The sequence below is a fragment of the Streptomyces sp. JLBT605 genome, from assembly GCF_058215555.1.
The window spans coordinates 5,347,717-5,461,363 of the sequence record NZ_CM177087.1; the positions used below are offsets into that span (position 1 = coordinate 5,347,717).

Annotated in this window: 105 protein-coding genes, 1 rRNA gene and 1 riboswitch (2 of these 107 running past the window's edge); of the genes, 59 read left to right on the forward strand and 47 right to left on the reverse strand. The window is 71.8% G+C overall.

Translation table 11 applies throughout. The features are described from left to right. The 8 genes from AC4BDD_RS23310 to pgi form a co-directional block, all read left to right on the forward strand. Positions 1-906, forward strand: the 3' portion of a protein-coding gene (locus AC4BDD_RS23310; protein ID WP_490687409.1) for a gluconeogenesis factor YvcK family protein. The gene continues 123 nt to the left of window position 1, outside the view; the window shows 906 of its 1,029 coding nt (coding positions 124-1,029); the start codon falls outside the window, past its left edge; its stop codon occupies positions 904-906. After that, positions 897-1,886 (forward strand): DNA-binding protein WhiA, encoded by a 990-nt coding sequence (whiA, locus tag AC4BDD_RS23315; protein WP_490687410.1) that lies wholly within the window; start codon positions 897-899, stop codon positions 1,884-1,886. Before AC4BDD_RS23310 ends, whiA begins: the two co-directional genes overlap by 10 nt. Positions 1,887-2,084: 198 nt before the next feature. Continuing rightward, the gene (gene gap, locus AC4BDD_RS23320; protein ID WP_490687411.1) at positions 2,085-3,089 is read left to right on the forward strand and encodes a type I glyceraldehyde-3-phosphate dehydrogenase; all 1,005 of its coding nucleotides are present in this window, start codon (positions 2,085-2,087) and stop codon (positions 3,087-3,089) included. Between the two features lie 153 nt (positions 3,090-3,242). Beyond that, positions 3,243-4,445 carry a phosphoglycerate kinase gene (locus tag AC4BDD_RS23325; protein WP_490687412.1) on the forward strand — a complete coding sequence of 401 codons (1,203 nt, stop codon included), beginning with the start codon at positions 3,243-3,245 and terminating at the stop codon, positions 4,443-4,445. Between the two features lie 5 nt (positions 4,446-4,450). Beyond that, entirely contained in the window at positions 4,451-5,227 is a 777-nt protein-coding gene (gene tpiA, locus AC4BDD_RS23330; protein WP_490687413.1) for a triose-phosphate isomerase, read from the forward strand. 168 nt (positions 5,228-5,395) lie between these two features. Beyond that, entirely contained in the window at positions 5,396-5,623 is a 228-nt protein-coding gene (gene secG, locus AC4BDD_RS23335; protein ID WP_490687414.1) for a preprotein translocase subunit SecG, read from the forward strand. Positions 5,624-5,834: 211 nt separating this feature from the next. Beyond that, on the forward strand, positions 5,835-6,122 hold the full coding sequence (locus tag AC4BDD_RS23340) for an RNA polymerase-binding protein RbpA (RefSeq protein ID WP_490687415.1): 288 nt from the start codon (positions 5,835-5,837) through the stop codon (positions 6,120-6,122). A gap of 171 nt (positions 6,123-6,293) precedes the next feature. Further along, positions 6,294-7,943: a glucose-6-phosphate isomerase gene (pgi, locus tag AC4BDD_RS23345; protein ID WP_490691909.1), complete on the forward strand. Its 1,650-nt coding sequence runs from the start codon at positions 6,294-6,296 to the stop codon at positions 7,941-7,943. 130 nt (positions 7,944-8,073) lie between these two features. Here pgi and pgl read toward each other — a convergent pair whose 3' ends face one another. From pgl to tkt, 5 genes are all read right to left on the reverse strand, one after another. Further along, positions 8,074-8,856 carry a 6-phosphogluconolactonase gene (gene pgl / locus AC4BDD_RS23350; RefSeq protein ID WP_490687416.1) on the reverse strand — a complete coding sequence of 261 codons (783 nt, stop codon included), beginning with the start codon at positions 8,854-8,856 and terminating at the stop codon, positions 8,074-8,076. Beyond that, entirely contained in the window at positions 8,857-9,966 is a 1,110-nt protein-coding gene (gene opcA, locus AC4BDD_RS23355) for a glucose-6-phosphate dehydrogenase assembly protein OpcA (RefSeq protein WP_490687417.1), read from the reverse strand. After that, positions 9,963-11,372: a glucose-6-phosphate dehydrogenase gene (gene zwf, locus AC4BDD_RS23360; protein ID WP_490687418.1), complete on the reverse strand. Its 1,410-nt coding sequence runs from the start codon at positions 11,370-11,372 to the stop codon at positions 9,963-9,965. The genes opcA and zwf overlap by 4 nt, the downstream gene beginning before the upstream one ends. 130 nt (positions 11,373-11,502) lie before the next feature. After that, positions 11,503-12,621, reverse strand: coding sequence for a transaldolase (tal, locus tag AC4BDD_RS23365; protein WP_490687419.1), 1,119 nt, complete (start codon positions 12,619-12,621; stop codon positions 11,503-11,505). Positions 12,622-12,655: 34 nt separating this feature from the next. Then, a complete protein-coding gene (tkt, locus tag AC4BDD_RS23370; protein ID WP_490687420.1) occupies positions 12,656-14,755 on the reverse strand; it encodes a transketolase in 2,100 nt (699 codons plus the stop codon). A 528-nt stretch (positions 14,756-15,283) separates the two neighbouring features. Here tkt and AC4BDD_RS23375 point away from each other — a divergent pair. Together AC4BDD_RS23375 and AC4BDD_RS23380 are read left to right on the forward strand one after the other, a co-directional pair. Continuing rightward, complete coding sequence (locus tag AC4BDD_RS23375; RefSeq protein ID WP_490687421.1) at positions 15,284-16,225, forward strand: heme o synthase; 942 nt, start codon at positions 15,284-15,286, stop codon at positions 16,223-16,225. A gap of 98 nt (positions 16,226-16,323) precedes the next feature. Next, on the forward strand, positions 16,324-16,683 hold the full coding sequence (locus AC4BDD_RS23380) for a hypothetical protein (RefSeq protein WP_490687422.1): 360 nt from the start codon (positions 16,324-16,326) through the stop codon (positions 16,681-16,683). 80 nt (positions 16,684-16,763) lie between these two features. Here AC4BDD_RS23380 and AC4BDD_RS23385 read toward each other — a convergent pair whose 3' ends face one another. From AC4BDD_RS23385 to AC4BDD_RS23395, 3 genes are all read right to left on the reverse strand, one after another. Then, positions 16,764-17,786 carry a COX15/CtaA family protein gene (locus tag AC4BDD_RS23385; RefSeq protein WP_490687423.1) on the reverse strand — a complete coding sequence of 341 codons (1,023 nt, stop codon included), beginning with the start codon at positions 17,784-17,786 and terminating at the stop codon, positions 16,764-16,766. Positions 17,787-17,851: 65 nt separating this feature from the next. After that, positions 17,852-18,622 carry an ABC transporter permease gene (locus AC4BDD_RS23390; protein ID WP_490687424.1) on the reverse strand — a complete coding sequence of 257 codons (771 nt, stop codon included), beginning with the start codon at positions 18,620-18,622 and terminating at the stop codon, positions 17,852-17,854. Then, positions 18,619-19,545, reverse strand: coding sequence for an ABC transporter ATP-binding protein (locus tag AC4BDD_RS23395; RefSeq protein ID WP_490687425.1), 927 nt, complete (start codon positions 19,543-19,545; stop codon positions 18,619-18,621). The genes AC4BDD_RS23390 and AC4BDD_RS23395 overlap by 4 nt, the downstream gene beginning before the upstream one ends. Before the next feature lie 170 nt (positions 19,546-19,715). Here AC4BDD_RS23395 and AC4BDD_RS23400 point away from each other — a divergent pair, with 170 nt between their 5' ends. The 9 genes from AC4BDD_RS23400 to AC4BDD_RS23440 all read left to right on the forward strand — a co-directional run bounded on the left by AC4BDD_RS23400 (position 19,716) and on the right by AC4BDD_RS23440 (position 27,510). Continuing rightward, entirely contained in the window at positions 19,716-20,564 is an 849-nt protein-coding gene (locus AC4BDD_RS23400) for a helix-turn-helix transcriptional regulator (RefSeq protein WP_490687426.1), read from the forward strand. Then, the gene (gene sufB / locus AC4BDD_RS23405; protein WP_490687427.1) at positions 20,561-21,982 is read left to right on the forward strand and encodes a Fe-S cluster assembly protein SufB; all 1,422 of its coding nucleotides are present in this window, start codon (positions 20,561-20,563) and stop codon (positions 21,980-21,982) included. The genes AC4BDD_RS23400 and sufB overlap by 4 nt, the downstream gene beginning before the upstream one ends. A 187-nt stretch (positions 21,983-22,169) precedes the next feature. After that, positions 22,170-23,339 carry a Fe-S cluster assembly protein SufD gene (gene sufD, locus AC4BDD_RS23410; RefSeq protein ID WP_490687428.1) on the forward strand — a complete coding sequence of 390 codons (1,170 nt, stop codon included), beginning with the start codon at positions 22,170-22,172 and terminating at the stop codon, positions 23,337-23,339. Continuing rightward, the gene (locus AC4BDD_RS23415) at positions 23,336-23,671 is read left to right on the forward strand and encodes a non-heme iron oxygenase ferredoxin subunit (RefSeq protein WP_490687429.1); all 336 of its coding nucleotides are present in this window, start codon (positions 23,336-23,338) and stop codon (positions 23,669-23,671) included. The genes sufD and AC4BDD_RS23415 overlap by 4 nt, the downstream gene beginning before the upstream one ends. Positions 23,672-23,678: 7 nt before the next feature. Then, the gene (gene sufC, locus AC4BDD_RS23420) at positions 23,679-24,443 is read left to right on the forward strand and encodes a Fe-S cluster assembly ATPase SufC (RefSeq protein WP_490687430.1); all 765 of its coding nucleotides are present in this window, start codon (positions 23,679-23,681) and stop codon (positions 24,441-24,443) included. Further along, positions 24,440-25,696 carry a cysteine desulfurase gene (locus tag AC4BDD_RS23425; RefSeq protein WP_490687431.1) on the forward strand — a complete coding sequence of 419 codons (1,257 nt, stop codon included), beginning with the start codon at positions 24,440-24,442 and terminating at the stop codon, positions 25,694-25,696. The genes sufC and AC4BDD_RS23425 overlap by 4 nt, the downstream gene beginning before the upstream one ends. Positions 25,697-25,706: 10 nt before the next feature. After that, entirely contained in the window at positions 25,707-26,171 is a 465-nt protein-coding gene (sufU, locus tag AC4BDD_RS23430) for a Fe-S cluster assembly sulfur transfer protein SufU (RefSeq protein ID WP_490687432.1), read from the forward strand. Continuing rightward, positions 26,168-26,512 (forward strand): metal-sulfur cluster assembly factor, encoded by a 345-nt coding sequence (locus AC4BDD_RS23435; RefSeq protein ID WP_490687433.1) that lies wholly within the window; start codon positions 26,168-26,170, stop codon positions 26,510-26,512. Before sufU ends, AC4BDD_RS23435 begins: the two co-directional genes overlap by 4 nt. A gap of 137 nt (positions 26,513-26,649) precedes the next feature. Continuing rightward, positions 26,650-27,510, forward strand: a complete 861-nt coding sequence (locus AC4BDD_RS23440; RefSeq protein ID WP_490687434.1) for a hypothetical protein — start codon at positions 26,650-26,652, stop codon at positions 27,508-27,510. Positions 27,511-27,538: 28 nt separating this feature from the next. On the opposite strand, the gene AC4BDD_RS23445 is transcribed toward AC4BDD_RS23440, so the two are convergent. Beyond that, positions 27,539-28,300: a hypothetical protein gene (locus AC4BDD_RS23445; RefSeq protein WP_490687435.1), complete on the reverse strand. Its 762-nt coding sequence runs from the start codon at positions 28,298-28,300 to the stop codon at positions 27,539-27,541. A 247-nt stretch (positions 28,301-28,547) separates the two neighbouring features. Here AC4BDD_RS23445 and dapD point away from each other — a divergent pair, with 247 nt between their 5' ends. Further along, positions 28,548-29,549, forward strand: a complete 1,002-nt coding sequence (gene dapD, locus AC4BDD_RS23450) for a 2,3,4,5-tetrahydropyridine-2,6-dicarboxylate N-succinyltransferase (protein ID WP_490687436.1) — start codon at positions 28,548-28,550, stop codon at positions 29,547-29,549. Between the two features lie 81 nt (positions 29,550-29,630). On the opposite strand, the gene AC4BDD_RS23455 is transcribed toward dapD, so the two are convergent. Continuing rightward, positions 29,631-31,457, reverse strand: coding sequence for a DUF8508 domain-containing protein (locus AC4BDD_RS23455; RefSeq protein ID WP_490687437.1), 1,827 nt, complete (start codon positions 31,455-31,457; stop codon positions 29,631-29,633). A gap of 274 nt (positions 31,458-31,731) precedes the next feature. Here AC4BDD_RS23455 and AC4BDD_RS23460 point away from each other — a divergent pair, with 274 nt between their 5' ends. Both AC4BDD_RS23460 and AC4BDD_RS23465 read left to right on the forward strand, forming a co-directional pair. Further along, positions 31,732-33,228: a hypothetical protein gene (locus AC4BDD_RS23460; protein WP_490687438.1), complete on the forward strand. Its 1,497-nt coding sequence runs from the start codon at positions 31,732-31,734 to the stop codon at positions 33,226-33,228. Positions 33,229-33,343: 115 nt separating this feature from the next. Continuing rightward, positions 33,344-34,795, forward strand: a complete 1,452-nt coding sequence (locus AC4BDD_RS23465; RefSeq protein ID WP_490687439.1) for an alkaline phosphatase PhoX — start codon at positions 33,344-33,346, stop codon at positions 34,793-34,795. Positions 34,796-34,876: 81 nt separating this feature from the next. On the opposite strand, the gene AC4BDD_RS23470 is transcribed toward AC4BDD_RS23465, so the two are convergent. Continuing rightward, positions 34,877-36,091, reverse strand: coding sequence for a TerD family protein (locus tag AC4BDD_RS23470; RefSeq protein ID WP_490687440.1), 1,215 nt, complete (start codon positions 36,089-36,091; stop codon positions 34,877-34,879). Positions 36,092-36,585: 494 nt separating this feature from the next. On the opposite strand from AC4BDD_RS23470, the gene AC4BDD_RS23475 reads away from it, so the two are divergent. After that, positions 36,586-37,428, forward strand: coding sequence for a right-handed parallel beta-helix repeat-containing protein (locus tag AC4BDD_RS23475; RefSeq protein ID WP_490687441.1), 843 nt, complete (start codon positions 36,586-36,588; stop codon positions 37,426-37,428). Positions 37,429-37,559: 131 nt separating this feature from the next. After that, positions 37,560-39,008 (forward strand): NCS2 family permease, encoded by a 1,449-nt coding sequence (locus tag AC4BDD_RS23480; RefSeq protein WP_490687442.1) that lies wholly within the window; start codon positions 37,560-37,562, stop codon positions 39,006-39,008. 64 nt (positions 39,009-39,072) lie between these two features. Here AC4BDD_RS23480 and AC4BDD_RS23485 read toward each other — a convergent pair whose 3' ends face one another. Further along, the gene (locus AC4BDD_RS23485) at positions 39,073-39,759 is read right to left on the reverse strand and encodes a class I SAM-dependent methyltransferase (protein ID WP_490687443.1); all 687 of its coding nucleotides are present in this window, start codon (positions 39,757-39,759) and stop codon (positions 39,073-39,075) included. Positions 39,760-39,993: 234 nt separating this feature from the next. Between AC4BDD_RS23485 and AC4BDD_RS23490 the strand changes: the two genes are divergently transcribed. Continuing rightward, on the forward strand, positions 39,994-41,055 hold the full coding sequence (locus tag AC4BDD_RS23490; RefSeq protein WP_490687444.1) for an aminotransferase class V-fold PLP-dependent enzyme: 1,062 nt from the start codon (positions 39,994-39,996) through the stop codon (positions 41,053-41,055). Positions 41,056-41,150: 95 nt separating this feature from the next. Here the strand turns inward: AC4BDD_RS23490 and thpD are convergent, their stop codons facing one another. The 4 genes from thpD to ectA form a co-directional block, all read right to left on the reverse strand. Next, positions 41,151-42,038, reverse strand: coding sequence for an ectoine hydroxylase (thpD, locus tag AC4BDD_RS23495; protein ID WP_490687445.1), 888 nt, complete (start codon positions 42,036-42,038; stop codon positions 41,151-41,153). Between the two features lie 3 nt (positions 42,039-42,041). Then, entirely contained in the window at positions 42,042-42,440 is a 399-nt protein-coding gene (locus tag AC4BDD_RS23500) for an ectoine synthase (protein WP_490687446.1), read from the reverse strand. A 51-nt stretch (positions 42,441-42,491) separates the two neighbouring features. Next, positions 42,492-43,760, reverse strand: a complete 1,269-nt coding sequence (ectB, locus tag AC4BDD_RS23505) for a diaminobutyrate--2-oxoglutarate transaminase (protein ID WP_490687447.1) — start codon at positions 43,758-43,760, stop codon at positions 42,492-42,494. 135 nt (positions 43,761-43,895) lie between these two features. After that, entirely contained in the window at positions 43,896-44,444 is a 549-nt protein-coding gene (gene ectA / locus AC4BDD_RS23510; protein ID WP_490687448.1) for a diaminobutyrate acetyltransferase, read from the reverse strand. A gap of 472 nt (positions 44,445-44,916) precedes the next feature. Here ectA and AC4BDD_RS23515 point away from each other — a divergent pair, with 472 nt between their 5' ends. Then, on the forward strand, positions 44,917-46,020 hold the full coding sequence (locus AC4BDD_RS23515) for an amidohydrolase family protein (RefSeq protein WP_490687449.1): 1,104 nt from the start codon (positions 44,917-44,919) through the stop codon (positions 46,018-46,020). A gap of 225 nt (positions 46,021-46,245) precedes the next feature. Beyond that, on the forward strand, positions 46,246-47,196 hold the full coding sequence (locus AC4BDD_RS23520; protein WP_490687450.1) for an SCO1860 family LAETG-anchored protein: 951 nt from the start codon (positions 46,246-46,248) through the stop codon (positions 47,194-47,196). 118 nt (positions 47,197-47,314) lie between these two features. Here AC4BDD_RS23520 and cobC read toward each other — a convergent pair whose 3' ends face one another. The 10 genes from cobC to AC4BDD_RS23570 all read right to left on the reverse strand — a co-directional run bounded on the left by cobC (position 47,315) and on the right by AC4BDD_RS23570 (position 59,225). Then, positions 47,315-48,346 carry an Rv2231c family histidinol phosphate aminotransferase CobC gene (gene cobC, locus AC4BDD_RS23525; protein WP_490687451.1) on the reverse strand — a complete coding sequence of 344 codons (1,032 nt, stop codon included), beginning with the start codon at positions 48,344-48,346 and terminating at the stop codon, positions 47,315-47,317. Continuing rightward, on the reverse strand, positions 48,336-49,112 hold the full coding sequence (locus AC4BDD_RS23530; RefSeq protein ID WP_490687452.1) for a sirohydrochlorin chelatase: 777 nt from the start codon (positions 49,110-49,112) through the stop codon (positions 48,336-48,338). Before AC4BDD_RS23530 ends, cobC begins: the two co-directional genes overlap by 11 nt. A gap of 190 nt (positions 49,113-49,302) precedes the next feature. Further along, complete coding sequence (locus AC4BDD_RS23535) at positions 49,303-49,725, reverse strand: cobalamin biosynthesis protein (RefSeq protein WP_490687453.1); 423 nt, start codon at positions 49,723-49,725, stop codon at positions 49,303-49,305. Then, a complete protein-coding gene (locus tag AC4BDD_RS23540) occupies positions 49,722-51,131 on the reverse strand; it encodes a cobyrinic acid a,c-diamide synthase CobB (RefSeq protein WP_490687454.1) in 1,410 nt (469 codons plus the stop codon). The genes AC4BDD_RS23535 and AC4BDD_RS23540 overlap by 4 nt, the downstream gene beginning before the upstream one ends. Then, a complete protein-coding gene (cobO, locus tag AC4BDD_RS23545) occupies positions 51,128-51,727 on the reverse strand; it encodes a cob(I)yrinic acid a,c-diamide adenosyltransferase (protein ID WP_490687455.1) in 600 nt (199 codons plus the stop codon). Before cobO ends, AC4BDD_RS23540 begins: the two co-directional genes overlap by 4 nt. Continuing rightward, positions 51,727-53,847 carry a putative cobaltochelatase gene (locus AC4BDD_RS23550; RefSeq protein WP_490687456.1) on the reverse strand — a complete coding sequence of 707 codons (2,121 nt, stop codon included), beginning with the start codon at positions 53,845-53,847 and terminating at the stop codon, positions 51,727-51,729. Before AC4BDD_RS23550 ends, cobO begins: the two co-directional genes overlap by 1 nt. 100 nt (positions 53,848-53,947) lie before the next feature. Beyond that, positions 53,948-55,480, reverse strand: coding sequence for a cobyric acid synthase (locus AC4BDD_RS23555; protein ID WP_490687457.1), 1,533 nt, complete (start codon positions 55,478-55,480; stop codon positions 53,948-53,950). 526 nt (positions 55,481-56,006) lie between these two features. Continuing rightward, positions 56,007-57,152, reverse strand: coding sequence for a cobalamin biosynthesis protein (locus tag AC4BDD_RS23560; protein WP_490687458.1), 1,146 nt, complete (start codon positions 57,150-57,152; stop codon positions 56,007-56,009). 142 nt (positions 57,153-57,294) lie between these two features. Then, a riboswitch (cobalamin riboswitch) is annotated at positions 57,295-57,426 on the reverse strand. Between the two features lie 216 nt (positions 57,427-57,642). Next, positions 57,643-57,888 carry a hypothetical protein gene (locus AC4BDD_RS23565; protein WP_490687459.1) on the reverse strand — a complete coding sequence of 82 codons (246 nt, stop codon included), beginning with the start codon at positions 57,886-57,888 and terminating at the stop codon, positions 57,643-57,645. A gap of 26 nt (positions 57,889-57,914) precedes the next feature. Next, entirely contained in the window at positions 57,915-59,225 is a 1,311-nt protein-coding gene (locus tag AC4BDD_RS23570) for an inorganic phosphate transporter (RefSeq protein WP_490687460.1), read from the reverse strand. A gap of 312 nt (positions 59,226-59,537) precedes the next feature. Here AC4BDD_RS23570 and AC4BDD_RS23575 point away from each other — a divergent pair, with 312 nt between their 5' ends. From AC4BDD_RS23575 to AC4BDD_RS23595, 5 genes are all read left to right on the forward strand, one after another. Further along, the gene (locus tag AC4BDD_RS23575) at positions 59,538-60,716 is read left to right on the forward strand and encodes an alpha/beta hydrolase (protein ID WP_490687461.1); all 1,179 of its coding nucleotides are present in this window, start codon (positions 59,538-59,540) and stop codon (positions 60,714-60,716) included. Between the two features lie 98 nt (positions 60,717-60,814). Beyond that, positions 60,815-62,410 carry a hypothetical protein gene (locus tag AC4BDD_RS23580; protein ID WP_490687462.1) on the forward strand — a complete coding sequence of 532 codons (1,596 nt, stop codon included), beginning with the start codon at positions 60,815-60,817 and terminating at the stop codon, positions 62,408-62,410. Positions 62,411-62,830: 420 nt separating this feature from the next. Then, positions 62,831-64,429, forward strand: coding sequence for an ABC-F family ATP-binding cassette domain-containing protein (locus AC4BDD_RS23585; RefSeq protein ID WP_490687463.1), 1,599 nt, complete (start codon positions 62,831-62,833; stop codon positions 64,427-64,429). A 455-nt stretch (positions 64,430-64,884) separates the two neighbouring features. Further along, positions 64,885-65,106: a helix-turn-helix domain-containing protein gene (locus AC4BDD_RS23590; protein ID WP_030021347.1), complete on the forward strand. Its 222-nt coding sequence runs from the start codon at positions 64,885-64,887 to the stop codon at positions 65,104-65,106. A 108-nt stretch (positions 65,107-65,214) separates the two neighbouring features. Then, positions 65,215-65,994 carry an enoyl-CoA hydratase/isomerase family protein gene (locus tag AC4BDD_RS23595; RefSeq protein WP_490687464.1) on the forward strand — a complete coding sequence of 260 codons (780 nt, stop codon included), beginning with the start codon at positions 65,215-65,217 and terminating at the stop codon, positions 65,992-65,994. A gap of 246 nt (positions 65,995-66,240) precedes the next feature. Here the strand turns inward: AC4BDD_RS23595 and AC4BDD_RS23600 are convergent, their stop codons facing one another. Beyond that, positions 66,241-67,263 carry a hypothetical protein gene (locus AC4BDD_RS23600; protein WP_490687465.1) on the reverse strand — a complete coding sequence of 341 codons (1,023 nt, stop codon included), beginning with the start codon at positions 67,261-67,263 and terminating at the stop codon, positions 66,241-66,243. A gap of 219 nt (positions 67,264-67,482) precedes the next feature. Here AC4BDD_RS23600 and AC4BDD_RS23605 point away from each other — a divergent pair, with 219 nt between their 5' ends. From AC4BDD_RS23605 to AC4BDD_RS23625, 5 genes are all read left to right on the forward strand, one after another. Further along, complete coding sequence (locus tag AC4BDD_RS23605; protein WP_490687466.1) at positions 67,483-67,959, forward strand: Asp23/Gls24 family envelope stress response protein; 477 nt, start codon at positions 67,483-67,485, stop codon at positions 67,957-67,959. Positions 67,960-67,992: 33 nt separating this feature from the next. Then, positions 67,993-68,184, forward strand: a complete 192-nt coding sequence (locus tag AC4BDD_RS23610; protein ID WP_490687467.1) for a hypothetical protein — start codon at positions 67,993-67,995, stop codon at positions 68,182-68,184. A gap of 6 nt (positions 68,185-68,190) precedes the next feature. Further along, entirely contained in the window at positions 68,191-68,523 is a 333-nt protein-coding gene (locus AC4BDD_RS23615; RefSeq protein ID WP_490687468.1) for a hypothetical protein, read from the forward strand. A 158-nt stretch (positions 68,524-68,681) separates the two neighbouring features. Then, on the forward strand, positions 68,682-69,305 hold the full coding sequence (locus AC4BDD_RS23620; RefSeq protein WP_490687469.1) for a DUF6286 domain-containing protein: 624 nt from the start codon (positions 68,682-68,684) through the stop codon (positions 69,303-69,305). 127 nt (positions 69,306-69,432) lie between these two features. Then, entirely contained in the window at positions 69,433-70,053 is a 621-nt protein-coding gene (locus tag AC4BDD_RS23625; RefSeq protein WP_490687470.1) for an alkaline shock response membrane anchor protein AmaP, read from the forward strand. Between the two features lie 104 nt (positions 70,054-70,157). Here the strand turns inward: AC4BDD_RS23625 and AC4BDD_RS23630 are convergent, their stop codons facing one another. From AC4BDD_RS23630 to AC4BDD_RS23650, 5 genes are all read right to left on the reverse strand, one after another. Beyond that, positions 70,158-70,913 carry an SDR family oxidoreductase gene (locus AC4BDD_RS23630; protein ID WP_490687471.1) on the reverse strand — a complete coding sequence of 252 codons (756 nt, stop codon included), beginning with the start codon at positions 70,911-70,913 and terminating at the stop codon, positions 70,158-70,160. Positions 70,914-70,917: 4 nt separating this feature from the next. Next, positions 70,918-72,702, reverse strand: a complete 1,785-nt coding sequence (locus tag AC4BDD_RS23635; protein ID WP_490687472.1) for a glycoside hydrolase family 15 protein — start codon at positions 72,700-72,702, stop codon at positions 70,918-70,920. A gap of 119 nt (positions 72,703-72,821) precedes the next feature. Beyond that, on the reverse strand, positions 72,822-73,658 hold the full coding sequence (locus AC4BDD_RS23640) for an SURF1 family cytochrome oxidase biogenesis protein (RefSeq protein WP_490687473.1): 837 nt from the start codon (positions 73,656-73,658) through the stop codon (positions 72,822-72,824). 97 nt (positions 73,659-73,755) lie between these two features. Further along, entirely contained in the window at positions 73,756-73,989 is a 234-nt protein-coding gene (locus AC4BDD_RS23645; protein WP_490687474.1) for a hypothetical protein, read from the reverse strand. A gap of 134 nt (positions 73,990-74,123) precedes the next feature. Next, positions 74,124-75,146, reverse strand: a complete 1,023-nt coding sequence (locus AC4BDD_RS23650) for a DEDDh family exonuclease (protein WP_490687475.1) — start codon at positions 75,144-75,146, stop codon at positions 74,124-74,126. Positions 75,147-75,320: 174 nt separating this feature from the next. On the opposite strand from AC4BDD_RS23650, the gene AC4BDD_RS23655 reads away from it, so the two are divergent. After that, positions 75,321-76,259 (forward strand): sterol desaturase family protein, encoded by a 939-nt coding sequence (locus tag AC4BDD_RS23655; protein WP_490687476.1) that lies wholly within the window; start codon positions 75,321-75,323, stop codon positions 76,257-76,259. 65 nt (positions 76,260-76,324) lie between these two features. Continuing rightward, positions 76,325-76,999 (forward strand): lysoplasmalogenase, encoded by a 675-nt coding sequence (locus AC4BDD_RS23660; RefSeq protein WP_490687477.1) that lies wholly within the window; start codon positions 76,325-76,327, stop codon positions 76,997-76,999. A gap of 150 nt (positions 77,000-77,149) precedes the next feature. On the opposite strand, the gene AC4BDD_RS23665 is transcribed toward AC4BDD_RS23660, so the two are convergent. Further along, positions 77,150-78,688 (reverse strand): S8 family peptidase, encoded by a 1,539-nt coding sequence (locus AC4BDD_RS23665; protein WP_490687478.1) that lies wholly within the window; start codon positions 78,686-78,688, stop codon positions 77,150-77,152. A 133-nt stretch (positions 78,689-78,821) separates the two neighbouring features. Further along, positions 78,822-80,363: a S8 family peptidase gene (locus AC4BDD_RS23670; RefSeq protein ID WP_490687479.1), complete on the reverse strand. Its 1,542-nt coding sequence runs from the start codon at positions 80,361-80,363 to the stop codon at positions 78,822-78,824. Positions 80,364-80,626: 263 nt separating this feature from the next. On the opposite strand from AC4BDD_RS23670, the gene AC4BDD_RS23675 reads away from it, so the two are divergent. From AC4BDD_RS23675 to moaA, 3 genes are all read left to right on the forward strand, one after another. Further along, the gene (locus tag AC4BDD_RS23675) at positions 80,627-80,974 is read left to right on the forward strand and encodes a DUF485 domain-containing protein (RefSeq protein WP_490691910.1); all 348 of its coding nucleotides are present in this window, start codon (positions 80,627-80,629) and stop codon (positions 80,972-80,974) included. Next, positions 80,971-82,599 carry a solute symporter family protein gene (locus tag AC4BDD_RS23680; protein WP_490687480.1) on the forward strand — a complete coding sequence of 543 codons (1,629 nt, stop codon included), beginning with the start codon at positions 80,971-80,973 and terminating at the stop codon, positions 82,597-82,599. The genes AC4BDD_RS23675 and AC4BDD_RS23680 overlap by 4 nt, the downstream gene beginning before the upstream one ends. Before the next feature lie 161 nt (positions 82,600-82,760). Further along, the gene (gene moaA / locus AC4BDD_RS23685; RefSeq protein WP_490691911.1) at positions 82,761-83,750 is read left to right on the forward strand and encodes a GTP 3',8-cyclase MoaA; all 990 of its coding nucleotides are present in this window, start codon (positions 82,761-82,763) and stop codon (positions 83,748-83,750) included. A gap of 9 nt (positions 83,751-83,759) precedes the next feature. Here the strand turns inward: moaA and AC4BDD_RS23690 are convergent, their stop codons facing one another. The 5 genes from AC4BDD_RS23690 to AC4BDD_RS23710 all read right to left on the reverse strand — a co-directional run bounded on the left by AC4BDD_RS23690 (position 83,760) and on the right by AC4BDD_RS23710 (position 89,271). Beyond that, on the reverse strand, positions 83,760-84,011 hold the full coding sequence (locus AC4BDD_RS23690) for a hypothetical protein (RefSeq protein ID WP_490687481.1): 252 nt from the start codon (positions 84,009-84,011) through the stop codon (positions 83,760-83,762). Positions 84,012-84,199: 188 nt separating this feature from the next. Further along, positions 84,200-84,574, reverse strand: a complete 375-nt coding sequence (locus tag AC4BDD_RS23695) for a DUF3099 domain-containing protein (protein ID WP_490691912.1) — start codon at positions 84,572-84,574, stop codon at positions 84,200-84,202. A 222-nt stretch (positions 84,575-84,796) separates the two neighbouring features. Continuing rightward, positions 84,797-86,212 (reverse strand): tyrosine--tRNA ligase, encoded by a 1,416-nt coding sequence (gene tyrS, locus AC4BDD_RS23700; RefSeq protein WP_490687482.1) that lies wholly within the window; start codon positions 86,210-86,212, stop codon positions 84,797-84,799. 102 nt (positions 86,213-86,314) lie between these two features. Further along, entirely contained in the window at positions 86,315-87,706 is a 1,392-nt protein-coding gene (locus AC4BDD_RS23705) for a metallopeptidase TldD-related protein (RefSeq protein WP_490687483.1), read from the reverse strand. Beyond that, positions 87,703-89,271: a TldD/PmbA family protein gene (locus AC4BDD_RS23710; protein ID WP_490687484.1), complete on the reverse strand. Its 1,569-nt coding sequence runs from the start codon at positions 89,269-89,271 to the stop codon at positions 87,703-87,705. The genes AC4BDD_RS23705 and AC4BDD_RS23710 overlap by 4 nt, the downstream gene beginning before the upstream one ends. A 252-nt stretch (positions 89,272-89,523) precedes the next feature. Between AC4BDD_RS23710 and fabG the strand changes: the two genes are divergently transcribed. From fabG to AC4BDD_RS23725, 3 genes are all read left to right on the forward strand, one after another. Further along, complete coding sequence (gene fabG / locus AC4BDD_RS23715) at positions 89,524-90,228, forward strand: 3-oxoacyl-[acyl-carrier-protein] reductase (protein ID WP_490687485.1); 705 nt, start codon at positions 89,524-89,526, stop codon at positions 90,226-90,228. 5 nt (positions 90,229-90,233) lie between these two features. Further along, positions 90,234-91,004: an enoyl-ACP reductase FabI gene (gene fabI / locus AC4BDD_RS23720; protein WP_490687486.1), complete on the forward strand. Its 771-nt coding sequence runs from the start codon at positions 90,234-90,236 to the stop codon at positions 91,002-91,004. 326 nt (positions 91,005-91,330) lie between these two features. Next, positions 91,331-91,744: a hypothetical protein gene (locus tag AC4BDD_RS23725; protein ID WP_490687487.1), complete on the forward strand. Its 414-nt coding sequence runs from the start codon at positions 91,331-91,333 to the stop codon at positions 91,742-91,744. Between the two features lie 91 nt (positions 91,745-91,835). Here the strand turns inward: AC4BDD_RS23725 and AC4BDD_RS23730 are convergent, their stop codons facing one another. Further along, the gene (locus AC4BDD_RS23730; RefSeq protein ID WP_490687488.1) at positions 91,836-92,513 is read right to left on the reverse strand and encodes a FadR/GntR family transcriptional regulator; all 678 of its coding nucleotides are present in this window, start codon (positions 92,511-92,513) and stop codon (positions 91,836-91,838) included. Between the two features lie 201 nt (positions 92,514-92,714). Between AC4BDD_RS23730 and AC4BDD_RS23735 the strand changes: the two genes are divergently transcribed. The 4 genes from AC4BDD_RS23735 to AC4BDD_RS23750 all read left to right on the forward strand — a co-directional run bounded on the left by AC4BDD_RS23735 (position 92,715) and on the right by AC4BDD_RS23750 (position 95,359). Then, positions 92,715-94,058 (forward strand): CynX/NimT family MFS transporter, encoded by a 1,344-nt coding sequence (locus AC4BDD_RS23735; RefSeq protein WP_490687489.1) that lies wholly within the window; start codon positions 92,715-92,717, stop codon positions 94,056-94,058. Positions 94,059-94,162: 104 nt separating this feature from the next. Next, the gene (locus AC4BDD_RS23740) at positions 94,163-94,285 is read left to right on the forward strand and encodes an SGM_5486 family transporter-associated protein (RefSeq protein ID WP_490687490.1); all 123 of its coding nucleotides are present in this window, start codon (positions 94,163-94,165) and stop codon (positions 94,283-94,285) included. Positions 94,286-94,435: 150 nt separating this feature from the next. Then, a complete protein-coding gene (locus AC4BDD_RS23745; RefSeq protein ID WP_490687491.1) occupies positions 94,436-94,666 on the forward strand; it encodes a hypothetical protein in 231 nt (76 codons plus the stop codon). A gap of 174 nt (positions 94,667-94,840) precedes the next feature. Beyond that, a complete protein-coding gene (locus tag AC4BDD_RS23750; protein ID WP_490687492.1) occupies positions 94,841-95,359 on the forward strand; it encodes a SixA phosphatase family protein in 519 nt (172 codons plus the stop codon). Positions 95,360-95,466: 107 nt separating this feature from the next. Here the strand turns inward: AC4BDD_RS23750 and serB are convergent, their stop codons facing one another. Both serB and AC4BDD_RS23760 read right to left on the reverse strand, forming a co-directional pair. Next, positions 95,467-96,702, reverse strand: coding sequence for a phosphoserine phosphatase SerB (serB, locus tag AC4BDD_RS23755; protein ID WP_490687493.1), 1,236 nt, complete (start codon positions 96,700-96,702; stop codon positions 95,467-95,469). 220 nt (positions 96,703-96,922) lie between these two features. Beyond that, positions 96,923-98,371 carry a streptophobe family protein gene (locus tag AC4BDD_RS23760; RefSeq protein WP_490687494.1) on the reverse strand — a complete coding sequence of 483 codons (1,449 nt, stop codon included), beginning with the start codon at positions 98,369-98,371 and terminating at the stop codon, positions 96,923-96,925. 221 nt (positions 98,372-98,592) lie between these two features. Here AC4BDD_RS23760 and AC4BDD_RS23765 point away from each other — a divergent pair, with 221 nt between their 5' ends. Next, positions 98,593-101,286, forward strand: coding sequence for an ABC transporter ATP-binding protein/permease (locus AC4BDD_RS23765; protein ID WP_490687495.1), 2,694 nt, complete (start codon positions 98,593-98,595; stop codon positions 101,284-101,286). 109 nt (positions 101,287-101,395) lie between these two features. Here AC4BDD_RS23765 and AC4BDD_RS23770 read toward each other — a convergent pair whose 3' ends face one another. Then, positions 101,396-102,181, reverse strand: coding sequence for a transglycosylase SLT domain-containing protein (locus AC4BDD_RS23770; RefSeq protein ID WP_490687496.1), 786 nt, complete (start codon positions 102,179-102,181; stop codon positions 101,396-101,398). A 485-nt stretch (positions 102,182-102,666) separates the two neighbouring features. Between AC4BDD_RS23770 and AC4BDD_RS23775 the strand changes: the two genes are divergently transcribed. The 3 genes from AC4BDD_RS23775 to AC4BDD_RS23785 all read left to right on the forward strand — a co-directional run bounded on the left by AC4BDD_RS23775 (position 102,667) and on the right by AC4BDD_RS23785 (position 104,928). Next, positions 102,667-103,842 (forward strand): GAF domain-containing sensor histidine kinase, encoded by a 1,176-nt coding sequence (locus AC4BDD_RS23775; protein WP_490687497.1) that lies wholly within the window; start codon positions 102,667-102,669, stop codon positions 103,840-103,842. 10 nt (positions 103,843-103,852) lie between these two features. After that, positions 103,853-104,533, forward strand: coding sequence for a response regulator (locus tag AC4BDD_RS23780; RefSeq protein ID WP_490691913.1), 681 nt, complete (start codon positions 103,853-103,855; stop codon positions 104,531-104,533). A gap of 155 nt (positions 104,534-104,688) precedes the next feature. Then, positions 104,689-104,928: a chaplin gene (locus tag AC4BDD_RS23785; RefSeq protein WP_490691914.1), complete on the forward strand. Its 240-nt coding sequence runs from the start codon at positions 104,689-104,691 to the stop codon at positions 104,926-104,928. A gap of 255 nt (positions 104,929-105,183) precedes the next feature. Here AC4BDD_RS23785 and AC4BDD_RS23790 read toward each other — a convergent pair whose 3' ends face one another. Continuing rightward, positions 105,184-105,987, reverse strand: coding sequence for an Rv1486c family protein (locus AC4BDD_RS23790; protein ID WP_490687498.1), 804 nt, complete (start codon positions 105,985-105,987; stop codon positions 105,184-105,186). Positions 105,988-106,096: 109 nt separating this feature from the next. Here AC4BDD_RS23790 and AC4BDD_RS23795 point away from each other — a divergent pair, with 109 nt between their 5' ends. The 3 genes from AC4BDD_RS23795 (at position 106,097) to AC4BDD_RS23805 (ending at position 108,439) form a co-directional block, all read left to right on the forward strand. Continuing rightward, on the forward strand, positions 106,097-106,891 hold the full coding sequence (locus AC4BDD_RS23795; RefSeq protein ID WP_490687499.1) for an ABC transporter ATP-binding protein: 795 nt from the start codon (positions 106,097-106,099) through the stop codon (positions 106,889-106,891). Positions 106,892-106,963: 72 nt separating this feature from the next. Beyond that, positions 106,964-107,386: an NfeD family protein gene (locus tag AC4BDD_RS23800; protein WP_490687500.1), complete on the forward strand. Its 423-nt coding sequence runs from the start codon at positions 106,964-106,966 to the stop codon at positions 107,384-107,386. 111 nt (positions 107,387-107,497) lie between these two features. Next, the gene (locus AC4BDD_RS23805; RefSeq protein ID WP_490687501.1) at positions 107,498-108,439 is read left to right on the forward strand and encodes an SPFH domain-containing protein; all 942 of its coding nucleotides are present in this window, start codon (positions 107,498-107,500) and stop codon (positions 108,437-108,439) included. A 116-nt stretch (positions 108,440-108,555) separates the two neighbouring features. Here AC4BDD_RS23805 and AC4BDD_RS23810 read toward each other — a convergent pair whose 3' ends face one another. Continuing rightward, entirely contained in the window at positions 108,556-109,059 is a 504-nt protein-coding gene (locus AC4BDD_RS23810; RefSeq protein WP_490687502.1) for an HNH endonuclease, read from the reverse strand. 107 nt (positions 109,060-109,166) lie between these two features. Next, complete coding sequence (locus tag AC4BDD_RS23815) at positions 109,167-109,706, reverse strand: YbhB/YbcL family Raf kinase inhibitor-like protein (RefSeq protein WP_490687503.1); 540 nt, start codon at positions 109,704-109,706, stop codon at positions 109,167-109,169. 83 nt (positions 109,707-109,789) lie between these two features. Between AC4BDD_RS23815 and AC4BDD_RS23820 the strand changes: the two genes are divergently transcribed. Further along, complete coding sequence (locus tag AC4BDD_RS23820; protein WP_490687504.1) at positions 109,790-110,125, forward strand: barstar family protein; 336 nt, start codon at positions 109,790-109,792, stop codon at positions 110,123-110,125. A gap of 81 nt (positions 110,126-110,206) precedes the next feature. On the opposite strand, the gene AC4BDD_RS23825 is transcribed toward AC4BDD_RS23820, so the two are convergent. Then, a complete protein-coding gene (locus AC4BDD_RS23825; RefSeq protein ID WP_490687505.1) occupies positions 110,207-110,989 on the reverse strand; it encodes a sporulation protein in 783 nt (260 codons plus the stop codon). Between the two features lie 200 nt (positions 110,990-111,189). On the opposite strand from AC4BDD_RS23825, the gene AC4BDD_RS23830 reads away from it, so the two are divergent. Together AC4BDD_RS23830 and AC4BDD_RS23835 are read left to right on the forward strand one after the other, a co-directional pair. Next, a complete protein-coding gene (locus AC4BDD_RS23830) occupies positions 111,190-111,828 on the forward strand; it encodes a DNA-3-methyladenine glycosylase (protein ID WP_490687506.1) in 639 nt (212 codons plus the stop codon). 583 nt (positions 111,829-112,411) lie between these two features. Next, a 16S ribosomal RNA gene (locus AC4BDD_RS23835) occupies positions 112,412-113,647 on the forward strand; it runs 292 nt beyond the window's last position.

Below are 113,647 nucleotides of genomic sequence, written 5' to 3' on the forward strand. Positions count from 1 at the left end.
GCGCTGCGCCGTATCACCGGCGACCTCACCGCCGTCGTCACCGTGGCCGACGACGGCGGCTCCAGCGGCCGGCTCCGTGACGAGCTGGGCGTGCTGCCCCCCGGTGATCTACGCAAGGCGCTGGCCGCGCTGTGCGGTGACGACGACTGGGGCCAGACCTGGTCCCGGGTCATCCAGCACCGCTTCGCCAGCGAGGGCGAGCTGCACGGCCACGCCGTCGGCAACCTGCTGATCGTCGCCCTGTGGGAGCAGCTGGGCGACCACGTGAAGGCGCTCGACCTGGTCGGCAAGCTGCTGGGCGCGCACGGCCGGGTACTGCCGATGTCCGCGGTGCCGCTGGAGCTGCAGGCTCTGGTGCGCGGCCACGACCCGGAGCGCCCGGGCGATATCTCCACCGTCCGGGGCCAGGCCACCGTGGCGCTCACCCCCGGTGAGGTGCAGTCGGTGCACCTGGTGCCGGAGGACCCGCCCGCCGTTCCGGAGGCCGTCGCCGCGGTGCTGGACGCCGACTGGGTGGTGCTCGGCCCCGGCTCCTGGTTCTCCTCGGTCATCCCGCACCTGCTGGTGCCCGAGCTGCTGGATGCGCTGGTGGAGACCAAGGCCCGGCGGGTGCTCTCGCTCAACCTCGCGCCGCAGCCCGGCGAAACCGAGGGCTTCTCTCCGCAGCGTCATTTGGAGGTTTTGGCCCGACACGCCCCTAAACTCGCCTTCGACGTGGTGCTGGCCGACGCGGCAGCCGTGCCTGACCAGAGCAGCCTGCGCGACGCCGCCAAGCGGCTTGGCGGCACGGTCGAGCTGGCCCCCGTGGCGGCACCCGACGGTGCTCCCCGGCACGACCCGGAGCTGCTGGCCGCCGCGTACGACCGTATTTTTCGGATGCATGGAAGGATCGGCCCATGGCGATGACGCCAGCGGTGAAGGACGAAATCTCCCGGCTTCCCGTCACCCGGACCTGCTGCCGGAAGGCGGAGGTCTCGGCGATCCTGCGGTTCGCGGGCGGACTGCACCTGGTCAGCGGACGCATCGTGATCGAGGCGGAGCTGGACACCGGCATCGCCGCCCGGCGGCTGCGCAAGGACATCCTGGAGATCTTCGGCCACTCCTCGGACCTGGTGGTGATGGCGCCCGGCGGGCTGCGCCGCGGCAGCCGGTACGTCGTGCGGGTGGTCGCCGGCGGCGACCAGCTGGCCCGCCAGACCGGCCTGGTCGACGGCCGCGGCCGCCCCATCCGCGGGCTGCCGCCGCAGGTCGTCTCCGGCGCCACCTGCGACGCCGAGGCCGCCTGGCGCGGCGCCTTCCTGGCGCACGGCTCGCTCACCGAGCCCGGCCGCTCCTCGTCGCTGGAGGTGACCTGCCCGGGCCCCGAAGCCGCCCTCGCGCTGGTCGGCGCGGCCCGCCGGCTCCAGATCGCGGCCAAGGCGCGCGAGGTGCGCGGTGTTGACCGCGTCGTCGTCCGGGACGGCGACGCGATCGGCGCCCTGTTGACCCGGCTCGGCGCCCATGAGTCGGTGCTCGCCTGGGAGGAGCGGCGGATGCGCCGCGAGGTGCGGGCCACCGCCAACCGCCTGGCCAACTTCGACGACGCCAACCTGCGCCGCTCCGCGCGGGCGGCCGTCGCCGCGGGCGCCCGCGTGCAGCGCGCCCTGGAGATCCTCGGCGACGAGGTGCCCGAGCACCTGGCCGCGGCCGGGCGGCTGCGCATGGAGCACAAGCAGGCATCGCTGGAGGAACTGGGCGCGCTCGCCGACCCGCCGCTGACCAAGGACGCGGTGGCGGGCCGCATCCGCCGGCTGCTGGCGATGGCCGACAAGCGGGCGCAGGACCTCGGCGTCCCGGGTACCGAGTCCAACCTGACCGAGGAGATGGCCGAAGGCATGGTCGGCTGAGTCGCCGCCGGGCTGGGGTGTTCACTTTGTGTGACCAACGATGAGCGGCGGCGCGGCGCGAACCACCCGTCGGGGACCGCGGAGCGCTGCTGTCAATGTCACGTACGTCTCGTGCAGGCGGTAGGGTCGGAGGCGGTCGGGGACATTCCATACAGCCCGCCGGCTTCCAGACCGGCACACCAACGAGGAGATCGGTTCGTGACGATCCGCGTAGGCATCAACGGCTTTGGCCGTATCGGTCGGAACTACTTCCGCGCGCTCCTGGAGCAGGGCGCGGACATCGAGATCGTCGGAGTCAACGACCTTACCGACAACGCCACCCTGGTCCACCTGCTGAAGTACGACACCATCCTGGGTCGTCTGAAGCAGGACGTCAGCCACACGGAAGACTCGATCACCGTCGGTAGCCAGACCTTCAAGACGATGGCCGAGCGCGACCCGGCGCAGCTCCCCTGGGGCGAGCTCGGTGCCGACATCGTCATCGAGTCCACCGGCATCTTCACCAAGCGCGAGGACGCCGCCAAGCACCTCGCCGCCGGTGCGAAGAAGGTCATCATCTCGGCTCCGGCCAAGAACGAAGACATCACCATCGTGATGGGTGTCAACCAGGACAAGTACGACGCGGCCAATCACCACGTCATCTCCAACGCCTCCTGCACCACCAACTGCGTGGCGCCGATGGCCAAGGTTCTCGACGAGAACTTCGGCATCGTCAAGGGCATGATGACGACGGTCCACGCGTACACCAACGACCAGCGCATCCTGGACTTCCCGCACTCCGACCTGCGTCGCGCCCGCGCCGCGGCGGAGAACATCATCCCGACCTCGACCGGTGCCGCCAAGGCCACCGCCCTGGTCCTCCCGCAGCTCAAGGGCAAGCTGGACGGCATCGCGATGCGCGTCCCGGTGCCCACCGGTTCGGTCACCGACCTGGTTCTCGAGCTCGACCGCGAGACCACCAAGGAAGAGATCAACGCCGCCTTCCAGAAGGCGGCCGAGGGTCAGCTCAAGGGCATCCTGGACTACACCGAGGACGCCATCGTCTCCTCGGACATCGTCAACTGGCCGGCCTCCTGCACCTTCGACTCCTCCCTGACCATGGTCCAGGGCAAGCAGGTCAAGGTCGTCGGCTGGTACGACAACGAGTGGGGCTACTCCAACCGCCTGGTCGACCTGACCGCCTTCGTGGGCGGCCAGCTCTGAGCCTGATCCGGCATGAGCGTCTGAGCCTGATCCGGAAACGAGCGGCAATTTCGATGTGAGCGACGGGGCTCGCGCAGCGCACAGCGCGCCGCACGAGCCCCGCCGTTTGTCTCGGTTTGTCCCCGACCGACCCGTCGTAAGGAGTTCACTGCCATGAAGACCATCGAGGAACTCGAGGTCTCCGGGCGGCGCGTGTTCGTCCGCGCCGACCTCAACGTCCCGCTCGAGGGAGACACCATCACCGACGACGGCCGGATCCGCGCCGTCGCGCCGACCATCGCCAAGCTGGCGGCGGCCGGCGCCAAGGTGATCGTCGCCTCCCACCTGGGCCGCCCCAAGGGCGCCCCGGACCCGCAGTTCTCGCTTCAGCCGGTCGCCCAGCGGCTCGGTGAGATCCTCGGCAAGCCGGTCGCCTTCGCGACCGACACCGTGGGGGACAGCGCGAAGGCCACCGTCGCCGCTCTCGGCGACGGCGAGGTCACGCTGCTGGAGAACCTCCGCTTCAACGCCGGCGAGACAGCCAAGGACGACGCCGAGCGCGGCGCCTTCGCCGACCGGCTGGCCGCGCTCGCGGACCTCTACGTGGGCGACGGCTTCGGCGCGGTGCACCGCAAGCACGCCTCCGTCTACGACCTCCCGGCCCGGCTTCCGCACGCCGCGGGTGGCCTGATCGCCACCGAGGTCGGCGTCCTCAAGAAGCTCACCGAGGATGTGCAGCGGCCGTACGTGGTGGTGCTCGGCGGCGCCAAGGTCTCCGACAAGCTCGGTGTGATCGACCACCTGCTGGAGAAGGCCGACCGCATCCTCATCGGCGGCGGCATGGGATACACCTTCCTCAAGGCCCTGGGCCACGAGGTCGGCATCTCGCTGCTCCAGGAGGACCAGATCCCGGCGGTCAAGGAGTACCTGGCGCGGGCCAAGGAGCGCGGTGTGGAGTTCGTGCTCCCCGTCGACGTCCTGGTCTCCCCCGAGTTCCCGGACCTGAAGACCAAGGCCCCGGCGAACCCGACGGTCGTCCCGGTCGACGCCATCCCGGCCGACCAGGAGGGACTGGACATCGGCCCGGAGACCCGGAAGCTGTACGCCGCCAAGCTCGCCGACGCGGCCACCGTCTTCTGGAACGGCCCGATGGGCGTCTTCGAACACCCCGACTACGCTGGCGGCACCAAGGAGGTCGCCCAGGCGCTCCTCGACAGCCCTGCCTTCACCGTGGTCGGTGGCGGCGACTCGGCCGCGGCCGTGCGCATCCTGGGCTTCGATGAGTCCGCTTTCGGTCATATTTCGACCGGTGGTGGCGCCAGCCTTGAATACCTTGAGGGCAAGACCCTCCCCGGCCTCGCCGCACTGGAGGACTGAACACCGTGAGTGACCGCATTCCGCTGATGGCGGGCAACTGGAAGATGAACCTCAACCACCTTGAGGCCATCGCACACGTCCAGAAGCTCGCCTTCGCGCTCGCCGACAAGGACTACGAGGCCGTCGAGGTCGCGGTCCTGCCGCCCTTCACCGACCTGCGGTCGGTGCAGACGCTGGTCGACGGCGACAAACTGAAGATCAAGTACGGCGCCCAGGACATCTCGGCGCAGGAATCCGGTGCCTACACCGGTGAGGTCTCCGGCGCGATGCTCGCCAAGCTCGGCTGCACCTACGTCGCGGTCGGGCACTCCGAGCGCCGGCAGTACCACAACGAGACCGACGAGCTGTGCAACGCCAAGGTCAAGGCGGCGTTCAAGCACGGCCTCACCCCGATCCTCTGCGTCGGCGAGGGCCTGGACATCCGCAAGGCGGGCGACCAGGTCGCGTACACCCTCGCGCAGATCGACGGCGGCCTGAAGGACATCCCGGCCGAGCAGGCCGAGACCATCGTCATCGCCTACGAGCCGGTCTGGGCGATCGGCACCGGCGAGGTCGCCACCCCCGAGGACGCGCAGGAGGTCTGCGGAGCGATCCGCGGCCGCCTCGCCGAGCTGTACTCCCAGGAGCTGGCCGACAAGGTCCGGATCCAGTACGGCGGCTCGGTCAAGTCGGGGAACGTCGCGGCGATCATGGCCCAGCCGGACGTGGACGGCGCGCTGGTCGGTGGCGCGGCGCTGGACGCGGACGAGTTCGTGAAGATCGTCCGGTTCCGGGACCAGTAAGAACCCCCGGCCACCGCGACGATCAGTGGCTATGACGACGGGTACTCTCCGTCGTACTCTGTCGGGGCCGGAGCGGCGCGGGAGCGCCCTTCCGGCCCCGACGCTATTCTTCAGGTTTGCTCAGTTTCGTCAGTTCCTGCACCCGAGAGAGTTGGTCCAGCCGTGGTCATGGGGTTCTCGATCGCCCTCATCATCTTCAGCGTTCTGTTGATGATGCTGGTGCTCATGCACAAGGGGAAGGGCGGAGGGCTGTCCGACATGTTCGGTGGCGGCATGCAGTCCTCCGTGGGTGGTTCCTCGGTCGCGGAGCGTAACCTCGACCGGATCACCATCGTGGTGGGCCTGCTGTGGTTCGCCTGCATCGTGGTGCTCGGTCTGCTGATGAAGCTCGACTAACTGACGTACCGTTATAGACGCGGCCCACATGGGGGCGGCGTCCTCGGCGGCGGGTGTGGTAACTCCTGTCACTGGACGCGCGTTGGGCCTTACGTAGACTGGGGCGCCCGCAGCGGAGCTGTTCTCAACGCTTCGCGGCACCATCACGCAGGGAGTTACGACCGTGGCAAGTGGCAACGCGATCCGAGGAAGTCGGGTTGGAGCGGGGCCGATGGGAGAAGCGGAGAGAGGCGAGTCAGCGCCGCGCCTCCGCATCTCCTTCTGGTGCTCGAACGAGCACGAGACTCAGCCGAGCTTCGCCAGCGATGCGCAGATCCCGGACACCTGGGACTGCCCCCGCTGCGGCCTCCCGGCCGGGAAGGACCGGGAGAATCCGCCGGGCGCGCCGCGCACCGAGCCCTACAAGACGCACCTCGCGTATGTACGGGAGCGGCGGAGCGACGCCGACGGCGAGGCGATTCTCGCTGAGGCCCTCGCCAAGCTCCGCGGTGAGATCTAGCGGATCCGATACGCACAGCGCGATCACGGCCCGTCCGGGCACCCTCCTGGGTGCACGGACGGGCCGTTGCCGTATCCGGCGTGACTCTCGGGAAGCGACCGGCCACCTGACGGCCTTAAGGTTGACCACGGCGGGGTTGCAGGTACGAGAAGAAGTGGGCTGATGTCCGAGATGAACGCAGAGCGCCGCAGGCTCGACCAGCTGCCGGAGTGGCACGCGCTGGTCAAACACCGTCAGGAGCTGGGCGAGACACATCTGCGCGAGCTGTTCACCACCGACCCCGGCCGCGCGGACCGCTACACCCTCCAGGTCGGTGACCTCCACCTGGACTACTCCAAGCAGCTGGTGACCGACGAGACCCTGCGGCTCTTGCGCGAGCTGGCCGCGGCGGCCGGCGTGGCCGAGCTGCGGGACGCGATGTTCCACGGCGAGAAGGTCAACAACACCGAGGGCCGCGCGGTGCTGCACACCGCCCTGCGCGCCCCCCGGTCCGCCGTCATCAAGGTGGACGGCAAGGACGTCGTGCCCGAGGTGCACGCGGTCCTCGCCAAGATGACGATGTTCGCCGACAAGGTCCGCTCCGGCCACTGGACCGGCCACACCGGCAAGCGCATCAGGACCGTCGTCAACATCGGCATCGGCGGGTCGGACCTCGGCCCCGCGATGGCCTTCGAGGCGCTGCGCTCCTACACCCAGCGCGACCTGGACATCCGTTTCGTCTCCAACGTCGACGGCGCCGATCTGCACGAGGCGGTGCGCGATCTCGACCCGGCCGAGACGCTGTTCATCATCGCCTCGAAGACCTTCACCACCATCGAGACCATCACCAACGCCACCTCGGCCCGCGCCTGGCTGCTGACCGGGCTGCGCGCGGACACCGACGCCGTCGCCAAGCACTTCGTGGCGCTGTCGACCAACGCGGAGAAGGTCGCCGAGTTCGGCATCGACCCGGCCAACATGTTCGAGTTCTGGGACTGGGTCGGCGGACGCTACTCCTACGACTCCGCCATCGGCCTCTCCCTCATGATCGCCATCGGCCCGGACCACTTCCGGGAGATGCTGGCGGGCTTCCACGAGGTGGACGAGCACTTCCGCACCGCCCCGCCGGAGGAGAACGTTCCGCTGCTGCTGGGCCTGCTCGGGGTCTGGTACCACAACTTCCACGACGCCCAGTCGCACGCGGTCCTGCCCTACAGCCACTATCTGTCGAAGTTCACCGCCTACCTCCAGCAGCTCGACATGGAGTCCAACGGCAAGTCCGTGGACCGGCAGGGCGACCCGGTCGGCTGGCAGACCGGCCCGGTGGTCTGGGGCACCCCGGGCACCAACGGCCAGCACGCCTACTACCAGCTGCTGCACCAGGGCACCAAGCTCATCCCGGCGGACTTCATCGGCTTCGCCAACCCCGTCGAGGACCTGCTCCCGGGCCTGGTCGGCCAGCACGACCTGCTGATGGCCAACCTCTTCGCGCAGAGCCAGGCCCTGGCCTTCGGCAAGACGCCGGAGGAGGTGGCGGCCGAGGGCGTGCCCGCCGAGCTGGTGCCGCACAAGACCTTCCGCGGCAACCACCCGAGCACCACCATCCTGGCCAAGGAGCTTAGCCCGTCGGTGCTCGGCCAGCTGGTCGCGCTCTACGAGCACAAGGTGTTCGTCCAGGGCGCCATCTGGAACATCGACTCCTTCGACCAGTGGGGCGTCGAGCTGGGCAAGGTGCTCGCCAAGCGCGTGGAGCCCGCCCTGACCGAGGGCGCCCAGGTGCCCGGTCTCGACCCGTCCACGGCCGGGCTGGTCGCCAAGTACCGTCAGATGCGGGGCCGCTGACCTAAGGGTGTCCGACGGCTCTGCGCCACGCCGACCCATCGGGCACCCCCTAAGCCCGAAGACGCCCTGAGGCCCGACCGGAGAACTCCGGCCGGGCCTCAGGGCAGTCGGCGCCGTACGAACCCGCGGCTCAGGGCGACGCCGGAGGGTAGAGCCCGCGCGGCAGGCCCGCCGCGGCCGTCCGGTCCAGCAGCCACAGGGTGCGGTTGCGGCCGTACGCGCCGGCCGCGGGGGCCTGGATCTCCCCCGCTCCCGACAGCGCGATGGCCACCGCCTTGGCCTTGTCCTCGCCCGCCGCCAGCAGCCACACCTCGCGGGCCGCGCGGATCGCCGGCAGGGTCAGCGAGACCCGGGTGGGCGGCGGCTTGGGCGCGCCGCGCACCCCGACCACCGTCTGCTCGGTCTCCCGCACCGCCGGCAGCTCGGGGAAGAGCGACGCCACATGGGTGTCCGGCCCGACGCCCAGCAGCAGCACGTCGAACGACGGCACCAGGCCGCGGTTCTCCGGGCCCGCGGCGGCCGCCAGCTCGGCCGCGTACGCCTCGGCGGCCGCGTCCACGTCACCACCGCAGGCGCCGTCGGACGGGGGCATGGGATGCACCCGCGCCGGGTCCAGCCCCACCGAGTCCAGCAATGCGGCCCGGGCCTGGGTGTCGTTGCGGTCGGGGTGCCCTTCGGGCAGGAACCGCTCGTCGCCCCACCACAGATCCAGCCGCGACCAGTCGACGGCGTCCCGCGCCGGGGCCTGGGCGAGCGCCGCCAGCAGGCCGTTGCCGTTGCGGCCGCCGGTGAGGACCACCGAGGCCGAACCGCGGGCCGCCTGGGCGTCCACGATCTTCGTGATCAGCCGTGCCGCCGCGGCCTGAGCCATCAGCTCCTTGTCGCGGTGCACGACCACCTGAGGAGTCGTCACTTAGGAGGCCGCCTTCTTGCCACGCGCCCCGGAGGGCTTCTCGGCCGACGACTTCGCCGCGGGCGCCTTCCCGGCCGCCGGGGCGGACCCCTCCGTGCTGCCGGCGCTGTCGGTGCTCTCGGCGCTCGGGGCGGCGGTGCCGGCCGGCGCCTGCCTGCCGCCGCTCCTCGCGGCGGCTCCCGAGCCCTGGGCGAGCGCCGCCACGCCGAACTTCACCGCGGAGGCGTAGGTCTCGTCCGGGTCGAGGCGGCGCAGCTCCTCCGCGATCAGCTCGGAGGTCGCCCGCCGCGGCAGCGCGACATGGCGGTCCGGCTGACCGGGCATCGCCAGCTCCGCCAGGGAACCGTCCGCCCGGTCCAGGCAGATGGTGCCGTCGGCCGTCTCCAGCCGCACCGCGGTCAGCCCCGGACCCTCCGAGACCTGGCGCTCGACCGGCACCCGCAGCCGCTCGGCCAGCCACAGCGCCAGCAGCTCGCTGCTCGGGTTGTACGCCTCGCCCTCGACCACCGCGGACTTGATGGCCGAGTGCTTCTGGTCCAGAGCGGCGGCCAGCACGCTGCGCCACGGGGTGATCCGGGTCCACGCCAGGTCGGTGTCGCCCGGGGTGTAGGTGCCGGCCCGCAGGCCGAGCGTGGCCACCGGGTCCTCGGTGGCCTGCGCGTCGGTGATCCGGCGCGCCGCGAGCTGCCCGAGCAGGTCCTCGCTGGGGTGGTCGGGCGCGTCCTCCGGCCACCACACGACCACCGGGGCGTCCGGCAGCAGCAGCGGCAGGACGACCGAGTGGGCGTGGTTGGCCAGCTCGCCGTGGAGCCGCAGCAGCACCGTCTCACCGCTGCCGGTCTCGCCGCCGACCCGGACCTCGGCGTCCAGCCGGGCGATCTTGCGGTCGCGCGGGGACCGGCCGGGCCGCTTGATGACGACCAGGATGCGCGACGGGTGCTCCTTGGACGCCTCGGTGGCGGCCTTCAGAGCGTCGTAGTGGTTGCCCTCGTCGGTGACGATGACCAGGGTGAGCACCATGCCGACGGCCGGCGTGCCGGTCGCCCGTCGTGCCTGGACCAGCGCCGCGTTGATCTGGCTGGACGTGGTGTCCGTGAGATCGATCTTCATGGCCGGCGCCAGCTCCGTCCGTCTCGTGCGAGCATCTCGTCCGCCGCCTTCGGGCCCCAGGTCCCGGCGGTGTACTGCTCCGGCTTGCCGTGCTTGTCCCAGTAGGCCTCTACCGGATCGAGGATCCGCCAGGACTCCTCCACCTCCTGGTGGCGGGGGAAGAGGTTGGCGTCGCCCAGCAGCACGTCCAGCAGCAGCCGCTCGTACGCCTCGGGGCTGGACTCGGTGAAGGACTCGCCGTACGCGAAGTCCATGGTCACGTCCCGGATCTCCATCGAGGTGCCCGGCACCTTGGAGCCGAACCTGATGGTCACGCCCTCGTCCGGCTGCACCCGGATGACCAGGGCGTTCTGCCCCAGCTCCTGGGTGTCGGTGGCGTCGAAGGGGGAGTGCGGGGCGCGCTGGAAGACGACCGCGATCTCGGTCACCCGGCGGCCCAGCCGCTTGCCGGTGCGCAGGTAGAAGGGGACGCCCGCCCAGCGGCGGTTGTCGATCTCCAGCTTGATGGCGGCGTAGGTGTCGGTCTTGGAGTGCGGGTCGATGCCCTCCTCCTCCAGGTAGCCGAGCACCTCCTCGCCGCCCTGCCAGCCGTGCGCGTACTGGCCGCGGACGGTGTGCTTGCCCAGCTCCCGGGGCAGCTTGACCGCCTTGAGGACCTTCAGCTTCTCGGTGACCAGCGCCTTGGCGTCGAAGGAGGACGGCTCCTCCATGGCGGTCAGGGCGAGCAGCTGGAGGAGGTGGTTCTGGATGACGTCGCGGGCGGCGCCGATGCCGTCGTAGTAGCCGGCGCGGCCGCCGATCCCGATGTCCTCGGCCATGGTGATCTGCACATGGTCGACGTAGGAGCGGTTCCACAGGGGCTCGAACATCGTGTTGGCGAAGCGCAGCGCCAGGATGTTCTGGACCGTCTCCTTGCCCAGGTAGTGGTCGATCCGGAAGACGTCGCTGGGCGGGAAGACCTGGTGGACGACCTGGTTGAGCTCCTGCGCGCTGGCCAGGTCGTGACCGAAGGGCTTCTCGATGACGGCGCGCCGCCAGGAGTCGCCGGTGCCGTCCGACAGGCCGTGCTTCTTGAGCTGCTGCACGACGGTGGGGAAGAACTTCGGCGGGACGGAGAGGTAGAAGGCGAAGTTGCCGCCGGTGCCCCGCTCCTTGTCCAGCTCCTCGATCGTCGTCCTGAGCGTGTCGAACGCCTGGTCGTCGGAGAACTCGCCGGGCACGAAGCGGAAGCCTTCGGCGAGCTGCTGCCAGACCTCCTCACGAAACGGCGTACGGGCGTGTTCCTTCACCGCGTCATGGACGACCTGGGCGAAGTCCTCGTCCTCCCAGTCGCGGCGGGCGAAGCCGATGAGCGAGAAGCCCGGCGGCAGCAGGCCGCGATTGGCCAGGTCATAGACGGCAGGCATCAGCTTCTTACGGGACAAATCGCCCGTGACGCCGAAGATCACCAGGCCCGACGGCCCCGCGATGCGCGGGAGCCGTCGGTCCTGGGCGTCACGAAGCGGGTTGTCACCGCTTACGGACGAAGAGGTCAACTCACGCCTCCGAAGGAGCGAGGCGCTTCAGCTCCGCCTCGGTGGACTTCAGCAGGTCGTTCCACGACACCTCGAACTTGTCGACGCCCTCGTCCTCGAGCAGCCGCACGACCTCGTCGTAACGGATGCCGAGCTTCTCGACGGCGTCGAGCTCGGCGCGGGCCTGCTCGTAGGTGCCGGCGATGGTGTTGCCGGTGATCTGGCCACCGTCGGCGGTGGCGTCCAGCGTGGCCTCCGGCATGGTGTTCACCGTGCCCGGGGCGACCAGGTCGTCGACGTAGAGGGTGGCCTTGTAGGCCGGGTCCTTGACGCCGGTGGAGGCCCACAGCGGACGCTGCTTGTTGGCGTGCGCCCGGTCCAGGGCCGCCCAGCGCTCGCCGGCGAAGACCTCTTCGTACGCCTGGTAGGCCAGCCGGGCGTTGGCCAGCGCGGCCTTGCCGCGCAGCGCCTTCGCCTCGTCGGTGCCCAGCGCGTCGAGGCGCTTGTCGATCTCGGTGTCCACACGGGACACGAAGAACGACGCCACGGAGTGGATCAGGGACAGGTCCAGACCCCGCTCCTTGGCCTTCTCCAGGCCGGCGAGGTAGGCGTCCATGACCTCGCGGTAGCGCTCCAGCGAGAAGATCAGCGTGACGTTGACGCTGATACCCAGGCCGATGACCTCGGTGATCGCCGGCAGGCCCGCCTTGGTGGCGGGGATCTTGATCAGCGTGTTCGGCCGGTCGACCAGCCACGCCAGCTGCTTGGCCTCGGCGATGGTGGCCACGGTGTCGTGCGCCAGCCGCGGGTCGACCTCGATGGAGACCCGGCCGTCCTGCCCGTCGGTGGCGTCGAAGACCGGGCGCAGGATGTCGGCGGCGTCCCGGACGTCCGCCGTGGTGATCATGCGGACGGCCTCGTCGACGGTGACCTTGCGGGCGGCGAGGTCGGCCAGCTGCTGCTGGTAGCCGTCGCCGTGCGAGATCGCCTTCTGGAAGATCGACGGGTTGGTGGTGACGCCCACGACGTGCTGCTGGTCGATCAGCTCGGCGAGGTTGCCGGAGGTGATCCGCTTGCGCGAAAGGTCGTCGAGCCAGATCGCGACGCCTTCGTCGGAGAGGCGCTTGAGTGCGTCTGTCATGAAATCTGCATCTCCTACTTGGATTCTACGAGCGTCAGCGCCCGGCGGCGGCGAGAGATTCCCGGGCGGCCTGCGCCACCGCGTCAGCGGTCAGCCCGAACTCACGGAACAGCACCTTGTAGTCGGCGCTTGCCCCGAAGTGCTCCAGCGACACGATCCGGCCCGCGTCGCCGATGTAGCGGTGCCACGTCAGACCGATGCCGGCCTCCACGGCGACGCGCGCCTTCACGGCGGGCGGCAGCACGCTCTCGCGGTACGCCTGGTCCTGCTCCTCGAACCACTCCACCGACGGCATCGAGACGACCCGCGCCGGGATGCCCGCGGCCTGCAGCTCCTCACGCGCGGTGACCGCCAGCTGCACCTCGGAACCGGTGCCGATCAGGATGACCTGCGGCTCCACCTGCCGGCCGTCCGCGTCCGCGGCCTCGAAGAGCACGTAACCGCCCTTGGCGGCGTCCTCGTTGGGCTCGTAGGTCGGCACGTTCTGACGGGTCAGCGCGATGCCGTGCGGGGCCGGCCGGTCGCTGTGCCGGCGGACGATCTCACGCCAGGCGATCGCGGTCTCGTTGGCGTCCGCCGGGCGGACGATGTTGAGACCGGGGATGGCGCGCAGCGCGGCCAGGTGCTCGACCGGCTGGTGGGTCGGGCCGTCCTCGCCCAGGCCGATGGAGTCGTGCGTCCACACGTAGGTGACCGGCAGCTTCATCAGCGCGGCCAGCCGCACGGCCGGGCGCATGTAGTCGGAGAAGACCAGGAAGGTGCCGCCGTAGATCCGGGTGTTGCCGTGCAGCGCGATGCCGTTCATGGTCGAGCCCATGGCGTGCTCGCGGATGCCGAAGTGGATCGTGCGGCCGTACGGGTCGGCCTCCGGCAGCGGGTTGTCCTTCGGGAGGAAGGACGAGGACGGGTCGATGGTGGTGTTGTTCGAACCGGCGAGGTCGGCCGAGCCGCCCCACAGCTCCGGGATCACCGCGCCCAGCGCCTGGAGGACGTGGCCGGACGCCTTGCGGGTCGCGACGTCCTTGCCGGCCTCGAAGACCGGGAGCGCGTCCTCCCAGCCGTCGGGCAGCTCGCCCGCGCTGATCCGGTCGAACTCGGCGGCCCGCTCCGGGTTGTTGTTCCGCCACTCCTGGATCTGCTTGTCCCAGGCGGCGTGCGCCTCACGGCCCCGGTCGACCACCGCGCGGGCGTGACCGAGCACCGCGTCCTCGACCTGGAAGTGCTGCTCGGGGTCGAAGCCCAGCACCCGCTTGGTGGCCGCGACCTCCTCCTCGCCGAGCGCCGAGCCGTGCGAGGCCTCGGTGTTCTGCGCGTTCGGCGCGGGCCAGGCGATGATGGTGCGCGCCGCGATGATCGAGGGGCGCGTCGTCTCCTCCTGCGCCGCCTTCAGCGCCGCGTACAGCGCGTGCACGTCGAAGTCGCCGCTGGCGGCCTGCTCGATGCGCTGCACGTGCCAGCCGTACGCCTCGTACCGCTGGAGCACGTCCTCGGAGAGCGCGGTGGCGGTGTCGCCCTCGATCGAGATGTGGTTGTCGTCGTAGAGCGCGACGATGTTGCCGAGCTTCTGGTGGCCGGCGAGCGAGGACGCCTCCGCGGAGATGCCCTCCTCCAGGTCGCCGTCCGAGACGATCGTCCAGATGGTGTGGTCGAACGGGGAGGTGCCGGCCGCCGCCTCCGGGTCGAACAGGCCGCGCTCGTAGCGGGCGGCCATCGCCATGCCCACCGCGTTGGCGATGCCCTGGCCCAGCGGGCCGGTCGTGGTCTCCACACCCACCGTGTGCCCGTGCTCCGGATGGCCCGGGGTCAGGCTGCCCCAGGTGCGGAACGCCTTCAGGTCGTCCAGCTCCAGGCCGTACCCGGAGAGGAACAGCTGGACGTAGAGGGTCAGGCTGGTGTGGCCGGGGGAGAGGACGAACCGGTCGCGGCCGGTCCAGTTCGCATCCGACGGGTCGTGCCGCATCAGCTTCTGGAAGAGCAGGTAGGCGGCGGGGGCGAGGCTCATGGCCGTGCCGGGGTGGCCGTTACCGACCTTCTGCACGGAGTCCATGGCCAGGACGCGGGCGGTATCGACGGCCCGCTGATCCAGCTCGGTCCAGTCGAGGTCGAGGTCTGTGGTGGTCGGCTTGGTGCTCACCCTAAGATCAGGGCTCCTCTCCACATGATCAATTTGCCGGGGGCGGTATTGCCCGCCACGACGCGGCGGGGTCGAGCCTACCCTTGGCGGAACGGTCGTCTTATCGACTGCCGCCCGCGGTACCGCTCACCGGATCCTCGGGCAACGAATGAGGTTCACGCCGCACAAATGAGGTCCACGCCGCACCCCCGTCGCGGCGTACCGGCCCGCTCCCGGACCGCCGGTCACCCGCACTCCCAGACTGCCGGGCGCCCGCCCGCTTCGCCTCTCGGCGGGGGCCCGTGTCGGCCACCGCGGGCCGCGCGCGAGTCACCGCCCGCTTCGCCGGGGCATCCCGGGAGCGCCCACCGACCTTCCCCCGTGGTCTTGACGGCATCGGTGGTACGCCCATGGGACGGGGGCCAACACGACCGACCCCCGCGACGGGCCGGGTATCCGCTACGTCTAGAGTGGCGTGGTACGCGCAAGTCTTTACCGGGCCTTCATGTCTGGTGCTTGCTGGTTCTGCTGCTTCTACCAGGGGTGTGCGTGACGGCCGTCGAATCCCGTCCTGCGGGGGTGCTCACTGCGAGCCCCACTCACCGTCCGTTCGGGGCACGTGTCAAGGCGTTCGTGGCTCTGACGAAGCCCCGCGTCATCGAGCTGCTGCTGATGACGACGGTTCCGGTGATGTTCCTGGCGGCCGAAGGCGTGCCGGACCTGTGGCTCGTGCTCGCCACCTGCGTCGGCGGCTACCTGTCCGCCGGCGGCGCGGGCGCGTTCAACATGTACATCGACCGGGACATCGACGCGTTGATGGACCGCACCTCCCAGCGGCCGCTGGTCACCGGGATGGTCTCCCCGCGCGAGTGCCTGGTCTTCGCCACCGCGCTCGCCGTCGGGTCCACGGCCTGGTTCTGGTTCCTGGTCAACCCGCTGTCCGCGATGCTGTCGCTCGGCGCGCTGCTGTTCTACGTCGTGGTGTACACGATGTGGCTCAAGCGGCGTACCGCGCAGAACATCGTCTGGGGCGGCATCGCGGGCTGCATGCCGGTCTTCATCGGCTGGTCCGCGGTCACCAACTCGGTCTCCTGGGCCGCGCTCATCCTCTTCCTGGTGATCTTCTTCTGGACGCCGCCGCACTACTGGCCGCTGTCGATGAAGGTGAAGGACGACTACGAGCGGGTCGGCGTGCCGATGCTCCCCGTCGTCGCCGGCAACAAGGCGGTGGCCCGGCAGATCGTCGCCTACAGCTGGGTGATGGTCGGCGTCTCGATGCTGCTGTGGCCGCTGGGCTACACGGGCTGGTTCTACCCGCTCGTCGCGGCGGCGCTCGGCGCCCTCTGGCTCAAGGAGGCGCACGCGCTCCAGGCGCGGGCCAAGGCCGGGGTGACGGGGCCCAAGCTCAAGGAGATGCGGCTGTTCCACTGGTCCATCACCTATGTGTCGCTGCTCTTCGTCGCGGTCGCGGTGGACCCCTTCCTGCGCTGACCTCTGCTTCCTGCGCTGACCTCTGCCCCTTTCCCGCGCTCTCTTCCGTAATCGAGTCGCCCCTTTCCCGTCTGGTTACTGCTGGGTAGCATCGAGGTATGGCAGACACCAAGCAGGCGGAGACCGCTCAGCAGCCGGGCACGGACAAGCGCGCCGAGAAGCACGCCCAGCGGCTCGCCCACCAGATCACGTCCTTCGCCAAGACCCACGGCGGCAGCGCGGAGGGCCAGCTCGCCCACATCGCCCGCGGCACCACCCGGATCGCCCTCGTCGGCGCCAACGGTGAATGGGGCAACCTCGTCGCCCCCTCGTACGAGACCGCCCAGCGCGCCGCGGAGCTCGCCGGAATCACCCTCCAGGACGACTTCGACGGCGAGATGGCCGCGAAGGTCCGCACCGGGGCCTACGAGTGGACGCGGATGGCCGGCATGCAGATGGGCGGCCCTGCCAACGACTGACCGACAAAAGGCCGGGGCCCGGGCACATTGCCCGGGCCCCAGCCTTTTTCCGGCTCTGCCGGTCGCTGAACGAAGTCCTCTCAGCCGGAAACCGCCCCCGTGGCCTCGACCGTCTCGGCCGTCTCGACCGTTTCCACTGTCTCGATCGCCTCGTGGCCGCCGTCGGGCGCGGGCACGGCCACCGCCTCGGAACGCTCCCGCTGGGCCAGGAAGACCCGCAGCACGGCGATCCACACCAGGCAGGAGCCGAACATGTGCGCCCCGACGACCAGCTCCGGCAGATGGGTGAAGTACTGGACGTAGCCGATCACGCCCTGGCCGAGCAGCACCGCGAACAGCTCCAGCACCGGGCGGCGCACCTCCGGGGCGGCACCGACGGCGCGCAGCGTGAACCAGAGCGCGACCGTGAGCCCGACCACGATGTAGACGAAGTCCACGTGCAGCTGGGTGATCTCCTGCCAGTCCAGCGGGATACGGTGCACCTTCTCCGCGTCGCCCGCGTGCGGGCCGGAGCCGGTGACGACCGTGCCGATCACGATCAGCGCGGCGCTCGCCGCCACCAGCAGCGCGGTGAGCTGGCGGACCGGGCGGGACACCAGGTCCCGGGCCGGCGCGTCGCCCTCGCGGGCGCGCTGCCAGGTCAGCACGGCCACCGTGAGCAGCGCCGTGGAGAGCAGGAAGTGCGAGCTCACGATGTACGGGTTGAGGCCGGTGAGCACCGTGATGCCGCCGACGACCGCATTGCCCATGACGATCCAGAACTGTGCCCAGCCGAGCCGGGTCAGCGACCGCCGCTGGGGCGTCCGGGCCCGGGCGGCGATGATCAGCAGGCCGACGACCGCGCACAGCACGTACGTCAGCATGCGGTTGCCGAATTCGATGACACCGTTGATGCCCATCGCGCCGGTGGGCGTCAGGCTCTCCTCGGTGCAGGTCGGCCAGGTCGGGCAGCCCAGCCCGGACTGGGTGAGCCGCACCGCGCCGCCGGTCACCACGATGACGACGGCCATCACCACGCAGGCCAGCGCGGCCTGCCGCACGAACCGCGCGGACGGCTGCCAGCGGCGGGCGATCAGCTCAAGGGGATTCAGCGAATTCGGCACGGGCCCATCGTAGGCGTGCGCTTGTGCGGCTTTTCACGAGGGGGTCTGGGGCATGGTGCCCTTCGTCACTCCCAGCGGAAGAAGCGCGCCGCCGCGCCCAGCGCGAGCACCGCCCACCCCGCGAGGATCCCCAGGTCTCCCCACGGCATCGCGGCGCCGTCCCGCAGCACGTCCCGCAGTCCGTCCGAGAGCGCCGCGATGGGCAGCAGCTGGAGCACCTGCTGGGCCGCGTCCGGGAACTTGTCCAGCGGCACCATCACCCCGCCGCCGACCAGCAGCAGCAGGAAGACCAGATTGGCCGCGGCCAGGGTGGCTTCCGCCTTCAGGGTGCCGGCCATCAGCAGCCCCAGCCCGGAGAACGCCGCCGTACCGAGCACCAGCAGCAGCACCACCGCCACCGGATTGCCGTGCGGCGACCAGCCGAGCGAGAAGGCGATGCCGAGCAGCAGCGCGCACTGGAGCACCTCGGTGACCAGCACCGAGCAGGTCTTGGCCGTCATCAGCGCCCAGCGGGGCAGCGGCGAGGTGCCCAGCCGCTTGAGCACGCCGTAGCGCCGTTCGAAGCCGGTCGCGATGGCCTGGCCGGTGAACGCGGTGGACAGCACGGCCAGCGCGAGCACGCCGGGGGTGAGGAAGTCGACCGGGTCGCCCGCGCCGGTGTCCACGATGTCGACGGTGCCGAACAGCACCAGGACCAGTGCCGGGATGACCACGGTCAGCAGCAGCTGCTCGCCGTTGCGCAGCAGCATGCGGGTCTCCAGCGCCGCCTGGGCGCGGATCATCCGGGACAGCGGGGCCGCGCCGGGCTTCGGGGAGAAGGTTCCGGTGGCGGTCACGATCGCAGCTCCTTGCCGGTCAGCTCCAAGAAGACGTCCTCCAGGGTGTGCCGCTCGACCGAGATCCGGTCGGGCAGCACGCCGCTCTGCGCGCACCAGGAGGTGACGGTGGCGAGCAGCTGCGGGTCGATCCGGCCGATGACCCGGTACGAGCCGGGGGTCAGCTCGTCGGCGGTGCAGCCGTCGGGCAGCGCCTTGAGCAGGGAGCCCAGGTCGAGGGCGGGGCGGCCGGTGAAGCGGAGGGTGTTCTCGGCGCCGCCGCGGCACAGCTCCTCGGGGCTGCCCTGGGCGATGACCTTGCCGCCGTCGATGATCGCGATGTCATCGGAGAGCTGCTCGGCCTCGTCCATGTGGTGGGTGGTGAGGACGACGGTCACCCCGTCCGCTCGCAGGTCGCGGACGAGGTCCCAGGTGGCGCGGCGGGCCTGCGGGTCGAGTCCGGCCGTGGGCTCGTCGAGGAAGACCAGCTCCGGGCGGCCGACGACGGCCATGGCGAGCGCGAGGCGCTGCTGCTGGCCGCCGGACAGCCGCCGGTAGGTCGTCCGGCCGCAGGAGCCGAGCCCCAGCCGTTCGACAAGCATGTCCACGTCCAGCGGGTGGGCGTGCAGGGTCGCGGTGTGCCGCAGCATCTCCTCCGCGCGCGCCCCGGAGTAGACCCCTCCGGACTGGAGCATCACGCCGATCCGGGGACGCAGCGCCGCGGCGTCGGCGACCGGGTCGAGGCCCAGCACCCGGACGGTGCCCGCGTCGGGGCGGCGGTAGCCCTCGCAGGTCTCGATGGTGGTGGTCTTGCCCGCCCCGTTGGGGCCGAGCACGGCGGTCACGGTGCCGCTCCGGACGGACAGGTCCAGTCCGTCCACCGCGGTTTTCGCCCCGTACCGTTTGACCAGGCCGACGATCTCGACCGGGGGCTCTTTACGCATGCCCGGCAGTCTACGAAGCCTTGAGGAACGCCGGAGGGGCAGGGCGTCCGAGCGGTCTTCCGATGATCGTTTCCGCAGGTCAGGTTAGGTGTGCCTAAGTGATGCACCCCACCGGTCAACTGATCGATCGCGGCTTGTGTGGCTCCGGGGAATTACGCAACAATGGCGTTGTGAAAAAGGTGAGCGAGGAGCAGAAGGGGTCCGTGACCGAGTCGGCCGCGAGGCCCGTCGCCCCTGCGCCCACCCGGCCCGCGGCCGCGATCGCCGCGCCCGCTCACGACGAGCAGCACGGCACGCGCAACCGCGTGGCCCGCTCCATTCTCGACCACGGCCCGTCCACCACGGCCGAGCTCGCCCTGCGGCTGGAGCTCACCCAGGCGGCCGTCCGCCGCCATCTTGACGCGCTGGTCTCCGACGGTGTCGTCGAGCCCCGCGAGAAGCGGGTGTACGGCGCCCGCGGCCGGGGCCGGCCCGCCAAGATATTCGCGCTCACCGACTGCGGCCGGGACGCCTTCGACCAGGCCTACGACAAGCTGGCCGTGGACGCGCTGCGCTGGATCGCGCAGAGCGCCGGCGGGGGCGAGAAGGGCGAGGCCGCCGTCGCGGCGTTCGCCCGCGCCCGGCTCGCCGCCCAGACCGAGGGATACCGGGACGCGGTCGAGGCCGCCGGCCCCGAGGGACGGGCGGAGGCACTGGCCAAGGCCCTCACCGCGGACGGGTACGCTGCCACCGCGCGCAGCGCGCCCAATTCCCAGCAGGGTGAGCAGCTCTGCCAGCACCACTGTCCGGTCGCCCATGCGGCCGAGCAGTTTCCGCAGCTGTGCGAGGCGGAGACCGAGTTCTTCTCTCGCCTGCTCGGCACCCATGTGCAGCGTCTGGCCACCATCGCCCACGGCGACGGGGTGTGCACGACGTTCATTCCGCGCGGCGGAGCACCACCCGCGGGCAAGCGCCCCGCGACAGCACATCAGACCACTTCAGCACCATTTACCAGCACGGCCGGGAGGAACCCCGAATGACTCTCCCCACGGAGACTGCTCACCCTGAGCTCGAGGGGCTGGGCAAGTACGAGTACGGCTGGGCCGACTCGGATGCCGCCGGCGCCGCGGCGAAGCGCGGCCTGTCGGAGGAGGTCGTCCGGGACATCTCGGCCAAGAAGTCCGAGCCGGAATGGATGCTGAAGCTCCGCCTCAAGGGCCTGAAGCTCTTCGGCAAGAAGCCCATGCCGACCTGGGGCTCCGACCTCACCGGCATCGACTTCGACAACATCAAGTACTTCGTCCGCTCCACCGAGGCGCAGGCCGCCTCCTGGGAGGAGCTGCCCGAGGACATCAAGAACACCTACGACAAGCTGGGCATCCCGGAGGCGGAGAAGCAGCGCCTGGTCGCCGGTGTCGCCGCCCAGTACGAGTCGGAGGTCGTCTACCACCAGATCCGCGAGGACCTGGAGGAGCAGGGCGTCATCTTCCTGGACACCGACACCGCCCTGAAGGAGCACCCGGAGCTCTTCAAGGAGTACTTCGGCACGGTGATCCCGGCCGGCGACAACAAGTTCGCCTCGCTGAACACCGCGGTGTGGTCCGGTGGCTCGTTCATCTACGTGCCGAAGGGCGTGCACGTGGAGATCCCGCTCCAGGCCTACTTCCGGATCAACACCGAGAACATGGGCCAGTTCGAGCGGACGCTGATCATCGTCGACGAGGACGCCTACGTCCACTACGTCGAGGGATGCACCGCGCCGATCTACAAGTCGGACTCGCTGCACTCCGCGGTGGTCGAGATCATCGTGAAGAAGGGCGGCCGCTGCCGCTACACGACCATCCAGAACTGGTCGAACAACGTCTACAACCTGGTCACCAAGCGTGCCGTGGCGTACGAGGGCGCGACCATGGAGTGGGTCGACGGCAACATCGGCTCCAAGGTCACCATGAAGTACCCGGCCGTCTACCTGATGGGCGAGCACGCCAAGGGCGAGACGCTGTCCATCGCCTTCGCCGGTGAGGGCCAGCACCAGGACGCCGGCGCCAAGATGGTCCACATGGCGCCGAACACCTCCTCCAACATCGTCTCCAAGTCGGTGGCGCGAGGCGGTGGCCGCACCTCCTACCGCGGTCTGATCGAGATCGGCGAGGGCGCCGAGGGCTCCAAGTCCAACGTGCTCTGTGACGCCCTGCTGGTGGACACCATCTCCCGCTCGGACACCTACCCCTACGTGGACGTCCGTGAGGACGATGTGTCGATGGGCCACGAGGCGACCGTCTCCAAGGTCAGCGACGACCAGCTCTTCTACCTGATGAGCCGCGGACTCTCCGAGGACGAGGCCATGGCGATGATCGTGCGCGGCTTCGTGGAGCCGATCGCGCGTGAGCTGCCCATGGAGTACGCGCTGGAGCTCAACCGGCTGATCGAGCTGCAGATGGAAGGCGCGGTCGGCTGACGCCGGCCCCCTTCCGGGGTAACCCCGTCCAGGCCGTGAGCGAGCCGAAGGGCGCACCGCTGTCGAAAGAGACGAGACCAAGCGACCGAGGTACGAGGGAGCGCAGTGTCGAGGAACGTCGACAGCGGGTGCGAGCGCCCGGAGGCGAGCGAACACCATAAGAGCGAGAGAGAGCAGTACGACAGCCATGGCTGAAACCATTCCGGCCGGCAGCACCACGGACGGTGCCATCCAGGTGGGGCAGCCCACCGATGCGCGGGTCAGCGCCCCCGCCTCGTACGACGTGGCCGACTTCCCGGTGCCGCACGGCCGCGAGGAGGAGTGGCGCTTCACCCCGCTGGAGCGCCTGCGTGGCCTGCACGACGGCACCGCCGTCGCCGACGGCGCCATCAAGGTCGAGGTGACCGCCCCCGAGGGCGTCACCGTCGAGACCGTCGGCCGTGACGACGCGCGCCTGGGCAAGGCGGGCAAGCCGGTGGACCGGGTCGCGGCCCAGGCGTACAGCTCCTTCGAGAAGGCGTCGGTCGTCACCATCGCCAAGGACACCGTGCTGACCGAGCCGGTGCGCATCGCCGTGCACGGCGAGGGCGGCACCGCCTTCGGCCACCAGGTCGTCGAGGTCGGCGCCTTCGCCGAGGCCGTGGTCGTCATCGACCACACCGGCGACGCGACCCTCGCCGCCAACGTGGAGTTCCTCGTCGGCGACGGCGCCAAGCTCACCGTGGTCTCCGTCCAGGACTGGGACGACACCGCGGTGCACGCCGCGCAGCACACCGCGCTGGTCGGCCGGGACGCCACCTTCAAGTCCGTGGTCGTCACCTTCGGCGGCGACCTGGTCCGGCTGCACCCCCGCGTGATCTACGCCGCCCCCGGCGGCGAGGCCGAGCTCTACGGCCTGTACTTCACCGACAACGGCCAGCACCAGGAGCACCGCCTCTTCATCGACCACGACACCCCGCACTGCCGCAGCAACGTCGCCTACAAGGGCGCGCTGCAGGGCCAGAACGCGCACGCGGTGTGGATCGGCGACGTGCTCATCCGGGCCGCCGCCGAGGGCACCGACACCTACGAGCTCAACCGCAACCTCGTCCTCACCGACGGGGCCCGGGTCGACTCCGTCCCCAATCTGGAGATCGAGACCGGCGAGATCGTCGGCGCCGGCCACGCCTCGGCGACCGGCCGCTTCGAGGACGAGCAGCTGTTCTACCTGATGGCCCGCGGCATCCCGGAGCGGGAGGCCCGCCGGCTGGTCGTCCGGGGCTTCTTCGCCGAGCTCATCCAGCAGATCGGACTGCCGGACGTCGAGGACCGCCTGATCGAGAAGATCGAGGCCGAGCTGGAGGCGTCCGTAGCATGACCGAAGCCTTCGTCCGCGTCTGCGCGCTGAGCGAGCTCGAAGACGACACCCCCAAGCGGGTGGAGCTCGACGGCACGCCGATCTCGCTCGTCCGCACCGAGGGTGAGGTGTTCGCGATCAACGACATCTGCTCGCACGCGAACGTCTCCCTCTCGGAGGGCGAGGTGGAGGACTGCCAGATCGAGTGCTGGCTGCACGGCTCCAGCTTCGACCTGCGCACCGGCAAGCCCTCCGGCCTGCCCGCGACCCGCCCCGTCCCCGTATACCCCGTCAAGATCGAAGGAGACGGCCCAGAGGCTTCTGTGCTCGTCTCCGTCACCCAGGAGTCCTGAGGCACCCATGGCAACGCTTGAGATCCACGACCTGCACGTCTCCGTCGAGGCCGAGAACGGTCCGCGCGAGATCCTGCGCGGTGTCGACCTGACCGTGAAGCAGGGCGAGACCCACGCCATCATGGGCCCCAACGGCTCCGGCAAGTCCACCCTGGCGTACTCCCTCGCCGGCCACCCGAAGTACACCGTCACCGGCGGCACCGTCACCCTCGACGGCGAGGACGTCCTGGCGATGTCCGTCGACGAGCGGGCCCGCGCCGGCGTGTTCCTCGCCATGCAGTACCCGGTCGAGGTGCCCGGCGTCTCCGTCTCCAACTTCCTGCGCACCTCCGCCACCGCCATCCGCGGCGAGGCCCCCAAGCTGCGCACCTGGGTGAAGGAGGTCAAGGAGGCCATGGAGCGTCTCTCCATGGACCCGGCCTTCGCCGAGCGCAACGTCAACGAGGGCTTCTCCGGCGGTGAGAAGAAGCGCCACGAGATCCTGCAGCTGGAGCTGCTCAAGCCGAAGATCGCGATCCTCGACGAGACCGACTCCGGCCTGGACGTCGACGCGCTGCGTATCGTCTCCGAGGGCGTCAACCGGGTCCGCGAGGGCGGCGAGGTCGGCACCCTGCTGATCACCCACTACACGCGCATCCTGCGCTACATCAAGCCGGACCACGTCCACGTCTTCGCGGCCGGGCGTATCGCCGAGTCCGGCGGCCCCGAGCTCGCCGACAAGCTGGAGGCCGAGGGCTACGAGGCATATGTGAAGGGCGGCGCGACCGTATGACACAGCTGCCGGGCCTCCTCGACACCGAGGCGATCCGCAAGGACTTCCCGATCCTGGACCGCGTGGTCCACGACGGCAAGAAGATCGTGTACCTGGACAACGCGGCGACCTCGCAGAAGCCGCGCCAGGTCCTCGACGTGCTGAACGAGTACTACGAACAGCACAACGCCAACGTCCACCGCGGCGTGCACGTCCTCGCCGAGGAGGCCACGGCGCTGTACGAGGGCGCCCGCGACAAGATCGCCGCCTTCATCAACGCCCCGAGCCGCGACGAGGTGATCTTCACCAAGAACGCCTCGGAGTCGCTCAACCTCGTCGCCAACATGCTGGGCTGGGCCGACGAGCCCTACCGCGTGGACCGTGACACCGAGATCGTCATCACGGAGATGGAGCACCACTCCAACATCGTCCCGTGGCAGCTGCTCTCGCAGCGCACCGGCGCGAAACTGAAGTGGTTCGGCCTCACCGACGACGGCCGCCTCGACCTGTCGAACATCGACCAGATCATCACCGAGAAGACCAAGGTCGTCTCCTTCGTGCTGGTCTCCAACATCCTGGGCACCTTCAACCCGGTCGAGCCGATCGTGCGGCGCGCCCAGGAGGTCGGCGCCCTGGTGGTGATCGACGCCTCCCAGGCCGCGCCTCACATGCCGCTGGACGTCCAGGCGCTGGGCGCGGACTTCGTCGCCTTCACCGGCCACAAGATGTGCGGCCCGGACGGCATCGGCATCCTGTGGGGCCGCCAGGAGCTGCTGGAGGACCTGCCGCCCTTCCTCGGCGGCGGCGAGATGATCGAGACCGTCTCGATGCACTCCTCCACCTACGCCCCGGCGCCGCACAAGTTCGAGGCCGGTACGCCCCCGATCGCGCAGGCCGTGGGGCTCGGCGCGGCCGTGGACTACCTCAGCGCCATCGGCATGGACAAGATCGCCGACCACGAGCACGCGATAACGGAATACGCCATCCAGCGCCTGCTGCAGGTGCCGGACCTGCGCATCATCGGCCCCACCACGGCCGAGGAGCGCGGCGCGGCGGTCTCCTTCACACTCGGTGACATCCACCCGCACGACGTGGGTCAGGTCCTCGACGAACAGGGCATCGCCGTGCGCGTGGGCCACCACTGCGCCCGGCCGGTCTGCCTGCGGTACGGAATTCCGGCGACCACGCGAGCGTCGTTCTATCTGTACTCCACGCCGGCCGAGGTCGATGCCCTGGTCGAGGGACTGGAGCACGTCCGCAACTTCTTCGGGTAGGGGCTCACTCGTGAAGCTGGATTCGATGTACCAGGACGTCATCCTGGACCACTACAAGCACCCGCACGGGCGCGGTCTGCGGGATGGCGACGCCGAGGTGCACCATGTCAACCCGACGTGCGGCGACGAGATCACGCTGCGCGTCCGGCTCGACGGCGAGACAATCGGAGACGTCAGTTACGAGGGCCAGGGCTGCTCCATCAGCCAGGCCAGCGCCTCCGTGCTGAACGAGCTGCTCGTCGGCAAGGAGCTCGCCGAGGCCCGCGAGATCCAGGAGACCTTCCTGGAGCTGATGCAGTCCAAGGGCCGGATCGAGCCGGACGACGCCATGGAGGAGGTGCTGGAGGACGCGGTCGCGTTCGCCGGCGTCTCCAAGTACCCGGCGCGCGTGAAGTGCGCGCTGCTGAGCTGGATGGCCTGGAAGGACGCCACCGCCCAGGCACTGGGCGAGACCGCTGCGAGGAAGAGCGCATGAGCGACAGCACCGAGACCACGGCCGGGACCAAGCCCGCCACCGAGGAAGAGATCCGCGAGGCGCTCTACGACGTCGTCGACCCCGAGCTGGGCATCGACGTGGTCAACCTCGGCCTGATCTACGGCGTGCACATCGACGACGCCAACATCGCCACCATCGACATGACGCTGACCTCCGCGGCCTGCCCGCTGACCGACGTCATCGAGGATCAGGCGAAGTCGGCGACCGAGGGCCTGGTCAACGAACTGCGGATCAACTGGGTCTGGATGCCGCCGTGGGGCCCGGACAAGATCACCGACGAGGGACGCGAGCAGCTGCGCGCGCTCGGCTTCAACGTCTGAGCCCTCTTCCGGATCGCACCGGAACCGCACCCGGATCGCAACAGGCCCCCGGCACATGCCGGGGGCCTGTGTGCTGCGCGCGAGTCATCTTCGGCCGGGACGCGTGACCGCCGCCGGGCGAGGACGTTGGGCCCGGCGTGGGAGAGCGTCACAGTGAACGGCACGTACCTGCGGGCAAGACCTTCCTGGAGAAGGCTGCGATCGTCGTCGCGCCCGGCACCGTCATCCTCGGCCTGCTCTACTACCTCGGCCGGACCCGGATCAACGCCTACTACTCCGAGCTCGGCCTCTCCGTCAGCGAGCTGGGGCTGACCTATCAGGACTACCTCCTCGCCAGCCCCAACGCCGTCTTCCTCCCGCTGTGGATCCTGCTGCTCGTCGGGCTCGGAGCGCTGATGGTCTACGCGTACGTGGAGCGCGGGCTCGCCCGCCCGGCCAAGCGGGAGCTGCGGCGGCGGACCTACCGGGTGGCCGGTGCGGTCGGCGGCGTGATGCTGCTGGTGGCGTTCGGCACCTCCTATGTGTGGCGCGGGTGGTCCGGGGCGCCGCTGCTCGGGGTGATCGGTGCGGCGCTCGCGCTCTTCGGGCTGGCGCTCAAGCGCGGCGGGACGCGGGCGTTCGCGGCCGGCCATGCGCGCGGCCGCGAGCGGCTGTGGACCGTGGTCGGCGGAGTGCTCATGGCCATGCTGACGCTGAGCGCGTTCTCCAGTGTGGCCTGGTGGGTGGACCGCGAGGGCCGGGAATCGGCGAGGGACGAGTGGCGGGACGGGCTGGGCGAGCACCCAGGGGTGGTGGTCTATACCAGCCATATGGTCCTCGGTAAGCCGGACCGCCCGCTGGCGAAGCAGTACGAGCCCCTCCGCTATGCCTACGACCGGTTCGCGGTGCTGGCCTCCTCGAACGAGCGGTACTACCTCGTGCCTCGCCGGGAAACCGTGGACCGGGTGCACATGGTGCGGCGCGACGACCCCGAGATGCGTGTGGTGGTGCTGCGCTGACGGCGTCCCGCCGGCCGGCGGGACGCGATCAGGTCTGCGGGACCGGGTTGGGCGGCGGCTCCACGGGTGGTGGCTCCACCGGGGGCGGCGTCTCGCCGTCGGCCGGCCCGGTCGGCGTCGGAACCGGGACGGTGGCGTCCGTCGGGAGGGTCGCGGACGGCGTGGGGGAGACCGGCGGCGGCGTAGCCGACCCCGTCGTGGCGGGCGGCGGCGTCGAGCCCTCCGGGGGCAGCGCCACAGCCGAGACCTCGTCGTGGATGTCCGGCGTCGACCCCGCGAAGTCCACCATGAACGCGGCGGTGTGCGACCCCTGCTTCGTGGGCGCGTAGCGGAACAGCACCTGGCAGGACTTCCCTGGCTCCAGGGTCTTGCCCGAGCAGCCGTCGTAGGGCTTCTCGATCTCCGCGCGCCGGACCGCCGGCGCCCGGCGCCCCGCGGCGCCCGCGGCGGACGACTGCGACTTCACACCCACCTCGTCCACCTTCTGGGACTTGTCGCTGTCGTTCTGGATCTTGGCTTCCAGTTCGGACTGGGATCCGACCTCGGCATCGGGGAAGTCCGGGTCCCCCGCCGCCGCCTTGTTGCTGCCCGGGTGGTAGGTCACATGGTTGCGCGGGGTCCCCTTCTCCACGCCCGGCAGCGCCGAGCCGCCGGAGCCGGAGCACCCGGAGACGAGCACGGTGGCCAGCAGCCCCGCGGTCCCCAGCAGGACCGGCGGTGTGACCGCGCGGCCAAGCGGCAGCCACCGACCGGTCCGGCTCCGGATACCGCTTCCCGCCGCACCGGGCATGTGCCGCCTCCTTGGCCTCTTCCGCCGCCTTGCCGTCGGACACTCGTCTTGTTGACACTCGTCTTGTTGATCGAGCCTCGCACGGACGTGTCTGCCAGCCGCGCTGCCGCCGCCGCAACACGGCGCGATCACCCGACAGGCGGACCCGTCGCCGCGGACACGCACCGGACACCCTGGCTCCGCACCCCGGTGCCCGCTCGGCGAGACCGGTTCGCCTGATCGGCCCACATCCGGTTAGCGTTCGGACATGACCGACGCAGCAACCTCCACCCCGAACACCCGCACCACCGGCGCCGTCGCCGCCGGTCTGGCCACCGTCGCCGCCGACGGCACCATCCTGGACACCTGGTTCCCCGCCCCCGAGCTGATCGCCGAGCCGGGCCCGGCCGGGACCGAGCGGCTCAGCGGCGAGCGCGCCGCCGAGCTGCTGGGCGAGGCCGCCCCGCAGGCGCTGGGCGCCGACCCGCGCCGTGGGGTCGAGGTCGTGGCCGTCCGTACGGTCATCGCCTCGCTCGACGACAAGCCGCTCGACGCGCACGACGCCTACCTGCGTCTGCACCTGCTCTCGCACCGCCTGGTCAAGCCGCACGGCCAGAACCTCGACGGCATCTTCGGCCTGCTGGCCAACGTCGCCTGGACCAACCTGGGCCCGGTCGCCGTCGACCAGGTCGAGCAGGTCCGGCTCGCCGCCCGCGCCGAGGGGCTGACGCTCAACGTCACCAGCATCGACAAGTTCCCGCGGATGACGGACTACGTCGCCCCGGCCGGGGTGCGGATCGGCGACGCCGACCGCGTCCGGCTCGGCGCGCACCTCGCCTCCGGCACCACCGTGATGCACGAGGGCTTCGTCAACTTCAACGCCGGGACGCTGGGCACCTCCATGGTCGAGGGCCGGATCAGCGCGGGCGTCGTGGTCGGCGACGGCTCGGACATCGGCGGCGGCGCGTCGATCATGGGCACCCTCTCCGGTGGCGGCAAGCAGACCATCTCCATCGGCGAGCGCTGCCTGCTCGGCGCCGAGGCCGGAATCGGCATCTCGCTGGGCGACGACTGCATCGTCGAGGCCGGCCTCTACGTCACCGCGGGCACCCGGGTCACGCTGCCGGACGGCCAGGTCGTCAAGGCCGTGGAGCTCTCCGGCGTCACCAACCTGCTGTTCCGCCGGAACTCCACCACCGGCACGGTGCAGGCGCTGCCGCGCACCGGCTCCTGGGGCGGTCTCAACGCGGCGCTGCACAGCCACAACTGAACCCCGCCACCCGCGCACCAGCGCGAGCGGCCCGCGCCGGATCACCGGCGCGGGCCGTTTCGTATGCGGCCGTCTCCAGGGTTACGGCTTGATGCGGACGACCTGCGGGTCGTGGTCGCTGGCCTGGTCCGCGAACTCGGCGTTCACATGGACGATGTCGTAGTCCACCTTCCGCAGGTGACCACTGGTCAGCATGTGGTCGAGCACCTGCGAGTTGCCGTTGAAGACGTATCCGTAGCGCTCCTCGCGCGGCAGCCGGTTCACCAGGTCGGTGAGCACGCCGCCGTCGGTCAGCGTCCGCAGCGCCGGCGAGAACTGGTAGTCGTTGAGGTCGCCCGCGACCACCACATCGGCCTTGGGGTCGGCCGCCAGCAGCTCCTTGACGAAGGCGTTGACCGCCTTGGCCTGCTCACCGCGCTGCTTCTCCGAGGGGCGGGCCGGCGGCTGGAAGCGGCTGTCCAGGCCCTGGTCGCCGCCCTTGGAGTTGAAGTGGTTGGCGATCACGAAGACCCGCCGGCCGTGGAAGGAGAACTGCCCGGCCAGCGGCTTGCGGCTCTTCTCCCAGGCGGTGTTCGCCGGGTCGATGCGGCCCGGGGAGGCGGAGAGCGCGGCCTTGCCGCCCTCGCCCACCACCCGCACCGGGGTCGTCGCGTCGCCGCCCGGGACATCGGTGAAGGAGACCCGCTCGGGGTTGAAGAGGAAGGCCACCCGGATGTTGCCGCCGGGCTGGCCGCCGTCCTGGTCGTCGGCCGGGTCGATCTGGCGCCACTGGTAGGACGGGCCGCCGGCCGCCGCGATGGCCTCGGTCAGCTTCTTCAGCGTGGCCTCGGCGCCGGTCACCGAGTCGTTGGTGGGGCCGTTGTCGTCCTGCACCTCCTCCAGCGCGACGATGTCGGGGGAGGCCAGGTTGGTCACCAGCGCCTGGGCCAGCCGGTCGAACTTGGCCTGCGGGGTCTTGGGGGAGAGGTTCTCGACGTTGTAGGTGGCGATGGACAGCTCGTCCGCCGCCTGCTTGCGCGTCGTCTCCCGGGTGAGCCCGCCGTCGTGGCGCTCGCCGAGCTCGGTGGCCTGGATCTCGTAGCCGCCGAAGTTGTCGTAGTCCAGCGGGCCCGCGGTGGTGCCGGTCAGCTCGTCGCCCACGTTCGCCACCGGGAAGGGCTGCTGCGCGTACGGGATCAGGGAGGCGACCTTCACCCGGCCGGCGTTCGGGTCCCGGTAGGAGTCGTAGAGCACGCCGCCGCGCTCGGTGCGGTGGTGGCCCGGCTCGGCCGTCACCCACAGCTCCTTGTGCTCGCTGCTCGCGCCGACGACGGGCGCGTCCGCCACGGCGACCGTCATGCCCTCCAGCGACTCGTACCGGTCCAGGGCGAAGCTGCGGGGCCGCAGCTCCACGCCCTCGATGCTGCCGCCGTCGGCGTCCGGGGCCCAGCGGTTCGGCACCGTGGAGGGGTTGAGGGTGAAGGCGTCGGGCAGCGTGTTGCCCGAGGAGGTCACCGTCCAGCTCGCCTTGGTGATCTGGGTGATCGACTGCAGGCCCGCGTCCGCGCCGCCCGGGTAGTACTCGGCCACCGTGCCGGAGACCGTCACCGCGTCACCGACCTTGACCGTGGGGGTGGTCGAACCGGTGAAGACGAAGACGCCCTCGCTCGTCGCGGCAGAGCGGTCGGGCTGGGAGTCCTGGATCCAGAAGCCGCGGCCCGAGCCGAAGGCGCGGATCGCGGTGACCGTGCCCGGCACGTCGACGACCTGCTTCCCGGCCAGCGGGGATATCCGGGTGCTGCCCTGGATGTCGTGGATCCGGATCTCGTCGGCGGACGCGGACCCGGGCGCGGCGAGCAGGCCGGCCGCGAGCGCAGCGGCGATGACGGCGGTGACGCCGGCGGATCTGCGCAGGGCGCGTGGGGACATGCTGATGGCCTTTCGGTGTGGGGAGTGGTGGGGCAAAAGTGATGTCTACGCGCGCTGAATCTCTTGTCTCGGCATGGACATTGTCAAGAGATCCCGGGTGAACACTGCTTGATAGTGATCTACGAGACATCCGCACCAGGTTTGGAGGAACCTCCGTCGCGGTGGCCGGATCGGATCCCCACCGGGTCGCGCCCATCCCATCGGACGGAAGCGCGATGGCATTCCGTCTACGCTTGGACACGGTCCGTCCACATTCCGAGGAGCTGAACACCCCATGCCCGCAGACCGCTCCACCATGCCGCCGGTGCGGCTGCACACCGACGCGGAACTCGCGCGGGACGCGCTGTGCACCCCGCTCCTGAACCGCGCGGCACGGCTGGCCCGCTGGCTCGAACCGGGCCTGCGGGTCGGGGCGAACGGCGAGCTGACCGGGGACGCGCTGCGCGCCGCGGTCGAACAACTGGGCCTCGCGGACGACACCTACGGCGCCGACCACACGGCGTACGCCTGGCGGCTGGCCCTGGACATCGGACTCGTCGACTACATCGACAAGGACGAGGAGCCGGAGCGCGCGGACGCCGGCGGCGACGGGCAGGACGACGACGAGTCGGCCGGCTGCGTGCGGCCCGGCACCGAGCTGGCGACCCTCATCGGCGGCAGCCCGCACGACATCCTCGAACTCTGGCTCGGCGGAGTGGACGTGGTGCTGGCCGACGCCGCCACCCCCGACCTCGGCGACCACCTCGACGAGGACGGCGAGGTCGACCTCGACGCGTTCCAGTGGGACCCCCAGGCCGACGCCGACTTCCTCGACGGCGTGCTCCGCAACCTCTACCTGCTGACCGCGCTGGACGAGGACGCCGCCGAACGGCCCGTGCCGCTGCCCGCGCTCGCCGCCTCCCTGATCGTCCCCGACGACATGACCGAGCCCACCGACGACATCCTCCAGGAGGTCTCGGAGGCGATGCTCCGGCTCGACGACCAGTTCCGGCTGCTGGAGCCGTCCGGCCTGGTCGAGTACGAACCGGTCGACGAGGCGCTCATCGAGGAGGTCGACGGCGACGGCGGACACCCCGAGACCGGTCCGGAGCCGGCGGAGCTGGACGCGGAGGACGTCTCCCGCTACGGCATGGTCCGGCTGACCCCGCTCGGCGTCTTCGCGCTGCGCGCCCGGATGCTGGACGCCGGAATCGACGCCCCCGCCGTCGGCGATCTGGCCGACAAGGGCCCGGAGATGCTGCTGGACGCGCTGCCCGGCCACCCGCGCCGGGCCGCACGCGCCGAGGCCGAGGCCTGGCTCGCCCACCGCGCCCCCGACGCGGCCGCCCGGGAGCTGCTCGCCGCCGCCCGTGGCGACGACGAGGACGCGCCACTGCGCCGCCTCGCCTGCCAGCAGGCCCTCACCCTGGTCGGCGCCGAGGCCGAACCGGCCTTCCGCGAGGTCCTCGACGACCGCGAGCTGGGCGGCCTGGCCCGGGTCTGGCTGGCCGAGCGCGGCGTGACCGACGTGCCGGAGCCGCCGGAGGACATGGTCTTCTGGCTGACCGTGGACACCATCGCGGCACAGCTCGCCGCGGACGGCGACTCGGACGAGCTGCGGGAGCTGGTGGAAGGGCTGGTCAGCCGCTCGGAGAGTTTCTTCGAGACAGCCTGGCGGGTCGACCACCCGGCGACCGCGCAGGTGCTGGAGGCGATGGGACGGCTGCACCCCGACAAGAAGACGGCCAAGGCGGCCCGCCGGGCGGCCTTCAAGGCGCGCTCGCGGGGCTGAGCCACCGCGGGCCGAATAGGCCCGCCGATGTCGTGTCACGTTCAACTCCCGTTCGGCCGGGGGCGGGACCGTATGCCCGCAGTCGGAGGAAGAACTGGCCACCCGGGAGACGACCATGCCGCTCAGCCGCAGAGACTTCGCCAAGCGATCCGCCTACACCGGGGCCGGGGTCGCCCTGGTCGGGAGCGCCGCGGTGCTCGCCACCGCGCCCGGCGCGATCGCCGGCGAGGAGGGCACCGAGGCGAGCGGCGAGGACGCGGCGCGCGGCGGCCACCGCTTCGGATACGGGCCGCTCGTGACGGACCCGGACGGCATCCTCGCGCTGCCCGCCGGCTTCTCCTACCGCGTCATCACCCACAGCGGCGTCACCACCCTGGAGTCGGGTGAGCCCACGCCCTCCAACCACGACGGCACCGCGACCTTCGCCGGGCCGCGCGGCACCACCCTGCTCGTCAACAACCACGAGCTGAAGGGCCCGCGCTCCAAGTGGAAGCACCCGGTGCCGCTGACCGAGGGCCTGGTCTACGACCCGGCGGCGTCCGGCGGTTGCACCGTCGTGGAGGTCTCCAAGCACGGCGACCATGTGACCGAGTGGGTGGGCATCGCCGGTACCTCCACCAACTGCGCGGGCGGCCGCACCCCCTGGGGCACCTGGCTGACCTGCGAGGAGAACACCGACCGGGCGGGCCAGAACGGCATGACCAAGGACCACGGCTACGTCTTCGAGGTCGACCCCCACGACCGGCGGGCCAACCTCGACCCCCGGCCCATCAAGGCGCTCGGCCGCTACGACCACGAGGCCGTGGTCGTTGACACCAAGCGCGGCCACCTCTACCTGACCGAGGACGCCTCCGGCCCCAACGGACTGCTCTACCGCTGGACCCCGCCGGAGGGCTTCGCGCACGGCCGGGGCAGGCTGCGCGGCCTCGCCGACGACGCCGGCGTGCTGCAGGCCGCCCTGTGCTTCGACTCCGGCGGCAACGTCGTCGACGACCTGTCGCGCGCCACCAGGACCGGCACGGTCTACGGCGTCGACTGGGTGACGGTGCCGGACCGGGACGCGAAGTCGGTGCCGGTGCGCAAGCAGTTCACCGCGGGACAGGTCACCCGGGCACGCAAGCTGGAAGGCATGTGGTGGGCCGACGGCGGCGCGTACGTCGTCTCCTCCTACGCCCGGGCGGAGAGCCCGGTCGCGCACGACGGCCAGGTGTGGTTCTACGACCCCAAGCGCCGCACCCTCACCCTCAAGGTGCTGCTCGGGGTGAACCCCGAGCCCGGCGAGGACGGCGCTTTCGACGGCCCGGACAACATCACCGTCTCGCCGTACGGCGGGCTGATCATCGCCGAGGACGGCGAGGGCGTCCAGCACCTGTTCGGGGCCACCGACGACGGGCGGACCTACCCGATCGCGCGCAACGACCTGAACATCGGCACCGCAGACGCGCCGGAGTACAGCGAGTTCACCGGCGTCGTCTTCTCTCCCGACGGCCGCACGCTCTACGCCAACATCCAGGACCCGGGCATCATGGTGGCGATCACCGGCCCCTGGCGTCGCCAGCGCGGCTGACCTGCTCGGCGCCGGCGCGGCTGATCCCGCCGGCACGTCCGGCCGGGCCCCGCTCGGGCCCGGCCGGGTCCCTCGGACCGGTCAGAGTGCCTTTCCACCGGGCTTGACCATGCCGCGCACGGTGCGCGAGTCCACGTACTCGCCCAGCGCGGTCATCTCCCACTCACCGGAGAACTGGCGGATCATTTTCGCCATCATCACGCCGGTGCGCGGCTCGGCGTGGGTGAGGTTGAAGCGGACCAGCTCCTCGCCCGTCCCGGCGTCCAGCAGCCGGCAGTACGCCTTGGCGACATCGGTGAACTTCTGACCGGAGAAGGAGTTCACCGTGAAGACCAGCCCGGTCACCTCCGGGGGCAGCCCGCCGAGGTGGACGGTGATGACCTCGTCGTCCCCGCCGCCCTCGCCGGTGAGGTTGTCACCGGAGTGCTGGATGGTGCCGCCCAGGATGCTCAGCTTGCCGAAGAAGCAGTTGTCGATCTTCTTCCGGTCCACGCCGTAGGCGATCACGGACGCGTCCAGGTCGATGGCCTTGCCGCCGAACGCGGGCTCCCAGCCCAGCCCCATCTTCACCGAGGAGAGCAGCGGCTTGCCGCCCTTGACCAGCGAGACCGTCTGGTTCTTCTGGAGGCTGACCCGGCCCTTGTCCAGGTTGATCTTGCCGGCGCCGGCCGCAGGCGCGGCGGCCGGGGCAGGCGGGGCCGCCGGCGGCGCGGCGGGAACCGGCGGGGCCGTCACCGCGCCGGGCGGCGGGAGCTGGACGGCCGGACCGGTGGGCGGCGCCGGCTGCGCGGCGGGCGCGGCCGGTTCCTCGACGGTGACCCCGAAGTCGGTGGCGATCCCGGCCAGGCCGTTGGCGTAGCCCTGACCGACCGCGCGCACCTTCCAGGCGCCGCCGCGCCGGTACACCTCGACGACCACCAGCGCGGTCTCGGGGCCGAGCCGCGGCGGCGTGAAGGTCGCGATGACCGAGCCGTCGTCGGCGCCGCGGACGGTGGCCGTCGGCTCGGTGCCGGCGAAGGTGGCGCCGGGCGTGTCCAGGCTCGCGGTCACCACGACCTTGTCGATGTCGGCCGGGATCGCCGCGGTGTCGACGGTGATGGTGTCACCGCCGCCGGGCGCCGAGGCCGAGTGGGTGACGCCGGGGCCGGCCGGCTGGTTGTAGAAGACGAAGTCGTCGTCGGAGCGCACCTTGCCGTTGGCGGTGAGGAGCAGGCCCGACACGTCGAGCCGCACCGGTGCGGTGACGTCCACCGCCACCCGTGCGACGGGGAGTGGCAGGTTCGAGCCGGGAGTCATAGCGGTCATGTTCCGGGTAACGAACGAGGCCGGTTTACGGTTCCTTGACCTTGCGGAAGCCCGGTGCCCGCCGGAGCGGGACGCCCGTGCCGCCGGCCGGTCGGGATGCGGCCGATTTCCTACCTGTTCCAGACCGAGACCATGTGGATGGAGCGGCACGCGACGGAGAAGAATAGTGGTATGGGCGGCGACAGCCCATGGCCTTCGTCTGCCGCCCCGGAGCGGGAGGCCGGGCGTTACCTGGCCCCGCCCGGCCTCCCTTCCCCTCCTCTCCTCGCCACGTGCCCCGCCGGCCGCCGCACGGCGCCGGCGCGGTGGTCCCCCGGCCGTCCCGGTGCGGCCCGGCCGTCACACCGGCGGCCGTTGATCACGATCGGGTAGCGGCCCCAACCAGTAAGCCAGAAGCCCCCATTGGGCCGCTTCCCACGCGTACCATCTGCATCCATGGACACCGCGAGCGCACGGCGACCCTCGCCGCACCGACAGGAGCTGCCATGAGGCGCCGTCGCTACCGCGGACGCCACCGCAAGGACCGCACGCTGCCGCTGGGCACCGTCGTCATCGCCGCCTCCGCCGCGGCGGGCGTGTATCTGACCGCGGCCCCCGGCGGCGCCAGCGCCGCGGACACCGCGGTCTTCGTCTCCACCACCGGCAGCGACGCCGCCACGGGCACCCGCGCGACCCCCTACCGCACCCTGGCCAGGGCCCTGTCGGCCGCCGAGCCGGGCACCACCATCTGGGTGCGCGGCGGCGTCTACCACCCCGCCGCCCCGCTGCGCGGCGAGATCGACGGCAGCGTGGACCACCGCATCGAGCTGCGGGCGTACGGCTCGGAATCGGTCACCGTGGACGGCTCGAAGCTGGCGGCGGGGGACGCGCTGCTGACGCTCCGCGCCGACTTCTGGACCGTGTCGGGGATCGAGTTCCGCAACTCCCCGGGCAGCGCGGTGGTGTGCGTCTCCTGTACCGGCGAGATCCTGGAGAAGCTGACGACGCGTGCGGGCGGTGGCACCGGTGTGCTGCTGCGCGGCGCCGGGACCCGCGGCAATGTCATCCGCGACGTCGATTCGCACGGCAATCACGGGCGGCCGGGCGCCCCCGTCGCGGACGGTATCGCGCTCATCTCCGGTTCGGGCGGCGGAAATCTCATCACCGGGGCCCGGTCCTACGACAACAGCGGCGACGGAATCCGACTCCGGGACTGGCCCAGCCCGGTCGTCGTCGAGCATTCCTGGGCCGTTCGGAACGGCGGCATCGACGCCCGCCTCGGCGCCCGCACCGTCTCCCGCGGCAACGCCTGGGGAATCCCCTCCAGCCTTGCATCCAAGGGGAGTTGACCCCCGCCTGTCCAGGCTCTCGCCGCTGTCGCAGTGATCTCGTAATACACCGTAAACCTGATCGATGCGTCCGGCGAGCACAATCCAGCACACTCGCTTGCCGTCATTTTCCAAGAACGAGGAGCAGCGCCGTGTCCAGACAGCTCATTGACAAGCCCGAAGCGCCACCGGCCACCGGACAGAACGGAGTCGACCGGTTCTTCCGGATATCGGAGCGCGGGTCGGACTTCGGCCGGGAAATACGCGGCGGATTCGCCACGTTCTTTACGATGGCGTACATTCTCGTGCTCAATCCCATCATCCTGGGGAGTGCCGAGGACAAGTACCACCACCACCTCTCACAGACCCAGCTGGCCACCGCCACCGCTCTGGTCGCCGCGGTGATGACGGTCATCATGGGCGTCGCGGGCAATCTGCCGCTGGCCCTCGCCGCCGGACTCGGCCTCAACGCGGTCGTCGCCTTCCAGATCGCCCCGCAGATGAGCTGGGAAGACGCCATGGGCCTGGTGGTCCTGGAAGGTCTCATCATCTGCGCGCTGGTGCTCACCGGCGTGCGCGAAGCGGTCATGCACGCCATTCCGCAGCCACTGAAGCAGGCGATCAGCGTCGGCATCGGCCTGTTCATCGCGTTCATCGGCTTCATCGACGCAGGCTTCGTCACCCGCATCCCCGGTGGCCCGGGTGAGGGCTCGGTGCCGGTGCAGCTCGGGGCGGACGGCGAGCTGAGCGGCTGGCCGTCGGTGGTCTTCTGCTTCGGCGTGCTGCTGACCATCGCCCTGATGGCCCGCGGCTTCCGGGGCGCGATCCTGATCAGCATCATCGCCACCACCGTGCTGGCGATCGTGGTCAACGAGGTCTTCGACAAGCACGCGGGCTGGGGCGCGATCGAGCCCAAGCTGCCGGATGACGTGGTCTCCTCACCGGACTTCGGCCTGATCGGCGAGTTCGACCTCTTCGGGGCGTGGCACGAGGTCGGCGCCCTCACCCTCGTCCTGATCATCTTCACGCTGATCCTCTCCGACTTCTTCGACACCATGGGCACCGTCGTCGGCGTGAGCAACGAGGCCGGACTGCTGGACGCCCAGGGCAAGGTCCCCAACCTGGGCCGGGTGCTGTTCATCGACAGCGTCGCCGCGGTGGCCGGCGGCGCCTCGTCCGCCTCCTCCTCCACCACCTACATCGAGTCCGCCGCGGGTGTCGGCGAAGGCGCGCGCACCGGCTTCGCGAACCTGGTCACCGGCGGCCTCTTCGGCCTCGCCCTCTTCCTGACCCCGCTGGCGACGGTGGTGCCCGCGCAGGCCGCCGCGCCCGCGCTGGTCGCCGTCGGCTTCCTGCTGATGAGCCAGGTGCGGCACATCGAGTGGGAGAAGTACGAGATCGCCATCCCGGCCTTCCTCACCATCGCCGTCATGCCGTTCACGTACTCCATCACCAACGGCATCGGCGCCGGCTTCGTGAGCTACGTCGTCATCAAGACGGTGCTCGGCAAGGCCCGCGAGGTGCACTGGCTGCTGTGGGGCACCGCCGCCCTCTTCGCCGCCTACTTCGCGATCAACCCGATCCGCGAGCTGCTCACCTGAGCCGCGGCGCGCCGCGCCCGCGCCGAGTCTCCTCGGCGCGGGCGCTCGCATATCCGGACACCCGCTACCGGCGGCGCGCCACCAGCTGCAGCCGGGTCACGGTGTGGCCGTCGAGCGTGGGCACCGGATCCCGCCGCTCCTCGGCCACCTCGAAACCATGGCGCGCCAGCAGCGCGCGCAGCCCCTCCGGGTCCTGGTGCCGGAAGACCCCGCCGTCGGCGATGCCGAAGGTGCCGTACGCGGCCGCCTCGCCGGCATCCCCGTCCGCCCCCGCCGCGTCCTCGCCCGGCGCCGCCGCGCGGTACCGGGCCAGGTGGCGCTCGTCGTCCTGCAAAGGCACATCGCTGAGATAGAGCACCCCGCCCGGCCGGATCAGCCGCGCCAGCTCGGCCAGCGTCTCCTCCTGGGCGCTGCCCTCCGGAATGCAGGTCAGCACCGCGAACAGCAGCGCCGCCTCGAACTCTCCGTCCCGATACGGCAGCGGCGGCCGCTCCACATGGCTCAGCCGCAGCCCCGGACGCTCGGTGCGACCGCGCTCGATGAGCGCCGCGGACGGATCCACCCCCCGCACATCGCGGTACCCGAGCGCGCCGAGCTCGGCCACCAGCCTTCCGTACCCGCAGCCGTAGTCCAGGATCCGCGCGTCGACGGACACGTACCGCGCCAGGAGTTCGGCATCGAGCGGATGGGTGAAGGTGTGCCCGGCACCGGTCGTCTCCCAGTACCGCCGCAGCTGCTCGGATCGCGTCATGCGGTCACGCTACCCACCGCGCGCCGCCGCGCACCCCGCTTCGGCCCGGACCGAAACAGCCGGAAAGTAGCGGGAAGGCGGATCGGAGCGGATCGCCGCAGATGGCAGCAGATTGCGGCGGATCCGCAGCGGATTGAATCGCCGCAGGTCAGCCAGGGTGCGTCCCCGCTGCTTGACGGAACGGCGCGGCGCGGTGCGATGGACGGCTGCGTCGGCGCGGCTGATAGTTGGCGCATGGAGAGCTTGTCAGGAAGTGAGTTCGCGCCCGTCACGACCTACCTCAACACCGCCTCCAGCGGGCTGCTCCCCGCCCGCTCGGTGGCTCCCCTGAAGGCCGCCATCGACGCCGCCGCTTCCGGCGGCGACTACCTCGACGCCGCCTTCGACGCGGTGGAGGAGAGCCGCGCCCGCTACGCCCGGATCGTCGGCGTGCCCGTGCGGCGGGTGGCGGCCGGGGCCTCGGTCGCGGTGTACGTCGGCCTGATCGCCACGTCCCTGCCGACGGGGGCCGAAGTGCTGGTCGCCGAGGGCGATTTCAGTTCGCTGGTGAACCCCTTCACGATGCGCCCGGACCTCAGGCTGCGGATCGTGCCGCTGTCCGAGCTGGCGGAGGCGGTACGCCCCGGCACCGAGCTGGTCGCCGTCAGCGCGGTCCAGTCGGCGGACGGGCGGCTCGCCGACCTCGACGCCCTCACCGAGGCGGCCCGCGCGCACGGGGCCCGCACGCTGGTGGACCTCAGCCAGTCCGCCGGCTGGCTGCCGCTGAGCGCCGACGTCTTCGACTTCACCGTCTGCGTGGGCTTCAAGTGGCTGATGTGCCCGCGCGGCGTCGCCTTCCTGACCGTCCCCGACGACCTCGGCGGGCTCACCCCGGTCTTCGCGGGCTGGGCCGCCGGAGAGAAACCCTGGGAGAGCACCTACGGCCCGGTCACCGAACTCGCGCACTCCGCCCGGCGCTTCGACCAGAGCCCGGCCGTACTCTCCTACCTGGCCGCCCGGCACTCACTCGCCCTGGTCGAGGAGATCGGCCCGGAGGCCATCGGCACCCACGACCGCGCGCTCGCCGACCACTTCCGGGCCGGGGTCACCGCGCTGGGGCACACCCCGCTCCCGGCGCCCGGCTCGGCGATCGTCTCGGTGCCCGGGCTGGGCCACACGGTCGAGGGACTGGCCGAGGCCGAGGTGTATGTGGCCGGCCGGGCGGGCGGTCTGCGGGCCGCCTTCCACCTCCACAACACCAGGGCCGACGCGGACCGGCTGCTGGAGCTGCTGGCGACCCTGCCAGGCCAGGGGTGACGCGCACGCGCGCGGGGTGCCGAGGCGATCGGCCCCGGCACCCCGCGCGCGTGCTGGTCAGCGCACCGGATCAGTGCGCCGCGTCAGCCCACAGGTCACCGCACCGGCGTGAAGTCCCGCGCCCCGATGAAGGCCGGGCGGGGGGCCGGAGCCGCGAAGGGCTCGACCGCGGCGTTCTCGACGCTGTTGAAGACGATGAAGACGTTGCTGCGCGGATACGGCGTGATGTTGTCCCCGGAACCGTGCATGCAGTTGCAGTCGAACCAGGTGGCCGAGCCGGCCTTGCCGGTGAACAGCCGGATGCCGTGCCGGTCGGCGAGGTCGGTCAGCGCCCTGTCCGACGGCGTGCCCGCCTCCTGCATCTTCAGCGACCGCTTGTAGTTGTCCTTCGGCGTCTCACCCGCGCAGCCGAGGAAGGACCGGTGCGAGCCGGGCATGATCATCAGGCCGCCGTTGGTGTCGTGGTTCTCCGTCAGCGCGATGGAGACGGACACCGTGCGCATCCGCGGCAGCCCGTCCTCGGCGTGCCAGGTCTCGAAATCCGAGTGCCAGTAGAAGCCGCTGGCCCCGAACCCCGGCTTGACGTTGATCCGGGACTGGTGGACGTACACCTCGGAGCCCAGGATCTGCCGGGCGCGGCCGACGACACGCGGATCGCGCACCAGGTCCGCGAAGACCTCGCTGATCCGGTGCACCTCGAACACCGACCTCACGTCCCTGGACTTCGGCTCGATGATGGCGCGCTCATCGGCCCGCACGGCCGGATCGGTGATCAGCCGTTCCAGCTCCGCACGGAGGGTGGCCACCTCCTCCGGCGTGACCAGCTGGTCGACGGTGAGGAATCCGTCCCGGTCGAAGCCGTGCAGGTCCGCGGGGGCGATGGGCCCGGGGGCGTCGGCGGGCGACCAGACCACCGGGTCCAGCCGCGGGGTGAGCACCTCGGTCGCGCCCCGGGTCGGGTACAGGTCAGTGACCGTGGTCATCGCTCAGGCCTCCTCCGTGAGCAGGGGATAGACACCGTTCTCGTCGTGGTCCTCCCGTCCGGTGACCGGCGGGTTGAAGACGCAGACGCAGCGGAAGTCGGTCCTGGGCCGCAGGGTGTGCCGCTCATGGCCGTCGAGCAGGTACATCGTGCCCGGGGTGATCAGGTGCTTCTCGCCGGTCTCGTCGTCGGTCAGCTCCGCCTCGCCCTCGACGCACAGCACCGCCTCGAAGTGGTTGGCGTACCACATCGACGTCTCGGTGCCCGCGTACAGCACGGTCTCGTGGAGCGAGAAGCCGACGCCCTCCTTGGCGAGGACGATGCGCTTGCTCTCCCAGGTACCGGACCTGGACTTGACATGCCGGTCGGTTCCCTCGATGTCCTTGAAGGATCGGACGATCACGGTGAGTTGTGCCTTTCTGCTGGTACGGGTGGTGCGCGCGGAAGGGGACGGTCAGGCGGTCTCGCGGACCGCCCGGGCGAGGGTCCGCAGGCCCTCGTCCAGCTCTTCGGGGGAGACGGTGAGCGCCGGCAGCAGCTTGACGACCTCGCTCATCGGGCCGGAGGTCTCCACCAGCAGACCGAGCTCGAAGGCGCGGGCGCAGACCGCCTGGGCACGCGACCGGTCGGCGAACTCCAGCCCCCAGACCAGGCCCCGGCCGCGGTACTCGGCACCCAGGCCGGCGTGCTCGGCGCAGATCACGCGCAGCGCCGCCTCGATCTGCTCGCCGCGCGCCAGCGTCTGCTTCTCCATCCCTCCGTCGGCCCAGTAGGTGCTCAGCGCGGCGGTGGCGGTGACGAACGCCGGGTTGTTCCCGCGGAAGGTTCCGTTGTGCTCGCCCGGCTCCCAGACGTCCAGCTCGGGCCGGAAGAGGGTGAGCGACATGGGCAGCCCGTAGCCGCCGATGGACTTGGAGAGCGTGACGATGTCCGGGGTGATGCCCGCCTCCTCGAACGAGAAGAACGGGCCGGTGCGGCCACAGCCCATCTGGATGTCGTCGACGATCAGCAGCATGTCGCGGCGCTTGCACAGGTCGGCCAGGCCGCGCAGCCACTCCGGGCGTGCCACGTTGATGCCGCCCTCGCCCTGCACCGTCTCGACGATCACCGCGGCGGGCTGGTTGAGCCCCGAGCCCTGGTCCTCCAACAGCCGCTCGAACCAGAGGAAGTCCGGGACCTGGCCGTCCAGGTAGTGGTCGAACGGCATGGGGGTGCCGTGCACCAGCGGAATGCCGGCGCCCGCTCGCTTGAAGGCGTTGCCGGTGACGGCCAGGGCCCCGAGCGACATGCCGTGGAAGGCGTTGGTGAAGGAGACGACCGCCTCCCGGCCCTTGACCTTGCGGGCCAGCTTCAGTGCTGCCTCGACCGCGTTGGTGCCGGTCGGGCCCGGGAACATGACCTTGTACGGCAGGTCGCGCGGGCGCAGCACGATGTTCTGGAACGCCTCCAGGAAGGCGCGCTTGGCCGTGGTGCCCATGTCCAGGCCGTGCGTGACGCCGTCCCGCTCGATGTAGTCGATGAGGGCGCGTTTGAGAACCGGGTTGTTGTGGCCGTAGTTGAGGGCACCGGCGCCGGCGAAGAAGTCGAGGTAGGTGTGGCCGTCCTCGTCGTACATGTAGCTGCCCTGCGCGCGGTCGAAGACGGCGGGCCAGCCACGGCAGTAGCTGCGCACCTCCGACTCCAGGGTCTCGAAGACACTCAGTGCGGGCGGGGTGATGGTCACGGCATTCTCCTGAAGGATGCGTGGCGAGGGGGGAGGAAGTCCGGGGTCTGCGGGGTGGGAAACGCAGGTCGGGTGCCCGGTGCGGGTGGGTGGGCCCGGCGAGGGCGGGGGATGCGGTGCGGGCGGCAGGTCCGGTCAGCGCGCGAGAGGGCCGATGCGGTAGAGCACTTCGGGCTCGTGCGTGCCGTCCGGGAACAGGCTGCCGTGGAAGAGCACCTCACGACTGACATCCGCGCCATGGCGCTCTGCAAACGAGGTGAACAGCCGGTTCGAGGCGGTGTTGTCCGGCGTGATGGTGGTTTCGATCCCCTGGATCCCCGCCGTCCGCGCGACCCGCGCGGTCAGTCCGTCCAGCAGGGCCGCCGCCAGCCCCCGGCCGCGGTACGCGTGGTCGACGGCGACCTGCCAGACCACCAGGGTCTGGGGGCGTTCCGGGCGGATGTAGCCGGTGACGAAGCCGACGGCCTCGCCCTGGGCGTCGCGGGCCACCACCGAGGTGGCGGCGAAGTCGCGACACCACAGCAGGTAGCTGTACGACGAGTTGAGGTCCAGGGCCTTGGAGTCGCGGGCGATGCGCCAGATCGCGGCTCCGTCCTCGACGCGTGGGGCGTCGATCCGCAGTCCTTCCGGCATTTCTGTGAATTCGTCACGGGCACGTGCAAGATCTGCTGGTGCGGGGGTCATGCGAATTGAATTTACCGAGGAGAATCCTGAATTGCATCGCCGGGAGGGGTTACGTGGACGGGGGTGGTCGTGTTATCGCGCGGACGCGCGTGCGCGCGGGCCCGGGGAAAGAGGTGATTTGCCCCGGTGAGTATCGGGCGAAACGGACGTCCTGTGGAGTGTGTCACATGTACGTAACGACGAGGAGATGTGCGTGAATTAGCCCCGCGTGAACCTTGCTTCGACCCTTGTGGAATCTAGCGAAATCTTGGCGTTTAAGGTTCGGAAAACCGGGCAGAAGAATATGGGAAGCTGCGCTGAAAAGGGCGGCGAAAATTGTCGCGGCAATCACGGGAATTTAACGCGTAATGGTGTGTGGCGGAATCGGCCGGGGGCGGCCCGCGGGGCGCCGGGCCCGCCGGCCGGCCGGGGCGGCCCCGCCCGGTGCCCGGGCGTGTACCCCGCGGCGGGTGGTGCTCGTACAGTGCGGAGCATGAGCGATAGCGCGGTGCTGCACATCAAGGGACGCGTACTGGTCGGGCCGGAGCCCGGCGAGACCCGCGACGAACTCTGGGTGATCGACGGGAAGATCTCGTACGACCGGCCCACCGGGGCCTCGGCCCGCGACGTCACCCTCGTCGAGGGCTGGGCACTGCCCGGCCTGGTCGACGCGCACTGCCATGTCGGGCTCGACGCCCACGGCCCGGTCGACAAGGCGGTCAGCGAGAGCCAGGCGCTGCGCGAGCGGGAGATCGGCGCGCTGCTGCTGCGGGACGCCGGATCGCCGTCCGACACCCGGTGGATCGACGACCGCGAGGACCTGCCGCGCATCATCCGGGCCGGCCGCCACATCGCCCGCACCAGGCGCTACATCCGCAACTACGCGCATGAGATCGAGCCGGCCGACCTCGTCGCCTATGTCGGCCGCGAGGCGCGCCGCGGCGACGGCTGGGTCAAGCTCGTCGGCGACTGGATCGACCGGGAGACCGGAGACCTCGGCGCCTGCTGGCCGCGTGGCGAGGTCGAGGCGGCGATCGCGGAGGCGCACCGGCTGGGCGCCCGGGTCACCGCCCACTGTTTCGCGGAGGAGACCCTCGCCCCGCTGGTGGAGGCGGGCATCGACTGCGTCGAGCACGCCACCGGCCTCACCGAGGAGACCATCCCGCTGTTCGCCGAGCGCGGGGTGGCCATCGTGCCGACGCTGGTCAACATCGCGACCTTCCCGCGGCTGGCGCAGGGCGGCGAGGCGAAGTTCCCCCGCTGGGCGGACCACATGCGGCGCCTCCACGCCCGCCGCTACGACACCGTGCGCGCGGCCTACGACGCCGGCGTGCCCATCTACGCGGGGACGGACGCGGGCGGTTCGCTGGCCCACGGGCTGATCGCCCAGGAGGTCGCCGAGCTGACCCGCGCCGGTATCCCGGCGGTCGACGCGCTGTCCGCGACCACCTGGGGCGCGCGCGCCTGGCTCGGCCGCCCCGGGCTGGAGGAGGGCTCCCCGGCCGACCTGGTGGTCTACGAGGCCGACCCGCGCGCGGATGTGCGGGTGCTGGCGGCGCCCCGCCGGGTGGTGCTGCGGGGGCGAGTGGTGCGGTAGGAATCGAAAGCAGGGACGAGAGTCACCCGGTGGGATGAACTCACCACGGGTGGCTGACCGTTCACGTTGGGTGCGCGAGTATGGCCGGGGTCGAGGCCGTCGGCACCCGTGATGTCCCCCGTAGACGGGTGCCGACGGCTCCAAGTCTCTTGTGGGGGTTCCACACACGTGTCCTGTTCCACCAACTACTCCTTCCCCGGTGTGCCTGCTCGTCGTGGAGGCGCTGTGGCCGGTGTCGCGGCCGCCGTCCTGGCGCTGGGCGCCGCGTCGGCGTACGCCACCGGCGGCAACGCGGCCGCGGACAGCGGCGGTTCCGCCGGGCGCGCCGACGCGGTCGTGCTCCGCACCGGGCTCGACGTGTCGCTGCTCGGCAAGGCCGCCGATGTGCCGGTGGACCTCGTGCTGAACGAGGTCCACGCGCCCGCCGACGCGCACCAGACGACGCTCAGCACTACGCTGGACGGCGTCGAGGGCGGCAAGCCCGTCCAGTTGCTGCGGGCCGATGTGGCCACCGCGCGCGCCACCACCAACCGGACCACCGCCCAGGGGTACGCCAACCTCGTCCGGGCCAAACTCCATGTGCCGGGCCTGCCGTTGCTCTCGCTGATCGAGATCGAGCAGGTCACCTCCAAGGCGGTGTGCCGGGCGGGGAAGCGACCGACGGCCACCTCCACCCTGCCGGGCAGCGTGCTGGTGCTCGGCAAGAAGGTCACCTTGAGCGCGTCGGGCACGGCTCAGGTCTCCGTCCCCGGGGTCGGCGAGGTCCGGCTCGACCTGGCGCGGACCACGACCACGGCCCGCTCGGCGGCCGCCACCGCGCTCGACCTGAAGGTCTCGGTGGACCCGCTGAAGCTGGGCGTGGCCAAGGTCGAGGGCCGGCTCACCCTGGCGGAGGCGAGCTGCAAGGCTCCCGTTGTGCGGCGGGCCGAGTCCGAAGATCCGGCGAAGCCTACGAAGCCCGCCGAGGAGAAGCCCGCTCAGGAGAAGCCGGGTGCCGGTTCGGGCACCGGGGTGAAGGCGGGGGCCGGTCAGCGGCCGGAGAACCTCGCCGAGACGGGCAGCAGTTCCAGCACGCCGTATGTCGCGGGTGGCGCGGGGGCGCTGGTCGTCCTGGGTGCCGGAGCGGTGGTGCTGAGCCGCCGCCGGCGCGCCGCGGGTGGGCGGCGCCGGGGCTGAGGCCCTGACCGGGCGGGGGCGGGCCGGGCGTGTGGTCGCCGGCCCGCCCCCTTCCACTTCCGCTGCCGGCCCGCCCGCTCAGGGGTGGTGGCCCCCGCTCGCCGCCGCGCCGGTGGCGTCAGGCGAGGACCTCGGCGAGGGCGGCGATGAAGCGGTCGGTGGTGCCGGGATCGCGGACGGCGAGGCGCAGCCAGTCCGGGCCGAGCCCCGGAAAAGTGTCACCGCGCCGCGCGGCGAAACCGTGGTCGCGCAGCCGGGCGCGGACCGCCGCCGCGTCGGGCAGGCGGAGGAGCACGAACGGGCCGGCCGCCGGCCCGCAGACCCGGATCCGGGGGAACTCCGCCAGGCGGGCGAGGAGATGGGCCCGGTCCGCGGCGGTCCGCTCGGCGGCACGGGCGGCCTCCGCCAGCGCCCGGGGGGAACAACATGCCTCCGCGGCGACCAGGGCGGGGGTGGAAACCGGCCACAGCGGCTGGGCACGCTCCAGAGCCGTGATGGTGTCCGGCTCCGCCAGTACGTAGCCGATGCGCAGCCCTGCCAGGCCCCAGGTCTTGGTCAGGCTGCGCAGCACGATCAGGCCGGGGAGGTCGTGACCGGCCAGCGACGCGGCCTCTCCCGGGACCGCGTCCATGAACGCCTCGTCGACCACCAGGAAACGGCCGGGACGGGCCAGGGCGGCCAGGTCGGCGGCCGGATGCAGCACCGATGTGGGGTTGGTCGGGTTGCCGATGACGACCAGGTCGGCGTCCTCGGGTATCCGGTCCGGGTCCAGGCGGAAGCCGTCCTCCTCGGTGAGCAGCAGCCGCTCGACGCGGTGGCCCGCATCGCGCAGGGCCGCCTCCGGCTCGGTGAACTGCGGATGCACCACGGCCGGCCGGCGCGCGGGCAGCGCGCGGGCCAGCAGCACGAAGGCCTCGGCCGCGCCGGCGGTCAGCAGGACCCGTTCGCAGGGCAGCCCATGGCGGTCGGCGACCGCGCGGCGCGCCGCCCGCCCGTCCGGGTAGGCGGCCAGCCCGTCCAGGGACGCGGCGATGCGGGCCTTCAGCCAGGCCGGGGGCGTGTCACTGCGGACGTTCACCGCCAGGTCGGTCAGTCCGGCGCCGCGGACCTCCGCGTCCCCGTGGTGCCGCAGATCGATCTCAGCGGACATGGGTTTCCACCGCTTCCCGGTAGCGGTCCATGACCGCCGTGATCAGCTCCTTGGCAGGGCCGATCGGCTCGGCGCGGACCACTTCCACCCACGGATAGGCCAGCGCCGCCCCTTCGGCCTGCTGCCACGCCCGGTCGGCGAGGCCGCCGGGGAAGAGCAGATACGGCAGGACGACGACCCGGCGCGCACCGAGCCGGGCGCAGCGGTCCAGGCCCGACGCCACATCCGGAGCGGCCAGCGAGACGAAGGCGGTCTCCACGCCCGCGAAGCCGCGGCCCTCCCACAGCAGCCGGGCGGCCCGGTGCACCTCGGCGTTGGCGACCGGGTCGCTGGAGCCGTCGCTGACCAGCAGCACCGTCGTCCCGGCCCGGTCCGAGGGCGTCCGGACCCCGTTCCCCAGGGCCTCGTCGAGGCGGCGCTCCAGCAGGTCCAGCAGCATGGCGTGGGTGCCGACCGGGCCGGCGAGCGCATGGAGGGTGCCGGGGTGCCGCAGGCGGGCGTCGGCCAGCGCCGCGGCGATCGACTCCCGCATCCGGCCGTCCGGAGCCAGGCTCAGCGGAACCGTCACCACCTGCGAGGCGCCATGCTCGGCGAGCACCTCCAGCGCGTCCGCCAGCGCCGGGGTGTCCGGGGGGACGCAGCCACCGACGACGGGGAGACCGGGGTGGGCGGCGCCCAACTCCTCCACCAAGATCTGGAACGCCGCGGCGGCCGACTCGTCTCGGGTGCCGTGGCCTGCGATGAGCAACGCGGGCGGGCTGGTCAAGGAATCTCCTCGGGCAAGCGGGCCCCGGACGACAGTCGGGGGTGAAGGTCGGACTCACATCCGGCGTCCTCCGGGCGGGCCTGCGGGTGGGGCCCGGGAGGAGGAACCGGCAACACGCACCATGTTTGCGCGAGACGTTACTGACGGGCCCGCGTGCCCATGCAGCCGGGGGTGACCGGACCGTCCGCGGTCACCCGCCGTGGGCGGACGGTACGCGGCGGGCCACCGCGCAGGTGACCCGGGCCGGCCGGCCGTCCGCCGGGGCCGACTTCCGTTTGGCGACCAGGAGTTCGGCACCGGAGGGCCCGGCGGCCAGCAGGGCCGCGGCCTCGGCGACGCTCGGCGTACCCACCGCCGCCCGGGCGGCGGCGGACGGGCTCGGCACGGGCACGGCCGCCAGCGCCGCCGCCTCGAAGGCGAGCAGCGGCACCCCCAGCTCCGCCGAGGCGGCGGCCAGCCCCGGCTCGCCGGCCCTGGCCGCGCAGGTGGCCAGGGCCCGCACCGCCCCCGGCTCCAGCCCGGCCTCGGCCAGGGTCAGCCGGACCAGCCCGAGCACCTCCTCCGGCGGGGCGCCACGGCGGGCGCCCACCCCGACGAACAGCGGACCGGTCATGCCGGGCAACCGCCGGCGAGGCGCACCGCGGTGGCCGGGGCGGAGGCCCAGTGCACATGCAGATACGAGGCGTGCACCGAACCCGGCGCGAAGCCCTCCACCCGCCGCTCGGGGTACACCATCCCCCAGGCCGCCTCCGGCCCGGCGCCCGGCTCGACGGTCGTGCGGTGGAACTCATGGCCGCGCATCCGGGTCCCGGCCGCCGCCAGCACGTTGTCCTGGATCGCGACGGCCTCCCGGTAGCCGAGGGTCAGCCGCTCCGTCATCCGCCCATGGGCGGGCAGCACCCCGCACATCGGCAGCGGAGCCTGGCCGTCGGAGGCGTCCAGCGAGCGCGCCAGATACAGCAGGCCCGCGCACTCGGCGGCGATCGGACCGCCGGCGGCGGCCAGCCGCGCCACCGCCGCGCGCAGCGGCTCGTTCGCGGACAGCTCCGGCGCGTACACCTCGGGAAAGCCGCCGCCGATCACCAGACCTCCGGTGCCGTCCGGCAGCTTCTCGTCGCGCAGCGGGTCGAAGCCCACCACCTCCGCGCCCGCCGCCCGCAGCAGCTCGGCATGCTCGGCGTAGGAGAAGGTGAACGCGGCACCGCCCGCGACCGCCACCACCGGCCGCCGCCCCGGCCGCGCGGCGGCCACCTCGGCCACCTCGGCGGCGGGGTCCCAGACGGTCGAGGCCAGCGGGGGAGCGCTGCGCGCCAGCGCCATCAGGCCGTCCAGATCACAGCCCTGGCGGATCTGCGCGGCGAGCGCGGCCACCGACTCCACCGCGTCGGCGCGGCGTTCGGCGACCGGCACCAGACCCAGGTGACGGCTGGGGGTGCGGACCGTCCCCACCCGGCGAAGCGCGCCGAGCACCGGCACCCCGGATCCGTCCAGCGCCTCCCGCAGCAACGCCTCGTGCCGGTCGGAGCCGACCTTGTTGAGGATCACCCCGGCCAGCCGGACCTCCGGGTCCCAGGACGCGAAGCCGTGCACCAGCGCCGCGACCGAACGGGACTGCGAGGACGCGTCGACCACCAGCACCACCGGGGCGCGCAGCAGCTTCGCCACATGCGCCGTGGAGGCCAGCTCGCCCTGGTTGCTGGCACCGTCGAACAGCCCCATCACCCCCTCCACCACGGCCAGGTCGCAGCCCGCCGCGCCGTGCAGGAAGAGCGGGGCGATCCGCTCCGGCCCGCACAGGTAGGCGTCGAGGTTGCGGCCCGGCCGGCCGGTGGCGAGGGCGTGGTAGCCCGGGTCGATGTAGTCCGGCCCCACCTTGTGCGGCGACACCGCGAGCCCGGCCTCGGTGAACGCGGCCATCAGCCCGGTGGCGACGGTGGTCTTGCCGCTGCCGGACGACGGCGCCGCGATCACCAGCCGGGGCACCTGATGGGTGCCGGGCGAGGACAGCGGTCCGCTCACCACTCGATGCCCCGCTGGCCCTTCTGGCCCGCGTCCATCGGATGCTTGACCTTGGACATGTCGGTGACCAGGTCCGCGAAGTCCAGCAGCGGCTGCGGGGCGTTCCGGCCGGTGATCACCACGTGCTGGGTGCCCGGCCGGTCGCGCAGCACCGAGACGACCTCCTCGGTGTCCACCCACCCCCAGTGCATCGGATAGGCGAACTCGTCCAGCACGTACAGCTTGTACCGCTCCTCGGCGAGGCAGCGCTTGACCTGCTCCCAGCCCTCGCGCGCCTTGTCCTCGTTGGACATCTCGCCGTCGCGCTGGATCCAGGACCAGCCCTCGCCCATCTTGTGCCAGTCGACGGTGCCGCCCTCGCCGGAGGCGCCCAGCACCTTCAGCGCGTTCTCCTCGCCCACCTTCCACTTGGCGGACTTCACGAACTGGAACACCCCGATCGGCCAGCCCTGGTTCCAGGCGCGCAGCGCCAGCCCGAACGCGGCGGTCGACTTGCCCTTGCCGATGCCGGTGTGCACCATCACCAGCGGGCGATTGCGGCGCTGCCGGGTGGTGAGCCCGTCGTCGGGGACGGTGGTCGGCTGTCCTTGTGGCATTAAGCGGCCCTCCGGGTCTTCTGAGCGGTCCGTACATCACGTACCAGCGCGGTCACATGGTCCGCGCGGAGTTCATCGAGGGTGACCGGCGTGGCGTGCAGCCGGCCGGCCAGCCCGGCCGCCAGGCCCAGCCGGACCGGGCCCGACTCGCAGTCCACCACCACCGAGGCGACCTGATCGCCAGCCAGCAGCGCCGCCGCGCGGCCCGCCCGGACCACCGGCTCGGGGCCACCGGTGGCCCGCCCGTCGGTCACCACCACCAGCAGCGGGCGGCGCGCCGGATCGCGCAGCCGCTCGATCCGCAGCACCTCACGAGCCATCACCAGCCCCTCGGCCAGCGGCGTCCGGCCGCCGGTCGGCAGCTTCTCCAGCCGGGCTGCGGCGGCGTCCACCGAGGAGGTCGGCGGCAGCGCCAGCTCCGCCCCCGAGCCCCGGAAGGAGATCAGCCCCACCTTGTCGCGCCGCTGGTAGGCGTCGAGCAGCAGCGAGAGCACCGCGCCCTTGACCGCGCTCATCCGCTGCCGGGCCGCCATCGACCCGGAGGCGTCCACCACGAAGAGCACCAGATTGCTCTCGCGCCCCTCACGCACCGCCTCCCGCAGATCGTCCCGGCGGATCACCAGCCCCCGACCGCTGCGCCCGCGCGCCCGCTGGTGCGGGGCGGCGGCCTGCACGGTGGCCGTCAGGTGCAGCGCGGAGAGCGAGCCGCTCCTGGGGAGCCGGGCGCCGGTGGTGCGGCCCTGCGCGGTACGCGCCCGGGACCGGCGCCCGGCCGCCCCCTCGCCCAGCCCCGGCACATCCAGCTTCCGGGCCCGGAACGGCTCACCCGCCCCGACCGCCCTCTGCTCGGCGCCCCCGCCCGGCGCGGGAGCCGGAGCGCCGGAACCCTCGCCGGAGTCCTGGCCCGCGGGCTGCTCCGGGCCGGCCGCCGTCTCGGCCTCCGGGCGCTGCCCGGGCAGGGAGGGATCCGGCTGCTCGGCGGCGGCCTGGCCGTCGGCCGGCGGCGTCCCCTGCGGCGCCCCGCCGCCCGGACCATCGGGTCCGTCCGGTCCGCCGTCGTCCTCCGGCCCCTCCGGCTCGGGGTCCGGCTCCGGGTCGGGCTCCTCCTCCGCGAACTGCCGCAGCACCTCGTCGAGCTTCTCCTCGTCCAGCCCCGGCGCGTCGAACGGGTTCCGCCGCCGCCGGTGCGGCAGCGCGAGCAGCGCGGCCTGCCGCACATCGGCGGTGGTCACCTCGGTACGGCCGGCCCAGGCGGACAGCGCCGTCGCGGTGCGCGCCGTGACGATGTCCGCCCGCATCCCGTCCACCTCGAACGCCGCGCACACCGCCGCGATCTGCCGCAGCGCGGTGTCACCCAGCCGCACCTGGGGCAGCAGGGCGCGCGCCGCGGCGATCCGCTCCCGCAGCTGCCCCTCCTCCGCCGCCCACCGCGCGCGGAAGGCGGCCGGATCCTCGTCGTACGCCAGCCGGCGGCGCACCACCTCGACCCGCTCGTCCGGCTCCCGGGAGGCGGCGACCTCGACCGTCAGCCCGAAGCGGTCCAGCAGCTGCGGCCGCAGCTCACCCTCCTCCGGGTTCATCGTGCCGACCAGCAGGAAACGGGCCGCGTGCCGCACCGAGACGCCCTCGCGCTCCACGTACGAGGAGCCCATCGCCGCCGCGTCGAGCAGCACGTCGATGAGGTGGTCACCCAGCAGGTTGACCTCGTCCACGTAGAGGATCCCGCGGTGCGCGTCCGCCAGCAGCCCTGGCTGGAACGCCTTCACGCCCTCCGCGAGCGCACGCTCGATGTCCAGCGAGCCGACCACCCGGTCCTCGGAGGCACCGACCGGCAGCTCGACCAGACGCGTCGGCCGCGCGCCGCCGGTACCGGTCTCGTGCGGGCCGTCCGGGCACCGCGGATCGGGCCCGGCCGGGTCACAGTTGAACCGGCACCCGGCGACGACCTCGATCCGCGGCAGCAGTGCCGACAGGGCCCGCACCATCGTGCTCTTGGCCGTTCCCTTCTCGCCGCGCACCAGCACCCCGCCGATCGCCGGGGAAATCGCGTTGAGCAGCAGGCCGAGCCGCATGTCGGCCATGCCGACAACCGCGGTGAACGGGTAAGGGGCGGTGGTCATATGGTCGTACCTCCTGCGGTAACTCGTCGGACGAGCGGCGAAATCCAGCCCGTCCGGCGATTGAGGACCGGGGTGTGGGGCGGAGCCCCGAGTAGGGGACTCACGGCGCCCCCGGCGGTACGAACGGCAGCCCCCGGGGCACCCCGTCCTCGATCAGCCGCAGCAGCGCGTCCGTGTCCGCGTGCTCCTCGATCAGATCACCGAGCCGGTCCAGCTGCTCCTCGCGCAGCGCCCCGAAGGCGGTGTCCGGAGCCGGTACGAACGCCCGGCCCGCGTCCGCGGCGACCCGGCGCAGGAACGCCCGCCGGAAGCCGTCGCTCTCCAGCGAGCCGTGCCAGTGCGTTCCCCACACCGAGCCGACCCGGCAGCCGTCCAGGAACCCCTCGTCGTACGGTCCGTGCAGCTCCGCGACGCCGTGGTGGATCTCGTACCCCTCCACCGGCTCGCCGAGCGCCTCACCGACCGGCCGCGCCAGGGTCTTCTCCACGGCGAAGCGCACCCGCACCGGCAGCAGACCCAGCCCCTCCACCGTTCCCGCCCGGGACTCCACCTCGTCCTCGATGCGCGCCGCCAGCATCTGGAAGCCGCCGCAGATGCCCAGCACCGGGCGGCCCTCGGCGGCCCGCCGGGCCACCGCGTCCGCCAGGCCGCGCTCCCGCAGCCAGGCCAGCGCCCGCACCGTGCCGCGGGTTCCCGGCAGCACCACCAGATCGGCGTCGGCCAGCTCCTCCGGCCGGTCCACGAACCGTACGATCACGCCCGGTTCGGCGGCCAGCGCGTCCACGTCCGTGAAATTCGACATCAGCGGGACGGCGGCGACCGCGACCCGCAGCACGTCCGCGCCGTGCGGCGGCGCGACCACGCTCTCCCGGACCGCGCCGCGCATCGACACGCGCAGCCCGTCCTCCTCGTCGATGCCCAGCCCGTGCGCGTACGGCAGGACGCCGAGAGTGGGCCGCCCGGTCAGGTCCCGCAGCATGTCCAGGCCCGGCTGCAGCAGCGTCACATCGCCGCGGAACTTGTTCACCAGATAGCCCGCCACATGCCGCTGGTCCTCGGGTGAGAGCAGCGCGGTGGTGCCGAAGAACGAGGCGAAGACGCCGCCCCGGTCGATGTCGCCGACCACCACCACCGGCAGCGAAGCAGCCCGGGCGATCCCCATGTTGACGATGTCGGTGCGGCGCAGATTGATCTCGGCCGGGCTGCCCGCGCCCTCGCAGATCACCGCGTCATGGGTACGCCGCAGCTCCTCCAGGCACTCCGTCACCGTGCCGAACAGCGCCTCCTGCCGCCCCCGGTGGTAGCCGCGGGCGCTCAGCTCGCCCACCGGCTTGCCCAGCAGCACCACCTGGCTGCTGCGGTCGGAGCCCGGCTTGAGCAGTACCGGGTTCATCAGGGCGCTGGGCTCGACGCGGGCCGCGGCGGCCTGCATGGCCTGCGCCCGCCCGATCTCCGCGCCCTCACGGGTGACGAACGAGTTCAGCGACATGTTCTGCGCCTTGAACGGCGCCACGGAGACGCCCTTGCGGGACAGCCACCGGCAGATGCCCGCCGTGACCACGCTCTTGCCCGCGTCCGAGGTCGTCCCGGCGACCAGCAGCCCGCCACCCAGCCGATTCCGGCCGCCGCTCATGCCGTGTCCCTTTCTCTCTCCCCCGGACTCCGCCCGGGGGTGCCCCCATCTCCGCCCGCGCGGCGCGCACGTACGGCTCTCGCCGGCGCCCGCTGCCCGGCTGCGTCTGCCGCCGGTGCCTGCCGCCCGGCGGCCGCGTACGCGTCGCTCATGTCCCCCCTGTCCGCGGCCGTCGGCCGCGCCGCGTGCGGGGCGCCGCCCGCGGTAGACCATGCCCGGCGCGGCATCGCCGCACGCGGCCCGGCCGGGTACTCCGCGTGTGCGGCGTCGCCCCGCGTGGCGCGCGCGAACGCGGCGCGCCGGTACGAGGTGAACGGCGCGCCCCATCGCGCGGCGCGGGCGGCACAGCCGGCACGCACGCCGTCGGCGCGCCGAGCCGCTTCGCGGGTCGACCGCCAGGCGCGCCCGGACGCACACGTGGCGGCCGGTGGCGTGACCCACGGCCCCGCCTCGGCGCCGCTGCGCGGCACAGGACGGCGGAGCGCTGGGTCGCCGTGTCGGCCTCGCGCCGGATCGCCGGTGCGGCTCATCCGGCCCTCGTCCCGGCGGCCTTCGCCTGTCCCGCTGCCCCGGCTCGTCCCGGCCCACGGCCGCCGTCGGAGAGGGCCGACCGCACGGCGCCGATCGCCAGCCGTCCGGCGATGGATGTCGCCAGCGCCAGTGCTCCCACCCGCCGCGACAGCCGGGCCGCGCGGTCGATGTCGGCGACCTCCACCGGCCGGCCGGAGGCGTTGAGTACCGGCCGGTGCTCGACCCGTCCGCCGTACGCGAGGGTGCCGCCCAACCGGACCCCCAGCGCTCCGGCGAACGACGCCTCCACCGGGCCCGCGTTGGGGCTCGGGTGCGCGCGGCCGTCGGCGCGCCAGGCCCGCCGGGCGCCGCGCGGGTCCGGGCCGGCGAGCGTGGCCAGTGCGGCCGTCAGCCGGGCACCGGGCCAGCCGGCGACGTCGTCCAGCCGGGCCGACGCCCAGCCGAAGCGTCGGTAGCGCGGCGATTTGTGACCCACCATGGCGTCCAGGGTGTTGACGGCCCGGAAGCCGACCAGCCCCGGAACGCCGCCGATCGCGCCCCAGACCAGGGCGCCTACGACGGCGTCCGAGGTGTTCTCCGCGACCGACTCCACGACCGCGCGGGCCATCTGCTGACCGTTCAGCGCCTGCGGATCCCGTCCGCACAGGTGCGGCAGCCGCTCCCGGGCGGCGGTGAGGTCCCCGGCGGCGAGCGCGGCGCCGATGGCCTGTGCCTCGCGGCGCAGCGAGGTGCCGCCCAGCACGGACCAGGTGGCCGCGGCGGTGAGCGCGATGTCGGCGGTGCGGGACAGCGAGCGCACGACACAGGAGGCGGGGAGGCCGGGGAAGACAGAGGAGGCGGGGAAGACAGAGGAGACGGAACCGGACGGCGCCGGGGGGCGCGCCGCGCCGCGCGCGGCCGCAGCGGGCTGCCGCACGGCATGGGTCAGCAGCGCGGCACCGGCGGCCGCGCCGCCCGCGCAGAGCAGTGTGTGCAGTGCGCCGTACCCCCGGTGGTCGTGCCACAGCCGGCGCTCCACGGCAGCCGCGGCCCGCCCGAAGGCGGCCACTGGATGGCCGCGGCGCGGATCACCGGCGGCCAGGTCGCAGGCGAAGCCGAGAGCGGCGCCGCACGCGAAGGAGATGGCGTGATCGGCCCGCATCGCTCAGCCTGCCGTCGCGCCTCGACGGGGGAGCGGGGAAGCAGTGGGTGCGGCGGGTGGAGATGGCCGCATGGCGGTGCCGGGCATGGCGCAGTGTCCTCACTCAGGGTCCGCGCCCTGGCTCGACGTGACCGGCGGTGAGAGTCTCCTGGCTCCCGGATCGGCGCTTCCCCCGGTCTTCCAGCCCCCTCGCGGTGAGCCGTGACCTTCGACAGGCGGCGGAGCGCTCCCCGGTGACAGTGGCGGGACCGCGCCGGACTCGCACCGGCTTCCTCTCCTGCCGCCGTTTGGCTCGGGCAGTCCACCACGCTGCGGGAAGGGCCGTCAACTCACCTTTGACCTGCGATGAGACGGTCTGCCCCGGGTGTGGCCGAGGGCACAGCGGCAACCGCGCTCCCGGCCCGGACATGGCTGAGTCCCTGCCTGGACATGACTGAGTCCCGGTCCGGGCACAGGGCCCGGACCGGGACTCATACGTCCGGATGCCGGCTCAGCCGACGATGATCGAGATGCCGTACGCGACGGCCGCCGCGCACAGCGCGAAGCAGAGGTAGGCACCCCCGCGCGCCGCCACCGAGGGGGCGCCGGCGGTGGCGACCGCCGTCTCCCCGGCGGTCTCCGCACGCCGCTTGCGCGAGCTGCCGACGATGCCGAGGGTGAACACCCCGACCAGCGCGACGGTGAAGAGCAGGCTGACGCCGAAGACCTGGCCGAGAGCTTCCCAGTCGATGTCCATCGGATTTCTTCCTTACCTGGCCGTGATCAGGCCGTGGCCTGGGCGGGGGCGGCCGCGGTGGCGGCGGGGGCAGCGGGGGCGGTCGGCTCGGTGACGGCCGCCGGTGCGGCCGGCTCGGTGGAGGCCGCCGACGCGGCCGGCTCCTCCGCGGGGGCCGCGGCCACCGGTCCGGCGGGCGGCGGGGCGACGGTCTGCAGCGCGGCGGTGACCACGCCCACCGGCTCGGCGAGTTCCGAGCCCGTCTCGTTGACGTTGGTGTGGTCGATCGGCTTGCGGCGCGAGGCCACCCAGATCGCTGCGCAGGCGGCGATCGCCAGGACCGCGACCGCGGCGACGCCCCAGTTGCCGCGCTCGGCGAGCAGCGCCGCGGCGGCACCGACGAGACCGGCGGCCGGCAGGGTCAGCACCCAGGCGGCGGCCATCCGGCCCGCGGTCGACCAGCGGACCACGCCGCCCTTGCGGCCGAGGCCCGAGCCCATGACGGCACCGGAGCAGACCTGGGTGGTGGAGAGCGCGAAGCCCAGGTGGGAGGAGGACAGGATGGTCACCGCGGCGCCGGTCTGGGCGGCGAAGCCCTGCGGCGGCTGGATGTCGGCGAGCCCCTTGCCCATCGTGCGGATGATGCGCCAGCCGCCCAGGTAGGTGCCGAGCGCGATGGCCACACCGGCGGAGACGATGACCCACATCGGCGGGTCGGAGTCGGGGGCGATCACACCGCCGGTGATCAGCGCGAGGGTGATCACACCCATGGTCTTCTGGGCGTCGTTGGTGCCGTGCGCCAGCGAGACCAGGGCGGCCGAGGCGATCTGACCGGCCCGGTAGCCCTTCGCGGCGTCCTCGGGGTCGGCGTTCCGGGCGGCCCGGTAGGTGAGCCGGGTCGCCAGCAGCGTGGCGGCACCCGCGACGATCGGCGCGGCGACGGCCGGGATCAGGACCTTCATGACGACCGCGTCGCCGTGCACGGCGTCGAAGCCGACCGAGGCGACGGTGGCGCCGATCAGACCGCCGAACAGCGCGTGGGAGGAGCTGGAGGGAAGACCGGCGAGCCAGGTCAGCAGATTCCAGATGATCGCGCCGACCAGGCCGGCGAAGATCACTTCGGGTTGGATGCCGGATTCGTCGACGATCCCCTTGGAGATGGTCGCGGCCACCTCCACCGACAGAAACGCGCCGATCAGGTTCAGCGCCGCGGACATCGCCACCGCGACCTTCGGCTTCAGCGCGCCGGTGGAAATGGTGGTGGCCATGGCGTTGGCCGTGTCATGGAAGCCGTTCGTAAAGTCGAACACCAAGGCCGTGATGATCACGATCCCGATGAGAAGCGTGATGTGTTCCATTCACCCAGGCAATCCGCTCGGTGGTCAGTAGCACGGCGACGTTAAGGACGCGGGGTGAACGGAAGGTTAACTGGCACTGGCGTCGCGGTGACACAGGTGAAGGGGTGTCTGGCGTGCCCTTGCCGCCACTGGGGTGAAGCTCGCCCACCGTGTGATGAATGTGACGTACACGACGTATGGCGACCACATGGCACGGAGGTGACACACCGGAGACGGGGCCCGCCCGACGCACCGACCGACGCCCCCGCAGGCCGTCACCCCGGCGGGCACGCCCGCTGGCCACCGTCCGCGTGTCCGACCACACTGACAGGGATGCGCCTGCGAACCGCGGCCGCCGTGGCCGCCACCACCGTGCTCGGTGCCGGCGCGGCCGCCGTGGCGGCCGGACGGTACGCCAGTGACGCCGCGCTCCGTCCGCCACCGGGCCGCCCGCTGCCGGACGACCCCCCGCTGACCGTGCACGCCATCGGCGCCGGAGAGATCACCCTGACCCGCGCCTTCGCCACCCTGCGCCCCGGTATCTACGGCCTCACCAGCGGCAGCGCGCACGCCGTCATCGGGCCCGTCCTCACCGATGTGCCGCACCCGCCGGACTGCGTGGTCCGCCGCCTTGAGCGCGTCACCCACGGCTCCCTCGCCCCCGGCGCCCGGATGCGGCTCAGCCCGCAGGTCCACATCGGCAATCCGCGGGACGCCCTCGGGCTCGACCACGCCGACGTCGACATCCCCGGCGAGCTCGGCGCGCTGCCCGCCTGGTTCCTCGCCGGCGCCCGCGGCACCTGGGTGATCACCATCCACGGCCTCGGCACCACCCGCGAGCACCCCATGGTCGTCATGCCCTTCCTGCACCGGTACCGCTTCCCGGTGCTCGACCTCGCCTACCGCGGCGACCCCGGCGCCCCCCGCACCCGCGACGGCGTCGGTCACCTCGGCGACTCCGAATGGCGCGACCTGGACGCCGCCATCCGCTACGCCGTGCGGTACGGCGCCCAGCGCATCGTGCTCCACGGCTGGTCCACCGGCGCCACCATGGCACTGCGCGCCGCCACCCACTCCCCGCTGCGCCACCGCGTCAGCGGCCTGGTCCTCGACTCGCCGGTGCTCGACTGGCAGACCACGCTGCGCGCCCTGGCCGCCGGCCGCGTCCCGCGCCCGCTGCTGCCGCTGGCGGTGCGCGCCGCACAGGGGCGGGCCGGCCTGCCCGGCCACCCGGCCCTCGCCGGGGCCCAGCACACCGGCTCGCACCGGGCCGGGCCGGGACACACCGGCTCGCACGCCTTCGACCCCGAGTCGCTGACCGTCCCGGCGCTGATCGTGCACGGTCCGGACGACACCATCGCCCCCTGGGCACCCTCGCGTGAACTCGCCGCGCGCCGCTCCGACCTGATCAGCCTGCACACCGTCCGGCGGGCCCCGCACGCCGCCATGTGGAACGCCGACCCCGCCGGCTACGAGGAAGCCCTGCGACGCTTTCTGACGCCCTTCATGTGACTCCCCGCAGGCCCCCGCCGAGGCGTGCCGGCGCCCCGCGGAACCGCCGGACGGATTCCGATTGGGCTTTCGGGCTGTCAACGGCAAGACTGCTCCCTGTGACGTCCCGTACTCCGCGCGACTCCCGGCTCCGCCTCGTCCCCCATCGGCCGCTGGCCGCTGCCCGCCGGGCCGTGGCACATCGCGGCTCCCCACGTCCCGCCCCCCGCCCCCCCGAGGGCACCCCGCCGCCCGCCGAACTGGCCCGCCGGGCCAGGGCGGAGCTCGCCGGAGCGGTCCGGCTGGCCCGCTGGGCCGCCGACCGGCCGGAGGCCCCCGGCACCCTGTCCGAGCAGGCCGCCGACCGGGCAGCCGCGGCGCTGGGCGTGGATCCGGACCGGGTGCGCGCCGACTGGGACCGGGCCCGGCTCGTCGGCCTCGTCGAGGTGCACGGTGGGGCCGCCCGCCCCGGCTGGCGGCTGCACGCCTGGGACCGCGACGACTCCGCCGTACTGCGCGGCTGGGTCGCGCTCTTCGACGCCTGGTCGCTGACCCGGGGCGCACCGGAGGAGGCCGAGCCCTCGGCGGTCGCCGAAGTGGTCGAGGCCGTCCCGCAGTTGCTCTCCATCCTCCAGCTGTCCGGACCGGTGCAGCTGACCACGCTGCTGGACATGCTGGAGCAGCGGATCGCCGAACTCCGCACCGAGCGCTGCGAGGTCCCCTACACCACCCCGCAGGCCCCCGCCGAGGACGCGGCCGGCCGGACGGCCACCGAAGCCGCCCCGTCTGCCGCGACACCGGCTGACGAGCCGTCGCCGCCGGTCGGGCCGTCGAGGGCTGACGGGCCGTCGGTGGTCGGCGCGGCGTCGCCCATCGACGCGGAGCCTGGGGATGACGAGCCGTCGGCGGCGCACCGCCCGGCCGCCGGGGACCCGGCATCCGACTCCGGCCCCGCCGGCGTCGTCGCCGATGCCGCGGCCTCGCCGGCCGCCCTGCTCGACTGGGCGCTCGCCGCCCTCTCCTCGGTGGGCGCGCTGGTGGTGCGCGCCGGCGCCGAGGGCCGGCACGAGGCGGTGCTGACCGCGCTGGGCAACTGGGCGGTGTGGGTCAAGCTGGAGCAGATCTGCGTCGCCGCGCAGAGCCCGGCGGGCAACATCGAGCAACCCGCGCCCGACATGCTGCGCGGCTGCGCCGGGCTCACCCCCGGTCCGGCCCGCGCCGAGTACCAGGCGTGGCTCGCCGCCCGCCCCGTCGGCAGTGCCGTCACCGAACTGCTGGAGACCGCCCGCGGCCACGACGCGCTGCTGCGCGGCCTCGCCTTCGAGGCGCTGCGGGTGGTAGGCGCCCCGGCCGAGCCCGCGGTGCGGGCCGCCGCCGATGACCCGTGGCTGCGGCCGTACGCCCTGCTGTGGCTCGCCGAGCTGGAGGGCGGCGACCCGGACGACGCGCTGGCGGTGCTCACCCGCGAAGAGGCCACCTGGCTTTGGGTGGACACCGCGGCGGCCGTGGCGGACCACGGCGAGAGCCCGCTGCTCGTGCGCCACCTGGAAAGCGCCGTCCAGGGCACCGTCCCGGCGCTGCTGGAGGAGGTACGGGCGGTCGGTCACCCGCGCACCGTTCACGTGCTGGTCGCCCTGGCCGCCGCGCACCCCGATCCGGTGCTGGCCAAGGCCGTCCGCCGGGCCGCCTTCCAGGTGCACACCGGCGGCTCCTGACGGGCCGGGCCGGGGGCACGGCCCGGCCCGCGCCGGCACGGGCTCACGCCGCTCCCGGCACCCGGCTCCAGCACCCGCCCCCGGGACACCGCCCCGGAGGCGCTTCCCCGACGACGCCTGGGGCTGCCTACCCTGGGAGCCCCCGGTAGTGGCCGCGGGAGGGCGTTCACCGTGCACGGCCCACCCCCAGCTGTGTCCTGCGTCACCCTGGCCTCGCCGTCAGAGAGTCAGGGCATGTGATCTGCCACACAATTCCCCGCCCCGGCCCGGGCTTTGCCTGCGGGACCCCATTGGCGCCCCGAAAAGCATTTGCCCCTCGCCGGTAAGCTGACTCCATGGCATTTCTCCTCGTGCATTAGACGGCCTGGTCCGCATCCCGTCAGCCCATCCCGCCGTCCACCCTGCCCAGGAGCAATACCCGTGATCACCGCATCTGGCATCGAGCTGCGCGCCGGCGCCCGCGTCCTCATCGAGTCCGCCTCCTTCCGTATCGCCAAGGGCGACCGCGTCGGCCTCGTCGGCCGCAACGGCGCCGGCAAGACCACCCTCACCAAGTGCCTCGCCGGCGAGGGCATCCCCGCCGCCGGCACCATCACCCGCTCCGGCGAGGTCGGCTATCTGCCGCAGGACCCGCGCACCGGCGACCTCGACGTGCTGGCCCGCGACCGCGTGCTGTCCGCCCGCGGCCTGGACACCGTGCTGCGCAAGATGCGGGAGAACGAGGACCGCATGGCGAACGGCAAGGGCGCCACCCGCGAGCGGGCGATGAAGAAGTACGAGCGGCTGGAGACCGAGTTCCTCACCAAGGGCGGATACGCCGCCGAGGCGGAGGCCGCGACCATCGCCGCCAGCCTCGGCCTGCCCGACCGCGTCCTCGGCCAGCCCCTGCACACCCTCTCCGGCGGTCAGCGGCGCCGGGTCGAGCTGGCCCGGATCCTCTTCTCGGACGCCGACACCCTGCTCCTCGACGAGCCGACCAACCACCTCGACGCCGACTCGATCAGCTGGCTGCGCGACTACCTCAAGACCTACCGCGGCGGCTTCATCGTCATCTCCCACGACGTCGACCTGGTCGAGACCGTCGTCAACAAGGTCTTCTACCTGGACGCCAACCGGTCGGTCATCGACGTCTACAACATGGGCTGGAAGCTCTACCAGGCCCAGCGCGAGGCCGACGAGAAGCGCCGCAAGCGCGAGCGCGCCAACGCCGAGAAGAAGGCCGCGGCGCTCAACGCCCAGGCCGACAAGATGCGCGCCAAGGCCACCAAGACCGTCGCCGCGCAGAACATGGCCCGCCGCGCCGAGAAGCTGCTCTCCGGACTGGAGGAGGTGCGCGCCTCCGACAAGGTCGCCAAGCTGCGCTTCCCCGACCCGGCCCCCTGCGGCAAGACCCCGCTCACCGCCGACGGTCTGTCCAAGTGGTACGGCTCGCTGGAGATCTTCACCGACGTCAGCCTGGCCATCGACAAGGGCTCCCGGGTGGTCATCCTCGGCCTCAACGGCGCGGGCAAGACCACCCTGCTGCGCCTGCTCGCCGGCGTCGAGAAGCCCGACACCGGCGAGGTCGTCCCCGGCCACGGCCTCAAGATGGGCTACTACGCGCAGGAGCACGAGACCCTCGACCCGGACCGCACCGTCCTGGAGAACATGCGCTCGGCCGCGCCCGACATGGACCTGGTCGACATCCGCAAGACCCTGGGTTCCTTCCTGTTCTCCGGCGACGACGTCGACAAGCCGGCCGGCGTCCTCTCCGGCGGTGAGAAGACCCGGCTGGCGCTGGCCACCCTCGTGGTCTCCTCGGCCAACGTGCTGCTGCTGGACGAGCCCACCAACAACCTCGACCCGGCCAGCCGCGAGGAGATCCTCGGCGCGCTGCGCACCTACACCGGCGCGGTGGTGCTCGTCACCCACGACGAGGGAGCGGTCGACGCCCTCCAGCCGGAGCGCATCATCCTGCTGCCGGACGGCGTCGAGGACCTGTGGGGCGCGGACTACGCCGACCTCGTCGCCCTGGCCTGAGCCGTCGCCGCCGCCCTGCCCGGGCCGGAGCCGTTGCCGACTCGCGCCCGGTTCCGGCGGGCCGGCCCGGCGGTGGTACCCCCGGCCCGGGTGGTCACGGCGCCGCCGATCACCGATCGTGATCAAGGAGCTATGGATCATTCGGCCGACGGGTGATCCATCATCTGAGTGAGGCCGGCTCGTACCGCGGCGCGTCGCATCCGCCCGGCGCGAGCCCGCCCGCTCGCGCCCCACAGCCTGACGTACTTCGCGCAGCGTCCTCTCTGACCTGCCGCTTCGTGTCGATCACCGGCCGGCGGCCCGCGCGGAGCGTTCCGGAATTCCGGGCTCCGGAGGCTCTCAGCCGCTCACTCCGCGGAACTCTTGTGTGACGGACCTTGCCGAATGGGTGGCCAGGAAGCCCGCGAGGGGTGATCATGAGAAGTCCAGAGCGCACTTCCCATGAGGAGGCACGGGTGGCCGAGACTCTGAAGAAGGGCAGCCGGGTGACCGGCGCCGCGCGCGAAAAGCTCGCGGCAGACCTGAAGAAGAAGTACGACTCCGGTGCGAGTATCCGGGCGCTGGCCGAAGAGACGGGCCGCTCCTACGGCTTCGTCCACCGGATGCTCAGCGAATCCGGAGTGACGCTCCGTGGTCGCGGAGGGGCGACACGAGGCAAGAAAGCCGCCTCCGCCTGACGCCTCCCACCGGCGGGTACGAGCAGTGCCACCCGGTTGATCGACTGGTCGGCCGGGTGGTTACTGTGCAGTCAACTTAATTTGACTGCGGCCGACCGGAGGCTCCCAGTGACCCTGCTCGACAAGGATGGTGTCCAGCTCACCGTCGATGACGCGGTTGCCACCGTGACCCTGACCAACCCGGCCAAGCGCAATGCCCAGTCGCCCGCGCTGTGGCGTGCGTTGGCCGAGGCCGGGCAGTTGCTGCCGGGCTCGGTGCGGGTCGTCGTGCTGCGCGGCGAAGGCAAGTCCTTCTCCGCGGGGCTCGACCGTCAGGCGTTCACACCGGAAGGGTTCGACGGCGAGCCGTCGTTCCTCGACCTGGCGCGCGGATCCGACGCCGACCTGGACGCGACCATCGAGGAGTACCAGCAGGCGTTCACCTGGTGGCGGCGGAACGACATCGTCTCCATCGCGGCCGTCCAGGGGCACGCCATCGGCGCCGGCTTCCAGCTCGCGCTCGCCTGCGACCTGCGCGTCGTCGCCGACGACGCGCAGTTCGCGATGCGCGAGACCAGCCTCGGACTCGTCCCGGACCTCACGGGTACGCAGCCCCTCGTCGGGCTCGTCGGCTACGCGCGCGCCCTGGAGATCTGCGCCACGGGCCGCTTCGTCCACGCCGACGAGGCCGAGCGCACCGGCCTGGCCAACCTCGTCGTGCCGGGCGCCGAGCTCGACGCCGCGGTGCGTGACCTCGCCGCGGCGCTGCTCGCCGCGCCCCGGGACGCCGTCATCGAGACCAAGGCGCTGCTGCGGGGAGCGCTGGACCGCACCTACGAGGAGCAGCGCGTCGCCGAGCGCGCCGCGCAGGCCCGCCGCCTCCGCGACCTGGCCGGCCTCTCCGACTGACCCCGGCTCTCCAACCGCCCCGGCTGTCTGACCGACCCCACGGCTGCCCGGCTGCCCGGCTGGCTCCGGCCTGACTGCCCTCCGGCTGCCGGGCTGCCCCCGGCCGTCCGAGCGACCCCTCGGCTGTCCGGCTGACCCCCGGCTCTCGGGCTGCCCCGGCCATCCGGCTGGCCCTCGGCCCGGCCGCCGCTCCTCGGCGAGCCGGGCCTGCCGTCGGTTCTCCCGCGCGCCCGCGACGGCCGGTCATCAACCCGTCTCGCCCGTTCCGGCCCGCACGTCCGTGACCAGTACGCTCACCGTGCCCGGCGCGGACACGGTCCGTCCCACCGCGGCGCGCACCTCCCGTGCCACGTCCAGCGCCCGGTGCCCGGCCGCCACCGCCAGCTGCACCTCCACATGGCGGCCGCCCGGGCCGCCGCCCGCCGCCGTGCGATCCTCGACCCGCACCGGCTGCCGCGAGCCGCCGAGGACGGGCGTCAACGCGGCGACCCCCGGGACCGCCGCGGCCGCCGCCGCGGCCGCCACGGCACCCGCCGGCAACTCCACCCCGCCCGCTGCCTCCGGCCCACCCGGCTCCCCCGCACCGCCCCACCCCTCCGACTCGCTGACTCCGCCCAGGTCGCCTGGCCCAGCGGGTCCGCCGGCCCCTGTCTCGGTCGGCGCCTCCGGGGCCCCGGGGCGGCCCTGGGCTGCGGGTCCGCCGAGTCGGCCCGCCTCCGGGAGGCCGAGGCGGCTTGAGGCTTCGGGGCTGCCTGGTCCGGCGGGTCCGCCCGGGGGCTCCGGGGCGTCTGGAGCGGCGGGCGACGGCGCCGCGCTCGGGAGGCCGCCCGGGGCGGGTGGGGCCTCCGCCTCCGGAGGCACCGGCTCATCGAGCAGGGCCGTCACCCGCAGGTCGACGGCGTCGAGGCGCAGCCCGAGCCCGCCGGTCGCCGCCTCGGCCAACGCCGTCCGAAGCGTCGCCGTCAGCACCGGCAGCGGCTGCCCCGCGACCGCCGCGCAGGTCGCCTCGATCCGCAACCGGCCCGGCGGCAGCGCGCTGGCCGGCGGCGGCACCGAGGGCCGTGCCACCGCCGCCGGGTCGGCCAGGCCGACCCGGAGCGTGTCGAGCCGCAGGTCCGGCACCGCCGCGGCGGCGCGGCGCAGCGCCTGCCGCGCCGCGCGCTCGGTGATCCACGCACCGTCCGCCGGCCCGCCCAGCGGCAGCAGCCTGCCGAGCCCCAGTTGTTCCCGCACCGCGCGCGTCAGCCGGTCCGCGACCACGTCCGTCACCTCCTCGCCGTCAGTGCGCCCACGCGCTCCGTCGGCGCCCGAGCGCTGTTGGTCCGCCCAGCCTGCCGCATGCTCCGGCGACCCGGCCGCCGACCCACCACGCGCCGCGCCGACTCACCGGTCGCACATCTGCCGCGCCCCGCAAGCGGCAACCCGAATACGTACATATGGTGATAAATGAGCCGAGACTACTCCACCGCTTGGAAAGGATGATCGGCGATGACGGAGACCACACAGCGGGGCCGCGCCGAGGCCGTGTCGACCGAGTCGGACCGGCAGGCGACGACCCGGCGCGGCGCAGGCGAGGCCGGTGTCCGGGGCCGCACCACCATCGCCGACGGCGTCGTGGAGAAGATCGCCGGATTGGCGGCCAGGGATGTGGTGGGCGTCCACGCCATGGGCAGCGGTCTCGCCCGCACCTTCGGTGTCGTCCGCGACCGGGTGCCGGGCGGCAGCAAGGCCGCCGTCACGCGCGGTGTGAAGGCCGAGGTCGGCGAGGTGCAGACCGCACTGGACCTGGAGATCGTCGTCGAATACGGCGTCTCGATCGCCGACGTGGCACGCGCCGTGCGGGAGAACGTGGTCTCCGCCGTCGAGCGGATGACCGGGCTGGAGGTCGTCGAGGTCAACATCGCGGTCAGCGATGTGAAGCTGCCCGAGGAGGAGGAAGAGGAGCAGGAGTTGCGGGTCCAGTAAGGGCCCGTCAGGGCGAGTTGAGGTGAGGACGCGATGAGCAACGCGGTCGTCGGCCTGATCGCCGGCATGGGACTCGCGTTCGCCGGATACTTCGGCGGCTTCGGGGCCTTTCTGCTGGTGGCGGCGCTGGGCGCGATCGGATGGGTGGTCGGACGGCTCGTGGACGGTGATCTGGAGCTCGGTGACTTCATCCGTACCCGGGACCGCGGCGAGCGGCGGCGGTGAGCGCCCGTGGTCGAGCCCGCTGAGCGCGGGGCAACACGCATCGCGGACCGCGTCGTGGCGAAGATCGCCTCGCAGGCGGCGCGCGAGGCGCTGCCCGGTGCGCCCGGGAAGCAGCGCCCGCACGCGGTGGTCGCGGTGCGCGAACGGGTGGCCCGGGTGCGCGTCGCGGTGGAGCTCGGATATCCGTCGGACATCGGAGCGCAGTGCGGCGCGGTCCGCCGCCGGGTCGGTGAGCGGGTGACGCTGCTGGCGGGCATGGAGGTGCCCGAGGTGGCGGTCACCGTCGAGCGGCTGCACTCACCGCACCTGGGGCGCGGGGGGCCGGAGAGGGTGCGATGAGCGACACGGAAGCGGGCGGTCCGACGGAGCCCGGCGAGCCGGCGGACAGACCGGGGTCCGGCGAGTCCGCGGGCCGAACGGGGTCCGGCGAGCCGGCAGGCCGGCCTGGGTCCGGCGAGTCGGCAGGACAGGCGGGCGCGGGGGTGCCGCGGCCCGTGGTGGATCTGCGCAAAGCCGAAGGGCCCCGGCAGCCGCCTCCGCCGAACGGGCCGTCCACGGAAGAGCCGCGAGAGGCGGCTCGCGCCGGGCGGTTCTGGTCCACGCGACGGCTGCCCGCGCTCCTGGCCGCCGCGGTGCTGCTGGGAGCGGTCGGCCTGCTGCTGTACGACGTGGCAGCGGTCCGCGCCGACCAGCCCGCGATGTACTGGCGCCGCCGGCTCGCCGACGAACTCGCCACCCGGCCGCTCGACAACGGGTGGATCATCGGGTCCGCCGCGCTCGCCATGCTCCTGGGACTGTGGCTGCTGGCCCTCGCCCTGACGCCGGGACTGCGCCGGGTGCTGCCGATGCGGCGCGACACCGCCGACGTGCGCGCCGGGCTCGACCGGTCGGCCGCGGGACTGGTGCTGCGCGACCGGGCCATGGAGGTGTCCGGGGTGCGTTCGGTCCGCGTGGACGTGGGCCGGCGCAAGGTCCGGGCGCGCGTCCAGTCCCACTTCCGGGAGCTGGACGAGGTGCGCGCCGAACTGGACACGGTGCTGAGCGCCGGCATCCGGCAGCTGGGACTGGCCCGGCCGCTCGGGCTCTCCGTCCAGGTCCGGCGTCCCCGAAAACCGAAGTAGCCGTGGCCCAAGTAACCGATGACCCAAGTAGCCGATGGCCGAAGCAGCCGATGGCAGAGGAAGCGATGGCCGGTGAAGCGATGGCGGTGGTGCGGTTGACGACGCTGGTGTGGAGGGGTGAGGCGGGGTGCTGAGAACCGTCAACCGGGTGCTGCTGGCGGTGGCCGGGCTCGCCCTCCTCGCGCTGGGTGGCGCGGTTCTGGTCTCGGGTCTCGATCTACCCCGGCACTGGGGGTTCACCCTGCCGTCGTGGTGGCCCTTCGAGAGCCGTCACGACGTGCTGCTGAGCCGCGCGGACCGGCGGCGATGGCGGGACGAGGGCTGGTGGTGGCCGACCGTGATCGCGACCCTGGGCGTGCTGCTGCTCCTCGCCCTGTGGTGGGCGCTGGCGCAGCTGCGGCGGCACCGGGTCGGGGATGTGCTGGTGGGTGGTGCGGACGGGGCGGACAGCGGGGACGGGCAGGGGGAGGCCGCGGCGTTGCGGGGGCGGACGCTGGAGGCGGTGATGGCGGCCGAGGCGGAGTCACTGGACGGGGTGGAGCGGGCGTGGGTCGGGCTGCACGGGCGCCGGGCGGCACCTGAGGCCCGGATGGGGCTGCTGCTGGCCGCGCACTGCCAGCCGGTGGTGGCGCTGGCCGGTGTCCGGGATCAGGTGCTGGAGCACGCCCGGGGCTCGGCGGGGCTGGAGAGGCTGCCCGCCGAGGTGCGGCTGCGGGCGGTGCGCCATCCGGCGGAGCGGGTCAGCTGACGCGGACGGGGGCGCGGGCGGGGAAGGGCGCGGCCCCCGCCCGCGCCCCGCCGTCGCGTCGCGTCTGCCCGCGCCCGCCGTCGCGTCGCGTCTGCCCGGGTCGCTCAGAAGGCGTGCTGGGCGCCGCCGTCGACGGGCAGCATCAGACCGGTGAGGTAGGACGCGGCGGGGGAGAGGACGAAGGCGGCGGCCCTGCCGAACTCCTCCGGGGTGCCGTAGCGGCCCAGCGGGATCGCCGCGCTGTTGCGGAGCCGGGCCTCCTCCGCGTTGCCGGAGAGCGCGTCCAGCTCGCGGACGCGGTCGGTGTCGATACGGGAAGGCAGCAGGCCGACGACCCGGATACCGCGCGGGCCCAGCTCCACCGAGAGCGACTTGGCCAGGCCCGCGAGGCCCGGGCGCAGGCCGTTGGAGATGGTGAGGCCCTGGATCGGTTCACGCACCGAGCCGGAGAGGACGAAGCCGATCACTCCGCCGGAGGTCAGCGCGGCCGCGGCGGCGCGAGCCAGGCGCACCGCACCCAGGAAGACCGCCTCGAAGGCGGCCAGCCACTGCTCGTCGGTGTTGTCGGCGAGCAGCCCGGCCGGTGGGCCGCCGACGCTCACCAGAATGCCGTCGAAGCGGCCGAAGTGTTCCTGGGCGAGGGCGATGACCCGGTCGGCGGTCTCCGGGTCGCCGTTGTCGGCCGCGACACCGACGGCGTTCGGGCCCAGCTCGGCGGCGGCCTGGGCGGCCTGGGCGGCGTCGCGTCCGGTGATCAGCACCTTCGCGCCGTCGGCGACCAGCTCGGCGGCGGTGGCGCGGCCCAGTCCCCGGGTGGCGCCGGTGATCACGTAGACACGGTCTTTGAGTCCAAGATCCATGGGGTCAGTCTGCCGTGGTCGCCGGGAAGAGCGTGCAGGCGGTGCCCACCAGGCCGACGTGGCTGAACGCCTGCGGGAAGTTGCCCAGCATCCGGGAGGCGCCGGGGTCGTACTCCTCGGAGAGCAGCCCGACATCGTTGCGCAGCGCCAGCAGCTGGTCGAACAGCTCCCGCGCCTGGCGGTCGCGGCCCGCCATGTGCAGGGCGTCCGCCAGCCAGAACGAGCAGGCGACGAACGCGCCCTCGCTGCCGGGCAGCCCGTCGATCCGGGAGCTGTCCGCGCTGTAGCGGCGGATCAGGCCGTCCTGGCCGAGCTCGCGGCGGACCGCGTCGACGGTGCCGACGACCCGCGGGTCGGTGCCGGGCAGGAAGCCGCACCGGGGGATCAGCAGGGTCGCGGCGTCGAGTTCGGATGAGCCGTAGGACTGGGTGAAGGTGGCGCGCTCGGCGTCGTAGCCGCGGCGGCACACCTCCTCGTGGACGGTGTCCCGCATGGCCCGCCAGCGGTCGGCGTCGCCGCGGAGGTCGGGGTGCGCCTCGACGGTGCGCACCGCCCGGTCGGCGGCGACCCAGGCCATCACCTTGGAGTGCACGAAGTGGCGGCGCGGGCTGCGGATCTCCCACAGCCCCTCGTCGGGGTCGCGCCATGCCGACTCCAGGAAGTCCATCAGCCCGCGCTGCATGTTCCAGGCGTGCGGTTCGGCGGGCATGCCGTGCTCGCGGGCGAGATGCAGGGAGTCCAGGACCTCGCCGTAGACGTCGAGCTGGCGTTGGTGGGCGGCCGCGTTGCCGGCCCGGACGGGCGTCGAGTCCTGGTAGCCGGGGAGCCAGGGCAGGTCGTACTCGGGCAGCCGCCGCTCGCCCCGCAGCCCGTACATGATCTGCAGATCGGCGGGGTCCCCGGCGATCGCGCGCAGCAGCCAGTCGCGCCAGGCGGTCGCCTCCTGCCGGTATCCGGTGGAGAGCAGGGCGTTCAGGGTGAGGGCGGAGTCGCGCAGCCAGCAGTAGCGGTAGTCCCAGTTGCGGACGCCGCCGATGTCCTCGGGCAGCGAGGTGGTGGGGGCGGCGACGATGCCGCCGGTGGGGGCGTAGGTCAGCGCCTTGAGGGTGATCAGGGAACGGAGTACGGCCTCCCGGCACGGGCCGCGGTAGCAGCACTGCGCGGTCCACTCGCGCCAGTCGGCCAGCGAGTCCGTCAGGGCCTGGCGCGGGTCGACCAGTGGCGGACGGGGTTGGTGGGAGGGGTGCCAGGTGAGGACGAAGGCCACCGTGTCCCCGGCGGAGACGGTGAACTCCGAGCGGGTGCTGAAGCCCTCGCCGTAGGTGCGCACGTCGGGATCGGAGCGCAGCCATACGGAGTCGGGCCCGGCGACGGCGACCCGGTGGCCGTCGCAGCGGCGCACCCAGGGGACGACCTGGCCGTAGTCGAAGCGCAGCCGCAGCACGCTGAGCATCCCGACCCGGCCGGAGACTCCCTCGACGATGCGGATCACATCGGGCGCCTGATCGCGCTGCGGCATGAAGTCGGTGACCTTGACGGTGCCGTCGGCGGTCTCCCAGACGGACTCCAGCACCAGCGAGTGGCGCAGGTAGGCCCGGCGGGTGCAGCTTCCGGCGCCCGCCGGGGCGAGCCGCCAGTGGCCGTTGTCCCGGTCCCCCAGCAGGGTGGCGAAGCAGGCCGGCGAGTCGAAGCGGGGCAGGCAGAGCCAGTCGATCGAGCCGTCGCGGCCTACCAGCGCGCCCGTCTGGTGGTCGCCGATGAGTGCGTAGTCCTCGATGCGTTGCGGCACACCGTTCGGGTGCCCCGGGACCGGCGAAGCTAGTCGGATCCCCCGGCGGCGGGCTCCTTCGGGGCGGCTGCCGCCTCGGCGGCTCCGGTGGGGCTACGGCCCAGGCTGCTCCGGCGGGGCTACTTCGGGGCGGCTGCCGTCTCGGTGGCCTCGGCGGCCTCGGCGGGTTCGGCGGGCTCGCGGGGAGCGTCGGCGCGCTTCGCCGCCGCGGCGGCCAGATCGCGGCGCTCCCGGCGTACCAGGACGACCCAGCCGGCCGGCACCGCGGCGGCGAACAGCCACCACTGGACGGCGTACGCCATGTGCGGGCCGATGTCGCTGTGATCCGGGGCCGGCACCGGGGTGGGCTGCCTGGTCCCCTTCGGGGTGGAGGCGGTGAGTTCGATGTAGCCGCCGAGCACCGGGCGGTCCAGCGTCCTGCCCTGCCGCTCGCTGCTGATGAGCATGACCTGGCGGTCGGGCAGCCCCTTCTTGTCCTTGATGCCGCTGCTGCCGGTGGTCTCGTCGGGCCGCAGCCGGCCGGTGACGGTGACCTTGCCCCGGGGGGCGGCGGGCACCTCGGGGTACTTCGTCAGATCGCCGCCGGTCGGGATCCAGCCGCGGTTGACCAGCACCGCGCGGCCGTCGTCGAGGAGCAGCGGGGTGAGGACGAAGTAGCCGATCTCGTCATTGGCGCCGGTGCGCTGGCGGACCACGACCTCGTGCGCGGAGTCGTAGCGGCCGGTGGCGGTCACGGCGCGCCAGGTGGCGTCGCGGGGCAGCTCGCGCCCGGGGGTGGTGAGCTTGCCGACCGGGACGGCCGGGGCGTCGAGGCTGGCGGCGACGAGGTCGTTCTGCGCTACCCGGTGCTGGTGGCGGTGGAGCTGCCAGAATCCCAGCTTGATCATGACCGGGATGAGGACGAGCCCCACGAGCGTGAGGATCACCCACTGCCGGGACAACAGGAAGCGGTACACGGCTTAAGACAGTACCCGTCGTGGATCGTCCCCCGGCCGGTGGGTGCCGACTGAGGGACGATCGAGGGGAATGTGCGCCGGGAGTGACCGAGGGGAATCAGACGCGGTCGACGATGCCCGTCCTCCCTTCCGCGCGGGCACAGTGCGCCCCGCAGTAGAAGTGCCCGTCGGCCTCCACGCCCTGCCCGATGATCTGACAGCGGCAGTGTTCGCAGATCGGCGCCATGCGGTGGATGGCGCAGGAGAAACAGTCGAAGACGTGCACCGCGCCCTGCGCGTGCACCTCGAACGTCATGTTGTAGTCGTTTCCGCAGACCTCGCATCGTGCCATGCGCCACAGCCTGCGGCGCGAGGGAGCGGGCGGGCGAGCGGCGGGCGGGCGCGTCGCCCGGACTTCACCTGATTGTCGGGTCGGATGGTCCGATGAGCGGCCTCCGCTCATCGGACGCGGGCCCGCTCCGCCGCTCAGGCCGGGGCGGGCCGCACATGCTGGAGCAGCTGCAGATAGACCGCCTCGTCGACGACCGGAGTGCCGAAGGAGCGGGCCTTGGCGACCTTGGAGGTGGGGGAGTCCGGGTCGTTGGTGACCAGCAGGCTGGTGAGCCGGGAGACGCTGGTGGCGACGTGCAGCCCGGCCTCCACGGCGCGGTCCTCCAGCAGCTCCCGGTCGACCGAGGTGTCGCCGGAGAAGGCCACCCGCATGCCCTGGATCAGCTGCTCACCCGGCACATAGCGGCCGGGGTTGGGATAGGGGCAGGGCGGCCGCTTGCGGCTGGGCCGCCAGCTGCCCGCCGCGTACGACCGCTGCTGACCGATCGAGCGGTAGCCGCCCCCGGACTCCGCGCGGGACTGCCCCCAGCTCGCCGTGGCCGGGGTGTCGGTCCACTCGGTGAGCGGCTGGCAGGCCAGCAGCGGCAGCCGCAGACCCGATCGGGCAGCCAGCCGCAGGCTGGGCCGGAAGGTCTCGGCCAGCACCCGGGCGTCGTCCAGGGCGTGGTGGGCGCGCTGCTGCACCACGCCGTAGTGGGCGGCGAGCGTCTCCAGCTTGTGGTTGGACAGCGGCAGGCCCAGCTCCTTCGACAGGGCGATGGTGCACAGCCGCTGCCGCACCGGTGCGGTCTGCCGGGCGCGGGCGTACTCGCGGGCGATCATCGACCAGTCGAAGGCGGCGTTGTGCGCGACCAGCACCCGGTCCGCGAGGCGCTCGGACAGCTCGCCGACGATCTCCCCGAAGAGCGGGGCACCGTCGAGCACCTCGCTCGTCAGGCCGTGGATCCACACCGGGCCGGGGTCCCGCTCCGGGTTGACCAGCGTGTACCAGTGGTCCTGGACCTCGCCCTGCGCGTCCACCCGGTAGACGGCGGCCGACACTATCCGGTCATCCCGGGCGAGTCCGGTGGTCTCCACGTCGACGACCGCGTACCCCTCGGGGTACGCGGTCGGCCACGGGTTCATCGGCGGAGCGGCTGCCGTGCGGTCTTCGAGCATGGTCAATGAGGATACGGGCCGACGCTGACAGTCACCGAGCCGGCCCGGTCACTATGTGACGGTGTGAAAGGTGACGGGGCTTTTGGGAAGTAAACGCTTGCTGACGACCGGTCTCGCTTACTTCTCGGTAACTACCTCTAGCCGCAGCCGCCAGGGCGGCTCTATCTTGCGAACATGCCTCACCTTCCCGATGTCGTGTTGTGGTCGATACCGGCTTTCGTGCTGCTTACCGCCGTGGAGATGGTGAGCTATCGGATCCATCCCGACGACGAGGCCGAGGGGTACGAAGCCAAGGACGCCGCGACCAGCGTCGGCATGGGCCTGGGCAGCCTGGCTTTCGATTTCCTGTGGAAAATCCCGATTGTCGCGATCTACTCCGCCATCTACGAACTCACTCCGCTGCATGTGCCCGTGGTGTGGTGGACGCTGCCGCTGATGCTGCTCGCACAGGACTTCTTCTACTACTGGTCGCACCGCGGGCATCACGTCATCCGGATCCTGTGGGCCTGCCACGTGGTCCACCACTCCAGCCGGAAGTTCAACTTCACCACCGCGCTGCGCCAGCCGTGGACGACCTGGACCGTCTGGCCCTTCTATGTGCCGATGATCGCGCTGGGCGTGCACCCGGCCGCCGTCGCCTTCTGTTCGGCGACCAACCTCGTCTACCAGTTCTGGGTGCACACCGAGCGGATCGGCAAGCTGTGGCGCCCCATCGAGTTCGTCTTCAACACGCCCTCGCACCACCGGGTCCACCACGCCTCCCAGGGCGGCTACCTGGACCGCAACTTCGGCGGCATCCTCATCCTCTGGGACCGCCTCTTCCGCTCCTTCGTCCCCGAGACCGAACGCCCCGTCTACGGCCTGACGAAGAACATCGACACCCACAACCCGCTGCGCGTGGCCACCCATGAGTACGCCGCCATCGCCCGCGACATCCGCGCGGCGAGCAGCTGGCGCGAGCGCGCCGGCCGCGTCTTCCGCGGCCCCGGCTGGCAGCCGGCCGCCCCCGCGACGGCCCCCGCGGTCGCCTCGGCTGCCGACGGTCAGCCAGCGCCCGCCCCGCAGCCGGAATCCGTGCCCCACCAGCCCGCGGCCAAGCAGCCCACCGCATGAGCGGGACACAGCCCGTGAGCGGCGCTCGGCCGGCGAACGACTCCCACCGCCCGGCGGGACCGCCCGTGTCGCCACGTGCGGAGCAAGTCGCCCGGGCCACCCTCGGGCTCTTCGCCCTCCTCACCGCCGTCCACCTCGGCGCGCTGCTCGCCGGCACCGACACCGTCGAAAACCTCACCAAACCGGCCCTCATGCCGGTGCTCGCCGCTTACGTCCTGGCCCGCGGCGGCCCCCGCCCGCTGGCCGCCGCCCTGCTCTTCGGCTGCGGAGGCGACACCCTCCTCCAGATCGGCGGCGACCTCGTCTTCCTGCTCGGCATGGGCTCGTTCGCCGCCGGACACCTCTGCTACCTGCTGCTCTTCCGCCGCAGCGAAGCCGCCCGCATCCCCCCACTCCTCGCCGCCGGCTACGCGGCCGCCTGGCTCGGCACCGTCGCCCTGCTCTGGCCCGACCTCCCCGCCGACATGCGCGGCCCGGTGGCCGGATACAGCCTGCTCCTCACCGCCATGGCCCTCGGCGCCCTGCGCGCCGGCCCCGTCGCCGCCCTGGGTGGGCTGCTCTTCCTGCTCTCCGACACCCTGATCGCCACCGACATAGCCGACTGGCCCCAGGCCCCGATCCCGCAGTTCTGGATCATGCTGACGTATGTCGGTGCCCAGTACGCGCTGACGACCGGGCTGCTCCGGACGGCACCGAGCGGCCCGACGGCCATGCAGCCACCGGCGGCTGCGGCAGTCTGACGACCGCTCAGCGGAGCGCCGGGGCATGGGGAGATCACCGGTTTCAGCAGCGTCGACGACTGACCGGCGGTACCCCGAAGTTGCGGGGTACCGCCGGTCGTCCGGCCGGTGAGGCCGGGTGATCACATGTGCGACAGCCGGCGTCGCGGCTTACTTCTCGACCGCGTCCAGCGCGTCCGCGATGCCGGCCCCGTAGAAGCCGTTGTTGTCGGCGTCGCCCTCGCACACCGCGTCGACCTTGCCGTCGCCGTCGATGTCGTACGTGGTGGGGCAGGCGGTGTCGTCGGCCTGGGCCAGGAGGAGGCGCTTGACCTTCTTGGCGGAGGCGTGCGGGTGGGTGGACTTGATGAGCGCGGCGGTGCCGGCGACGTGCGGGGAGGCCATCGAGGTGCCCGCCATGTAGCCGTACTTGCCGCCCGGCAGGGTGTTGTAGATCTGGCCGCTGGTGGCCGGGGGCTCGGGCTTCTGGTAGCGGGTGGAGTCGCCGCCGGGGGCCGCGATGTCGATGATGCCCAGGCCGTAGTTGGAGAAGGAGGACTTCAGGCCCTTGGCGCCGGTCGAGGCCACGGTGACGACACCCGGCAGCTGGGTCGGGATGTCCAGGCACTTCGACGGGTCGATGTCCCGGTCACCGGGGGTGGTGTCGTTCGGGCTGGTCGGGTCGAGGATGGAGTCCGACGCCAGGTCGTAGTTCTCGTTGCCCGCCGCGGCGACGTTGACCACCCCGCGCCGCTCGGCGTAGCGGGAGGCGCGGCCGACCGCGTCGACCAGGGCCTTCTGGTCCGGGTCGTTCAGGCAGTTGAAGTTCCACGGGTCGGTGTAATAGCTGTTGTTGGTGACGTCCACGCCGTGCTCGGCGGCCCAGACGAAGCCGCAGACGACCGCCTCGGTGTAGAAGAAGCCGTCGGGGTTGGAGACCTTGATCCCGGAGACCTTCACGCCCGGCGCGACGCCGGTGACGCCGATGCCGTTCTTCGCGGCGGCGATCTCACCGGCCACATGCGTGCCGTGCGGGCTCTCGGCGGCTGCGGGGCGCCAGGCGCCGTCCGTGGTGTCCGGCTTGCCGGAGACGCAGTTGACCGACGCCTGACGGTCGAAGTTCGGGGCGAGGTCGGGGTGGGTGTCGTCCACACCGGTGTCGATGACCGCCACGGTGACGTCGCGGCTGCCCAGGGTCTTGGCGTGCGCCTTGTCCGCCTTCATGGCGGGCAGGTCCCACTGCAGCGGCTCCAGCGGGTCCTGGCCCGCGGTGGCGCGGGCGGCGACGGCCCGCTGCTCCTTCTCGGAGAGCAGCTTCGGGGAGCCGGTGTCGGTGGTGGACTGGGCGGGCAGCGGCTTGGTGCGGGTGGCACCGGCCGAGTCGACGCCGCGGACGGTGCGGATCTTCTTGGCGAAGTCCGCGGCGGCGGAGTGGACGACGATCACGCCGATCTTCTCGTACGCGATGACCACGGTGCCGCCGGCGGCGGTGATGGCCTTCTTGATCCGCGGCGAGTCGGTCAGCCCGGGGCGGACGTTGACCACATAGCTCAGCGAGGTGCCCTCGGCCGTGGCGGCCACGGCGGAGCCCTCGGTGGTGTCGGTGTCGGCGGCCGTGGCGCCGCTCGGGATCAGGGCGAGCGTGGCGGTCAGTGCCACGGCCGCGGGTATCGCGGCGGTGCGCAGCACGCGGGCGGAGCGGGAAGCCATGGGGGACTCCAGTTCGTCGATGGTTGCCGGGTGTACCGGGTGGGGGCATCCCCAGTGGTGGCTGGGGGAGGACGAAGCCGGGGCCGGGCCGCGGACGGCGACCCGGCCCCGGTTGGAGCAGCTGCTCAGCGGGTCACTTGGTGACCGCGTCCAGCGCGTCGACGATGCCGTAGCCGTAGAAGCCGTTGACATGCGCGGTGCCGGTGCAGGTGGCGTCCACCGTGCCGTCACCGTTCCCGTCGTACGGCGCGGTGGGGCAGCCCGGGTTGTCCGCGTACTCCTTCAGGAGCCACTGGATCTCCTGCGGGGTGGACGTCGGGTGCGCGCTCTTGACCAGCGCGGCGACACCGGCGACGTGCGGGCCGGCCATCGAGGTGCCCTGGAGGTAGGCGTAGTCGCCGTCGGGCATGGTGGACAGGATGCGGCCGTCCTTCGCGGGCAGCTCGGGCACCTGGTACTTGTCACCACCCGGGGCGGCCACGTCGATCTGGTTCAGGCCGTAGTTCGAGTAGTACGACTTCGCGGACTTCACGCCGGTCGCGGAGACGGTGACCACACCCGGGATCTGGGTGGGCACGTCGAGGCACTTCGACGGGTCGATCTCGCGCTCCACCGGAGTCGAGTCGTTCGGGCTCGAGGCGTCCTTGATGGACTTGCCGGCGAGGTCGAAGTTGGAGTTGCCCGCGGAGGCGACGTTGATGGCGCCCTTGCGCTGCGCGTACTTCGCCGCGCGGCTGACCGCGTCAAGGATGGCCTTCTGGTCGAGGTCATCCTTGCAGTTGAACATCCACGGGTCGACGTAGTAGCTGTTGTTCGTCACCTCGACGCCGTGGTCGGCGGCGAAGACGAAGGCGCAGACCACGTTCTCCGCGTAGAACAGACCGTCGTTCGGGTCGCTCACCTTGATGCCGGCGATCTTCACACCCGGCGCGACGCCGGCCACGCCGACACCGTTGCGCGCGGCGGCGATCGAGCCCGCCACATGCGTGCCGTGGTAGTCCTCGTCCGGGTTGTACGGACGCCAGGCACCGGGGGTGGTGTCCGCGACGCCGCCCACGCAGTTGGCCGACTGCTTCGCCGAGAAGTTCGGGGCGAGGTCGGGGTGGGTGTCGTCCACACCGGTGTCGATGACCGCGACCGTCACCTTGTTGCTGCCGGGGTTCACCTTCGCGGCCTTGTCGGCCTTGATGGCGGGCAGGTCCCACTGCAGCGGCTCCAGCGGCTCCTTGCCGGCGGCCAGGGACCTGGCCTTGCTGGTGGCGGTGGTGCGCGGGACCTTGATCTTCTCCGGCTTGCCGACCTCGGTGGTGGTCTGCGCCTTCAGCGGCGCGGTGCGCGTGGCACCGGCGGACTGCACGCCCTGCACGGCGCGGATCGTGGCGGCGAAGTCCGGGTTGCCGGAGTGCGCGACGATCACACCGATCTTCGGGTGGGCGGTGACGATCTTGCCGCCGGCTGCCGTGATGGCCTGCTTGACCTTGTCGACGGTGGCCTTGTCGGCGGTGGTGTTCACGACGTACGACAGCTGCGGTCCGTCGGCCTGGGCGGTACGGGTGACCGAGTCCTGGGGGCTGGCTATGGCTCCGTGGGGGAGGAAGCCGAGGGACGCGGTGAGGGCCAGCCCGACCGGCACGGCCAACATGGCGCGCCGACGGGTGGATCTCAGATGAGCCATGGGGTCTCCACATCATCCGTGAGACCGCCCGCGCGCCATCTGCGCCCGGGCGGTGTACATGACGAGTGAAGCTAGCGCCGATCAAGCTCAGCCATCAATACATTCCGGAAGAAATCCGATCACGGTTCGCATACGAAGTGCCCCTTTTTTTAACAGATTTGGGCGGCATTCTGTTGACGCGCTCTGTCGGAGGACTTCCGGACGGTCCTACGATGCGTGACCTGGATCACTCGCACCCCGTCCCCCCTCACTCACCAGGAGAGATCGTGGACACCGCACCCCCCGATCAGCAGCGGCAGCATCCCCGGCCACCGTACGAACAGGTGCAATCGAGTCCCGAATTCGGTGAACTGCGCCGCGCGCACCGCTCGTTCGCCTTTCCGCTCACGGTCGCCTTCGTCAGCTGGTACCTGCTCTATGTCCTGCTGTCGAACTACGCCGACGGTTTCATGGCCACCAAGGTCGTCGGCCATGTCAACATCGCCCTGATCTTCGGCCTGGCGCAGTTCCTGACCACCTTCCTGATCGCCTGGTGGTACGCGCGGCACGCGGCGCGCAAGCTCGACCCGCGCGCCGAGGTCATCAAGGCCCGGCTGGAGGGCGGCGCATGAGGCACCACACCACCCTCCTCGCCGCCGCCACCGATGCCAGTGAGCACCGCCCGCTGATCATCACCCTCTTCGCGGTCTTCGTCGTGGCGACCCTGGGCATCACCGTCTGGGCCGGGCGCCAGACCCGGGACGCCGCCGACTTCTACGCCGGCGGACGCCAGTTCTCCGGCTTCCAGAACGGACTGGCCGTCTCCGGCGACTACATGTCCGCGGCGTCCTTCCTCGGCATCGCGGGCGCCATCGCGCTCTACGGCTACGACGGATTCCTCTACTCCATCGGCTTCCTGGTCGCCTGGCTGGTCGCGCTGCTGCTGGTCGCCGAACCGCTGCGCAACTCCGGCCGCTACACCATGGGCGACGTCCTCGCCTACCGCATGCGGCAGCGCCCGGTGCGCACCGCCGCGGGCACCTCCACCATCGTCGTGTCGATCTTCTACCTGCTGGCCCAGATGGCGGGCGCCGGTGTGCTGGTGTCGCTGCTCCTGGGCATCAAGAGCGACGCCGGCAAGGTCGCGATCGTCGGGCTGGTCGGCGTCCTGATGATCGTCTACGTCACCATCGGCGGCATGAAGGGCACCACCTGGGTGCAGATGGTCAAGGCGGTCCTGCTGATCGCGGGCACCCTGCTCATCACCTTCCTGATCCTGTGGAAGTTCCACTTCAACCTCTCGGACCTGCTCGGCAGCGCGGCCTCCAACAGCGGCCAGGGATCGTCCTTCCTGGAACCGGGCCTGAAATACGGCGCCAGCGGCACCTCGAAGCTGGACTTCATCTCGCTGGGCATCGCGCTGGTCCTCGGCACCGCCGGACTGCCGCACATCCTCATCCGCTTCTACACCGTGCCCACCGCCAAGGCCGCCCGTAAGTCGGTGAACTGGGCGATCGGCATCATCGGCGCCTTCTACCTGATGACGATCGTGCTCGGCTTCGGCGCGGCCGCGCTGCTGGAGCAGAGCGACATCAAGGCCTCCAACAAGGCGGGCAACACCGCGGCCCCGCTGGCGGCCATGGAGATCGGCGGCGGCGGGGACTCCACCGGCGGCGCGATCCTGCTCGCGATCATCTCCGCGGTCGCCTTCGCCACCATCCTCGCGGTGGTCGCCGGCCTGACCCTCGCCTCCTCGTCCTCCTTCGCCCACGACATCTACGCCAACGTCATCCGCAAGGGGAAGGCCAGTGAGCGGGAGGAGGTCCGCGCGGCCCGCTGGGCGACCGTGCTGATCGGCGCGGTGGCCATCGTGCTCGGCGCCTTCGCCCGGGACCTCAACGTCGCCGGCCTGGTCGCGCTCGCCTTCGCGGTCGCCGCCTCGGCCAACCTGCCCACCATCCTCTACAGCCTCTTCTGGAAGCGGTTCACCACGCAGGGTGCGCTCTGGTCCATCTACGGCGGCCTGGTCTCCTCCGTGGTGCTGGTGCTCTTCTCGCCGGTGGTCTCGGGCAAGGAGACCTCGATGTTCAAGAACGCCGACTTCTACTGGTTCCCGCTGGAGAACCCCGGGCTGATCTCCATCCCGCTGGGCTTCCTGCTCGGCTGGCTGGGCTCGCTGCTCTCCAAGGAGGAGCCCGACCGGGAGAAGTACGCCGAGCTGGAGGTGCGCTCGCTCACCGGATACGGCGCCCACTGACGGCGCCGGGGCCGCCCGGACCAGGGCTCCGGGCGGCCCCGCCCACGGACGGCCACCGGGTCGTTACTTCAACGAACTGTTGAAGATCGTGCTTGTCGCGTACGCTGCTGCACCATTGACACCAGCGCATGCACCCGACATCCGTGGGAGGGGTCGCCGCCATGCTGATCGACACCTATGGTCGCGTCGCCACCGATCTGCGCGTCTCGCTGACCGATCGGTGCAATCTGCGCTGCACCTACTGCATGCCCGAGGAGGGGCTGCAGTGGCTGGCCAAGCCCGACCTCCTCACCGACGACGAGATCGTCCGCCTCATCGGCATAGCCGTGACCCAGCTCGGCGTCACCGAGGTGCGCTTCACCGGCGGCGAGCCGCTGCTGCGCCCCGGCCTCGTCTCCATCGTCGAGCGCTGCGCCGCCCTGGAGCCCCGGCCCCGGATGTCGCTGACCACCAACGGCATCGGCCTGGCCCGCACCGCCGAGGCACTGCGCGACGCCGGCCTGGACCGGGTCAACGTCTCCCTGGACACCCTGCGCCCCGAGGTCTTCCAGACCCTCACCCGCCGCAAGCGCCACCACGACGTGCTCGCCGGACTGGAGGCGGCCCGCGCGGCCGGACTCACCCCGGTCAAGGTCAACGCCGTGCTGATGCCCGGCCTCAACGACGACGAGGCGCCCGACCTGCTCGCCTGGGCGGTGGCCGGCGGCTACGAGCTCCGCTTCATCGAGCAGATGCCGCTCGACGCCCAGCACGGCTGGAAGCGCGAGGGCATGATCACCGCCGGGGACATCCTGACCTCGCTGCGCACCCGCTTCGAGCTCACCGCCGAAGGCGAGGACGAGCGCGGCTCGGCCCCCGCGGAGCGCTGGCTGGTGGACGGCGGCCCGGCCCGGGTCGGCGTCATCGCCTCGGTGACCCGCCCGTTCTGCCGGACCTGCGACCGCACCCGGCTCACCGCCGACGGGCAGGTGCGCACCTGTCTGTTCGCCCGGGAGGAGTCCGACCTGCGCGGGCCCTTGCGCTCCGGCGCCCCGGACGAGGAGGTCGCCCGGCTGTGGCGGCAGGCGATGTGGGGCAAGAAGGCCGGCTCCGGCCTGGACGACCCGTCGTTCCTCCAGCCCGACCGGCCCATGTCCGCGATCGGCGGCTGACCGGCGCGGTCAGCTCTCGGGGCCGGCCTCTGGGTCCTGCCAATCGGCCAGCTTCACCACGTCCTTGAGGAAGCCGCGCACCCCGAGGAACTGCGACAGATGCTCCCGGTGCTCCTCGCAGGCGAGCCACGTCTTGCGCCGCTCCGGCGTGTGGATCTTCGGGTTGTTCCAGGCCAGCACCCACACGGCCGGCGCCTTGCAGCCCTTGGCCGAACAGATCACGTCGGCGGTCGAATCGGGGGAAGCCTCTGCGGAGTTCACAACCCGAGGGTATGCCACCCGGACATGACGACGCCGGGCAGCCACGGGGGGAGCCGCCCGGCGTCGGTCCGTCGCTCCGACGGGGGATGCGGAGCGCGTACGCAGTATGTCATGGGACATGGGGCGCGGTGCACCGTAACCACATGATTGATCTGAAGCTTTTCCGCCGGCCCCGGGCGCGCGACAGCTCAGTCGCGCCCCTGCCGACCGTCCTCGGACGCGCCCGCGGCGTCTTCCGGTACGGATTCCGTCCGCGGGTTCTCCTCGCCCGGCGTCAGCATCGGAGGAGTGGGGGAGGGGAAGAAGCTCGACGGCAGCGACGGGGCGTTCTCCCGGCCCGCGTTGGCGATCACCACGGCGATGTACGGCAGCAGCATGCCCACCACCAGCGCCACGATCGCGACATGCCGCTCCACGCCCCACAGCACCGCCGCCAGCACCACCGCCACCGTGCGCACGGACATCGAGATGACATAGCGCCGCTGCCTGCCGCGCACATCGTCGGCCAGGCTCTGCCGGGCGCCGGTGATCCGGAAAACCTCCGCATCGCCGCGCTTCCGCATCACGTTCCACCACCTGACTGCCGCGCCGGTCCCACCCCGGCACCGGACACCGTCCACGGTACGCCTCGCCACCGGCGGCACGGAGGCCGGGGCACACCGATGGACGGCCCGGCTGTCGGTCAAGCGGCGTAGGGCACCTGCGTCATGCGTCCAACCGTGCCCGCGGCATGTGCCGTACGGGTGGTGGCCGCCGCGCACCCGGCGCGGCGGCCACCACCGCGGTCACACTCCGCGCAGCTCGGCGATCTTCCGGCCCGCCTTCAGGAACACCCCGCCGGACGCCTCCAGCTGGCCGCCCTCGACGGCCTCCCGGACCACCTCGCCGAGCGGCCGGATGGCCTGGGCCTCGGTCAGCACGACGCTCTGCTGGCCGCCGTCGCCCTGACCGACCAGCCGCAGCCCGTTCTGCTTCGCGACCCGGCGGGCGGCCGACGCGCTGGGCTGGAACTCCAGCACCTTGGAGAGCACCGCGGTGACCGCCTCCGCGCCGTGCTCGGCCAGCTCCACCACCGGCAGCGACTCGACCTCGGTGAAGCTCTTCTTGGAGAACTGCGCGACGAAGCCGGCCCGGGCGGACATCGCGGCCTCCACGCCGTACAGCGCCGCGACCACCTCACCCGCCAGGACCTTCTTGAGGTCCATCGGGTGCAGCCGCTTGGAAGCGACCCGGGCCAGGACGAACGCGATCTCCTCGTCCGTCCACTCCGTCCACGCCTTGAGGTACGGCTCCATCAGCCGGTCGGGAACCGACATGATCTTGCCGAACACGTCGTCGGCGGGGGCGCTCAGCCCGACGTAGTTCCCCTTGGACTTGGACATCTTGGCGCCGGTGCCGTCCGTGCCCTCGATCAGCGGCATGGTCACCACCAGCTGCGGCCGCTGCCCGCGCAGCTCCATCAGCTTGCGGCCCATCTGCAGGTTGAGCAGCTGGTCGGCGCCGCCCAGCTCCACGTCGCACTCCAGCGCCACCGAGTCCAGGCCCTGCGCGATCGGGTAGAGCAGCTCGGTCATGGTCAGGCCGGAGCCGGCGGCGAGCCGGTTGCGGAAGTCCTCGCGCTGGAGCAGCTGCGAGACCGGCACCTGCGAGAGCAGACCGAGCAGCTCGGGGAAGGTGTACGGAGCCAGCCACTCGCTGTTCTGCCGGAAACTGACCTGCTCGAAGTCGAAGAACGGCCGGACCTGCTCACGGTAGGTCGCCAGGTTCCGCTCGATGTCCTGATCGGTCAGCGGCGGCCGCTCGGCGGTACGCCCCGACGGGTCGCCGATCTTGGCCGTGAAGTCACCGATGATCAGCGTGACGTCATGACCCAGCCGCTGGAAACGGCTGAGGATGATCAGCGGCACGGCGTGCCCGAGGTGCACATCGGTGGCCGTCGGGTCGATGCCCAGCTTGACGTGCAGACCCTTGCCGGCCGCCTGGCGCTGCTCGATGCGCTCGGCCAGCTTCTCCACACCGGGCAGCACCTCCACCGTCCGGGAGGCGATCAGCTCGGCCTGCTCCTTCGCCGACAGGTCCGACAGGTCCAGATAGCGCCTCGACTTCGTCTCCGTGAGCAGCTGCTCCACGGTGGAGTCGGAGGAAAGGTCCTGCGCCAGCAGAGCGCTGGCGCGCGCGACGGAGTCGCCGAGGCGTGTCATCGTGGCGTTCCTGAGGTGTGGTCGGACGAAGGACAGGTCGAGTCTATTTGGTCGTGCCGGCGGTTTTTGGCTCCGCCGGCGGCCATCGGCTTCTCCGGGGGGCTAGACGCCCTGGCTGACCGAGCTCATGTTGAAGTCGGGCACCCGCAGCGCAGGCATCGCCGCCCGGGTGAACCAGTCGCTCCACTCCCGCGGCAGGGTCCGCTCGGTACGGCCCGCCTCGGTGGCCCGGGAGAGCAGATCCACCGGCGACTCGTTGAAGCGGAAGTTGTTCACCTCGCCGACGACCTCGCCGCCCTCGACGAGATAGACCCCGTCCCGGGTCAGCCCGGTCAGCAGCAGGGTGGCCGGATCGACCTCGCGGATGTACCACAGGCAGGTCAGCAGCAGACCCCGCTCGGTGCCCGCGACCATCTCGTCCAGCGAACGGCTGCCGCCCGCGTCCAGGATCAGGTTGTCGATGACCGGTGCCACCGGCTGACCGGTGAGCTCCGCGGTGTGCCGGGAGGTGATCAGCCGGTTCAGCCGCCCGTCACGTACCCAGTCGGTGGCCGGCAGCGGCAGACCGTTGTCGAAGACGGACGTGTCGTCGTCCGAGGAGTGCGCCAGGACGAACGGCGCCGCCTCCAGTCCCGGCTCATGCGGATCGCTGCGCAGCGTCAGCGGCAGCTCGGACAGCTTCTCGCCCAGCCGGGTGCCGCCGCCGGGCTTGCTGAAGACCGTACGTCCCTCGACCGCGTCCCGCGCCGACGCCGCCCACATCTGGCAGACCAGCAGGTCGGCCACGGCGGTCGGCGGCAGCAGCGTCTCGTACCGACCGGCCGGCAGCTCGGTCCGCCGCTTCGCCCACTCCAGCCGCCGTGCCAGCTCGGCGTCCAGCTCCGCCGGATCCACGTCCTTGAAGTCCCGGGTGGCACGGCCCGCCCAGGCCGAGCGCGTCCGGTCCGGCGACTTGGCGTTCAGCTCCAGCGTCCCGGTCGGCTGGTCGTGGCGCAGCCGCAGCCCCGCCGAGGTGCCCAGATAGCTGGAGACCACCTCGTGGTTGGCGAAGCCGTACAGCTCCCGGCCGCCCGCGCGGGCCCGCGCGAAGGACTCCCCGAGCGCCGGGGCGAAGGCGGCGAACACCTCGGAGGAGGTCTCGGCGGGGGCGTCGGCGAAGTCGACCGAGGCGGGCACGCCGGTCACCAGCGGCTGGGCGTCCTCGGCCGGGCCCGCGTCCCGCGCGGCCGCCTCGGCGGCCCGCACCAGCGACTCCAGCTCGTCCGCCGTGACCGCGGAACGTGACACCACACCGGCGGCGGTGCCCTCCTTGCCGTCCACCGTCGCGATCACGGTGAGCGTGCGGCCGCGGGTGACGCCGTTCGTCGTCAGGGCGTTGCCCGCCCAGCGCAGGTTCGCCGTGGACCGCTCGTCGGCGACGACCGCGCAGTGGTCGGCGCGGGAGAGTTCCAGCGCCCGCTCCACGATCTCGTGCGGCTTGTGGCTGCGGCTCATCGACCGGCCTCCTGCGTGGTGTTGAGGATGTTGACGCCGCGGAAGAGCGCGGAGGGGCAGCCGTGCGAGACCGCGGCGATCTGGCCCGGCTGGGCCTTGCCGCAGTTGAACGCGCCGCCCAGGACGTAGGTCTGCGGGCCCCCGACGGCCTCCATCGAGCCCCAGAAGTCGGTGGTGGTCGCCTGGTAGGCGACGTTCTTCAGCTGACCCGCCAGCCGGCCGTTCTCGATCTTGAAGAAGCGCTGGCCGGTGAACTGGAAGTTGTAGCGCTGCATGTCGATCGACCACGACCGGTCGCCGACGACATAGATGCCGCGCTCCACGCCCGAGATCAGCTCCTCGGTGTCCGGCCCGTCCGGCGCCGGCTGGAGCGAGACGTTCGCCATCCGCTGCACCGGGACGTGCTCGGGGGAGTCGGCGAAGGCGCAGCCGTTGGACCGGTCGAAGCCGGTGAGCTTGGCGATCCGCCGGTCGAGCTGGTAGCCCACCAGCACGCCGTCCTTGACCAGGTCCCAGGACTGGCCGGCCACGCCCTCGTCGTCGTACCCGATGGTCGCCAGCCCGTGCTCGGCGGTCCGGTCGCCGGTGACGTTCATGATCGGCGAACCGTAGGTGAGCTTCCCGAGCTGGTCGAAGGTGGCGAACGAGGTGCCCGCATACGCCGCCTCGTAGCCCAGCGCCCGGTCCAGCTCGGTGGCGTGCCCGATCGACTCATGGATGGTGAGCCACAGATTCGACGGGTCCACCACCAGGTCGTACGTCCCCGCCTCGACCGACGGCGCCCGCATCTTCTCGGCGAGCAGTACCGGGATCTCGGCCAGCTCCGCGTCCCAGTCCCAGCCGGTGCCCCGCAGGTACTCCCAGCCCCGGCCGGCCGGCGGGGCGAGGGTGCGCATCGAGTCGAACTCGCCGCTGTCCGGGTCCACCGCCACGGCCGTCAGCGCCGGGTGCAGCCGCACCCGCTGCTGGGTGGTCGTGGTGCCCGCGGTGTCGGCGTAGAACTTGTTCTCCTGGACGGTCATCAGCTGGGCGTCGGTGTGGGCGACCCCGTCCGCCCGCAGCAGACGCTCGCTGAAGTCGGTCAGCAGCGCCGTCTTGTCCGCGTCCGGCACATCGAACGGGTTGATCTCATAGGACGAGACCCAGGTCCGGTCCGCGTGCACCGGCTCCGCCGCCAGCTCCACCCTCTCGCCCGCCCGTCGCCCACCACCACCCTTCGGCGGAAGCGCTTCGCGCTCTCTGTTCGCGGCCTCGATCACCTTGGCGGACAGCTTCGCCATCGCCACCGCCTGCGAGGCCACCCGGGCCGCCGCGTCCATGGTCAGATCGACCCCCGAGGCGAAACCCCAGCTGCCGCCGTGCACCACCCGCACCGCATAGCCCAGGTCGGTGGTGTCCGACGAGCCCGCGGGCCTGGCGTCCCGAAGCCGCCAGGACGCGCTGCGCACCCGCTCCAGGCGGAAGTCGGCGTGCTCGGCGCCCAGCGCGCGGGCGCGCGCCAGAGCCGCGTCGGCGAGCGCGCGCAGCGGCAACGCCAGAAATGACGGATCGACCTCATGGGGCACGACGGCCTCCCCTTCTTGTCGTTCTCCACAGCTGTTGTCGTTCACCACGGCGTTCACCCGCAGTGAATCACGGCTCGCAGACCGTACAGAGAATCAGGCGCCGGGGACAGGTGGATTTCTGTAGGGACCCCACAGCGACCGCAGCGCGCCCCTGTGCGGCCCGGATTCCCCGTAACCGGCCATGGACCGATAGTTTCGTGCAGACAACGGACACAGACGCACGCTGCGACATCGAACAGAGAGGGTGGTCCCTTGAGCCGCTCGGTTCTCGTCACCGGAGGCAACCGCGGTATCGGCCTCGCCATCGCCCGCGCGTTCGCCGACGCGGGCGACAAGGTCGCCATCACCTACCGGTCCGGCGAGCCGCCCGCGGGCTTCCTCGCCGTCAAGTGCGACATCACGGACCCGGAGCAGGTCGAGCAGGCGTACAAGGAGATCGAGGAGAAGCAGGGCGCGGTCGAGGTGCTGGTGGCGAACGCCGGCGTCACCCGCGACCAGCTGCTGATGCGGATGTCCGAAGAGGACTTCACCTCGGTCCTGGAGACCAACCTGACCGGCACCTTCCGGGTGGTCAAGCGGGCCAACCGCGCCATGCTGCGCGCCCGCAAGGGACGCATCGTCCTGATCTCCTCGGTCGTGGGCCTGCTCGGATCCGCGGGACAGGCGAACTACGCCGCCTCCAAGGCCGGCATGGTGGGCTTCGCCCGCTCCCTCGCCCGCGAGCTGGGCTCGCGCAACATCACCGTCAACGTGGTCGCGCCCGGCTTCGTCGACACCGACATGACCCGCGCGCTCAGCGACGAGCAGCGGGAGAGCATCGTGAAGCAGGTGCCCTTGGCGCGCTACGCGCAGCCCGAGGAGATCGCCTCCGCGGTCCGCTTCCTGGCCTCCGACGAGGCCGCGTACATCACTGGAGCCGTCATCCCCGTCGACGGCGGAATGGGCATGGGTCACTGAACGTCATGAGTGGAATTCTCGCCGGCAAGCGCATCCTGATCACGGGCGTCATCACCGACGCCTCCATCGGCTTCCACGCCGCCAAGCTGGCCCAGGAGGAGGGCGCCGAGGTCATCCTCACCGGCTTCGGGCGGCTTTCGCTGGTCGAGCGGATCGCCAAGCGGCTGCCCAAGCCCGCCCCGGTCATCGAGCTGGACGTCACCAACACCGAGCACCTGGACTCCCTCGCCGACAAGGTGCGCGAGCACCTCGGTGAGGGTGTCGACCTGGACGGCATCGTCCACTCGATCGCCTTCGGCCCGCAGGGTGCGTTCAACTTCCTGGAGGCGTCCTGGGAGGACGTGTCCACCGCGGTGCACGTCTCCGCGTACTCCCTCAAGTCGCTGACCACGGCGCTGCTGCCGCTGATGCCGCGCGGCGGCTCGGTCGTCGGTCTCACCTTCGACGCGCAGTTCGCGTGGCCGGTGTACGACTGGATGGGCGTCGCCAAGGCGGCCCTGGAGTCCACCTCCCGCTACCTCGCCCGCGACCTGGGCCCGAAGAACGTGCGCTCCAACCTGGTCTCGGCCGGCCCGATCAAGTCGATGGCCGCCAAGTCCATCCCCGGCTTCGAGGTGCTGGCCGACCAGTGGGGCGACCGCGCCCCGATCGGCTGGGAGATCGCCGACCCGGAGCCGGCGGCCCGCGGTGTCGTCGCGCTGCTGTCGGACTGGTTCCCCAAGACCACCGGTGAGGTCGTGCACGTCGACGGCGGCGTGCACATGATGGGCGTCTGAGCCCGTCTGACCCCCTCCCGGCCGTACCACCGGCCGTAGCACGTGGTGCCGGGCCCTGCCCGGCGTGATGCCCCGGTCCCCGCACAGTGCGGGGGCCGGGGCATCGCCCTTCGGCGGGACCTCTACCGGGCCCGCGCCGGGGCGCGGACAATCACCCGTTCGGGCCAGTCCGGCGGGCGGCCGGGGCCGGGGGCGCGCACCGTGGTGTACGCACTGCGCACCGCGTAGCGGAGCACCGGAGGCACCCGGTGGGTGCGGCCGGGCCATGCGGCCGGGCCAGGCGCCGCAGTGGCCACGCGCCGCAGTACGGCCGAGGAGGTCCCGTCATGCGCATCTCCCGCCCCGCGGCGGCCGTGGCCCTGACGGCGGCCGCGTTCGCGGTGGGCGCGGCCCAGCCGCAGGCCGTCCCGGGCTCGGCTCGGCACCAGGCCGCCCCGGAGCGGCCCGGGGACCGGGTCGCGGAGCAGCGGCCCCGAGCGGAGTCCGGCCGGAAGCGGCCCGAGCCGGCCGCCTGCAACGCCTGGACGGAGGGCTCGCGGGCGATCGCCAGCTGTTTCAACCCCAACCCCGAGGCCGACCGGGTCCAGTTGCATGTGGAGTGCGACCGCTGGTGGGACCCGGACATGGACGGCGCCGCGTTCGACCTCGGCCCCGCCCAGCACGTACGGCTCACCCAGCGCTGCTGGAAGGAGATCCGCGAGGCGTGGGTGAGCCACCGCCCGCTGAGCTCCCGGCGGTGAGGCGGCCGCCCGGCGGGCGGTGGCTCGCGGGCGGTGCTCCGTGGTGGCTCGCGGGCGGCGCGTCGTCAGCCGATGGTGAGGCGGCCGGTGCTCAGCGGTTCGGCGCGAAGCGGCAGGAGAAGGGGTGCGCGCTCGCCTCGGCCGCGGCCCGCTCGCCGTCCCCGGCCCGGATCGCCTCCACCAGCCGGGCGTGGTCCACATGGGCCTCCGGCCGCAGCTCGGCGCCGACGTCCGCGCGCAGGAACTCCCGCAGCACCCCGGCGAGGTCGGCGTACAGCTCCGCCAGCACCTCGTTGTGCGAGGCGGCGACGACCGCCATGTGGAAGGTGGCGTCCGCCTCCACGAACGCCTCGGTGTTCCCCGACCGCCAGGCACGCTCCCGCCGGTCGAGCAGGGTGTCCAGCTGCCTGAGGTCCTGCGCGGTGCGCCGCTCCGCCGCCAGCCGCGCCGCCTTCGTCTCCAGCGCGCTGCGCAGCTCGGCGATGTGCAGCGGCTCGGAGTCCGCGAAGCGCCGGTTCATCACCCCGGCCAGCTCGCTGGTCGCCACCACGTAGGTGCCCGAGCCCTGCCGGATGTCCAGCAGGCCGTTGTGAGCGAGCGCGCGCACCGCCTCCCGCACGGTGTTGCGGGCCACCCCGAGCTGCTCGACCAGCTCGGGCTCGGTCGGAATGCGAGCGCCGACCGGCCACTCACCGGAGGTGATCTGGGCGCGCAGCTGGGCGATCACCTGGTCGGCGAGCGCGGAGCGCCGGGGCGAGGTCAGCGGCATGACTCTCCTGGCCTTGAGCCGTCACGGATCTCAGGTCCCGCAAGGGTCCTGAAGGGCGTCTGAACCCTCCCATGATGCCGTCCGCGCTTCGCCGAGCGGCTATCCGGGCGGAACGCGGCGCTTCCGCGTGCCCCCGGTGGTCCTGCGGGCTGCGGCAAACGCATTGGACAAGGATTCATCCCATGATTCTATGATGGCCTCATGGCAGACGACGAGACAGCGACCATCGACCCCGCCACCGCACCGGAGCTCCGGTCCGGGCCGGCGGCGGGCAGCGGGCGCCCCACGGCGGCGCCCCTGGCACCAGGCCCCACTTCGGGTTCCATGCCGGGACCGACGTCGGGATCCGTCTCGCCCTGGGCCCAGCGCCTGGTCATGGCCGGACTCGTCCTCGCCGCCCTCAACCTCCGGCCCGCCATCACCAGCCTGGGCTCCCTCCTCGAGGAAGTGCGCGACGGGCTGGGCATGAGCGGCACCGTCGCCGGACTGCTCACCTCCGTCCCCGCCCTGTGCTTCGCCCTCTTCGGGATGACCGCGCCCGCGCTGGCCCGCCGCTGGGGCCCCGCGACGGTCGTCTTCGCCGGGTTGACGGCCATCACCGCGGGTCTGGCGATACGGCCGTTCGCCGGTGGCACCGTGGGCTTCCTGGCGGCCAGCGCGCTGGCGCTGGCCGGTATCGCGGTGAGCAACGTGCTGATCCCCGTGATCATCAAGCGCTGGTTCCCGGACCGGGTCGGCGCGATGACGGGTCTGTACTCGATGGCCCTGGCGCTCGGTACCTCCGCCGCGGCCGCCGTCACCGTTCCGATGACCGACGCGATGGGCGGCAGTTGGCGCCTCGGGCTCGGTGTCTGGGCGGTGCTCGCCGCCGTCGCCGTGCTGCCCTGGCTCTCCGTCGCCCGCAGCCGCACCAACCGTCAGGCGCGTGAAGAGGCCGCCGCCGCGACTCCCCAGCAGGCCCCCGCCGCCCGGATCACCCGCTCTCCCACGGCCTGGGCGATGGCCGTCTTCTTCGGCCTCCAGGCCACCGCCGCGTACATCACCATGGGCTGGATGCCGCAGATCTTCCGCGACGCCGGGGTGTCCGCCTCTACGGCCGGTGTGCTGCTGGCGGTGACCATGGTGATGGGCGTGCCGCTCTCCTTCGTGCTGCCCAGGGTCGCGGCGCGCCTGCGCCACCAGGGCGTGCTCGCCGTCGTCCTCGGCCTCTTCGGACTCACCGGCTACACCGGGCTGTGGCTGGAGCCGGCCGGCGGCGCCTGGGTCTGGGCGGTGCTGCTCGGCATCTCCAACTGCGCCTTCCCGCTCGCCCTCACCATGATCGGGATGCGCGCCAAGACCAGCGCCGGGGTGGTGAAGCTGTCCGCCTTCGCGCAGAGCACCGGCTATCTGCTGTCCATCCCCGGACCGCTCCTGGTGGGCGCGCTCTACCAGCACACCGGCGGCTGGGACCTGCCGATCGCGCTGATGGCGGCGCTGATGGTGCCGCAGATCGTCGCGGGCGTCCTCGCCGGACGCAACCGGACCCTGGAAGACGAGCTCTGACCCTGCTCTGACCTGCCGCCCCGTCCCGCCTCGGCCCGTCCTGGCCCGGGGCCGGGGCGGCGACCCGCCGGAGCCCGGCGAGGGCCGGATGCGACACTGGAGCCATGTCGTCTCCCGTGCTCGATCCCAACCCCCAGGGCGGCCAGAAGAAGCTGCTCACCATCCTCGGCGTGATGCTGGGGATCACCGTCGTCATCGGCGTGATCGCCACCATCGCCTCGCCCTGACGCCCGCTCATGGGCCCATGGTGGGGCTGGCCCCACCATCCCCTAGGGGGCCAGGCTCAGGGGGAAGTGGGTGGGTCACCTGATGGGAACGGCGGCGCTGAGTCCCTAGATTCGAAGGGTCACAGCGGCTGACCGCCCGGAGGCGATCCGATGTTTCCCCCTACCCACCCCCGGCACGTCACCCACTCCCGGCGCGTTCCCTCGGCGGCCGGCGGGGTGGAGGTCCAGCTGCCGTGGTGGGCCATCGCCCTCCCGGCCCTCGCCTTCGCCGCGCTGCTGCTGCTGATAGTCGGCCCGGCCGACGCCGGTGCCCGCGAGGGCGGCCAGGGCAGCGGGACCCTCTCCCAGGTCGTCACGGTGATCCGGCAGGCGGTGTTGTAGCAGCCGCCGGCCCTGGGCAACGGCTCCGGGCGCCGGCCCTGGGACCGGCCCTGCCGCTCGGTGCGGCAGCCTTCCCGGCGGTCGCGGTAAACCGCCGCTCGAGGCCGTGCCACTCACGGTGGGACCGTTCCAACACCCCGCGCTGCGCCCCGTTTTTCATGCGAAGCTGGTCGCATGAGCACCGATACGCCCCGCAGGATCGTGCTACTCCGACACGCCAAGGCCGACTGGTCCGAGGAATCCGATCACGAACGACCGCTCGCCGAGCGTGGCCGCAAGGACGCCCCGGCGGCCGGACGCTGGCTCGCCAGTTCAGGGATCGTCCCGGACCTCACCCTGTGCTCCACCTCGGCCCGTACGCGCGAGACGTGGAAGCTCGCCGTCCCAGAACTGCCTCAGCGGCCGAGAACCGTCTACGACGAGCGGATCTACGAGGCATCGCTCGGCGAGCTGATCGCCTTGCTCAACGAGGTCTCCGAGGATGTCAACGACCTCATGCTCGTCGGCCACAACCCCGGAGTCCACGCACTGGCCGACGCGCTCGCGGGCGAGGCGGAGGGCGATGTGCTGCCCCGCATGAACCGCAGTGGTTTCCCCACCGCCGCCATCGCGGTGCTGACCTTCAGCGGCTCCTGGAAGTCGGTCGAGCACGGCGTCGGGCGTCTCATCCAGTACTGGACGCCGCACGCCTGAGGGACCGGCCCCGGAGCCGCAGGTGATCGGCCCCCGCTGAAGCGCACCAGGCGGGGGCCGTGTGCCGCGCACCGCGCGGGCGGGCGGCTCGGCCGCGGTGCCGCCGCTCAGTCGCTGTGGGTCTCCGCCGCCTCGACCTCTTCGCGGGTGACTCCGAGCAGGTACAGCACGGTGTCCAGGAACGGCACGTTCACCGCGGTGTGGGCGGCCTCCCGCACCACCGGCTTGGCGTTGAACGCCACACCGAGCCCGGCCGCGTTCAGCATGTCCAGGTCGTTCGCACCGTCGCCGATCGCCACGGTCTGCGCCAGCGGCACCCCGGCCTCGGCGGCGAACCGGCGCAGCAGCCGGGCCTTGCCCGCACGGTCCACGACGTCGCCGACCACCCGCCCGGTCAGCTTCCCGTCCACCACCTCCAGGGTGTTGGCGGACGCGAAGTCCAGCCCCAGACGCTCCTTGAGGTCGTCGGTGACCTGCGTGAATCCCCCGGAGACCACGCCCACCTGGTAGCCGAGCCGCTTGAGAGTGCGAATGAGCGTACGAGCGCCCGGCGTGAGCCGGACCTCCGCCCGCACCTTCTCCACCACCGACTCGTCGATCCCCTCCAGCAGCGCGACCCGGGCGTGCAGGGACTGCTCGAAGTCCAGCTCACCGCGCATCGCCCGCGCGGTGACCTCGGCGACCTCGGCCTCACACCCCGCGTGCGCCGCGAAGAGCTCGATCACCTCGTCCTGGATCAGGGTGGAGTCGACGTCCATGACCACCAGGCGCTGCGCCCGCCGCTGGAGACCGGAGGAGATCACCGCGACATCCACGCCGAGGGCCGCGGCCTCGGTGGCGAGCGCGGTGCGCAGCGGCTCGGTCTGGGTGCCGGACACCTCGAACTCCACCGCCGTCACCGGGTACTTCGCCAGCCGGAAGATACGGTCGATGTTGCCGCCGGTGCCGGTGATCCGGGCCGCGATCCTGGCCGTCGACTCGGCGGTGAGCGGATGGCCGAGCACCGTGACGTGGGAGCGGCCCATACCTCGCGGCCGGTTGTCGCCCCGGCCGGAGATGATCTCCGCCTGGAGCCGCAGGGAATCGGCCCAGCTGTGCACGGTGGCGCGCAGGTCACCCTCGGTGACACCGGAGCCGGCCGGTGGCGTGACCAGGGCGCACAGCACTATGCGGCCCCGGGTGACGACCTGCTCGATGTCCACGACGTCCACGTCGTAGGCGGCGAGGGTGTCGAAGAGGCCGGCGGTGATGCCCGGACGGTCCTTGCCGAAGATCTTGACGAGGAGAGTGGGATCGTCGTCGCCCGGTACGGCGGTGGCAGGTGGGATCTGCGATGCGCTCATGGTGTTCCCACCGTATCGGGCCCGCTCGGAGCCTCGCGCGGGTGTCCGCGCTGCGGACGTATCAGCGACTCGGAGTGTTCCACCCACGGTCACCGAGTGGTCACCCGCCCCCGCACCTGCTCCCGTCACTGCCCGTGCCGGGCTCCGGCATCAGTCCTGGCACCGGCCCGGGCCGGGCTCCGGCATCTCTCCTGCCACCGGCCTCTGCCGGGCTCGGGCATCAGCCCCGGCCGCCGCCCACCGCGCCAGGCCCGAGTGCCCGGAATCCGGCGGTTCCGGTCGTCCAGGTGAGCAGCGCCCCGACGAAACCGGCCGCGCCGCCCCACACCGCGCCCAGCAGCAGCGCCCACAGCACGCTCCCATGCAGCTCCAGCCGGCTGTCGAAGGCGTCGAAGCCGAGAATCGACAGGCCGGCCCCCGCCGAGAGCCCGGTCAGCCACACCAGCAGCGGGAAGGTGAGCGCCGTCACGGCCGACAGCCGCACCGCGCACCGGCCCGCGAACCGATACGGTCCCGGATCGCGGACGCCGGGCGTGACGGCCGGGGGCTGTAGATCCCCCCGCACGGAGCCGGGCAGAGGTGTGCGGGCCGCGGTGAGCAGCCCGGCGGCGAGCATCGCCAGCACGCAGGCGACGACCAGCAGCCAGACCTCGCTGTTGAGCTCGGCCAGCCGCCCCACCGTGATCGTCTTGTCGTTCTCCCCACCGAGCAGGTCGTCCAGCGGATCAGGCAGCACCTGCCGCAGCGGACCGGTGGCCGAGCCGTGCCAGGGCACGAACAGCCCCAGCGGCACCCCGAGCCACGCGCCGTTCGGCGCGCCGAGCAGGGCGCCGCCGATCACCAAGCCCGGATGGTCGTCGTCGATCGCGGCGACCGCGGCGGCGGCCAGCCCGGCGCCGACGGCCAGCACCAGCACCGCGCAGAGCGCGGAGGCGGCCGGCCGCACCGTCTCGTGCGCCCCGTCCCAGCCCTCGGGCAGCGGGGCGCGGCGCGCGACCAGCAGTGCGATGAGCAGCACCCCCAGCACCCACACGAGCCCGCCCAGCAGCGAGCGGCCCACCGCGACGGAGAAGCCGACCTCGGCCTTGGCGTTCACCAGGTCCGCGAGGTGACCGGGGAGCAGTCCGCCGCCGATGCCCGCGATGTCCCCCAGCTCCTCGGGCAGCCGGTCGAGCAGTCCCTCGCCCCGGTCCCGTCCGATATCGCCCAGCCCGAGCTCGGAGCCGTCGATCGTGACCGTATCGTTGCCCACCCAGCAGAGCCCGCCGAGCAGCGCGACGAAGAGCACGGCCACCGCGCCTGCCCGCGCGGCGAGTTCACCCAGCCCGATCACCGGACCGGCACCGCGCAGCGATCGCAGGAACAGGTAGCCCAGTAACAGGGCGCCCACCAGCGAGATGCCCAGGGGCGTGACGTCCACCGCGCTGGTGGCGTCCGCGCCCACAAGCCCGAAGACGCTCACATCGCCTGACGGATCGACCGCGCCACCGACCGCGAGCGCGACCGCGGCGGCGGTCATGGGCCCGAGCGCGCCCGCCTCGTCCGCCCCCATCAGATGCAAAGCCAGCGCCGCGACGCCCACCATGGCCAGAAACGACCAGCTCACGGCGGCGAGCGCGGTCAGCAGCAGCCCGCCCGGGCGGACCCGCTCGCCGTCCCCAGCCGCCATCGTGCTTCCCTCGGTCGATGCGAGTTGCCCGGTTCCCTCATGATCTGCACCGTCCATGGGTGCCTACCACTTTCCGGGGGCCTTTCGGATGAAGTCAACGCTGCCCGATACCGGTCTTGCCAAAGCCCGACTTCCCGTTCATGGACTGAGCCTGAAATAGTTCCCCACGATGTTCGCCATCCCTAGACTCCCTGTGCAGGGGGAAATTCGGGGGACAACTAGTGGGGCATGGAGTGCCGGAACTCGTACTGGAATTGAACGGACAGACCTGGACACTTGACCCGTCCCGGTCATACAGCCTGGGCCGTGACCCGCAGGGTGACCTGGTACTGGATGACGCCAGGGTCTCGTGGCGCCATGCCACCGTGCGCTGGGCCGGGCACAGTTGGGTCATCGAGGACCACGGCAGCACCAACGGCACCTATACACAGGGCCAGCGGATTCAGCAGATCGAAATCGGCCCCGGTTCGGTGGTGCACCTCGGCAATGCCACCGACGGCCCCCGGCTGAGCCTTTCCGGTGCGGTGGCGCACGCGGGTTCGGGCGCCTTCAACGCTCCGAACGGCATGGCCGCGCAGGCGCAGGCTCCGTACGCCGCGCCCGAGCAGCCGCAGCAGGCCCCGTTCGCTCCGCCCCAGCAGCAGCCCGCCCCCGCCTGGGGCCACCCCCAGCAGCAGCCGCAGCAGCCGTACCAGCAGCAGGCCCCGCAGGGCTGGCCGCAGGCGCAGCCGCAGCAGCCGCCGCAGGGCCAGCCCCCGCAGGGCTTCGTGCCGCCGCAGCAGGCCGCCGCCCCGCAGGCCCCCGCTCCGCAGGCCGGCCACGCGCACACGCCGCCGCAGGCGCCGCCCGGGCAGCCGGCGCAGAAGGTGCCCGGGGCCGGCCCGGTGGGTCCGGCGCCCATGCAGGGTGACCGCAGCCCGACGACCTTCCACCACCTGGCCGTCGGCCGCGTGATGCGTATCGGCCGTGCCCTGGAGAACGAGCTGGTCGTCTCCGACCTGCAGGTCTCCCGCCATCACGCCGAGTTCCGGGCCCTGCCCGACGGCCGCTTCGAGATCGTCGACCTCGGTAGCCACAACGGCACCTACGTCAACGGCCAGCCGGTCCGCCAGCAGGTCATCGGCCCGAACGACATCGTCGGTGTCGGTCACTCCACCTTCCGGCTGGTCGGCGACCGGCTGGAGGAGTTCGTCGACACCGGTGCGGTCTCCTTCTCCGCCCGCCACCTCACGGTGACCGTCGACGGCGGCAAGCAGATCCTCAAGGACGTCTCCTTCAGCGTCCCGGAGAAGTCCCTGGTCGCCGTCATCGGCCCGTCCGGTTCCGGAAAGTCCACCCTTCTCAAGGCGCTCACCGGGTACCGCCCGGCCAACCAGGGCGACGTCCTCTACGACAACCGGAATCTGTACAAGCAGTTCGCCGAGCTGCGGCAGCGCATCGGTCTGGTCCCGCAGGACGACATCCTGCACAAGGAGCTGACCGTCCGCACCGCGCTCAAGTACGCCGCCAAGCTCCGCTTCCCCGGTGACACTGCGGAGGCCGAGCGCAGGGCCCGTATCGACGAGGTGCTGCGCGAGCTCAAGCTCGACATCCACGCGTCCAAGAAGGTCACCTCGCTCTCCGGCGGTCAGCGCAAGCGTGTCTCGGTCGCGCTGGAGCTGCTCACCAAGCCCTCGCTGATCTTCCTGGACGAGCCGACCTCCGGCCTGGACCCGGGCATGGACCGCGACGTCATGCAGCTGCTGCGCGGCCTGGCCGACGACGGCCGCACCGTGCTGGTGGTCACCCACTCGGTCGCCGAGCTGGCGCTGTGCGACAAGCTCCTGGTCATGGCCCCGGGCGGCGCGGTCGCCTACTTCGGCCCGCCGGAGGAGGCGCTCAACTTCTTCGGGTACGAGACCTGGGCGGACGTCTTCTCGGCCTTCGAGAACTACCGCGACTACGACTGGGCGGGCCGCTGGCGCGGCTCCCAGCACTACCAGCTGTACGCCGCCGACCTCGACGCCGTGGCCCCGCAGTCGGTGCACATCCAGCCGCCGCCGGCCCGGGTGGCGAAGCCGCAGAGCTGGGGCTCCCAGCTGTGGACGCTGATCCGGCGCTATCTGTCGGTGATCGCCTCCGACCGGGGCTTCATGGCCCTGATGGTGATCCTGCCAGCCGTCCTCGGCATCGTCAGTACGGTCATCCCGGCCAAGAACGGCCTGGTCCACGCGCCGGCGCCCAAGCACAATCCGCAGGCCGGCACGGTCATCATGATCCTCGTGGTCGGCATGTGCCTCTCCGGCGCGGCCAACTCCGTACGTGAACTGATCAAGGAACGGGTCATCTACGAACGGGAACGGGCTGTCGGCCTGTCCCGCTCCGCGTATCTGATGTCCAAGGTCATCGTGCTCGGCGTGATCACCGCCTGCCAGGGCGTGATCATCTGCGCCATCGGTCTGCCCAAGCGCGAGCTGCCCGAGGAGACCCTCGTCCTCCCGCCGTTCGCCGAGCTGTGCGTGGCGATCATGGCCATCGGCCTGACCTCGATGATGGTCGGCCTGGTCATCTCCTCGCTGGTGAAGACCTCCGAGAAGACCATGCCGCTGCTGGTGATGTTCGCGATCGTCCAGATCGTCTTCACCGGCATCATGTTCCAGATCTACGACTCGCCGGGCGTGGAACAGGTCGCCTGGCTGATGCCCGCCCGCTGGGCGGTGGCCGCGGCCGGCGCCACGCTGGACCTCGGCCCCGGCCTGGGCCACGTGATGGCGCCATGGGACAAGGAGAACGCCAACAACCCGGACCCGCTCTGGGAGCACGTCGCCTCGCAGTGGTACACCGACCTCGCCGTCCTGCTCGCCATCGGCGTCATCTGCGGCTTCGTCGTCTCGCGGCTGCTGCGCCGCCATGAGCCGGAGGTCATGCGCAAGTGACCCGGCCGCGCCGGGCATGACGCGGCGCGCGCGAAAGGGCGGCACCCCACAGGGGTGCCGCCCTTCGTCATGGCGTCGCGGTGGCCGGACGGGGCCGGGCCGATCCGGATCAGTAGGCCGAGTTGACGTTGTCCATCGAGCCGTACCGGTCCGCGGCGTAGTTGCAGGCCGCGGTGATGTTGGCGACCGGGTCGTAGATGTCCCAGGAGGTGCCGTTGACGTGGTACGCCCGGAAGGTCGGGTCGATCACCTGGAGCAGGCCCTTGGACGGGATGCCGTTGGCCGCGTTGACGTCCCAGTTGTTGATGGCACGCGGGTTGCCGGTGGACTCACGCATCACGTTGCGGTAGATGCCCTGGTAGGTGCCGGGGATGCCCTCGCGCTTCATGATGTCCAGGGACTCCCGGATCCAGCCGTCCAGGTTGTTGGCGTAGGTCTTGGGAGCCGGGGCGGCCTTGACGAGCGGCTTGCGCGCGGCGGCACGGCTGGCGGCCTCGGCGGCACGCTTCTTGGCGACCTGCTCCTTGACCGCGCGCTCCCGCTCGGCCTTGGCCTTGGCGGCGATCTCCGCGGCCTTCTTCTTGGCGGCCTCGTCGGCCTTCTTCTTCGCGGCGGCCTCAGCGGCCTGCTTCTTCGCCTCGGCCTCGGCCTGCTTGGCGGCCATCGCGGACTGCTGGGTGAGACTGTCGTGCTGGATCTTGCCGCCGAAGGAGGCGTCGCTCAGCACGGCGACGGGCTTGGCGGAGAGCGCCTCGGCGTGCGCTTCGGTGTCCGAGCTGCCACCCGGCACGACGGTGAAGGCCAGGGCGGCGGCGCCGGCCGCGGCGATGCCGGCGGCGGAAAGCTTGTGGGTCTTGGTCAGACGGCTATAACCGGAGATGCTGGGGACGCGCATGCGGGTGTAGTCCTCTTCCAATCGCTCGAGTCGCAAGGGCACCGATCGGCGCGAAAAAAGCGCCGCGTCTCGATGACGGCGCCGTGCGACCCGGTAATTGTTAGCGGCCGCAAAAATGCCTGGCAAAGGTGTGACCTACGATCCGCGATAGTGGAACCCGGGCCCGCCGATCCGCGTCCGAGCCCCCCACCGCCCCGCTTATCGGGGCCTTAAGGCTCCACTAATCCAGGTCGTAGGTGATCTGCGTCCTATGCACAGGCTCACACCGAGGGGCCTTCTCCCTCGCTCACTGTGCTCAAGCGAATACAGAAAGTCTGACGTTTCGGACTCCGCGGCCGGCCCGTCCCGGCGGGTGCGTCCCGGCCGGCGGCCCGTCGGCCACCGCGGCCACCCGGCCACCGTCCCCGGTCCTAGTCCCCAGGGCCTAGGCGCGGGCCACCGCCGGTCCGATACAGGGCCACCCGGCCCGTCGATACGGTGATCCCATGAACACAGGAAGGGGCAGTGCTCCCGTAGCCGGTGCTCCCGGTGCCGGCCTGGCGAGCGTCAGCGGCGCGCTGCTGGCCATGAACCGGCATCTGGACGTCCGCGATGTCCTGCAGACGATCGTGGCCTCGGCCCGGCAGCTGCTGGACGCCGAGTACGCGGCCCTCGGCGTCCCCGACGATCACGGCGGCTTCGCCCAGTTCGTCGTCGACGGAGTCAGCGACGAGGAGTGGAAGGCCATCGGCCCGCTGCCCCGCCAGCACGGCATCCTCGCCGCGATGGTCCAGGACGCGACCCCGCAGCGGCTGGCCGACGTGCGCAAGGACCCGCGCTTCGAGGGCTGGCCCTCCGCCCACCCCGAGCTGTCCGACTTCATCGGGCTGCCGATCGCCGACGGCGACGAGGTCCTGGGCGCCCTCTTCCTCGCCAACAAGAGGTGCCCCAAGCCCCACGGGGGCTGCGGCTTCACCGCGCACGACGAGGAACTGCTCCGCATCCTCGCCCAGCACGCCGCGATCGCCCTCACCAACGCCCGGCTCTACGAGCGCGGCCGCGAGCTGACCATCGCCGGCGAGCGCGCCCGCATCGCCCACGAGCTGCACGACGCCGTCGCCCAGAAACTCTTCTCACTGCGCCTGACCGCCCAGGCGGCGGCCGCCCTGGTCGACCGCGACCCGGCCCGCGCCAAGACCGAACTCCAGCAGGTCATGGCGCTCGCCGCGGAGGCCGCAGACGAGCTGCGCGCCGCCGTCATCGAGCTGCGGCCCGCGGCCCTCGACGAGGACGGCCTGGTCGCCACCCTGCGCACCCAGGCCGAGGTGCTGGACCGGGCGCACACCGCACACGTCACCTTCGCCACCCGGGGCATGCGCGCACTGCCTGCTTCCCAGGAGGAGGCCCTGCTGCGGGTGGCCCAGGAGGCGCTGCACAACGCACTGCGGCACTCCGGTGCCGAGCACGTCGAGGTCTCCCTCACCCGCCAGGGCCGGAGCGGCGCACTGCTGCGGGTGGCGGACGACGGTGCGGGATTCGACCCGAAGGCCGTACGCCGCGCCGGGCGGCACCTGGGCCTGGTGTCGATGCGCGACCGCGCCGGCGGCGTGGGCGGCAAGCTGACGGTGGACTCGGCGCCCGGACGGGGCACCGTGATCGAGATGGAGGTGCCCGGTGGCTGAATCGGAGGAGGTGGCCCGGAGGGCCTCGTCTGAAGGGCGGTGGCGGGAGACGGGCGGGCGGATTCGGGTACTGCTCGTCGACGACCACCAGGTGGTCCGGCGGGGCCTGCGTACCTTCCTTGAAGTACAGGACGACATCGAGGTCGTCGGCGAGGCGTCGGACGGCGAGGAGGGCGTGGTCCGCGCCGAGGAGCTGCGCCCCGACGTGATCCTCATGGACGTGAAGATGCCCGGCCTGGACGGCATCGGCGCGCTGCGCAGACTCCGCGAGGCGGGGAACCCCGCCCGGGTGCTGATCGTCACCAGCTTCACCGAGCAGCGCACCGTGGTCCCCGCCCTGCGCGCCGGCGCCGCCGGCTACGTCTACAAGGATGTGGACCCCGACGCCCTGGCCGGCGCCATCCGGTCCGTACACGCCGGGCATGTGCTGCTCCAGCCCGAGGTGGCGGGCGCCCTGCTCTCCCAGGACGAGGCGAACGGCACGCAGGGCCGCCAGGGCTCGCTGACCGAGCGGGAGCGCGAGGTGCTGGCACTGATCGCGGACGGCCGCTCGAACCGGGAGATCGCCCGGGCGCTGGTCCTCTCCGAGAAGACCGTGAAGACCCACGTCTCCAACATCCTGATGAAGCTCGACCTCGCGGACCGCACCCAGGCGGCGCTGTGGGCGGTCCGGCACGGCATCGGGGCGTGACCCGGCCCCGCGGCGCCGGAGAAGTCATCCGGAGAACAGAGATTCATACCGTCGGGTGTATGTCACCCGTTCAGCGCAACCCCGGCGGTGGTCGCCCGTTCTCCAGTGCGGCTACGGCAGATGCCGTGGCCGCACGCTAGGAGGGTTTGACCAAAGTGAAGAACATCAAGAAGTTCGCGGCCATCTCGATCGCGGCCGCCGGCCTCACCTTCGCCGGTGCCGGTGTGGCCTCCGCGGAGAGCGGCGCGGTCGGTGCGGCCGCGGGCTCGCCGGGCGTCGTCGCGGGCAACACCGTCCAGGTCCCGGCCCACGTCCCGGTGAACGGCTGCGGCAACACCATCTCCGTGGTCGGCGTGCTGAACCCGGCCCTGGCCACCCCGTGCCACGGGAACTGATCTCCCGGCCGGCTCAGCGCTGACCGTCCGGCGGGCCCCGCTGTCACACCGACCGCGGGGCACCGTCACGTCCGGGCCCGGGCCGGCTCCCGGGGCGGCCCGGCTCCCGGCGGCCCACCGGCCCACGACCGGTCCCGCTCACGACCGAACCGGCCCGGCGGGCCGAGCCCGCGACACCTGCCTCAGCGCCGGACCGGCTCACGCCCCGGCCGGCTCAGAGGCCCCTGCTCACGGAGAGCTCGGAGGCGGGCCCACTCACGGCCGGTGGCGCTCCCGCTCCTCCAGATACGCGTTGTACGCGGCCACCTGCGCCCGCCGCGCGGTGCGCTCCACCGGCCGCAGCGCCTCAGACCGCGCCGCGATCTCCGAGGCACTCACCGCCCCGCCGTGCTCCCGGCCGTCGCCTCCGGCCCCGTAGGCGATGGAGATCAGCCCACCGACCCGCTGGGCCAGCTCCAGCACCCGGGCCGCGCGAGGCGGATATCCCGGCGCCAGCACCTCCCGGCCCCGCTCGGCGCGCGCCCGGTAGGCATCGAGAGCCGCCTGCGCGACCGGGCCGGAGCCGGCGACGTTCAGCCGGGAGAGCAGCTCCGTGGCCTCCCGCAGCGCCTCCGCCAGCTCCCGCTCGGCCTCGCCCAGCGAGGGCACGTCCGCGGGCGGCGCCTCCCGCACCGGCAGGCAGCGCCACACCACCTCCACATGCGCGTCTCCCCGCGGGCCGGCGGTGAAGACTTCCGGCACCAGGCCCAGCGACACGCCCGGCGCGAGCACGGCCTCGCCCGCCTCCAGAGCCCGCGCGTTGAACTCCGCGGGGCCGCTCAGCCCCAGCGGATGCCCCGGCACCGGCAGCGCCACGCCCAGCCCGGTGGCCCCCAGCGCGCGCAGCCGGCCGAGCGCCAGCGTGAGGCCCACCGGGGCGGACTCCCCGGGCAGATCGGCGACGCGGTGCGTCGCATCCTCGCCCACTATCTGGTGCGCGGCCTCATCAGGCGAGACAAGTCCGGCAAGAAGGGCATTTCCCCATGCGGCGAGACGTCCTGAACGCGGTTCATCGAGCATGGCACCAGCCTAAGGACAGGCACTGACAACGCGTGGCGTAGGTTTTCCCTGGGGGCTGCGCCTGCCGGCGCAAGCGACATACGAGACTGCAATGGGAGACAACGCGCTCATGAGCGATGTTCTGGAGCTGGTGGACGTATCCGTGGTCCGCGAAGGCCGGGCTCTGGTGGACCAGGTCTCCTGGTCGGTCGCAGAGGGGGAGCGCTGGGTGATCCTCGGCCCCAACGGCGCCGGCAAGACCACCCTGCTCAACGTGGCCTCCAGCTATCTCTTCCCGACCACCGGCACCGCCCAGATCCTCGGCGAGAAGCTCGGCGGCGTCGACGTCTTCGAACTGCGCCCCCGCATCGGCATGGCCGGTATCGCCATGGCCGACAAGCTCCCGCGCAACCAGACCGTCCTGCAGACCGTGCTGACCGCCGCCTACGGCATGACCGCGCACTGGCACGAGGACTACGACGCCGTCGACGAGGAGCGCGCCCGCGCCTTCCTCGACCGCCTCGGCATGAACGACTACCTGGACCGCACCTTCGGCACCCTCTCCGAGGGCGAGCGCAAGCGCACCCTGATCGCCCGCGCGATGATGACCGACCCCGAGCTGCTCCTCCTCGACGAGCCCGCGGCCGGCCTCGACCTCGGCGGCCGCGAGGACCTGGTGCGGCGCCTGGGCCGGCTCGCCCGCGACCCGTACGCCCCCTCGATGATCATGGTGACCCACCACGTCGAGGAGATCGCCCCGGGCTTCACCCACGTCCTCATGATCCGTCAGGGCAAGGTGCTCGCCGCCGGCCCCATGGAGACCGAGCTCACCTCCCGCAACCTCTCCCGCTGCTTCGGCCTGCCGCTGGTCCTGGAGCGCAACGGCGACCGCTGGACCGCGCGGGGCCTGCCGCTCAACCGATAGGACGGTCCGACGCCCAGCCCTCGCCGCACGGCACCCTGTCCGTCGTCCGCCCCCGAGAACTACCATGATGATGTGGACGGATGGGTGTGGTGGCTGATAGCCGCCGTAGGGCTGGGCATTCCGCTCGTACTGACCGCGATGCCCGAGTTCGGCATGGTCGCGGTCGGCGCCGTCGCCGGTGCGATCACCGATGCGCTCGGCGCCGGGCCGGTACTCCAAGTCGTGGTCTTCGCCGTCGTCTCGGTCGCCCTGATCGCCGTCGTGCGGCCGATGGCGAACCGCGCGCGCCGCGGCCGCCCCGAACTCGCCACCGGTATCGAAGCCCTGAAAGGCCGCCAGGCCGTCGTCCTGGAACGGGTCGACGCCAGCGGCGGCCGGATCAAGCTCGCCGGTGAGGTGTGGTCCGCGCGCGCCCTCGACACCGACCAGGTGTACGAGCCGGGTCGGCAGGTCGACGTCATCGAGATCGACGGAGCCACCGCCGTCGTGATCTGATCCTCCGTCAAGCTGCGCCGCACGCCGGTTATCTGAAAGACTTCAACATCATCGTCCGATGAGACCGACCAGCCTTGATCATCCGGACCCATGGAAGGCACGGGGAGCGCTGTGGAACCGATCATCATCGTCCTGATCATCCTGGTGGTGCTCGTCTTCATCGCACTCATCAAGACGATCCAGGTCATCCCGCAGGCCAGCGCGGCCATCGTCGAGCGCTTCGGGCGCTACACCCGCACCCTCAACGCGGGCCTCAACATCGTCGTGCCGTTCATCGACTCGATCCGGAACCGGGTCGACCTGCGCGAGCAGGTCGTGCCCTTCCCGCCGCAGCCGGTGATCACCCAGGACAACCTCGTCGTCAACATCGACACCGTCATCTACTACCAGGTGACCGACGCGCGCGCCGCGACCTACGAAGTCGCCAGCTTCATCCAGGCGATCGAGCAGCTCACCGTCACCACCCTGCGGAACATCATCGGCGGCATGGACCTGGAGCGCACCCTGACCTCCCGCGAGGAGATCAACGCCGCGCTCCGCGGAGTGCTCGACGAGGCCACCGGCAAGTGGGGCATCCGCGTCAACCGCGTCGAGCTCAAGGCCATCGAGCCGCCCACCTCCATCCAGGACTCGATGGAGAAGCAGATGCGCGCCGACCGTGACAAGCGCGCCGCGATCCTCCAGGCCGAGGGTGTCCGGCAGTCCGAGATCCTCCGCGCCGAGGGCGAGAAGCAGTCCGCCATCCTGCGCGCCGAGGGTGAGGCCAAGGCGGCCGCGCTGCGCGCCGAAGGTGAGGCCCAGGCCATCCGTACGGTCTTCGAATCGATCCACGCCGGCGACCCGGACCAGAAGCTGCTGTCCTACCAGTACCTCCAGATGCTCCCGAAGATCGCCGAGGGCGACGCCAACAAGCTCTGGATCGTGCCCAGCGAGATCGGCGACGCCCTCAAGGGACTCGGCGGAGCCATCGGCAACTTCGGCCCGCTCTCCGGCGGCGGCTCCCCCAAGGAAGCCCCGCCGGCCCCGCGCCGCGAGCAGCCCCGGATCGACTGACCCCACCGCCGCACCCTTTCCGCACCAAACCATGAGCTGCCGCCCGGCGCGTCCCGCGCACCGGGCGGCAGCTCATCGCACATCAGGCGGCCCACAGCGTCAGCCTCCGCGTAGCATCAGGCGCACGCGGCCTCCCCCGTCGTCAGCCCGGCGCCCCCCGACTCCTCAAGCTTCATCAGCAACGCGTCCGAAGGCGTCGGCGCGAACGGCGCACGGAGCAACCGCATGCCCGCCTGCTCCGGAGTCCGATCCGCCTTGCGGTTGTTGTCCTCCGCGCAGGACGCGACCGTGTTCAGCCAGGTGTCCCCACCCCCGTGCGATCGGGGCACCACGTGATCCACGGTCGTCGCCCGGCGGCCGCAGTACGCACACCGGTGCCGATCACGTACCAGGACACCACGCCGCGACCACGGCGCCTGTCTTCGGAACGGCACCCGCACATACCGGGAGAGCCGGATCACCCGCGGGACGGGCAGTTCGACCGCCGACGCCCGCACCCGCAGCCGGGGATGGGCCTGTTCGACAACGGCCTTGTCCTGCAGAACCAGCACCACAGCACGTCGCAGCGTGACCGTCGCCAACGGCTCGAAGCTCGCGTTCAGAACCAGCGTCTCGCGCACCCAGACCACCTCCCACGCCCGGCATTCCCGGCCCGCACCACCATGGGCGGGCCGGGATCAACTCTGGCGCGGCGGCCGGATGACGACAACGCAATTTCGCGGTGGCGTCAGCCCTGGGCAGGCGTCTCGTACTCACCGATCAGCTGGGCACGAGCCAGCGCGTGGAACCGCAGATGGAAGCCGACGACCGCCGGCGAGGCGTCGGCATCCGGCCCCAGCCTCTCGCTGTCCACGGCGTACACGGTGAACACATAGCGGTGCGGCCCGTCCCCGGGCGGCGGCGCGGCACCCCCGAAGTCCCGCGAGCCGTAGTCGCTCCGCGCGTGCACCGCGCCCTGCGGCAGCCCCTCGAAGTCACCGCTGCCCGCACCGGCCGGCAGCTCGGTCACCGACGCCGGGATGTCGAAGAGCACCCAGTGCCAGAAACCGCTGCCGGTCGGTGCGTCCGGATCGAAGCACGTGACGGCGAAACTCTTCGTCTCCGCCGGGAAACCCTCCCACCGCAGGTGCGGCGAGCGGTTGCCCCGCGCGTGCACCTGGTCGGGCCCCAGCGTCCCGCCCGGCTCCACATCGTCACTCACCACCGTGAACGACGGCACCGGGGGATGGAAGTCATGGGGGAGCGGACGCCGCTTCTGCTCGGACACGTCGAAACCTCCTGCTGCTCGTGCGAGTCGCATGCGCGGCCAGCCTAACGATCAGCCACCACCCCTTCTGGGACGATGCCGACATGACCACACCGGCGCCCCAGCCCGCCCGGCACACCGCCGAACTCCATCTGGACGGCGTGACCGACAAGGCGGCCTTCCTCGACGCTTGCGCGCGTGATCTGCGGCTGCCCACCTGGTTCGGCCGCAACTGGGACGCGCTCGCCGACGTGCTGACCGACCTGTCCTGGTGGGGGGAGCCGATCGAATACGTGCTGCGCGTACACGGCTGGTCGGACTTCCGCCGCGCCGACCCCGAGGACGCCGCCACGGCCGCCGGCATCCTCGCGGACGCCGAGTCCTACTGGGCCGCCCGCGGCACACCCCTCACCGTCGTCTACGACCCCAGGAACGACTGACCCGCGCGCCCCCGCGCACACACGACGCGGGGGTGCACCCGGACGACGTCCGCGCACACCCCCGCAGGAACAGCTGGTGCCTCAGAACCAGTTGCGGCGGCCACCGACCTCGGCGAGCCACTGGTTGAGGTAAGCCGTCCAGTCGGTGCCCTGGTACGACGCCAGACCCACCGTGAACGAGCGGTACGAGTCGCTGCCCTCGGTGAACAGCCCCGGCTTCTTGTCCATCTCCAGCACCACGTCCATCTCGTTGTTGTCCGCGATGAACGTCAACTCGACCTCGTTCAGCCCGCGGTACTGCTGCGGCGCGGAGAACTCGATCTCCTGGTAGAACGGCAGCCGCTGCCGGGTACCCCGGATGTGCCCCCGCTCCAGGTCCGCGCTCTTGAAGCGGAAGCCGAGGTTGCCGAACGCGTCCAGGATCGCCTGCTGCGCCGGGATCGGGTGCACATTGATCGGGTCCAGGTCACCGGAGTCCACGGCTCGCGCGATCTGGAGGTGCGTGGTCACCCCGACGTTCATCCCGGTCAGGTGCCGGCCCAGGAATGTCGTGATCGGCGTCTCCCACGGGATCTCCAGCCCGAACGGCACCGTGTGCACGGCACCCGCCTGCACCTCGAAGGCGCCGCCCAGCTGCAGCCGGGTGAACTCGATGTCCTGCTTGGTCTCCTGGTCGTGGCCCTCGACCTCCACCCGGGCCTGCAGACCGACCGACACCCCCTCGATCTGCTGCGGCACGGAGCCGCCCTGGATGCGGACCTCACCCTGCACGACGCCGCCCGGGACGACGTTCTCCTCGGTCAGCACCGTCTCCACGGACGCGCCACCGGCACCCAGACTCGCGAGCAGCTTCTTGAAGCCCATGTTCTTCCTCTCCAGGACGTGATCACTGATTGATCCGCCGGTCCCACGGATCCGGGCAGATCCGTGCGCGACCGCACTGTGCACCGTACGAACGCGGAACAGCGTCGCGCGGTTCCGTGCCTACCCTCCCAGCCGCCCGGGCTCGTCACCAACAGCGAGGGCGAACTGTTGCAGGATCCGTTGCACTACGCTCGAATCCCGTGACCGTGCCACCCACCCGTACGCCGCTCGACCGAGACTTCTTCGACCGTCCGGTACTGGAGGTCGCACCGGACCTCCTCGGCCGCACCCTGGTGCGCCGTACTCCGCAGGGCCCGATCGAAGTGCGACTGACCGAGGTGGAGGCGTACGCCGGCCCGGCCGACCCGGGCTCGCACGCCTACCGCGGCCGCACCCAGCGCAATGCCGTGATGTTCGGCCCGCCCGGCCATGCCTACGTCTACTTCACCTACGGCATGTGGCACTGCCTGAACCTGGTCTGTGGTCCGGAGGACTCCGCCAGCGGCGTGCTGCTCCGCGCGGGCGAGATCGTCCACGGCGCGGAGCTGGCTCGCACCTACCGCCCCACCGCCCGCAACGACCACGAGCTGGCCAAGGGGCCGGCCCGCCTGGCCACCGCGCTCGACGTCGACCGCCGCCTGAACGGCGCCGATGTCTGCGATGGACCGGGAGCGCCGCTGGGAGTCCTCACCGGTGAGCCGGTCGCGGCCGCTCGGGTCCGCCGGGGACCGCGGACCGGAGTGGGCGGAGACGGCGCGACCCACCCATGGCGCTTCTGGATCGCGGACGATCGCACGGTCAGCCCGTACCGGGCACACGTCCCGCGCCGCCGTCGGTAGACGACCCGTCAGGTGGAACTTGACTCGGACCGGACGGACGCCTAACGTAGCCCGAGCCGCTTGAGACGGGCCGTATGGCTGGAGCGACCCCTGGGTCTGCTCCACCACAGCTCCGGGCGGCACACCACTACCTGCGACTCCCGGGATCGGGAAAATTCGGCATGCCGAATTCCGGTCCGAATAGCTCGATTATGAGCTGCCAGGGAAATCCGCTAAAGTAGTGAACACGCCGGAAGGCGCGAAACAAACCCCCTCCAACGGGGACCGGAAATGAATTCCGACCGACTGCAACTTTCGAGAAGCAGGGGAACGGAAAACGGATCTGGTAAGGTTGGAAACACCGAAGGGAAGCGCCCGGAGGAAAGCCCGAGAGGGTGAGTACGAAGGAAGCGTCCGTTCCTTGAGAACTCAACAGCGTGCCAAAAGTCAACGCCAGATATGTTGATACCCCGTCTCCGGGCCTGATGGTCTGGGACGAGGTTCCTTTGAAGAAAAAACACAGCGAGGACGCTGTGAACCGAGGGGACTATTCCTCTCCTTGGTTCCGCTCAACGCGAGTGTGCAACCGGATTACCGGTAAACATTCACGGAGAGTTTGATCCTGGCTCAGGACGAACGCTGGCGGCGTGCTTAACACATGCAAGTCGAACGATGAACCCGCTTCGGTGGGGGATTAGTGGCGAACGGGTGAGTAACACGTGGGCAATCTGCCCTGCACTCTGGGACAAGCCCTGGAAACGGGGTCTAATACCGGATATGACCACTGACCGCATGGTTGGTGGTGGAAAGCTCCGGCGGTGCAGGATGAGCCCGCGGCCTATCAGCTTGTTGGTGGGGTGATGGCCTACCAAGGCGACGACGGGTAGCCGGCCTGAGAGGGCGACCGGCCACACTGGGACTGAGACACGGCCCAGACTCCTACGGGAGGCAGCAGTGGGGAATATTGCACAATGGGCGAAAGCCTGATGCAGCGACGCCGCGTGAGGGATGACGGCCTTCGGGTTGTAAACCTCTTTCAGCAGGGAAGAAGCGAAAGTGACGGTACCTGCAGAAGAAGCGCCGGCTAACTACGTGCCAGCAGCCGCGGTAATACGTAGGGCGCGAGCGTTGTCCGGAATTATTGGGCGTAAAGAGCTCGTAGGCGGCTTGTCGCGTCGGATGTGAAAGCCCGGGGCTTAACCCCGGGTCTGCATTCGATACGGGCAGGCTAGAGTTCGGTAGGGGAGATCGGAATTCCTGGTGTAGCGGTGAAATGCGCAGATATCAGGAGGAACACCGGTGGCGAAGGCGGATCTCTGGGCCGATACTGACGCTGAGGAGCGAAAGCGTGGGGAGCGAACAGGATTAGATACCCTGGTAGTCCACGCCGTAAACGTTGGGAACTAGGTGTGGGCGACATTCCACGTTGTCCGTGCCGCAGCTAACGCATTAAGTTCCCCGCCTGGGGAGTACGGCCGCAAGGCTAAAACTCAAAGGAATTGACGGGGGCCCGCACAAGCGGCGGAGCATGTGGCTTAATTCGACGCAACGCGAAGAACCTTACCAAGGCTTGACATACACCGGAAACATCCAGAGATGGGTGCCCCCTTGTGGTCGGTGTACAGGTGGTGCATGGCTGTCGTCAGCTCGTGTCGTGAGATGTTGGGTTAAGTCCCGCAACGAGCGCAACCCTTGTTCTGTGTTGCCAGCATGCCCTTCGGGGTGATGGGGACTCACAGGAGACTGCCGGGGTCAACTCGGAGGAAGGTGGGGACGACGTCAAGTCATCATGCCCCTTATGTCTTGGGCTGCACACGTGCTACAATGGCCGGTACAATGA

What these genes read in the sequence shown, in the direction of transcription:
- whiA (WP_490687410.1), top strand. Translation starts at nt 897, where the DNA reads ATGGCGATGACGCCAGCGGTGAAGGACGAAATCTCCCGGCTTCCCGTC.
- AC4BDD_RS23325 (WP_490687412.1), top strand. Translation starts at nt 3,243, where the DNA reads ATGAAGACCATCGAGGAACTCGAGGTCTCCGGGCGGCGCGTGTTCGTC.
- secG (WP_490687414.1), top strand. Translation starts at nt 5,396, where the DNA reads ATGGGGTTCTCGATCGCCCTCATCATCTTCAGCGTTCTGTTGATGATG.
- AC4BDD_RS23340 (WP_490687415.1), top strand. Translation starts at nt 5,835, where the DNA reads ATGGGAGAAGCGGAGAGAGGCGAGTCAGCGCCGCGCCTCCGCATCTCC.
- pgi (WP_490691909.1), top strand. Translation starts at nt 6,294, where the DNA reads ATGAACGCAGAGCGCCGCAGGCTCGACCAGCTGCCGGAGTGGCACGCG.
- opcA (WP_490687417.1), bottom strand. Translation starts at nt 9,966, where the DNA reads ATGAAGATCGATCTCACGGACACCACGTCCAGCCAGATCAACGCGGCG.
- zwf (WP_490687418.1), bottom strand. Translation starts at nt 11,372, where the DNA reads ATGCCTGCCGTCTATGACCTGGCCAATCGCGGCCTGCTGCCGCCGGGC.
- tal (WP_490687419.1), bottom strand. Translation starts at nt 12,621, where the DNA reads ATGACAGACGCACTCAAGCGCCTCTCCGACGAAGGCGTCGCGATCTGG.
- AC4BDD_RS23380 (WP_490687422.1), top strand. Translation starts at nt 16,324, where the DNA reads ATGGCAGACACCAAGCAGGCGGAGACCGCTCAGCAGCCGGGCACGGAC.
- AC4BDD_RS23395 (WP_490687425.1), bottom strand. Translation starts at nt 19,545, where the DNA reads ATGCGTAAAGAGCCCCCGGTCGAGATCGTCGGCCTGGTCAAACGGTAC.
- sufB (WP_490687427.1), top strand. Translation starts at nt 20,561, where the DNA reads ATGACTCTCCCCACGGAGACTGCTCACCCTGAGCTCGAGGGGCTGGGC.
- sufD (WP_490687428.1), top strand. Translation starts at nt 22,170, where the DNA reads ATGGCTGAAACCATTCCGGCCGGCAGCACCACGGACGGTGCCATCCAG.
- AC4BDD_RS23415 (WP_490687429.1), top strand. Translation starts at nt 23,336, where the DNA reads ATGACCGAAGCCTTCGTCCGCGTCTGCGCGCTGAGCGAGCTCGAAGAC.
- sufC (WP_490687430.1), top strand. Translation starts at nt 23,679, where the DNA reads ATGGCAACGCTTGAGATCCACGACCTGCACGTCTCCGTCGAGGCCGAG.
- AC4BDD_RS23425 (WP_490687431.1), top strand. Translation starts at nt 24,440, where the DNA reads ATGACACAGCTGCCGGGCCTCCTCGACACCGAGGCGATCCGCAAGGAC.
- AC4BDD_RS23435 (WP_490687433.1), top strand. Translation starts at nt 26,168, where the DNA reads ATGAGCGACAGCACCGAGACCACGGCCGGGACCAAGCCCGCCACCGAG.
- AC4BDD_RS23445 (WP_490687435.1), bottom strand. Translation starts at nt 28,300, where the DNA reads ATGCCCGGTGCGGCGGGAAGCGGTATCCGGAGCCGGACCGGTCGGTGG.
- dapD (WP_490687436.1), top strand. Translation starts at nt 28,548, where the DNA reads ATGACCGACGCAGCAACCTCCACCCCGAACACCCGCACCACCGGCGCC.
- AC4BDD_RS23455 (WP_490687437.1), bottom strand. Translation starts at nt 31,457, where the DNA reads ATGTCCCCACGCGCCCTGCGCAGATCCGCCGGCGTCACCGCCGTCATC.
- AC4BDD_RS23460 (WP_490687438.1), top strand. Translation starts at nt 31,732, where the DNA reads ATGCCCGCAGACCGCTCCACCATGCCGCCGGTGCGGCTGCACACCGAC.
- AC4BDD_RS23465 (WP_490687439.1), top strand. Translation starts at nt 33,344, where the DNA reads ATGCCGCTCAGCCGCAGAGACTTCGCCAAGCGATCCGCCTACACCGGG.
- AC4BDD_RS23470 (WP_490687440.1), bottom strand. Translation starts at nt 36,091, where the DNA reads ATGACTCCCGGCTCGAACCTGCCACTCCCCGTCGCACGGGTGGCGGTG.
- AC4BDD_RS23475 (WP_490687441.1), top strand. Translation starts at nt 36,586, where the DNA reads ATGAGGCGCCGTCGCTACCGCGGACGCCACCGCAAGGACCGCACGCTG.
- AC4BDD_RS23485 (WP_490687443.1), bottom strand. Translation starts at nt 39,759, where the DNA reads ATGACGCGATCCGAGCAGCTGCGGCGGTACTGGGAGACGACCGGTGCC.
- AC4BDD_RS23490 (WP_490687444.1), top strand. Translation starts at nt 39,994, where the DNA reads ATGGAGAGCTTGTCAGGAAGTGAGTTCGCGCCCGTCACGACCTACCTC.
- thpD (WP_490687445.1), bottom strand. Translation starts at nt 42,038, where the DNA reads ATGACCACGGTCACTGACCTGTACCCGACCCGGGGCGCGACCGAGGTG.
- ectA (WP_490687448.1), bottom strand. Translation starts at nt 44,444, where the DNA reads ATGACCCCCGCACCAGCAGATCTTGCACGTGCCCGTGACGAATTCACA.
- AC4BDD_RS23515 (WP_490687449.1), top strand. Translation starts at nt 44,917, where the DNA reads ATGAGCGATAGCGCGGTGCTGCACATCAAGGGACGCGTACTGGTCGGG.
- cobC (WP_490687451.1), bottom strand. Translation starts at nt 48,346, where the DNA reads ATGTCCGCTGAGATCGATCTGCGGCACCACGGGGACGCGGAGGTCCGC.
- AC4BDD_RS23535 (WP_490687453.1), bottom strand. Translation starts at nt 49,725, where the DNA reads ATGACCGGTCCGCTGTTCGTCGGGGTGGGCGCCCGCCGTGGCGCCCCG.
- cobO (WP_490687455.1), bottom strand. Translation starts at nt 51,727, where the DNA reads ATGCCACAAGGACAGCCGACCACCGTCCCCGACGACGGGCTCACCACC.
- AC4BDD_RS23550 (WP_490687456.1), bottom strand. Translation starts at nt 53,847, where the DNA reads ATGACCACCGCCCCTTACCCGTTCACCGCGGTTGTCGGCATGGCCGAC.
- AC4BDD_RS23555 (WP_490687457.1), bottom strand. Translation starts at nt 55,480, where the DNA reads ATGAGCGGCGGCCGGAATCGGCTGGGTGGCGGGCTGCTGGTCGCCGGG.
- AC4BDD_RS23560 (WP_490687458.1), bottom strand. Translation starts at nt 57,152, where the DNA reads ATGCGGGCCGATCACGCCATCTCCTTCGCGTGCGGCGCCGCTCTCGGC.
- AC4BDD_RS23565 (WP_490687459.1), bottom strand. Translation starts at nt 57,888, where the DNA reads ATGGACATCGACTGGGAAGCTCTCGGCCAGGTCTTCGGCGTCAGCCTG.
- AC4BDD_RS23570 (WP_490687460.1), bottom strand. Translation starts at nt 59,225, where the DNA reads ATGGAACACATCACGCTTCTCATCGGGATCGTGATCATCACGGCCTTG.
- AC4BDD_RS23575 (WP_490687461.1), top strand. Translation starts at nt 59,538, where the DNA reads ATGCGCCTGCGAACCGCGGCCGCCGTGGCCGCCACCACCGTGCTCGGT.
- AC4BDD_RS23605 (WP_490687466.1), top strand. Translation starts at nt 67,483, where the DNA reads ATGACGGAGACCACACAGCGGGGCCGCGCCGAGGCCGTGTCGACCGAG.
- AC4BDD_RS23610 (WP_490687467.1), top strand. Translation starts at nt 67,993, where the DNA reads ATGAGCAACGCGGTCGTCGGCCTGATCGCCGGCATGGGACTCGCGTTC.
- AC4BDD_RS23630 (WP_490687471.1), bottom strand. Translation starts at nt 70,913, where the DNA reads ATGGATCTTGGACTCAAAGACCGTGTCTACGTGATCACCGGCGCCACC.
- AC4BDD_RS23645 (WP_490687474.1), bottom strand. Translation starts at nt 73,989, where the DNA reads ATGGCACGATGCGAGGTCTGCGGAAACGACTACAACATGACGTTCGAG.
- AC4BDD_RS23650 (WP_490687475.1), bottom strand. Translation starts at nt 75,146, where the DNA reads ATGCTCGAAGACCGCACGGCAGCCGCTCCGCCGATGAACCCGTGGCCG.
- AC4BDD_RS23655 (WP_490687476.1), top strand. Translation starts at nt 75,321, where the DNA reads ATGCCTCACCTTCCCGATGTCGTGTTGTGGTCGATACCGGCTTTCGTG.
- AC4BDD_RS23665 (WP_490687478.1), bottom strand. Translation starts at nt 78,688, where the DNA reads ATGGCTTCCCGCTCCGCCCGCGTGCTGCGCACCGCCGCGATACCCGCG.
- AC4BDD_RS23670 (WP_490687479.1), bottom strand. Translation starts at nt 80,363, where the DNA reads ATGGCTCATCTGAGATCCACCCGTCGGCGCGCCATGTTGGCCGTGCCG.
- AC4BDD_RS23680 (WP_490687480.1), top strand. Translation starts at nt 80,971, where the DNA reads ATGAGGCACCACACCACCCTCCTCGCCGCCGCCACCGATGCCAGTGAG.
- moaA (WP_490691911.1), top strand. Translation starts at nt 82,761, where the DNA reads ATGCTGATCGACACCTATGGTCGCGTCGCCACCGATCTGCGCGTCTCG.
- AC4BDD_RS23695 (WP_490691912.1), bottom strand. Translation starts at nt 84,574, where the DNA reads ATGCGGAAGCGCGGCGATGCGGAGGTTTTCCGGATCACCGGCGCCCGG.
- tyrS (WP_490687482.1), bottom strand. Translation starts at nt 86,212, where the DNA reads ATGACACGCCTCGGCGACTCCGTCGCGCGCGCCAGCGCTCTGCTGGCG.
- AC4BDD_RS23705 (WP_490687483.1), bottom strand. Translation starts at nt 87,706, where the DNA reads ATGAGCCGCAGCCACAAGCCGCACGAGATCGTGGAGCGGGCGCTGGAA.
- fabI (WP_490687486.1), top strand. Translation starts at nt 90,234, where the DNA reads ATGAGTGGAATTCTCGCCGGCAAGCGCATCCTGATCACGGGCGTCATC.
- AC4BDD_RS23725 (WP_490687487.1), top strand. Translation starts at nt 91,331, where the DNA reads ATGCGCATCTCCCGCCCCGCGGCGGCCGTGGCCCTGACGGCGGCCGCG.
- AC4BDD_RS23730 (WP_490687488.1), bottom strand. Translation starts at nt 92,513, where the DNA reads ATGCCGCTGACCTCGCCCCGGCGCTCCGCGCTCGCCGACCAGGTGATC.
- AC4BDD_RS23735 (WP_490687489.1), top strand. Translation starts at nt 92,715, where the DNA reads ATGGCAGACGACGAGACAGCGACCATCGACCCCGCCACCGCACCGGAG.
- AC4BDD_RS23740 (WP_490687490.1), top strand. Translation starts at nt 94,163, where the DNA reads ATGTCGTCTCCCGTGCTCGATCCCAACCCCCAGGGCGGCCAGAAGAAG.
- AC4BDD_RS23745 (WP_490687491.1), top strand. Translation starts at nt 94,436, where the DNA reads ATGTTTCCCCCTACCCACCCCCGGCACGTCACCCACTCCCGGCGCGTT.
- AC4BDD_RS23750 (WP_490687492.1), top strand. Translation starts at nt 94,841, where the DNA reads ATGAGCACCGATACGCCCCGCAGGATCGTGCTACTCCGACACGCCAAG.
- serB (WP_490687493.1), bottom strand. Translation starts at nt 96,702, where the DNA reads ATGAGCGCATCGCAGATCCCACCTGCCACCGCCGTACCGGGCGACGAC.
- AC4BDD_RS23760 (WP_490687494.1), bottom strand. Translation starts at nt 98,371, where the DNA reads ATGGCGGCTGGGGACGGCGAGCGGGTCCGCCCGGGCGGGCTGCTGCTG.
- AC4BDD_RS23770 (WP_490687496.1), bottom strand. Translation starts at nt 102,181, where the DNA reads ATGCGCGTCCCCAGCATCTCCGGTTATAGCCGTCTGACCAAGACCCAC.
- AC4BDD_RS23775 (WP_490687497.1), top strand. Translation starts at nt 102,667, where the DNA reads ATGAACACAGGAAGGGGCAGTGCTCCCGTAGCCGGTGCTCCCGGTGCC.
- AC4BDD_RS23790 (WP_490687498.1), bottom strand. Translation starts at nt 105,987, where the DNA reads ATGCTCGATGAACCGCGTTCAGGACGTCTCGCCGCATGGGGAAATGCC.
- AC4BDD_RS23795 (WP_490687499.1), top strand. Translation starts at nt 106,097, where the DNA reads ATGAGCGATGTTCTGGAGCTGGTGGACGTATCCGTGGTCCGCGAAGGC.
- AC4BDD_RS23820 (WP_490687504.1), top strand. Translation starts at nt 109,790, where the DNA reads ATGACCACACCGGCGCCCCAGCCCGCCCGGCACACCGCCGAACTCCAT.
- AC4BDD_RS23825 (WP_490687505.1), bottom strand. Translation starts at nt 110,989, where the DNA reads ATGGGCTTCAAGAAGCTGCTCGCGAGTCTGGGTGCCGGTGGCGCGTCC.